94 protein-coding genes and 4 pseudogenes (1 of these 98 running past the window's edge) are annotated in these 115,343 nt (G+C 59.8%); 40 read left to right on the top strand and 58 right to left on the bottom strand.

All coding sequences use genetic code 11. The annotated features are described in order from the left end of the window. The 20 genes and pseudogenes from tssI to tssA form a co-directional block, all read right to left on the bottom strand. Positions 1–2,288, bottom strand: partial view of a type VI secretion system tip protein VgrG gene (gene tssI, locus KW848_RS08670; RefSeq protein WP_218536575.1) — the 5' portion only. Its footprint begins 73 nt before the window's first position; 2,288 of the gene's 2,361 nt are visible here — the first part of the coding sequence; the start codon lies at positions 2,286–2,288; its stop codon lies off the left edge, out of view. Positions 2,289–2,316: 28 nt separating this feature from the next. Further along, positions 2,317–3,333: a serine/threonine-protein kinase gene (locus KW848_RS08665; protein WP_170206606.1), complete on the bottom strand. Its 1,017-nt coding sequence runs from the start codon at positions 3,331–3,333 to the stop codon at positions 2,317–2,319. Beyond that, positions 3,330–4,058: a PP2C family serine/threonine-protein phosphatase gene (locus KW848_RS08660; protein WP_218536574.1), complete on the bottom strand. Its 729-nt coding sequence runs from the start codon at positions 4,056–4,058 to the stop codon at positions 3,330–3,332. Before KW848_RS08660 ends, KW848_RS08665 begins: the two co-directional genes overlap by 4 nt. Next, positions 4,058–7,582: a type VI secretion system membrane subunit TssM gene (gene tssM / locus KW848_RS08655; protein ID WP_218536573.1), complete on the bottom strand. Its 3,525-nt coding sequence runs from the start codon at positions 7,580–7,582 to the stop codon at positions 4,058–4,060. Before tssM ends, KW848_RS08660 begins: the two co-directional genes overlap by 1 nt. Before the next feature lie 13 nt (positions 7,583–7,595). Beyond that, entirely contained in the window at positions 7,596–8,471 is an 876-nt protein-coding gene (icmH, locus tag KW848_RS08650) for a type IVB secretion system protein IcmH/DotU (RefSeq protein ID WP_046045023.1), read from the bottom strand. 5 nt (positions 8,472–8,476) lie between these two features. Beyond that, positions 8,477–9,808: a type VI secretion system baseplate subunit TssK gene (tssK, locus tag KW848_RS08645; protein ID WP_046045022.1), complete on the bottom strand. Its 1,332-nt coding sequence runs from the start codon at positions 9,806–9,808 to the stop codon at positions 8,477–8,479. Positions 9,809–9,810: 2 nt separating this feature from the next. Beyond that, positions 9,811–10,311, bottom strand: coding sequence for a type VI secretion system lipoprotein TssJ (tssJ, locus tag KW848_RS08640; RefSeq protein ID WP_111448259.1), 501 nt, complete (start codon positions 10,309–10,311; stop codon positions 9,811–9,813). A gap of 5 nt (positions 10,312–10,316) precedes the next feature. Then, positions 10,317–11,513, bottom strand: coding sequence for a type VI secretion system-associated FHA domain protein TagH (gene tagH, locus KW848_RS08635; RefSeq protein ID WP_218536572.1), 1,197 nt, complete (start codon positions 11,511–11,513; stop codon positions 10,317–10,319). 17 nt (positions 11,514–11,530) lie between these two features. Further along, positions 11,531–11,671, bottom strand: coding sequence for a hypothetical protein (locus KW848_RS08630; protein WP_008150087.1), 141 nt, complete (start codon positions 11,669–11,671; stop codon positions 11,531–11,533). Positions 11,672–12,019: 348 nt separating this feature from the next. Continuing rightward, the gene (locus KW848_RS08625; protein ID WP_218536571.1) at positions 12,020–13,537 is read right to left on the bottom strand and encodes a sigma-54-dependent Fis family transcriptional regulator; all 1,518 of its coding nucleotides are present in this window, start codon (positions 13,535–13,537) and stop codon (positions 12,020–12,022) included. 10 nt (positions 13,538–13,547) lie between these two features. Next, positions 13,548–16,202 (bottom strand): type VI secretion system ATPase TssH, encoded by a 2,655-nt coding sequence (tssH, locus tag KW848_RS08620; protein ID WP_218536570.1) that lies wholly within the window; start codon positions 16,200–16,202, stop codon positions 13,548–13,550. A 13-nt stretch (positions 16,203–16,215) separates the two neighbouring features. Further along, positions 16,216–17,223, bottom strand: a complete 1,008-nt coding sequence (gene tssG, locus KW848_RS08615) for a type VI secretion system baseplate subunit TssG (RefSeq protein ID WP_033059313.1) — start codon at positions 17,221–17,223, stop codon at positions 16,216–16,218. Beyond that, the gene (tssF, locus tag KW848_RS08610) at positions 17,187–18,974 is read right to left on the bottom strand and encodes a type VI secretion system baseplate subunit TssF (RefSeq protein ID WP_192408861.1); all 1,788 of its coding nucleotides are present in this window, start codon (positions 18,972–18,974) and stop codon (positions 17,187–17,189) included. Before tssF ends, tssG begins: the two co-directional genes overlap by 37 nt. Before the next feature lie 66 nt (positions 18,975–19,040). Continuing rightward, on the bottom strand, positions 19,041–19,424 hold the full coding sequence (locus tag KW848_RS08605) for a hypothetical protein (RefSeq protein WP_111448254.1): 384 nt from the start codon (positions 19,422–19,424) through the stop codon (positions 19,041–19,043). Between the two features lie 20 nt (positions 19,425–19,444). Beyond that, positions 19,445–19,828: a hypothetical protein gene (locus KW848_RS08600; RefSeq protein WP_218536569.1), complete on the bottom strand. Its 384-nt coding sequence runs from the start codon at positions 19,826–19,828 to the stop codon at positions 19,445–19,447. A 1,149-nt stretch (positions 19,829–20,977) separates the two neighbouring features. Next, a pseudogene (locus KW848_RS32225) lies at positions 20,978–21,272 on the bottom strand (PAAR domain-containing protein); the annotation flags it as partial. Between the two features lie 10 nt (positions 21,273–21,282). Continuing rightward, positions 21,283–21,690, bottom strand: coding sequence for a type VI secretion system baseplate subunit TssE (tssE, locus tag KW848_RS08590; RefSeq protein ID WP_008150080.1), 408 nt, complete (start codon positions 21,688–21,690; stop codon positions 21,283–21,285). A 13-nt stretch (positions 21,691–21,703) separates the two neighbouring features. Further along, positions 21,704–23,179 carry a type VI secretion system contractile sheath large subunit gene (gene tssC / locus KW848_RS08585; protein ID WP_111448251.1) on the bottom strand — a complete coding sequence of 492 codons (1,476 nt, stop codon included), beginning with the start codon at positions 23,177–23,179 and terminating at the stop codon, positions 21,704–21,706. Positions 23,180–23,207: 28 nt separating this feature from the next. Beyond that, positions 23,208–23,711 (bottom strand): type VI secretion system contractile sheath small subunit, encoded by a 504-nt coding sequence (tssB, locus tag KW848_RS08580; RefSeq protein WP_111448250.1) that lies wholly within the window; start codon positions 23,709–23,711, stop codon positions 23,208–23,210. Between the two features lie 32 nt (positions 23,712–23,743). After that, a complete protein-coding gene (tssA, locus tag KW848_RS08575) occupies positions 23,744–25,300 on the bottom strand; it encodes a type VI secretion system protein TssA (RefSeq protein ID WP_218536567.1) in 1,557 nt (518 codons plus the stop codon). 905 nt (positions 25,301–26,205) lie between these two features. Here tssA and KW848_RS08570 point away from each other — a divergent pair. Next, the gene (locus tag KW848_RS08570; protein ID WP_218536566.1) at positions 26,206–26,601 is read left to right on the top strand and encodes a DUF6124 family protein; all 396 of its coding nucleotides are present in this window, start codon (positions 26,206–26,208) and stop codon (positions 26,599–26,601) included. A 442-nt stretch (positions 26,602–27,043) separates the two neighbouring features. On the opposite strand, the gene KW848_RS08565 is transcribed toward KW848_RS08570, so the two are convergent. The 4 genes from KW848_RS08565 to KW848_RS08550 all read right to left on the bottom strand — a co-directional run bounded on the left by KW848_RS08565 (position 27,044) and on the right by KW848_RS08550 (position 30,540). Continuing rightward, positions 27,044–28,318, bottom strand: coding sequence for a glycoside hydrolase family 68 protein (locus KW848_RS08565; protein WP_192408853.1), 1,275 nt, complete (start codon positions 28,316–28,318; stop codon positions 27,044–27,046). Between the two features lie 417 nt (positions 28,319–28,735). Then, on the bottom strand, positions 28,736–29,011 hold the full coding sequence (locus KW848_RS08560) for an HU family DNA-binding protein (protein WP_003213368.1): 276 nt from the start codon (positions 29,009–29,011) through the stop codon (positions 28,736–28,738). A 192-nt stretch (positions 29,012–29,203) separates the two neighbouring features. Next, entirely contained in the window at positions 29,204–30,352 is a 1,149-nt protein-coding gene (locus tag KW848_RS08555) for an NAD(P)/FAD-dependent oxidoreductase (RefSeq protein ID WP_008150072.1), read from the bottom strand. 20 nt (positions 30,353–30,372) lie between these two features. Further along, a complete protein-coding gene (locus tag KW848_RS08550; protein ID WP_007954349.1) occupies positions 30,373–30,540 on the bottom strand; it encodes a rubredoxin in 168 nt (55 codons plus the stop codon). A gap of 200 nt (positions 30,541–30,740) precedes the next feature. Between KW848_RS08550 and KW848_RS08545 the strand changes: the two genes are divergently transcribed. Beyond that, positions 30,741–31,304 (top strand): chorismate lyase, encoded by a 564-nt coding sequence (locus KW848_RS08545; RefSeq protein WP_218536565.1) that lies wholly within the window; start codon positions 30,741–30,743, stop codon positions 31,302–31,304. Then, on the top strand, positions 31,304–32,194 hold the full coding sequence (gene ubiA, locus KW848_RS08540) for a 4-hydroxybenzoate octaprenyltransferase (protein ID WP_218536564.1): 891 nt from the start codon (positions 31,304–31,306) through the stop codon (positions 32,192–32,194). The genes KW848_RS08545 and ubiA overlap by 1 nt, the downstream gene beginning before the upstream one ends. A gap of 89 nt (positions 32,195–32,283) precedes the next feature. Here ubiA and KW848_RS08535 read toward each other — a convergent pair whose 3' ends face one another. Continuing rightward, positions 32,284–32,667 carry a hypothetical protein gene (locus KW848_RS08535; RefSeq protein WP_218536563.1) on the bottom strand — a complete coding sequence of 128 codons (384 nt, stop codon included), beginning with the start codon at positions 32,665–32,667 and terminating at the stop codon, positions 32,284–32,286. 152 nt (positions 32,668–32,819) lie between these two features. Between KW848_RS08535 and phoB the strand changes: the two genes are divergently transcribed. The 3 genes from phoB to KW848_RS08520 all read left to right on the top strand — a co-directional run bounded on the left by phoB (position 32,820) and on the right by KW848_RS08520 (position 36,341). Then, a complete protein-coding gene (gene phoB / locus KW848_RS08530; protein WP_046045002.1) occupies positions 32,820–33,509 on the top strand; it encodes a phosphate regulon transcriptional regulator PhoB in 690 nt (229 codons plus the stop codon). An 81-nt stretch (positions 33,510–33,590) separates the two neighbouring features. After that, positions 33,591–34,877, top strand: a complete 1,287-nt coding sequence (gene phoR / locus KW848_RS08525) for a phosphate regulon sensor histidine kinase PhoR (RefSeq protein WP_219732363.1) — start codon at positions 33,591–33,593, stop codon at positions 34,875–34,877. Positions 34,878–35,000: 123 nt separating this feature from the next. Continuing rightward, entirely contained in the window at positions 35,001–36,341 is a 1,341-nt protein-coding gene (locus KW848_RS08520) for a hemolysin family protein (RefSeq protein WP_218536562.1), read from the top strand. Positions 36,342–36,538: 197 nt separating this feature from the next. Here KW848_RS08520 and KW848_RS08515 read toward each other — a convergent pair whose 3' ends face one another. The 7 genes from KW848_RS08515 to KW848_RS08485 all read right to left on the bottom strand — a co-directional run bounded on the left by KW848_RS08515 (position 36,539) and on the right by KW848_RS08485 (position 45,832). Next, entirely contained in the window at positions 36,539–37,435 is an 897-nt protein-coding gene (locus KW848_RS08515; protein WP_218536561.1) for a peptidoglycan DD-metalloendopeptidase family protein, read from the bottom strand. Between the two features lie 224 nt (positions 37,436–37,659). Continuing rightward, entirely contained in the window at positions 37,660–38,610 is a 951-nt protein-coding gene (locus KW848_RS08510) for a response regulator (protein WP_218536560.1), read from the bottom strand. 167 nt (positions 38,611–38,777) lie between these two features. Next, entirely contained in the window at positions 38,778–39,539 is a 762-nt protein-coding gene (gene phoU / locus KW848_RS08505; protein ID WP_008150055.1) for a phosphate signaling complex protein PhoU, read from the bottom strand. A gap of 71 nt (positions 39,540–39,610) precedes the next feature. Further along, positions 39,611–40,444 carry a phosphate ABC transporter ATP-binding protein PstB gene (pstB, locus tag KW848_RS08500; RefSeq protein ID WP_008150054.1) on the bottom strand — a complete coding sequence of 278 codons (834 nt, stop codon included), beginning with the start codon at positions 40,442–40,444 and terminating at the stop codon, positions 39,611–39,613. 193 nt (positions 40,445–40,637) lie between these two features. Beyond that, positions 40,638–42,308, bottom strand: coding sequence for a phosphate ABC transporter permease PstA (gene pstA / locus KW848_RS08495; RefSeq protein WP_218536559.1), 1,671 nt, complete (start codon positions 42,306–42,308; stop codon positions 40,638–40,640). Between the two features lie 15 nt (positions 42,309–42,323). Next, complete coding sequence (locus tag KW848_RS08490; RefSeq protein ID WP_218536743.1) at positions 42,324–44,357, bottom strand: ABC transporter permease subunit; 2,034 nt, start codon at positions 44,355–44,357, stop codon at positions 42,324–42,326. Positions 44,358–44,830: 473 nt separating this feature from the next. Further along, a complete protein-coding gene (locus KW848_RS08485) occupies positions 44,831–45,832 on the bottom strand; it encodes a phosphate ABC transporter substrate-binding protein PstS (protein ID WP_111448236.1) in 1,002 nt (333 codons plus the stop codon). A 187-nt stretch (positions 45,833–46,019) separates the two neighbouring features. Here KW848_RS08485 and KW848_RS08480 point away from each other — a divergent pair, with 187 nt between their 5' ends. Both KW848_RS08480 and KW848_RS08475 read left to right on the top strand, forming a co-directional pair. Then, positions 46,020–47,078 carry a helix-turn-helix domain-containing protein gene (locus KW848_RS08480; protein WP_192408846.1) on the top strand — a complete coding sequence of 353 codons (1,059 nt, stop codon included), beginning with the start codon at positions 46,020–46,022 and terminating at the stop codon, positions 47,076–47,078. Continuing rightward, positions 47,075–47,566 carry a type II toxin-antitoxin system VapC family toxin gene (locus tag KW848_RS08475; RefSeq protein WP_218536558.1) on the top strand — a complete coding sequence of 164 codons (492 nt, stop codon included), beginning with the start codon at positions 47,075–47,077 and terminating at the stop codon, positions 47,564–47,566. Before KW848_RS08480 ends, KW848_RS08475 begins: the two co-directional genes overlap by 4 nt. 18 nt (positions 47,567–47,584) lie before the next feature. On the opposite strand, the gene KW848_RS08470 is transcribed toward KW848_RS08475, so the two are convergent. Further along, a complete protein-coding gene (locus tag KW848_RS08470; protein WP_218536557.1) occupies positions 47,585–48,883 on the bottom strand; it encodes an MFS transporter in 1,299 nt (432 codons plus the stop codon). A gap of 362 nt (positions 48,884–49,245) precedes the next feature. Between KW848_RS08470 and KW848_RS08465 the strand changes: the two genes are divergently transcribed. Together KW848_RS08465 and KW848_RS08460 are read left to right on the top strand one after the other, a co-directional pair. Further along, entirely contained in the window at positions 49,246–49,650 is a 405-nt protein-coding gene (locus KW848_RS08465) for an acyl-CoA thioesterase (RefSeq protein ID WP_111448233.1), read from the top strand. Positions 49,651–49,707: 57 nt separating this feature from the next. Then, on the top strand, positions 49,708–50,607 hold the full coding sequence (locus KW848_RS08460) for a D-hexose-6-phosphate mutarotase (protein WP_218536556.1): 900 nt from the start codon (positions 49,708–49,710) through the stop codon (positions 50,605–50,607). A gap of 125 nt (positions 50,608–50,732) precedes the next feature. Here the strand turns inward: KW848_RS08460 and KW848_RS08455 are convergent, their stop codons facing one another. From KW848_RS08455 to KW848_RS08435, 5 genes are all read right to left on the bottom strand, one after another. Then, positions 50,733–51,269: a DUF3299 domain-containing protein gene (locus KW848_RS08455; protein WP_192408840.1), complete on the bottom strand. Its 537-nt coding sequence runs from the start codon at positions 51,267–51,269 to the stop codon at positions 50,733–50,735. A gap of 89 nt (positions 51,270–51,358) precedes the next feature. Further along, on the bottom strand, positions 51,359–51,604 hold the full coding sequence (locus KW848_RS08450; RefSeq protein WP_008030708.1) for a GlsB/YeaQ/YmgE family stress response membrane protein: 246 nt from the start codon (positions 51,602–51,604) through the stop codon (positions 51,359–51,361). A gap of 110 nt (positions 51,605–51,714) precedes the next feature. Further along, a complete protein-coding gene (locus KW848_RS08445) occupies positions 51,715–52,797 on the bottom strand; it encodes a 5-(carboxyamino)imidazole ribonucleotide synthase (RefSeq protein WP_008150034.1) in 1,083 nt (360 codons plus the stop codon). 11 nt (positions 52,798–52,808) lie between these two features. Beyond that, a complete protein-coding gene (purE, locus tag KW848_RS08440) occupies positions 52,809–53,300 on the bottom strand; it encodes a 5-(carboxyamino)imidazole ribonucleotide mutase (protein ID WP_008150032.1) in 492 nt (163 codons plus the stop codon). 331 nt (positions 53,301–53,631) lie between these two features. Further along, on the bottom strand, positions 53,632–54,549 hold the full coding sequence (locus tag KW848_RS08435; RefSeq protein ID WP_008150030.1) for a LysR substrate-binding domain-containing protein: 918 nt from the start codon (positions 54,547–54,549) through the stop codon (positions 53,632–53,634). 180 nt (positions 54,550–54,729) lie between these two features. Between KW848_RS08435 and aspA the strand changes: the two genes are divergently transcribed. The 7 genes from aspA to KW848_RS08400 all read left to right on the top strand — a co-directional run bounded on the left by aspA (position 54,730) and on the right by KW848_RS08400 (position 67,627). Further along, positions 54,730–56,154, top strand: a complete 1,425-nt coding sequence (aspA, locus tag KW848_RS08430; protein WP_111448231.1) for an aspartate ammonia-lyase — start codon at positions 54,730–54,732, stop codon at positions 56,152–56,154. A 524-nt stretch (positions 56,155–56,678) separates the two neighbouring features. Further along, complete coding sequence (locus KW848_RS08425) at positions 56,679–58,130, top strand: sodium:alanine symporter family protein (RefSeq protein ID WP_192408838.1); 1,452 nt, start codon at positions 56,679–56,681, stop codon at positions 58,128–58,130. Between the two features lie 131 nt (positions 58,131–58,261). Beyond that, a complete protein-coding gene (locus KW848_RS08420) occupies positions 58,262–59,266 on the top strand; it encodes an asparaginase (RefSeq protein WP_111448229.1) in 1,005 nt (334 codons plus the stop codon). A 175-nt stretch (positions 59,267–59,441) separates the two neighbouring features. After that, a complete protein-coding gene (locus KW848_RS08415; RefSeq protein WP_218536555.1) occupies positions 59,442–60,434 on the top strand; it encodes an AraC family transcriptional regulator in 993 nt (330 codons plus the stop codon). A gap of 262 nt (positions 60,435–60,696) precedes the next feature. After that, a complete protein-coding gene (locus KW848_RS08410) occupies positions 60,697–61,728 on the top strand; it encodes a histone deacetylase family protein (protein WP_192408832.1) in 1,032 nt (343 codons plus the stop codon). Between the two features lie 12 nt (positions 61,729–61,740). Next, positions 61,741–62,841: a polyamine ABC transporter substrate-binding protein gene (locus tag KW848_RS08405; protein WP_111448226.1), complete on the top strand. Its 1,101-nt coding sequence runs from the start codon at positions 61,741–61,743 to the stop codon at positions 62,839–62,841. Positions 62,842–63,001: 160 nt separating this feature from the next. Next, on the top strand, positions 63,002–67,627 hold the full coding sequence (locus KW848_RS08400) for a dermonecrotic toxin domain-containing protein (protein ID WP_218536554.1): 4,626 nt from the start codon (positions 63,002–63,004) through the stop codon (positions 67,625–67,627). Between the two features lie 122 nt (positions 67,628–67,749). On the opposite strand, the gene KW848_RS08395 is transcribed toward KW848_RS08400, so the two are convergent. Beyond that, entirely contained in the window at positions 67,750–69,300 is a 1,551-nt protein-coding gene (locus KW848_RS08395; protein ID WP_218536553.1) for a PLP-dependent aminotransferase family protein, read from the bottom strand. A 90-nt stretch (positions 69,301–69,390) separates the two neighbouring features. On the opposite strand from KW848_RS08395, the gene KW848_RS08390 reads away from it, so the two are divergent. Genes KW848_RS08390 through KW848_RS08380 form a run of 3 tightly spaced genes read left to right on the top strand, consistent with a single transcriptional unit; the run spans position 69,391 to position 71,159 of the window. After that, the gene (locus KW848_RS08390) at positions 69,391–70,014 is read left to right on the top strand and encodes an FMN-binding negative transcriptional regulator (RefSeq protein ID WP_218536552.1); all 624 of its coding nucleotides are present in this window, start codon (positions 69,391–69,393) and stop codon (positions 70,012–70,014) included. A gap of 9 nt (positions 70,015–70,023) precedes the next feature. Beyond that, positions 70,024–70,470 carry a GNAT family N-acetyltransferase gene (locus KW848_RS08385; protein WP_218536551.1) on the top strand — a complete coding sequence of 149 codons (447 nt, stop codon included), beginning with the start codon at positions 70,024–70,026 and terminating at the stop codon, positions 70,468–70,470. A 17-nt stretch (positions 70,471–70,487) separates the two neighbouring features. Then, on the top strand, positions 70,488–71,159 hold the full coding sequence (locus tag KW848_RS08380) for a GNAT family N-acetyltransferase (RefSeq protein ID WP_192408822.1): 672 nt from the start codon (positions 70,488–70,490) through the stop codon (positions 71,157–71,159). A 117-nt stretch (positions 71,160–71,276) separates the two neighbouring features. Here the strand turns inward: KW848_RS08380 and KW848_RS08375 are convergent, their stop codons facing one another. Continuing rightward, entirely contained in the window at positions 71,277–72,176 is a 900-nt protein-coding gene (locus tag KW848_RS08375) for a homocysteine S-methyltransferase family protein (protein ID WP_218536550.1), read from the bottom strand. Between the two features lie 112 nt (positions 72,177–72,288). Here KW848_RS08375 and KW848_RS08370 point away from each other — a divergent pair, with 112 nt between their 5' ends. The 3 genes from KW848_RS08370 (at position 72,289) to KW848_RS08360 (ending at position 76,418) form a co-directional block, all read left to right on the top strand. Beyond that, positions 72,289–73,110 carry an ABC transporter substrate-binding protein gene (locus tag KW848_RS08370; protein WP_192408818.1) on the top strand — a complete coding sequence of 274 codons (822 nt, stop codon included), beginning with the start codon at positions 72,289–72,291 and terminating at the stop codon, positions 73,108–73,110. Continuing rightward, positions 73,107–73,943, top strand: a complete 837-nt coding sequence (locus KW848_RS08365) for an amino acid ABC transporter permease (RefSeq protein ID WP_218536549.1) — start codon at positions 73,107–73,109, stop codon at positions 73,941–73,943. The genes KW848_RS08370 and KW848_RS08365 overlap by 4 nt, the downstream gene beginning before the upstream one ends. A gap of 300 nt (positions 73,944–74,243) precedes the next feature. Beyond that, positions 74,244–76,418: an autotransporter domain-containing protein gene (locus KW848_RS08360; RefSeq protein ID WP_218536548.1), complete on the top strand. Its 2,175-nt coding sequence runs from the start codon at positions 74,244–74,246 to the stop codon at positions 76,416–76,418. A 77-nt stretch (positions 76,419–76,495) separates the two neighbouring features. Here the strand turns inward: KW848_RS08360 and oadA are convergent, their stop codons facing one another. Then, positions 76,496–78,304, bottom strand: a complete 1,809-nt coding sequence (gene oadA / locus KW848_RS08355; RefSeq protein WP_192408814.1) for a sodium-extruding oxaloacetate decarboxylase subunit alpha — start codon at positions 78,302–78,304, stop codon at positions 76,496–76,498. A gap of 11 nt (positions 78,305–78,315) precedes the next feature. Continuing rightward, a complete protein-coding gene (locus tag KW848_RS08350; RefSeq protein ID WP_218536547.1) occupies positions 78,316–79,731 on the bottom strand; it encodes an acetyl-CoA carboxylase biotin carboxylase subunit in 1,416 nt (471 codons plus the stop codon). 190 nt (positions 79,732–79,921) lie between these two features. On the opposite strand from KW848_RS08350, the gene KW848_RS08345 reads away from it, so the two are divergent. Beyond that, a complete protein-coding gene (locus tag KW848_RS08345) occupies positions 79,922–80,884 on the top strand; it encodes a LysR family transcriptional regulator (protein WP_008007793.1) in 963 nt (320 codons plus the stop codon). Here the strand turns inward: KW848_RS08345 and KW848_RS08340 are convergent. The 3 genes from KW848_RS08340 to KW848_RS08330 form a co-directional block, all read right to left on the bottom strand. Further along, a complete protein-coding gene (locus KW848_RS08340) occupies positions 80,826–81,035 on the bottom strand; it encodes a PA3496 family putative envelope integrity protein (RefSeq protein WP_008156646.1) in 210 nt (69 codons plus the stop codon). The two genes, KW848_RS08345 and KW848_RS08340, sit on opposite strands and share 59 nt — an antisense overlap. A 240-nt stretch (positions 81,036–81,275) precedes the next feature. Beyond that, the gene (gene hexR, locus KW848_RS08335) at positions 81,276–82,142 is read right to left on the bottom strand and encodes a transcriptional regulator HexR (protein ID WP_008156648.1); all 867 of its coding nucleotides are present in this window, start codon (positions 82,140–82,142) and stop codon (positions 81,276–81,278) included. Positions 82,143–82,277: 135 nt separating this feature from the next. Further along, entirely contained in the window at positions 82,278–85,151 is a 2,874-nt protein-coding gene (locus tag KW848_RS08330; protein WP_218536546.1) for an EAL domain-containing protein, read from the bottom strand. Between the two features lie 257 nt (positions 85,152–85,408). On the opposite strand from KW848_RS08330, the gene uvrD reads away from it, so the two are divergent. The 3 genes from uvrD to KW848_RS08315 all read left to right on the top strand — a co-directional run bounded on the left by uvrD (position 85,409) and on the right by KW848_RS08315 (position 89,450). Next, a complete protein-coding gene (gene uvrD, locus KW848_RS08325) occupies positions 85,409–87,592 on the top strand; it encodes a DNA helicase II (protein ID WP_056738578.1) in 2,184 nt (727 codons plus the stop codon). Positions 87,593–87,898: 306 nt separating this feature from the next. Then, entirely contained in the window at positions 87,899–88,771 is an 873-nt protein-coding gene (locus tag KW848_RS08320) for a Tim44 domain-containing protein (protein WP_111448213.1), read from the top strand. A gap of 271 nt (positions 88,772–89,042) precedes the next feature. After that, entirely contained in the window at positions 89,043–89,450 is a 408-nt protein-coding gene (locus KW848_RS08315; RefSeq protein WP_008156656.1) for an SMI1/KNR4 family protein, read from the top strand. A gap of 21 nt (positions 89,451–89,471) precedes the next feature. Here the strand turns inward: KW848_RS08315 and KW848_RS08310 are convergent, their stop codons facing one another. Then, positions 89,472–91,235 (bottom strand): cation:proton antiporter, encoded by a 1,764-nt coding sequence (locus KW848_RS08310; RefSeq protein WP_218536545.1) that lies wholly within the window; start codon positions 91,233–91,235, stop codon positions 89,472–89,474. A gap of 250 nt (positions 91,236–91,485) precedes the next feature. Between KW848_RS08310 and KW848_RS08305 the strand changes: the two genes are divergently transcribed. Further along, positions 91,486–91,968, top strand: a complete 483-nt coding sequence (locus tag KW848_RS08305) for an acyl-CoA thioesterase (protein ID WP_074872148.1) — start codon at positions 91,486–91,488, stop codon at positions 91,966–91,968. Positions 91,969–92,071: 103 nt separating this feature from the next. Here KW848_RS08305 and pdxY read toward each other — a convergent pair whose 3' ends face one another. Then, complete coding sequence (gene pdxY, locus KW848_RS08300) at positions 92,072–92,944, bottom strand: pyridoxal kinase PdxY (protein WP_008156662.1); 873 nt, start codon at positions 92,942–92,944, stop codon at positions 92,072–92,074. Positions 92,945–93,064: 120 nt separating this feature from the next. On the opposite strand from pdxY, the gene KW848_RS08295 reads away from it, so the two are divergent. Next, positions 93,065–93,478 carry a DUF3301 domain-containing protein gene (locus tag KW848_RS08295; RefSeq protein WP_111448211.1) on the top strand — a complete coding sequence of 138 codons (414 nt, stop codon included), beginning with the start codon at positions 93,065–93,067 and terminating at the stop codon, positions 93,476–93,478. 1 nt (position 93,479) lies between these two features. Here KW848_RS08295 and KW848_RS08290 read toward each other — a convergent pair whose 3' ends face one another. After that, positions 93,480–94,451: a GTP-binding protein gene (locus tag KW848_RS08290; RefSeq protein WP_218536544.1), complete on the bottom strand. Its 972-nt coding sequence runs from the start codon at positions 94,449–94,451 to the stop codon at positions 93,480–93,482. Between the two features lie 26 nt (positions 94,452–94,477). On the opposite strand from KW848_RS08290, the gene KW848_RS08285 reads away from it, so the two are divergent. Continuing rightward, a complete protein-coding gene (locus tag KW848_RS08285) occupies positions 94,478–94,834 on the top strand; it encodes a hypothetical protein (protein WP_008156668.1) in 357 nt (118 codons plus the stop codon). A 4-nt stretch (positions 94,835–94,838) separates the two neighbouring features. Here KW848_RS08285 and KW848_RS08280 read toward each other — a convergent pair whose 3' ends face one another. Both KW848_RS08280 and zigA read right to left on the bottom strand, forming a co-directional pair. Then, positions 94,839–95,489 carry a DUF1826 domain-containing protein gene (locus KW848_RS08280; protein WP_218536543.1) on the bottom strand — a complete coding sequence of 217 codons (651 nt, stop codon included), beginning with the start codon at positions 95,487–95,489 and terminating at the stop codon, positions 94,839–94,841. Then, positions 95,489–96,697, bottom strand: a complete 1,209-nt coding sequence (gene zigA / locus KW848_RS08275; protein WP_218536542.1) for a zinc metallochaperone GTPase ZigA — start codon at positions 96,695–96,697, stop codon at positions 95,489–95,491. The genes KW848_RS08280 and zigA overlap by 1 nt, the downstream gene beginning before the upstream one ends. Positions 96,698–96,840: 143 nt before the next feature. Here zigA and KW848_RS08270 point away from each other — a divergent pair, with 143 nt between their 5' ends. Beyond that, positions 96,841–97,218, top strand: coding sequence for a glutamine synthetase (locus KW848_RS08270; RefSeq protein ID WP_218536541.1), 378 nt, complete (start codon positions 96,841–96,843; stop codon positions 97,216–97,218). On the opposite strand, the pseudogene KW848_RS08265 reads toward KW848_RS08270, so the two are convergent. Further along, a pseudogene (locus KW848_RS08265) lies at positions 97,215–97,841 on the bottom strand (N-acetylmuramoyl-L-alanine amidase). The gene KW848_RS08270 and the pseudogene KW848_RS08265 overlap by 4 nt on opposite strands. Before the next feature lie 86 nt (positions 97,842–97,927). Between KW848_RS08265 and folE2 the strand changes: the two are divergent. The 7 genes and pseudogenes from folE2 (at position 97,928) to KW848_RS08230 (ending at position 104,039) form a co-directional block, all read left to right on the top strand. Beyond that, positions 97,928–98,824, top strand: coding sequence for a GTP cyclohydrolase FolE2 (gene folE2 / locus KW848_RS08260; protein WP_218536540.1), 897 nt, complete (start codon positions 97,928–97,930; stop codon positions 98,822–98,824). After that, complete coding sequence (locus tag KW848_RS08255) at positions 98,821–99,489, top strand: metal ABC transporter ATP-binding protein (protein ID WP_218536539.1); 669 nt, start codon at positions 98,821–98,823, stop codon at positions 99,487–99,489. The genes folE2 and KW848_RS08255 overlap by 4 nt, the downstream gene beginning before the upstream one ends. Next, the gene (locus KW848_RS08250; protein WP_218536538.1) at positions 99,489–100,355 is read left to right on the top strand and encodes a metal ABC transporter permease; all 867 of its coding nucleotides are present in this window, start codon (positions 99,489–99,491) and stop codon (positions 100,353–100,355) included. The genes KW848_RS08255 and KW848_RS08250 overlap by 1 nt, the downstream gene beginning before the upstream one ends. An 11-nt stretch (positions 100,356–100,366) precedes the next feature. Further along, positions 100,367–101,242 carry a metal ABC transporter substrate-binding protein gene (locus KW848_RS08245; protein WP_218536537.1) on the top strand — a complete coding sequence of 292 codons (876 nt, stop codon included), beginning with the start codon at positions 100,367–100,369 and terminating at the stop codon, positions 101,240–101,242. Next, positions 101,239–101,800, top strand: a pseudogene (locus KW848_RS08240) (DapH/DapD/GlmU-related protein). Before KW848_RS08245 ends, KW848_RS08240 begins: the two are co-directional and overlap by 4 nt. 2 nt (positions 101,801–101,802) lie before the next feature. Next, on the top strand, positions 101,803–103,140 hold the full coding sequence (locus tag KW848_RS08235; protein WP_218536536.1) for a dihydroorotase: 1,338 nt from the start codon (positions 101,803–101,805) through the stop codon (positions 103,138–103,140). Positions 103,141–103,157: 17 nt separating this feature from the next. Beyond that, positions 103,158–104,039: a His/Gly/Thr/Pro-type tRNA ligase C-terminal domain-containing protein gene (locus KW848_RS08230; RefSeq protein ID WP_218536535.1), complete on the top strand. Its 882-nt coding sequence runs from the start codon at positions 103,158–103,160 to the stop codon at positions 104,037–104,039. A gap of 23 nt (positions 104,040–104,062) precedes the next feature. On the opposite strand, the gene KW848_RS08225 is transcribed toward KW848_RS08230, so the two are convergent. Continuing rightward, the gene (locus KW848_RS08225) at positions 104,063–104,584 is read right to left on the bottom strand and encodes a DUF3617 domain-containing protein (protein WP_008156692.1); all 522 of its coding nucleotides are present in this window, start codon (positions 104,582–104,584) and stop codon (positions 104,063–104,065) included. Between the two features lie 131 nt (positions 104,585–104,715). Here KW848_RS08225 and cls point away from each other — a divergent pair, with 131 nt between their 5' ends. Then, positions 104,716–106,155 (top strand): cardiolipin synthase, encoded by a 1,440-nt coding sequence (gene cls, locus KW848_RS08220; protein WP_111448199.1) that lies wholly within the window; start codon positions 104,716–104,718, stop codon positions 106,153–106,155. Here cls and cfaB read toward each other — a convergent pair. From cfaB to hflK (KW848_RS08195), 5 genes are all read right to left on the bottom strand, one after another. After that, positions 106,152–107,339 (bottom strand): C17 cyclopropane fatty acid synthase CfaB, encoded by a 1,188-nt coding sequence (cfaB, locus tag KW848_RS08215; RefSeq protein WP_218536534.1) that lies wholly within the window; start codon positions 107,337–107,339, stop codon positions 106,152–106,154. The genes cls and cfaB overlap by 4 nt on opposite strands. A 226-nt stretch (positions 107,340–107,565) precedes the next feature. Continuing rightward, positions 107,566–109,476: a cation-translocating P-type ATPase gene (locus KW848_RS08210; protein WP_218536533.1), complete on the bottom strand. Its 1,911-nt coding sequence runs from the start codon at positions 109,474–109,476 to the stop codon at positions 107,566–107,568. Beyond that, positions 109,473–110,531 carry a protease modulator HflK gene (gene hflK / locus KW848_RS08205; protein ID WP_008156700.1) on the bottom strand — a complete coding sequence of 353 codons (1,059 nt, stop codon included), beginning with the start codon at positions 110,529–110,531 and terminating at the stop codon, positions 109,473–109,475. The genes KW848_RS08210 and hflK (KW848_RS08205) overlap by 4 nt, the downstream gene beginning before the upstream one ends. Next, positions 110,528–111,562 (bottom strand): protease modulator HflC, encoded by a 1,035-nt coding sequence (gene hflC, locus KW848_RS08200; protein ID WP_008156702.1) that lies wholly within the window; start codon positions 111,560–111,562, stop codon positions 110,528–110,530. Before hflC ends, hflK (KW848_RS08205) begins: the two co-directional genes overlap by 4 nt. Beyond that, complete coding sequence (gene hflK, locus KW848_RS08195) at positions 111,559–113,517, bottom strand: protease modulator HflK (RefSeq protein WP_218536742.1); 1,959 nt, start codon at positions 113,515–113,517, stop codon at positions 111,559–111,561. The genes hflC and hflK (KW848_RS08195) overlap by 4 nt, the downstream gene beginning before the upstream one ends. Before the next feature lie 215 nt (positions 113,518–113,732). On the opposite strand from hflK (KW848_RS08195), the gene lpdA reads away from it, so the two are divergent. Next, entirely contained in the window at positions 113,733–115,133 is a 1,401-nt protein-coding gene (gene lpdA / locus KW848_RS08190) for a dihydrolipoyl dehydrogenase (RefSeq protein WP_192408771.1), read from the top strand. Positions 115,134–115,247: 114 nt separating this feature from the next. On the opposite strand, the pseudogene KW848_RS31745 reads toward lpdA, so the two are convergent. Continuing rightward, a pseudogene (locus KW848_RS31745) lies at positions 115,248–115,343 on the bottom strand (IS110 family transposase); the annotation flags it as partial.

Genomic DNA, 115,343 nt, shown 5'->3' with positions numbered 1-115,343 from the left:
GCCGCTCCCTCAGGAAAATCACGGTAGCCTTCGCGTCCCAGCCGTTCAGTACGGTGACGTGTCTGGTCGGTAGACTCTTCACTCATGTCCATGCTGAAACGATGGCCGTTGACGGTTTCCACGACATAGTTGCGGGTACCGGGAATGTGCTGAAACACCACGTTGCCCTGCTCATCACTGAAGCCTTTGCTGATCGGCGCGCCATCCGCATAAAGCTGATAGGGCTCATCGGCATAACCGGACATGTTCGGCAAAGGCGCAATGCGCAGACGCAGCTGTCCGGGAGGCGCTTCCTTCATAGGATTGGCTAACGCCTGATCCATCAAACTCCCCGCCTTATCCTTATCCGCCGCCCCTGGCAGCACCGGCGGCTTAATCCCAATCCCAGTCCCACTCCCAGCAGACCCACCGGCATTAATTTTCACCACCGGCCCAACCACCGTAATCCCGCCAGCGTCGAGTTTGATAAAGCTCCCACCCGCCTTCACGGTGAGCTCCATCCCGGCTTCGATGACAATCTTGTCCCCAGCCTTCAGATGAATCTCTTTCCCAACACTAGTCAGCTGCGCAGTCCCCAACTTCACATGCTGGTTCTGCCCAATCGTCAGGTGATCATCCAGCCGCGTTTCAACCTTGCGATCAGCAATCGTGGTGCGATGTTCTTCAGCCTTCAGCTCGGTGTAGGTGTTCTTCTCCACCGTGTCGTGGCGTTCATTGCCGACCCGAATCTTCTGATCATGCTCAATGTTTTCATCCCAATCGCGCTGGGCATGAATAAAGATCTGCTCGGCACCCTTCTTGTCTTCAATCCGCAATTCATTAAACCCACCGCCCCCCGGGGAGCTGAGGGTTTTGAATACGGTGCGGGTTTTGTTCGCCGGCAGGTCGTACGGAACCTGATTTTCCTTGTGATACAGGCACCCAGTCACCAGCGGCTGATCGGGATCGCCTTCGAGGAAGGTCACCAGCACTTCCATGCCGATGCGCGGGATGGCGATGGCGCCGTAGCGATCGCCGGCCCAACTGGAGGAGACGCGCATCCAGCAGCTGGTTTTGTCGTCAGCCAGTCCTTCGCGGTCCCAGTGGAATTGCACTTTGATGCGGCCGTATTGGTCGCAGTGGATTTCTTCGCCTTTGGGGCCGGTGACCATGGCGGTCTGGCTGCCGAGGACGCGGGGTTTCGGGTGTTCCAGCGCCGGGCGGTAGAACACGTCCCACGGGGTGGCGAGGAAGCGGTTGCGGTAGCCCTGGTGGAAGTCGTCCTTTTTGTCGGTGGTGTCGCTGGTCACCGACTCTTCGAGGACTTGCGGTTGTTTGCCTTCGTGGAAGATTTCGGTGAGCAGCCAGAGGTCGTTCCACTCGGTGCGCGGGTGGTCGGACATTTCCAGGAAGTGGCCGCTGACCAGGGTGGTCTGATCGCTTTTGCCTTCGGCCTGGCGGTAGTCGGCGCGGTGGCGTTCGAGGGCGCGTTGGCTGAGGAATTTGCCGCGCGCACGGTCGATGAAGCGGCCGGGGTAGTCGTAGTCTTCGAGGTCCGGCGCGTCGCTTTGCGCCTCGGGTTTGTAGGCGGCTTCGAGTTGCAGGCGTGGTTTTTCGAAGTCGTAGTCGCGACGGGTGACGCGGCCGGTGCGGGTTTCCAGGCGCAGTTTGAAGCCTTTGATCACCGGTTCGTCGGCGACCATACCGCTGCCTTGCACGTACGCGGTTGGCTGCCCGAGTTTGGGGAATACGGTCTGGTCATCGCCGAATACCAACAGATGACCTTTGGCGCTGTGCTGGAAGTGGTAGTGAATACCTTCTTCTTCGCACAGGCGTTGGACGAAGTGCAGGTCGGTTTCGTCGTACTGCACGCAGTAGTCGCGGTCCGGGCAGGGCTGGCTGAGCTGGAAGCGGTAGGCGTTGCCTTTGATGCCGTGCTCGTCGAGGATCAGCGCGATGATTTTCGGCGCGGACATCTGCTGGTAGATGCGCTGGTTGGTGCGGTGGTGCAGGTATTGCAGGTGCGGCACCAGGGAGATTTTGTAGCGGGTCAGGCGTTTGCCGGCATCGCCTTGGGCGACGCGGTAGATCTGGCCGTGGATGCCGGAACCTTGTGGATCGAGCGCGAGGAATGCCTGTTTGTGCAGGAGCTTTTCCAGGTCCAGATCGGGGTTTTCGCTGACCAGTTCGAGGTCGAAGCGATACGGCTGGCTGATGCCTTCGGTGCCGGTGAACGACAGCACTTGCAGGTCGCCGACGTAGTCTTCAACGGTCAGGCTGAAGTGGGTTTCGTTAGCTGGGTTGAACATTGCTTGCTCCCTGTTCGGTAGTCATCCGTTACGCCCGCAGTCGCAGGCGTTGCAGCAAAGACGAAGTGGCGCCCAAGGCGTCACGCAATTGGGCGGCGGTGATGGTGCGCTTGGCCGCATCGAAAGCCAGCGCCGTTCGTAGCGCTGGCCAGCAGTGTTTCGGAAGATTCCTGGGGGCGTGCAGCTCGCGTTCGAGGTGGCCGTCGCGGGCTTCGGTCGAGGGCAAGCGGCGGAACGGGTGTTTGCCGCCCGCCAATTCGTAGAGCACGCAGGCCACGCCGTAGACATCGGCACTGGCCGACAGCGGCTGGCCTTCGAGCAGTTCGGGGGCGGCGTAGCCGGGGGTCCAGGCGTTGAAGCGGTTACGGCTCAGGTGTGGCAGGCCGGGCAAGATGCCCTCCTCGGCCTGGCCCAGACCGAAGTCGAACAGGCGCACGCCTTCTTCGCTGAGCATGACGTTGCTCGGTTTCATGTCACCGTGCAGCACGCCGCGAGCGTGGGCGAAGGCCAGCGCGTCGAGCAGCGGCAGCGCGATGTCGCGCAGTTCTTTCCACGGCAGGCCCAGCGGCCGCTCGCAGAGTAATTTGTCCAGGGTCAGCCCACGCATGAGTTCCATGGTGATGAAGGCGCGCTGGCAATCGGTGTCCACTTCAAAGCTGTGCAAACGCAGCACGTTGTCGTGGCGCAGGCGTCGGGTCAGGGCGAACTCGCTGTAGAGCAAGGCACTGGCGTCCGGCGATTCGGCAAATTCTTCGCTGAGGATTTTCAGCGCGATGTAAGGGTCGGGGTCGCCGAACTGTTCGCTCAGCAAGTCCCGTGCGCGGTAAACCGCGCCCATGCCACCAGCACCGAGCAGGCGCTCAATGCGATAACGGCCTGCGAGCACGTCAGGCATTTCACCGACGCTGGCCTTTGTCGGCGCCAGCGCGGGTTCTGCTTTATGCGGCTTTCCGTTTAGAGACGGGGCAAACGCAAAGTAAGTCAGGTTATTGGCTTCCTCGTCGGTCACCGGCAGGTCGTCGAGCGGCGGCATGAGTTGGGTCATTTTCGGATCACCACAGCGGTCAAGTTGTCCCGGGCCGAGCCACGCAGAGCGCCGTCGAACAGACGCTCCAGCGCAACGTGCGGCGCGGTCAGGCTCAGGGCGTTGCCCAACGCATCGGTGCTCAGCCCTTGGTACAAGCCATCGCTGCACAACAGAAACGCATCGCCGGGGTAAACCTCGAGTTCGAGCACATCCAGCGTCAGCTGCTCGGCAGCCCCGACCGCGCGGGTCAAGGCATGAGCGGAAGGATGCGCACGAGCGTCCTCGACGCTCATGTTTTGCTCGTCGATGAGTTGCTGTTGCAGCGAATGGTCCTTGGACAGCTGATACAAACGCTGGCCGCGCCACATATAGCAACGGCTGTCACCGGCCCAGATGCAGGCCGCGCGATTACCTTCTACGAGCAGCGCCACTACGGTGCTGCCCATGATGCTGTCGTGACGCCCGGCCGTGACGGTCAACTCCTGACCCAAGCGGCGGTTGAGCCAGTGCAAGCACTGGCGAATGCCTTTGAGTCGTTCGTCGAAGTCGTCCTGCTCCGGCAATTCCGCCAGGCTGGCGACGATCAACTGGCTGGCGATGTCGCCACCCTGATGACCGCCCATGCCATCCGCGACCACCCACAGCCCCTGCTGTGGGGAGTCGAGGAAAGCATCTTCGTTGCGCGCCCGAACCTTGCCCGGATCGGTACGCGCAGCGCTGCGCCAGGGACTGGCAACCAGCATCAGAGCTGCACCGGCATACGGAAGGTACGCAGCACGCCCATGTCGAACGGGTTCGGGGTGCGCTGGCTCGACAGCAAGTAGTTGGCGCGCAGGCCGCCTACGTCAGCTTTGAGCACCAGCACATCGCGACCGCTCAGGTACTCGGTCTGCATCAGGTCGAACAGACGGAACAGCGACCATGGGCCGGTGTTCTTTTCGATACCGATCGGGCGGCCGGCCATTTTGTCGAGGACCAGGCTGGTGCGACCGTCTTCAGCGTCGGTCGGCCATTTGAACGACACCGGCACGATCGGGCCGTGGCGGTATTCGATGGTCTTGTCGCCAAACTTGAACTCGGAACGGCTGACGGCCGGGTCGAGGGTGTACGGCTCCAGTTTGAACTGCACTTGCGGCTCGGCCGGGTTGATCGAGAAGAAGCTCTGGCGAATCACTTGTGCCGCGGCCATCTGGTCGAGGTAGACCTTGGAGATCGGCATGCTGTGACCGTCGATGTTGCGCAGACGGTAGTTGCCTGGATCGCCACTCACGAACGGACGCATGTAGGTCTCGAAGAAGCGATCGTTGATGCCCTGCGCCTTGAAGAACTCGCGGAAGTCGCTGATCGCAACGTCGCTGGTGCTGTGGGCGCTGAACGGGTAACGCTTGTTGATCGCCTTGCCGTAGAAACTGTACAGCTCGCTCTGATAACGCTGGTTCAGGTACTGGTAGGAATCGTTCAGCACCAGACGCCAGGTGTCTTCAGCCAGGACGTTGAACCACACGCTGACCGGACGCGGCAGACGGTTGGAAGCATTGCGCAAGTTGCTCAGCGCATCACGCTGGCCGCTCATGCGGGTCTTGGCCATTTCGAACGCGGCCTGTTCCGGCGCACTGGCACGAGCGAGGCTCGCCAGTTGCAGTTGCAGATCGTTGAGCGCCGTCAGGGCCGGGGTCAAATCAGCGGCTGGGCCGTTGTTGTCGTCCAGCAAACGGTGCAACGGTTCGAAGCGGCGTTGCAGGGATTTCTTCGCGGTGTCGGGCAGGTTCTTGGTCATGTCTGCGGCTTTGTCAGCCGCGGCCGCCGCGAGTTTGCCGAGCTTGCCGCCCTTCTCGCCCAGTTTCTCAGCCGCTTCGGCCGCTTGATCAGCATTGTCGGCGATCACCGAGAAACGGGTGTTCTCGCGCACTTCCACCAGCAGTTGCAGCACGGGCGAGTTGGCGGACGTCAGGCCCGCCAGTTGCTCGGCGCCCTCACTGAAGTCGCTGATTGGAGGCAGTGCAACCTGACCAACCGCTTCGCTCCAGAAGTTGGCGTAGTCGCGGAAGTACAGTTGCTCCAGTTCGACCATCAGGCGACGCAAGTCCATGCCGCTGATGCCCGAGCCTTCGCCCAGCACCCAGTTGTCACGCAGGATATCGGTGACCAGCGCAGAGCCCTGAACCGAGAAATACTGCTGATAACCCTGTTGGGTGTAGAAACCCGGGATCACGTATTCGGTGCCGACAAACAGCGCACCTTGTGGGCCCAAGTGTTGGCTGAGGCGATATTCCGGCAGGTTGCGGGCCTGCTCGCGCAGCATCCGGTAAACCACGTTGGCCAGCGATTCGCTGCGCAGTACCTGACGCGCTTGCGCTACCAATTGATCGTTCAGCGGGTAAATAAACGGCTGCTTGAGCAAGCGCTCGAAGTGGGTGTTCAAACCGTTCTGCACCGCGGTGTTGCCGGCGTAACGCTGGGACCATTCGGTGGCCACCCAATCCTTGAGCCACGGGCCGTCGCGACAGTCTTTCATGTTCAGCATCAGGTACGCACGCAGGCTGTTGAGCAGGCGTTCGCGGTCCTTCATGTTGGCGCGGATCTGCCCTTCCAGCAGGGTCGCAACCTTCGGCAGCAGTTGCGCTTCAAGCTCACGCTCGTAGGCCTCCTTGACCACCGGATTGACCTCTTCGCCTTGGTACAGGCCACCCCGTTCGTGGTACGACACATCACCTTTTTTCGGGAAGACCTGAGTCGCCGCGTAGCTGGTGTCGAGAGGCTTGAGTACCGCCATGGAATCATCACGCGCGGTCAATGCCGAGCGCTGTTGTGTCCAGTTGGTCGCCAGATTGCGCAGGTTTTCCAGGCGCTCGTAGTTGGCCGAGAATCCGCCCGCCCACAGCATGCCGAACAGCGCCAGTGCCGCCAATGCGCCCACGTACAGGGCACGTTGGCCCCAATGGATACGGCTGCGTTCGCGTTTGTCCAGACCGGCCAAGTCGGCCTCGGGGAAAATCACCCGGCTGAGCAAGTGGTGAATGAAGCGCGAACGGCCGCTGCGCAAGGTCGGCAGTACGCCAGCGTTCATCCCCAGATTGGCGCCGATACCGGCGGTGGTCTGGTCCATTTCTTGAGTCAGGTGCGGTGCGCTGGTCAGGTAGAAACCGCGCAACTGGCTAACACGCTGGTAGCGGTTGCCGGTGAACGCCATGTCGACGAACAGGCACAGGCGCTCGCCGATCTGCCCCAGTTGATGCGGGAAGTCGAGGATGCGGCCACGGCGCTGGGTGTCGCGCTCCTGGTGCATGCGCATGATCACCTGGCTGTTGAGGCGACGCAGCAGCTCTTCGAACTCGGCGCGCAGGACGGCGACGTCGGTGCCGCTCTGCTCTTTGCGGAAGCTGGTGCCGAGCACCTGATCGCTTTCTTCGCGGGTCAGTTGATCGAAGAACTCGTCAAAACCGAGCAGCTTGTCCGCCTTGCTCAGCACCAGATAAACCGGCACATCGACGTGCAGTTTCTGATGCACGTCTTGCAGACGCGCACGCACCTGGCGAGCCAGGGTGTCGAGGTCTTTCTCGTCGGGGCACAGCAGGGTTTCCACCGGAATGGTCACCAGCACACCGTTCAACGGACGGTTGCGGCGACGCTTGCGCAGCAGGTCGAGCAAGGTGCTCCAGGCGCTGCCATCGACTTCGGCATCCGGCTGGGTCAGGTAACGCCCGGCGGTGTCGATCAGCACACCGTGGTCGGCGAAATACCAGTCGCAATGACGGGTGCCGAGGGTGTCGCGGGTCAGCTTGCGGTCGATCTTGTTGATCGGAAACTCAAGGCCCGAGAAGTCCAGCAGGCTGGTCTTGCCGCTGCCCTGCGGGCCGATCAGCAAGTACCAAGGCAAATCGCTGCGCCAGCGTTCGCTGCGACCGCGATAGAGGCTCGAGGTCTTCAGGGTTTTCAACGCATCCTTGAAGCGTACGCGAAGCTCTTTCTGCTCTTCGTCGATCAGCTCTTCACGGCGGATACGATCCTGGCCGTCTTCGGTGTCTTCGATGGCTTTCTTGCGCACACCAGCGCGCCAGCTGACGAAGACCATGGTCAGGCCCCAGATCAGGAACAGCACACTGATGGTCAGCAGGCGGGAGGTCGAACCTTCCCAAAACTTGTAGTCATTGACCGCCAGCAGCGGCCCGACGAACCACACCAGCAGCGCGACGAACAGCACCAGCAGCAAGGTCCAGACCCAGGTCTGACGCAAGAATGCGCCGACTTTCTTGAAAAACTTTTTCATCACACGTCCCTGTTTACGGCTGCGACTGCGGCTGGACCGCGGCCGGATCTAGCTGCTGATAAGGTTGCAGAACGGTTTCGCGTTGCTCGCCCAATACCCAGGCGAAGCCCGAATACATCACCACCAGGCAAACCACGGTGAACAGCACCACCATCCACGCCGGCACGATGCGCACCAGGCTGCGGCGCTGATCGTTCAAGCCTTCCCAATGGGGCGACAGTTCGCGAGGCACGTCACCGCGCAACTGACGAATCTGGCGATACAAGGCGTCGCGGATGCCTTCGAGCTCGAGCATGCCGCGGGCCTGCACGCGGTACTTGCCTTCGAAGCCCAGCGACAGGCACAGGTACATCAGCTCCAGCATCGGCAGGTGCTTGACCGGGTTTTTCGACAGGCGATCCAGCAGCTGGAAAAACTTCTCGCCGCCGAAGGTTTCGTTGTGGAAGCTGCTGAGCAGGCTCATCTGCGACCACTCGCTTTCGTTGCCCCACGGCGTGGTCACGACGGCTTCGTCGACCACGGTGCACAGCACGTAACGCGCGGCCATCACCTGGCTGCTTTCGGCGCCGTTGTGCAGCGCCCGCACTTCAAACAGCTTCAGCCCGGCAGTCAGTCGCTCGTTGAGCGCGTACATGTCTTCGCGGGTGTCGCTGTGCTTGAGTCGCACCACTTCCGACAACAGGTCAGAGGCGGCTGCGACCAACGAATTGAGGCTGATGTTGAAGGCTTCGGCCGGGCGCAGGCGCGCGGCATAAATCATCCGTTCTTCGAGCTGTTCAAAACGCGGCGGTGCAGCGAAATCTGTCAGCGGACTCGAAGCAGGGCCGTGGCCCTGGCGGTCGAGCAGGACGGTTTTGTCGTCCTGGGTATGTTCCATGTCCTTGATCATGTCGGTCAGTTCCTGATGGCCCAGAATTTCAGTTCAAGCTCGGCAAATTCGCCGGACACGTGGAACGCGAAGCCGCCGGAGCGCTCGAGTTGTGCCAGGTCTTCGGAACTGAGTTCGAGGATGAAATAGGTTTTGTTGGAGTGGAACGCGATCTGCCGCGGGGCCACCGGCAACGGTTTGACCTTGATGCCCGGCAGATGCAGGTTGACCAGTTGGCGGATGCGCTCCACCGGGCCGACCTTGAGGTGCGCCGGCAAGCGATGGCGCAGTTCTTCGGAGTCGCAGTTGGCACTGGCGGCGAGCACGAACGAGGCCGAACCCAGCAGTTTGTGGTCGTGCAACGGCGAGACGATGATCCCGTACTGGCGCGCTTGCAGGACCAGTTCGATGGCGTGCTGTTCGAGCACCATCGACAGCACCTGACGAATCGCTTCCATCAGCTTGCGGAAGCTCGCGCCCTGGTCGCTGTGCTGGTAACGGCTGTCCAGACGCGGGCGTTTGCTGTCGCTGGAAAACGTCGCCAGATCGCCGAGCATGGTCAGCAGCGTGCGGTACAACTCTTCCGGGTGAACCTGTTCCAGGCCGAGGTAGTGGCGCAGCAGCAGTTCGGTGCGGTTGATCAGTTGCAGCATCATGAAGTCGCCGACTTCCGCGCCACCGACCTTGCCGTTGGAACGGATCCGCTCGGCGATGGTGTCGCCACGGTGGCCGAGCATGCTGATCACTTCTTTCAGGCACGACAGCAGGTAGCTGGACGAATGCGCCTGAATGTAGGTCGGCACGAAATCCGGGTCGAGGCTGATCACGCCGTCGGGCGTGGTGTCGAGCACTTCACAGATCTTCAGTTTCACGTAGGCCTGGTCGCTCTGCTGCTCGCCGAGCAACAGTTTGAAGTCCGGGCGCCCGCAGCTGACCTGGCTGGCGGAATCGTCGCCGGCGTTGGAGTCGGCGACTTCCGCTTCGTACGCGGTGTAGCGCGCCAGCACGTCGGATTGCTCCGGACGGCGCGACTCGATGTGGTTACCGGTGACCAGCGGCAGCGCCAGGTAGATCGGCGTGTTGCCGGTGTTCGGCGGCACGTCGAGGGCCAACGGTTCGGTGTTGCCGCCGAGTTCGAACAGGCTGCCGTCCGGCAGAATCCCCGAGGCCTGGCTGATCACCAGTTTGCCCATGTTGAGGAACTGCAAGTCGATGTCCAGGTTCAGGAAGCCCCAGGTGTAGCTGCCCAGCAACTGCGTGCGGGTCTTCATCTGGTGGTCGTAGTAGCGATCGTTGTGCTGGAAGTGCTGCGGGCGAAGCAGCATGCCTTCCTGCCAAATCACTTTATGGGAATTCATGATCAGTCATCCGCCTTGGCGAGCGTTTCGTTGCTATTGCGAATACCGGCCTGGTCGAGGGTCAGATCAGCGTTGGTGACTTCCACCGGGGTGACCTGCACCGTGTAGCGCCATTTGGTTTCCGGCAGATCGCGGTAGGCGGCGAGGATGCCGACGTAGCGACTGCCCTCCTCCACGCTGAGTTTCATCTCCACGGTTTCACCTGGACGCAGTTCGATTTCTTCGCTGGCCACCAGGTCCGGGGCCAGGGATTCCTTGGCGCGCTCGTACAGGCTGAAGAAGTCAGCGTTCTCGAACGTCACCGGATGCTTGAGCTCGAACAGACGCACAACGATCGGCGATGGACGCCCGTTGAGGTCCGGGTTCAGCTGATCGCTGGCGGTCAGCTTCAGGTTGAGCTTGGTGACATGGGAATACGGCGACAGCGACGAGCAGCCAGCCAGCAGCACCAGGGCCGCGAGCGCCGTCAGCGTCTTGAAAAAAGCGGTCGAGCAGCGAGACATGCGCATCATCCTTGGTGGTCGGTGTGAAGGGTGGAAATCAGGCGGATCTGTTCTTCGTAGGCCTGAGCGAAGTCGCGGGCCAGCAGGCGCTCGCTCCAGTCATCGTCCTGACGCAGAGCCTGGTGATAACGACCGTAAGCTCTCCAGCGACTGCCGGACGTGGCGAGCAACGGCTTGTTGTCGCGCTCGAAACGCAGGGTCAATTGCTGTGGCGAGAAGTGCTCCAACGTGCCGCGAACGGCAGCGCGGCTGGCGGTCAGTAAGGCCACTTGGTGTGCCTGCAAATCGCGGAACGCACGAGAGATCGCCTGCTCGGCCGGCAACTGGCCCGGCTTGTTCGGCTGCAACAAAATGCCCAGCGCTTCGCCGGCATCTACGGCAAATTTCAGCGGGTTCTTTTGGGTGCCTTGCACGGTGGTCTGGGCCAGACGCAGTTCGTTTTTCAGTTCGCTGCGGGTACGCAGGCTCTGCTGCAAACCGCCGACGCTTTGCTTGAGCAGGCGTGCAGCGTTGAGCGCCAGGGCTTCGCGGGCGTCGTGGTCGAGGCCTTTGAGGTCCACGCCCAACGCGGCGCCGAAGTGCTCCCAGAAACCTTCGCTCTGACGCTCGATCAATTTCGGCGGCGGAGCTGGCGCAGGTTCTGCCGGGGCGTCGATCAGCTCCGGCACCATCAGGCTTTCCATGTCGATGCGCGCATAGTCGGCGCGCTGACGGGTGTCTGAGAGGGTGGTGCTCGGGGAAATCAGTTCGTCGATTTCCGAATACACACGCTCTTGCTGATCGAGGGCATTGAGCGGGTCGAGATCGAGAAACGCATCGTCCGGAATGATGCTGCCCGCTGCTTGCGGACGGCCGACTTCAACGTCGAAGGTCGCCGGGTCGCGCACCAGCCGCGCACGGATCTCGAAGTCACCCAGCACGTAGACACTGCCGTGCTCGATGCGCATCGCTTCGCCCTTGCGCAGGCGCGCGCCGCTTTCGCTGTCCGAAATACCGTTGCTGCTGGTATCGGTCAGGAAAAACGTGCCTTCGCGGTAGCTGATCAACGCGTGGTGGTTGGACAGGTGACGCTTGCGGTCCGGGATGATCCAGTCGCAATCCTCGCCCCGACCGATCACTCCACCGGCCTGTTTGAAGGTCTTCTGGCACAAATCCGTGGGCACGAACTGCTTGGTGTTGAGCATTTCGAAAACCAGTTCCATGGTGATACTCCTTGCGGTCACTTGCCGCGATTGACCGCCTGCGGATCACCCAATGGGCGATAGGTGTTGTCGTTGTATTTGTAATTGCCGCTACAGCCGCCGAGGCCGCATAGAACGACGAGGGTCAGCAGGACGGCTTGCCAGTGACGAACAGACATCAGAGGGTCTCCAGGGGTAGACAAAGTACAAAGCGCCGACCCGTTTGGGCGGCGCTATCAAAAGCGGATGAGGTGAAGCCGAGCGCTCTAGTCAGTGGCCTTGAGCCGATCTCCCGTAAAAGGGTGATTCCCTGCTGCCAGTGAGATTCCTGTGGCGAGGGGACTTGTCGGAATGCCGCACCACCCCGTTGGGTCGCGAAGCGGCCCCAAAACCGGCTACCCCGTTTATTCAGGCAGACCGCGTTGGCTGAATTGCGACTGCTGCGCAGCCGAACGGGGATAAATCCCCTCGCCACAGAGAATTCGCTGGCCACAGGTGGAATTCCAACCAAGGTGAGGAAATTGATATCAGCCATCGAAATCACCCAAATTGATATTCAGGCGCCCGAGGCGGTACAGCAGCGTGCGGCGTGGCAGCCCGAGTTCGCGGGCGGCGAGGGTCTGGTTGCCGTCGTTTTTACGCAGGGAATCGAGCAGCAGCCTGCGCTCGACCTGCTCCAGGCGTTCGCGCAGGTTCAGGCTGCTGTCTTCCGGCATGGCTTCCATGCGCAGGGAGAAATGCTCGGCCAGTAACTCACCGCCCTCGCACAGCAGCACCGCGCGTTCGACCAGGCCTTTGAGTTCACGCACGTTGCCGGGGAAGGTGTAACCGGACAGGTGATCCAGCGCCGCATCGGACCAGCACACCGCATCGCGCTGCAAGAACGAGCAGGCCTTGTCGGCGAAGTGCCGGGCCAGGTCGAGGATGTCGCCTTCGCGCTGACGCAGCGCCGGCAACTCGATCGGGAATTGCGCGAGGCGGTAGTACAAGTCCTCGCGGAATTTTCCTTCGCTGACCAGCACCGACAAATCCCGGTGCGTCGCTGCGATGATCCGCACGTCGATCTTGTGGGTGTCGTTGGAGCCCAGCGGGCGGATCTCGCCCTCCTGCAGAACCCGCAACAGCTTGGCTTGCAGGGACAACGGCATGTCGCCGATTTCATCGAGCAGCAAGGTGCCGCCGTTGGCCGCGTCGAACAGCCCGGCACGGTCGCGATCAGCACCGGTGAACGCACCTTTGCGGTAGCCGAACAGTTCGCTTTCCAGCAGGTTCTCGGGGAACGCCGCGCAGTTCTGCACGATGAACGCCTGGGAACGGCGCGGACCGCAATCGTGAATCGCCCGCGCCACCACTTCCTTGCCGGTGCCGGTTTCACCGCGCAGCAACACGGTATACGGGCTGTGCAGGACTTTGCTGATCAGCGAGTAGGTCCCGCGCATGGCCTTGCTCTTGCCGATCAAGCCGTAACCGCTGGCGCTCGGGACGAGGACCTTCACCGGTCGTGCATCACCGGTTGGCTGACGCAGACGTTGCAGCAAATGCAGCTGGCCGAGTACGAACGAGCCCAGTTGCCCCAGGGAGTCGGCAAAGCCTTGCAGGTCGATGTGCCGGCGACTGGCGCACAGGAGCAAGCCTTCGACGGCTTTCTGCTGATTGACCATTGGCACGCACAGCAGCGACTGCCAAGGCGTGGCCTGAGGCGGCAGGAAACTGGTTTCGTGCAGGCTGCCGCTCAGTTCGCTGAGGCTCACCACGCGGTTCTGGCACAGGGCGAATTGCAGCAGTTGTTCACCGTTGTAATCCGCCGGCAGGCTCGCCGCTTCCCGGGGTTGCAGGATGCCGTTGAGGCATTCGGCGTTCATCCCCAGGCACGTGTGAGTCGCGTCCAGCAGGTACAGCTGCGTCAACTCGCAACCGCTGAGCTCGGCCAACCCGCGCACGAAGTCACCCAGCAGCGCAGCACCGTCCGCCGCGCGCGACAAGCGGGCGAACTGCGCCAGCAAGGCTTCGGCATAGACCAGCGGTTGCGGCACCTGAGTGAACATCACACCCACCTCAGGCGAACTCGCACGTCACGCTGGCGTTGCCGTCGAGCGTCGCGTGGACACGCTTGAGGCTTTCGCCCGTGGCCATCGCATCGAGCAAGCGGTCGGCCACCAGCGGCAGCACGTGCAGGTCGAGCAAATGGTCGATCAGGCGCGCGCCGCTGTCGCTCTGGGTGCAGCGATCTGCCAGGTGATCGACGAGGTCTTGCGAGTAAGTGAAATCCAGCTGACGACGGTTCAGGCGCTCGCCCAAACGACCGAGTTTGATTTCAATCAGTTCGCGCAGCACCGGGCCGCCCACCGGGTAGTAAGGCACCACGCGCATGCGCGCCAGCAGCGCCGGTTTGAAGTGTTTGCTCAGCACCGGGCGGATGGTTTCTTCGAGTACTTCGGCCGACGGCCGCGCGCCGTTTTCACAGAGCTCGGCGATGCGGTCGCTGCCCAGGTTCGAAGTCATCAGGATCAGCGTGTTGCGGAAGTCGATCTCACGCCCTTCGCCGTCGTTGGCCACGCCTTTGTCGAAGATTTGGTAGAACAGGTTGAGCACGTCCGGGTCGGCCTTCTCGACTTCATCGAGCAGCACCACCGAGTACGGTTTCTGGCGCACGGCTTCGGTGAGCATGCCGCCCTCGCCATAACCGACGTAGCCCGGCGGCGCGCCGATCAGGCGCGACACGGTGTGCTTCTCTTGGAACTCGGACATGTTGATGGTGGTGATGAAACGATCGCCGCCGTACAGCAAATCCGCCAGGGCCAGCGCGGTTTCGGTTTTGCCGACGCCGCTCGGGCCGACCAGCAAGAACACGCCGACCGGCGCATCAGGTTTGTTCAGGCCGGCAGCGGTGGCGCGCATCGAGCGGTCCAGTGCGTGAACGGCTTGTTCCTGGCCCCGGATGCGGGTGCGCAAGTCGGTGGCGAAGCTCGCAACCTTGGCGTTGTGCTCACGGGCCAGTTGGGCCAATGGCACACCGGTCCAGGCGCTGATCACTTCGGCGACCAGACGCGGGCAGACTTCGAAGCTCACCAGACGTTCTTTGATCTGAAGTTCGGTCAGGGCTTTGTGGGTTTCGTTCAGCGCAGCTTCCAGGGACGCGACGCTTTGCGCTTCGTCCACAGGGGCTTCGAGCGTTTCGATCACAGTGCCTTCGGCATCTTCTTCAACCGTGACAGTGGGCTCGACGGCGGCAGCTTCGCGGGCCTTGGCCAGTTGCTGACGCAAGTCCAGCAGGCGCTCTGCCAGTTCTTTCTGCTCGGTCCAAAGGGTTTCCAGCGCGACCCTTTCGTCTTCAGCTTCGGCCAGGCGATCTTCCAAAGCGTCCAGCGCTTCGTGATCGATCAGCAGACCGGCCTCGGCATCACGGCGCAAGGCCTGACGCTGACGGCCGCCTTCAGCCAGTTCACCCCGCAGGCGCTCAAGGCTTTCCGGTGCGGCGGCGAGGCTGATGCGCACGCGAGCGCAGGCGGTGTCGAGCACGTCGACGGCTTTGTCCGGCAGCTGACGGCCCGCAAGATAGCGAGCAGACAACTCGGCCGCCGCCACCACTGCGTCGTCGCGCAGGTAGATGCCGTGGCTCTTCTCGTAGACCTGAGCCAGGCCACGCAGGATGGTCACCGCTTCGCTGACGGTCGGTTCGTGCAGCTGCACCGGTTGGAAGCGACGGGCCAGGGCCGGGTCTTTTTCGAAGTACTTCTTGTACTCCGCCCAGGTGGTGGCGGCGATGGTGCGCAACTCGCCACGGGCCAGGGCTGGCTTGAGCAGGTTGGCCGCGTCGGAACCGCCGGCATTGCCGCCCGCGCCGATCAGTGTGTGAGCTTCGTCGATGAACAGGATGATCGGTTTCGGCGAGGCTTTGACTTCGTCGATCACGCCTTTGAGGCGACGTTCGAATTCACCTTTGACGCTGGCGCCCGCCTGCAACAGGCCCATGTCCAGCGACAGCAGCTCGACACCTTTCAAGACTTGCGGCACTTCACCCGCCGCGATGCGCGAGGCCAGGCCCTCGACAATGGCGGTTTTACCGACGCCGGCTTCACCGACCACAATCGGGTTGTTTTTGCGGCGACGGGCGAGGATGTCGACCATCTGCCGGATCGCGCCATCGCGGCACAACACCGGGTCGAGTTTGCCGTCGCGGGCTTGTTGGGTCAGGTTGTGGGTGAAGCGCTGCAGCAGCGATTCGCCGGGCACAGCGGATTTACCGGTGGCCGGTTGCTCTTTCTGCGACAGGGCGAATTCTTTCAGGCGCTCGATGTTCAGTTTGGCCAGCAACGACTGGTAGCGACTGCCGGCGTAGCGCATCGGGTTGCGCAACAGCGCGAGGATCAACGCGGCTTGCTCGACCTGGCTTTGGCCCAATTCAAGGTTGGCCACCAGCAACGCGTCTTGCAGCCACTGCACCAGCTCCGGGGCGAACACCGGGTTGCGCGACGCGCTGTGCTCGACCCGCGATTGCAACGCGGCGCTCAGCTCACCGGCATCGACTTCGGCGTCTTGCAGCGCGCGTGCGAGCAAGCCTTGCGGGCGCTCCAGCAAGCCCAGCAGCAAGTCTTCGACGAGGATCTTGCTGCCGCCTCGGGCGACGCAGCGTTCGGCCGAACTTTCCAGGTCACGACGGGTTTCGGCATCCAGCGCCTGGATAAGTTGTTGCAGGTCTACGTTGATCATTGGTCATCTGTCCTTAATGAATTTTGCTGCCCAGGGTCACCACGCCGTCCGCTTTTTCGCGGCCGAGCCAACTGGTCCATCCCAGGCGACAGGCGTTCTGCTCACCGATGCGCAGTTCGCGGATTTCTTCCTGGCGCAGCACCAGGCGAATGTCGTAATCGAGCGGGTCACGCAGGGTGAACCGCACCAGCGCACAGAGCGGCTGGTAGCCGAAACCGATCGGCAGGAACTCGTGGAAGCGTTGCCAGTCGAGTTCGCGGATATGGATGCGGAACTTGCCGCTGCGGTCGCGCACGTGTTCGCCCAGCACCAGGTCTTCGCCGAGCAGGCTGTTGGCGCGGCCCAAGCGATTGCGCTGCTCGTCGAGGATTTCGACGCGACGCTCGATGCACTGCTCGATGGTCAGTTCTGCATGTTTGAAGTAGTAACGCAGCACCGCTTCGATCAGCGCCGCCGAGTGCGCCCGCAAGCTGAGCAAGCCGAGGTACGGCAGCAGGCGTTTCCAGTTCAGTTCCTGAGCCCTGCGGATCTCTTCACCGCCGAGGCCGATCAACGCAAACAGCTGCGACGAAAACGGGTCGAGGGCGCCGCTCTGGAAGCTTGCGCGGTAGCGGTATTTTTTCCAGATCGGCAGCATCAGCCGTTGCAGGCGATGGTGGAACAGGTCGAGGAAGTTGCGGGTCGGGTTGCCGTCTTCACTATCGCCCAGGGCCTGTTCGCCGTAGAACGCCGGGAGCGGCGAGCCGGAACCGACCAGGCCGATCAGGTTGAAACGCAGACGCGCGCGCATCTGCCCGTGCTCTTCGAAAAACTCCACGCGATCGACGTCACTGCCGGGGAAACCCAGGCTCGGATTGGCCTGGAATTCCAGCTGGTCGTACAGATCGTCTTCGCTCAGGTACGGGTGCGCCTCGCGCAGCCGGTCAACCACCAGCAGCACGGCCTGAAACAGCGAGTACTCGCGTATTACCCGGGTCAGCCCGCTTAAAGCAGGGGTTGCAGACCCATACGTGGTGTCCATTGGTACACCTCTCCCTGTGTGCTTTTTACCCGCAGCTCGTGGTACGAATTGAGACTGGCGTAAAGCGCGAAAAACTCGTTAAGAACCGAAGCGAAAACGAACAGGTCGCCCTCACCGATATACCCTTCCGGGTCGATGGTCAGCTCGGTGCGCAACCCGCGTACCGGCAACCCTCGGTGCAAGCGGTCGACGTGTTGGTGCTTGATCGACTTGAGCCCGCCCAGCAGACGCTTGCTGACTTTTTCAGCGTGTTGGTCGTAGTAGCGCGGCAGGTCGTAGGTTTCGAGAATCACCTTCAACGCATTGACGTCGGCCAGCGACAGGTAGTTAAGCGACATGTTGCTGATCAGCTTCCAGAGGAAGTCACGGTTCAGCGGCGGCGCATAACTGGGCGTGGCCGGGGTGATGTTGCGGAAACTGAGGAACTCCGGCGTCTCTTCGCAGGCCATGCAGATGTCGCCGAGCTTGAGCTTTTTGGGCAGATTCTGGTTGGTGCACATCAGCTCGATCGACAGGGTTTCGTGGGCTTCGGTGTGACGGATGCCGAAGCTCAGGTACGTGTCGAGGCCGTCGTGCAACGAGGACGAACGCTGGCGGATGCTGTAGTGCGGACGGCTGTTGGGCACGTCGAAACTCGGGTCGTGCTCGAACGATTCGAACGGCACGTACGCCTGATAACCGAGGCCACCTGGCTTCCAGCCGGTGACGGTTTCCACCGAAAACACACCGCAGTTTTGCAGGTCGTATTCGGCGGGCAGCAGCAGGTATTCGTCCTGCTTGCCGTCGAGGCGGATCGGCAACGCATCGTGCTTGAACAGGTTAACGATCGGCGTGCAGTAGAGCTTCACATTGTCCAGCGTCGGACGCAGGCGCTGGATGCCGCTCTTGCGAATATCGAAGCGCAATTCCAGGCCGCGCATCTGCTTGAGCGTGTCTTCCGGCAGAGCCTTGAGCAGGTCCAGGCCGTTGATATCGACGAACAGGAATTTGTCCTGGAAGGCGAAATATTCCTGCAGGTAGCGGTAGCCGCGGAAAGTGTTCAGCGGATACGGGATCAACGCCTCTTCTTCGGCAAAACCCACTGGCTGCACGCGGTCGCCGGGCATCTTGAATGCCATCGGCGTGCCGTTCACGCCGTTGATGGGCTTGCCGGCACCGTCCAACGGGATCAGCTCGATGCCTTCCAGGTTGCGCAACAGGCTCAGATAGAGCATCTGGCTGATGTAGCGCTCGCCGGCGAAGTGCAGACGCAGACGGCTCAGCTCCAGCTCACCGAGGTGACCGTCAGCGCTCATCTCCAGACGCAGGCTCAACAGCGAACCGTCGCCCTTCACTGAGTAATTCAGTGCAGCCAGGTCCAGCGGCAAGACTTCGGTCGGGTAGCAGGTGCGGAAACGGCAACGCACGTCATCGATTGGCATGCTCTCGACCGGTGTGTCGCGCTCGACCATCAACGCAGGACCGGAGCGTTTCAACGGATCGAACTGCAAAATGCTGAACGCCGGCAGCGGCCGCATGTAGTTGGGCCACAGCAGGTGCATCAGCGAGTGGCTGAGCTCCGGCAATTCGTCGTCGAGCTTCTGACGCAGGCGACCGGTCAGGAACGCAAAGCCTTCCAGCAACCGCTCCACGTCCGGATCCCGACCGGCCTGACCGAGGAAAGGCGCCAACGCCGGGCTACGCTCGGCGAAACGACGACCTAACTGGCGAAGTGCGGTGAGTTCGCTTTGGTAGTAGTGGTTAAAGGACACGGGGGGTTACCTGTTTGTCGTTTTTGCAAAATTTTTCAGCGCTGGAACATCCAACAACTGCGTGCGTCATGGGCAAAAAGAACGGTCATCGACAGTCCATGAACGCACGGCTTTTTCTTCGACCTTCTCAACCCGCGCCAAAGCCGTGCGCAGCGCTTGCCCATCAATGGTTTTGACGGCGCTGGCGCTTTTAATCGACAGGCTGTACTGGTCGCTTATCTGGCCCGACACGTCCTTGCCCGCCGACGTGTAGTTGGCGATGGAACGGCGCTCGTCGGGCCTCAACGTAAAGCTGCGGGGCTGATCGTCGTAGTTGGAGTCATGGGCCAGGGACAGCTCCAGCGGGACTCCGCAGGTGTTGAGCAGGTACACATCGTTGCGGTAGACCTGCTGCGCAGCGCAGGCCGTCAATGACACGAAGAAGGCAAAAAGACCGGTCCACTTAAACATCGAATTCATCCTTGGCAGCTTCATGGGCACACCGACGTATCGTTGATCGTCCACTCACGCTGAGTGCCGTCGCTGATCTTCTCCACGCCGCTCAGACGCTGTTTCAGCTGGGCGCCATCAATCACTTTGCTTCCAATGGCATCGGTGATTTTCAGCGAATAGTTGGCCGGGATTTGCTCGATCACGTCTTCGCCATAAGAGGCGAAGCTCGCGACCAGCGCCCGGGAGCCCGCTGCGGATGTCACGTTACGTTCCAGCGAATGCATGTTGGAGCTGTTGGAAATCTTCATTTCCAGAGGCTGGCCGCAGCGGTTTTCGACATACACGTGGTTGTTGTAAACCTGTTGTGTCGCGCAACTGGTCAGGGAAACGAAAAGCAGGCTGAAGCCGGCGAACTTAATCATCGAATTCGACCCTGGCCAGCCATAGCAGGCTTTTGACGTCTTGTTCAGAGGCTGCCGTACGGCTTTGCCGTTCGGAAGCTGTACTGGTGTAACTGCTGAAGTACTGCATGACGTCGAGCTCGCCCGCGCCTGGCGTCGGATGATCTGCCTTCGGGTTTTGCATCAGCGAGGATGAATCCTTGTGGGTCCACGAGTAGGTCGGAATCAGACCACCGCCATACTCGTTGAGAATCAAATGCCCGAACTCATGGGCAGACGTTTCCTTGAACTCTTCGGTGGCATAACTCGCCGCGTAGCCCGCGCCGATACCTTGTCGAGTGACGAATTGGTCATACGCATAACCGGCGTTGTGATACACCTTTCTGGCAATCGCCAGACTGGTAGAGCGTCCGAAGTCCTTGGACAACGAATCAATCAGCGGGAAGTTTCCAGCTTTGGGTGTGGCATTGATGTCAGCTTTGACCGTAACTTTGTAAGCACCCTTGCCGGTCGTGATCCCACTGGCAATACCACCGGCTCGTGAGCCATTACGCGACCAATAGAGCTCGATACCTTCCTTGGCCCAGCCCAGCAATGTGCTGAACGGCGTCGGCGCCAGGCCCGGGGTAGAGCCGCTGCTGCCGCCATCGGAAAAGCTCGGCCGCAACACGACATCAACCGTCTTCGCATTCCGATCAACCCGAACATCAACCCACTTCACTTCTTGCGCCGAGCACTCAAGCGTCAGATCGGTGACCTGTTGTTCGCCGCCCTGAGTCGCGGTCAGACGCACTTTAAGGTTCGGGCTTTTCAGAACACGGGTATCGAGAATGCCCGCCGTGTCGTAGCCATCCCACTGCCACGGATGCTCACCGCTCGGTAGGAACTGGGCAGTGTTGGGTTCGGTGTAGATCAGCTTTTCGCCGTCCAGCACCTCCAGCTTCACGGTGTCGGCAGCGGCTTTGCGGTTGTCGATGAGGAAGTCGATCAGCTCACGATTTTTCGTGGCACCGCTTTTGATTTCATCGTAATCCGGGACCTCCAGCGGCGTCAGAACCGAATTGCCCCCGGACTTCAGCTTCAGCCGGTAATCGAGTTTCTTTTCATCGGCACTGGCCTCTGGAATCAGCGCCGCGACCACAGCACCCAGCGCGGTCGCGATAATCCCGGAGAACGGTGCCGGCGAATGCGAGTTACCGATAATCACGGTCCCGGAACCCGCCGTCACCTTGTTGCCATGGGTCCCAACGGAATCCACAGTCGCCGCCGCTTTGCCGTTGATCAAAACCGTCGTCGCCAACCCACCCGACATCGCACCACCACACGCCGAGGCATCGCCTTGGCGGGCGGCCGCGAGGCCGTCGAAGAACACGTCGCCGGAACCGGCGGCGATCGGGTTTGTGCCGTGACCGGGGAGCGGGCAAGCGGTAGGGTCGGTGACACGTGCTGCGGGTTTGCCGGACATACGAATCTCCTTAGTTGACCTTCACTTGACCGCTGCCATCCAGGCGCGCGGCGAAACTGACCTGACGCTTGAAACCATCAACTTCCAGCAAGCCTTCGATGCTGAAGGACAGGCGAAGCTGATCGTGGTCACGCGGCAGGGAAATGACACGCACATTGCTCAGGCGTGGCTCGTAGGCTTCGATGAAATTTTCGATGGCCAGACGGGCCTGACTCAGGGAGTCGTGCAGGCTCAGACGCATGTCATTGAGATCGGGTAGCCCGTAATCGGACAGCGTTTGCACGCTGCCCGCACGGGTGCTGAGCATCTTGGCCAGATGGGCAGCCACGGACGCCATGGCGGAGACCTCGCGGCTCCAGCCGACGCGTTTGTCCGCGTCGCCACCCAGGCGTTCGAAAAGGCTGCCGTATCCAGTCATGAGTGAGCTCCGCTTACTCTTTGTCCAGCTTGCCAACCAGCGACAGGGTGAAATCGGCACCCATGTACTTGAAGTGCGGGCGCACGTTCAGGCTGACGCGGTACCAGCCAGGCTCGCCTTCAACATCGCTGACGATGATCTGGGCAGCGCGCAGTGGACGACGGCCACGCACTTCGGCGCTTGGGTTTTCCTGGTCGGCCACGTACTGGCGGATCCACTTGTTGAGTTCCAGCTCGAGGTCGGTACGCTCTTTCCACGAACCGAGTTGCTCGCGCTGCAGCACTTTCAAGTAGTGAGCCAGGCGGTTGACGATCATCATGTACGGCAGTTGGGTGCCGAGCTTGTAGTTCAGCTCTGCTGCCTTGCCTTCTGCGCTGATGCCGAAGAACTTCGGCTTCTGCACTGAGCTTGCGGAGAAGAACGCCGCGTTGTCGGAGCCTTTGCGCATGGTCAGGGAGATGAAGCCTTCCTCGGCCAGTTCGTATTCACGACGGTCGCTAACCAGAACCTCGGTAGGAATCTTGGTTTCGATTTCGCCCATGCTTTCGAAATGGTGCAACGGCAGGTCTTCAACCGCGCCACCGCTCTGCGGGCCGATGATGTTCGGGCACCAGCGGAATTTGGCGAAGCTGTCGGTCAGCTTGGTGCCGAACGCGTAGGCGGTGTTGCCCCACAGGTAATGCTCGTGGCTGTTGGCGACGGTTTCTTTGTACACGAACGATTTGACCGGGTTTTCTTCCGGATCGTACGGGTTACGCAGCAGGAAACGCGGCACGGTCAGGCCAACGTAACGGGAGTCTTCCGACTCGCGGAAGCTCTGCCATTTGGCGAATTGCGGGCCTTCGAAGTGATCTTTCAGATCCTTCAGGTCCGGCAGACCGGTGAAGCTTTCCAGGCCGAAGAATTTCGGGCCGGCCGCGGCGATGAACGGCGCGTGGGACATGCAGGCAACGCTGGACACGTACTGCATCAGTTTCACGTCCGGCGAGCTTGGGGACATGAAGTAGTTGGCGATGATCGCGCCAACCGGCTGACCACCGAACTGACCGTATTCAGCGGTGTAGATGTGCTTGTACAGGCCAGACTGCATCACTTCCGGCGAATCTTCGAAATCGTCCAGCAGGTCGTCTTTGGAGACGTTGAGGATTTCAATCTTGATGTTTTCGCGGAAGTTAGTGCGGTCAACCAGCAACTGCAGGCCACGCCACGACGATTCCAGGGACTGGAAGGACGGGTGGTGCAGGATTTCGTCCATCTGGCGGCTGAGCTTGGCATCGATCTCGGCGATCATGCGGTCAACCATGGCCTTCTTGACTGGCTCACCGTTGTTCTGCGGCTTGAGCAGCTCTTCGATGAAGGCCGACACACCGCGCTTGGCGATGTCGTAGGCTTCGTCGTCCGGCGTCAGGCGAGTTTCGGCGATGATGCTGTCGAGAATGCTGTATTCGCCGTTCTCTTTGCTCTTTTGCTGTGCTGCGCTAGTGCTCATTGTGTTGGCTTCCTTGGCTGATGGAGACTCAGACGTCCTGGGCTGCGGCATTCAAGCCCAGCTCACCCAATACGCGACCGCGGGATTCGTCGTCGGCGAGAACGCCTTCGATGGCTTTGCGGAACGCAGGCGCATTACCCAGCGGGCCTTTGAGGGCCACCAGCGCGTCGCGCAGTTCCATCAGTTTTTTCAGCTCAGGCACTTGCTCGACCAGGCTGGCCGGGTTGAAGTCCTTCATCGAGTTGACACGCAGTTGCACGCCCAGCTCTTCAGTGCTGCCCTCTTCCTGAAGACGGTTCGGCACGTTCAATGTCAGGGTCAGCTCTTGCTTGGCCAGCACTTCGTCGAAGGTCATCTTGTCGATGCTGATCGGCTTGCGATCTTCGACTTTACGTTCGTCCTTGCGGTGGGTGTAGTCACCGATTGCCAGTAGTTTCAACGGCAGTTCAATCTCTTCCTGAGCACCACCGGTGGCAGGTTTGAAAGTGACGTTGATGCGTTCCTTGGGGGCTACCGAGCCTTCTTTGGCCATGGCTATTCTCCTTGCGGTTGTGGCCCTGGGGCCTATTCGAGTACCACTTCGAGATCGAGGTGGCACAGCCTGCGATAAATCTCTTCCTTGCGTTCACGTACGGCATGGTTCTGCGGCAACAACTCGCAGCAGCTATGCAGTAAATGCAGCACTTCCAGCGCAAGATCGGGCTCCCAGGCGTTCAGGCCTGAGTCCTGTAATGTTTGGTCCAGTGTTTCGAGTTGGGTCCTGGCCAGTTCGTATTTCTTGGCCATGAAGCACAGCCGCGCGAGGGCGAACTGCCAGAAGAACCGGGCGCGTCCGCCTTGGGCGCTTTGCAGGCCTTGCTTGAGGATCTGCACGGCGGCCTTGAGGCCGTCCTTGCGCAGGATCGGCAAGACTTCTTCCAGGGCCACTTCCCAGGCTGGCTGGGTGTCGGCGACTTCGACCTTGCGCGGCGCACTGGCGCTTTGCAGGTGCGGCATGACGTGGGCGCTGACCCAGGCGCGGGTGGCCGGATCGGCAAACGGGGCGCCGTCATGGAATCGCAATTCGATGATGCCGGGCAGGCGTTGAATCAAAAGCGCGAAGTGGATTTCCACTTCGCGCATAGCCATCTCGGCGTTGAGCCCCTGGAGGCACTCCCAAACCATTCGCTGGCCATCGAACCAGAACGGCGCCTTCGCCAGGCTCGCCTCCAGTTCCACCAGCAGGTCAGCGTATTTGGCCTGGTCGTAACGGTCCTGGTAGGCCTTGAGCTTGTCGGCCGGCAAGCCGCGCAGAACGGTGATTTGCTCGGCATTGCGCTCGGGCACCGCGTCGATAGGCAACCACAACAGCGTGCGATTGAGGCGCAAGGCGCGCAGGTCCGTGGCTTTCTGCTTGAGCCACCAGGCACACAACGGCCGCGCGCTTTCCTGCTGGGCACGCAGGGCCTTGTGGGCTTCTTTTTCGTTATCAATCGGCGCGCCGGGGGTGAACAGCTGCGTGGCTGCCTGCTTGACCTGAGCCACCGCGGCACCCACTACACCCGGTTCGGGCTGGTTGTCGGCGGCGCGCTGAACCATGTTTTTCAAGCGGCGGGAGATCGGCAGCAACAACGGCGCATCGTCGCCCAAGTGCTCGGTGCAAGCGGCATCGAGGCCTTCAAGGTGTTCGACCAGCCGCCGGAACATCGGCAACTGCTCTTTGATCGCGACGTTTTCAGTCAGCACCTGCTCAAGACGCGGCACCAACCAACTGATGGCAGCGGAGCGGGTGCGGGCCTTGTTGGGATGAAGCTCGGCCCAGTGGCTTTCGCACAGGTGGTGCAAAAGTCCGAGGCCGGCCAGCAGCCCTTGAAAGGATTCGCGCTGGTACAGGGCCCAGGTCAGCCAGGCGCCAACCCGCAAGTCCTTGGACTGGGTGCGCAGCAGGTTTTCACTGTTTTCACGGATTTTCAGCCAGTCGATCTGACCGCTTTCGTGCATGGACGAGGCTTTGGCCAGCTCGCTTTCCAATGCCTCATATTCGCTCGAAAAGCGAACATCCTCGCCCGCGAAATTCTCTTTGGAAACAGAGGCTTTTGCGAGGTCGAGGTAATGAGCAGAAAGTTTGCTTGAGTAGGACATCCATGGCCTTTAATTAGGATTACAGTCATACGTCTATTGGATTTCCAACGACGCGGGACAGAATCAAAGAGCTGCGATGAGTCTCATCCAATTGAGTTCGTGCTCTTTCAAGTGCGCGCATCGTAATCACAATGATGGCCACTAGCAAGCATCTGGTTAAACAACAAGACGAAGTGTGTCTATTGCACGTAGGAGAATTCCTTATATATCGCAAGGGATTCCCTGATATCAGTTTAATGTTTCCGCACCGGATGTACCGACCGGAAAGCTCCGACTTAGAGCCATCGCTACCAATCACCCGCGGTCGCTGCTGATTGAATCGCTGCCACGTGCCTGAATCATGACAAAAATAGAAATTATTAAATGTAGGAGCCGTCCGAAAGGCGCTGTCATCTTTCAACAAAATGGGAGCGACAACAGCTCGCATGAAAAGTGCCATCATAATGATGGCACCCCATACACAAAACAAAGTTCCACAATGGAACTTTCGGTATCGCGGAAATTTCATACCGCGTTTTTAAGAAGTACCAACATTTACGATGGTTTAAACACCGCTCGATATCGCTTGTTTAAAACAACTCAAGGTTACTTCCTGCAAGCTACAACACCTTGCGTCGTTGCCTACGGCTACGCCAGAATCCGCCGGCTTGTGCGCCTTGGGGGCGGTCGGTAACTTGGTTCCTGTCACTGCCCATCAGTGATCGGGTTTAGCAGCCCGTGGTTGTTAGTGAGGTGCATAGCGTTTCCTTCAGTCAGGTATTCATATCCCTGCACTTGATGGTGGCTGTGCGTGGGGCGCCCTTGGGCGCGCCGGTTTGCTAACTCCCCGGTCTGCTAACCCGCGCACAGCCGCCACCCATCGTTTAGCAGCGACGTGTGAACGGCTCCATTTCAGGAGTTAGTAAATGTTCAAGGTCACACCCAACCCACCCGACACCGATCCAGTCTCCCCCTACGAAAGCCCCGATTCAAACAAACTCAACGAAGCCGCCGAGCGCGCCCTCGACCATCACTTCCCGCCAGCCGACCCCAAACCACCCAAACGCAACGGCCAGCTCTTCAGCGTCTGCCCGGGTATCAACCCTGAAACCCTTCTCGCCAATGCCTCGGAAGATTTGCTGTCTATCAGCGCCATCGCCGCCAACCTCGCCGACGATGTGGACGGCTCACGCCGCTCCGTAGCCCTGGCGCTCAGCCGCATGGCTGACGGCGTGCATTTGTTGGTGGAGCGAATGCTGGATCATCTGGATGAGCCGGAGATGGCGGCGATTCTCGCCAGGAAACACAGCCGAGTCAGTTGATCGACCAAGAAAAAAGTACTCCGCCCCCCATAAAAAAAAGGTTCTTCCCCGGAAAACCGTGAAGAACCTTTTTATGGGTGCGCCAGGCATGGCGAGTAACGCCGTGACTGGCGCCGTTTGGCTCACTGTGGTGGTGAGTTGGAGGTAGAAGCCCTTTACACACCCGGCAAGGGGAGATGTTCGCCAGAGCCAAGGGTGTCGCGGGTGACTGCGAACCTGAAGGAAACGCGAGGCGCTGGCCTGACGAACAGGAGGCGGTAGCGCAGGGAAGATATTCGTTACTGGCTGCATCCTTGCAACCAGCAACGAAGGGCTGTTACTTCACATTGTTCAATGGGGCTTGCGAGCAACGTCGCAGTGAATCAGGCGGGATATCTCGATCATATCCACAACGGTTTTTTCGTCGACCTCAAACCCGCAGCCTGAAAGCCCTGTATCGCTATTACTTGAGCGTGACGTCGAGCATCGGCGGGATATAACCGTAGTCGTACTCGGCCACCACGAACGTCTGCTGCCCTTTTATCTTCATGCCCACCGTCGGCGCCTCAGTGCCGCCGATACGAATCTGCGTGCCGGTTTCGTCGGTCGGTACGCTGTCGATAAAGGAGGTCACCAGGCCGTTGGGCATCACATAGTGCGAGTAGGTCTGGAACGGCTGAGAAGACGGGTTGCCCAGCACCAGGCCGGAACCGTTCAACGGCACGTAAGGGCCGAACAGCGAATCCGCGACAAAACCGTACACCCCGTCCGGCCCGGTCACACCATCGGCATAGGTGAACGTATGGCTGATGGTGAACAGGTAGTACTTGCCGTCCTGGAACACGAAGTGCGGGCGTTCGGTCTGGTCGTTGACCCCCACAGCGGTCAGCAGCGGCGGTAGCATTTCCCAGTCGTCGCCGTCCGCGTCACGGGCCACGGCGATGCCGACACAGGCGGTCTGGAAGCGCGAGTTGCCGACGTTTTCATAACCCGGCGGTACATCGCCGATTTCCGCTTCACCCACCTTGTGCGAGCCGCGCTCGCCGGCCACGTTGCCCTCGAACAGCATGTACAAGTTGCCGTCCTTCGGGTCGCGGAATGGCCATGGATCACGGAAGCCCCAGAAGGAATTCTGTGCTTCGGTCTGGTACATCTTGCCGTCGGCCTCGAACAGCGGCTTGACCTTCTCGAAGCCGACCATGCTGACGCCATGTTCGGTGGTCACCACCCGGCCCCGCACCTTGACGATGGTCGCGCCCGGGGTGACGGCGGTGTAATACAGGTCCACCTCACCCTGGTCATTCAACAGGATCGGCGAACCGGCCCATTCGCGAACGGTCGGCGAAACCCCTTCAGCCATCACACGGCCGCCGAGTTTCCAGTCCTTGCCGGTACGAGAAAACCAGTAGTACATCTTTGCCCGACCGTGGCGATCGTTCCAGTCGCGGGTGATGTTGTAGTTGCCGTTCTCGTCGATGTACTCCGGGTCGTTTGGATGACGATCGGCAGTCAGGGTGAAGATCACCGACCAGCCATCGACGGACGTCACGTTACCATCCAAGTCGCGCAGCGGCATGGTGTCCCAGATGAACACTTCGTTGCTCAATACCGGGAAATCCGCGCTGACCAGCGGTTGGGTGGTGGTGGGATCGTCCGCGCGGACTTTCAGCGCATCAGCGCGGGTCCAGAGGCTGGATTGATGGGGCGTTTTGCCGAATTTTTCAGTGTTGCTTTTCATAGGGTAATGCCTCGTCCATGAATGGATTAAATATTGATCAAAAAATACTGTATGTGCATACAGTGACTTAACCTTAAGAGACTCAATCTTATGGGTCAAGAAAAAAATGCATTTGTGCATAATTTGATGTTTTTCTGAAGCTGATACGTTTCAGCTTGCGATTTTTATAGAAGTTTTTTCTCAGCCAGATCGACGACGTTGCCTGCAAAACAGGTGCGTTTAACCGCTGGTCGGTCGAGGGTATGCGTAGCGGATGCAACGGGCGGAAGCAGGGACTGGGCGGATCGGTCAACTGAGTCAGCGCATCCTGCGCAAAGCCCAACAAGGCGGTGAAGAACCCAAAAAAAATGGGCACCCAACCCAGTTGGCGTGCCCATTTTTATCCCGCTCCCGCGCTACGCGGGAAGTCGGTGCGTGTTACGGATTAACGCTGTCTTTCAACGATTTGCCTGGCTTGAACGCAACCGTGTTGCTGGCCTTGATTTTGACGGGCTCACCGGTTTGCGGGTTTTTGCCGGTGCGGGCACCGCGGTGGCGTTGCAGGAAGGTACCGAAGCCCACCAGCGTGACGCTGTCCTTGCGGTGCAGAGCGCCGGTGATTTCTTCGAGAACGGCGTTGAGAACGCGGTTGGCCTGCTCTTTGGTGAGGTCTGCTTTTTCAGCAATTGCAGCGGCGAGTTCTGGTTTACGCATTAGTGAAGCCCCTTTGACGGTTTTTTGTTGTTATGTCCGTGCTGTTCTCGTTGGAACAGCGCCCAAAGCGCCGCAGATGCTCTACTCTGCGGCAGACGGGAGTGAGGATGGCACGCAGTGAAGAGCCGCGCCAGTCTCGACGCGACCTTTGTAGGGGCAAAAGAGGGGTGATTCCGACAGAACGACCGGTATTTACGCCAGCAGTGCCGGAAGCTCTTTGTTCAGGGCCAGTTTTTCCATCACCGCCGCGCCTGTCAGGGCATAGCCCAGCAATTTGCCGCTGGCATCGCGGCACAATACCTTGATGTCCGCGCCCTGCCCTTCGACTGTCCAGACGCCCTCCAAACCCCGTGGTGGCGGCGAAACCACCAATGGGCAGACCGGCGTTTTAACGGTGATGGGCATCGGGCCATAGCTCACCGCCGTCGGGTTTCCGGCGAGGGTCTGAGCCAGCGCTCTCGCACAGCTCATGAGGGGCATCACGTACAACAGATTCAGCCCATCGACTTCGGCGCAGTCGCCCAGGGCATAGATATTGGCGTGGGAGGTTTTCAGGTGGCGATCGACCACCACGCCGCGATTGACCTGCACACCGGCCGCAGCCGCCAGGTCGATGCGCGGACGCAGACCAATGGCCGACACCACCACATCGCAAGGGATCACCTGGCCATCGGACAGATGCGCTTCCAGTCCATCTTCAACGCGCTGCAAGCGGTTGAGCACCGGCCCGAGGTGGAAGCGTGCGCCCAGGCTTTCCAGCCCGGCCTGGACCGCAGCGGCCGCCGCCGGGTGCAACAGGGTCGGCATGACTTGCTCGCACGGTGCAACCAGTTGCACCTCGTAGCCGCCAAGAATCAGGTCGTTGGCGAATTCGCAACCAATCAGGCCGGCGCCGAGCAGCAACACCCGACGTTTGCCGGCCGCCGCGGCGCGAAAGCGTGCGTAGTCTTCCAGGTCGTTGATCGGAAAGACTGCGTCAGCCGCATCGCCTTCGATCGGCACTCGCACGGTTTCAGCGCCCCAAGCGAGGATCAGGTCACGGTAAAACACCGCTTCCTCACCGATCCACAAGCGCTTGTGGCCAGGATCAATGCCGCTGATGCGCGTGTGTGTGCGCACTTCGGCCTTCAACTGCTCGGCCATGGTGCCGGGTTCGGCCATGCTCAGGCCGTCAGCGTCTTTGTTTTTGCCGAAGCCGGTGGAGAGCATCGGCTTGGAGTAGGAGCGTCCGTCATCGGCAGTAATCAACAGCAGCGGGGTTTCGCCATCGAGTTTGCGAAACTCCCGGGCCAGGTTGTAGCCAGCCAGCCCGGTGCCGACGATCACGACAGGTGCGTTCATTCCTTACTCCTCTAAAAGTCTTAGTTGATTTCGATCATTTCGAAATCCATTTTGCCTACGCCGCAGTCCGGGCACAGCCAGTCTTCCGGCACGTCTTGCCACAGGGTGCCCGGCGCAATGCCGTCATCCGGCCAGCCGTCGGCTTCGTTGTAAATCAGGCCGCAGACCACACATTGCCACTTTTTCATTCACGTACATCCTCAGGATTCAGGCTTTTGCCGGCACGAACGGTCGATGGTTGGAGCGCTGCCGTCCGGCTCAGCGCGTTTTGTACTGATCGGGCCCGGCAGATGCAAGCCTGTTCGACGCAATGGCCGGCCGGATCAATCAAAATCGCAGGCTGACATGGTAAGCTCGCCGCCTCATTTGCTGCCAATAATGACTCACTGTGCCGCACTCAAAATCCCCCGCCGTGACCCCGCTTTGGCTCCCTCGAAGCCAACTGACGCCCCTCCCCGACACGTCTACGCTCGACTGGTTGTTCGATGAAGGCTCTTTGACCCGACGGCTGATCCGTCTGTCGAATGACGGTTTCAGCGTCACGCCACTCTTCGAAGGCTGGCAATCACTGCGCGCCGACGAATGTGCCGCGCTGGACCTGGCCGAAGGCAGCGAGGGCTGGGTTCGCGAGGTGTATCTGCGTGGCCACGGCGAAGCCTGGGTGTTTGCCCGCAGCGTGGCGGCGCGCAGTGCATTGCAGGGCGATGGTCTGCACATGGACGAATTGGGCAGCCGCTCCCTGGGCGAATTGCTGTTTTGCGATCAGGCATTTCAACGGCGCGTCATTGAGGTTTGTCATTACCCTCAGGAGTGGCTGCCGATGGAGTGCCGCGCACCTGAACTGTGGGGCCGCCGTTCGCGTTTCGACCGCGGCGCCTTGAGCGTGCTGGTGGCCGAAATTTTCTTGCCGACCTTATGGAACGCCACCCGCGCCCATCCGGAGAATTGCTGATGTACCAGAGCCTGCTCAAGTCCCTGAATCGCTTGAATCCACGGGCCTGGGATTTCATTCAGCTGACCCGCATGGACAAACCGATCGGCATTTACCTGCTGCTGTGGCCGACGCTGTGGGCGCTGTGGATTGCTGGTAAAGGTTCGCCGTCGCTGGCCAATATCGTGATTTTCGTCCTGGGCGTGGTGCTGACCCGCGCCGGCGGTTGCGTGATCAATGACTGGGCGGATCGCAAGGTCGACGGCTACGTCAAGCGCACCGAACAGCGGCCCTTGGTGAGCGGCAAGATCAGCTCCAAAGAAGCGTTGGTGTTCTTTGCGCTGCTGATGGGCGTGAGTTTCCTGCTGGTGTTGTGCACCAATGCGGCAACGGTCTGGCTGTCGTTCGGCGGTTTGGCACTGGCCTTCACTTACCCGTTCATGAAGCGCTACACCTATTACCCGCAAGTGGTGCTGGGCGCGGCGTTCTCCTGGGGGATGCCGATGGCATTCACTGCCCAAACCGGTGAGCTGCCAGCGGCGGCGTGGTTGCTGTGGATCGCCAACCTGCTGTGGACGGTGGGCTACGACACTTATTACGCGATGACCGACCGCGACGACGATTTGAAGATCGGCGTGAAATCCACGGCCATTCTGTTTGGCGAGGCAGACCGGGTGATCATTTTGATCCTGCAGGGGCTGGCGCTGGGTTGCTTGTTGCTGGCCGGGTCGAAATTCGAACTCGGTGGCTGGTTCCACTTGGGATTGCTGGCGGCGGCGGGCTGTTTTGCGTGGGAATTCTGGTACACCCGCGGCAAGGACCGGATGCGTTGCTTCAAGGCGTTTCTGCACAACCATTGGGCCGGGTTGGCGATTTTTGTCGGGATCGTGCTGGATTACGCGCTGCATTGACCGTTGGAAAAGATCGCAGTCTGCGCCTGCTCCAACAGGGGGATGGAGCGACCGCAGGCTGCGAACTGTTTACGGCGCAGGCGAATCGCTTATTTATGCTCGCGCATGATGTGCCAGACGTTCTTCATATTGTCGCCTGCCATGTCACCCGGTTTTTTGTCCTTCATGAACGTGTAAAGCGGCTTGCCGTCATAGGCCCACTGCATCTTACCGTCGTCACGCTTGATCGTGCTCCACTTGCCTTCGGGCTTGGCGCCCGCCGGCGCCATCATTGGCGGCCAGTATTCAGCGCACTCGCCGTTGCACATCGACTTTCCGCCTGAGTCCTTGTCGTATGTGTACACCGTCATGCCCTTATGATCGACCATCATCCCGTCTTTCATCATCGCCGGATCGGCGGCGAAGGCCAGTGTCGGCAGCGTTAGCGCAGCCGTGACCAGCAGAGCCTTCCAGGTTTGAGCAATGTGTTTCATGGAAACCTTCCTTTGTGGTTGTCAGGAGTCGGACTTAGAGCTTAGTTCAGGATCATGACAATCGCCGGGCGACTAAAATACTGTCACACGACTGCAATAATTCCGTTATCTAATGCGGCGCAAGACAGTTAAATGACAAGAGGATTAAAGGCATGGTTGGCAGGAGCATTCTGATCGTCGACGACGAAGCGCCCATTCGCGAAATGATCGCCGTTGCGTTGGAGATGGCCGGCTATGACTGCATGGAGGCTGAGAACTCGCAACAGGCCCACGCCATCATCGTCGACCGCAAGCCGGACCTGATCCTGCTCGACTGGATGCTGCCCGGCACGTCCGGCATCGAGCTGGCCCGACGCCTCAAGCGCGATGAGCTGACCGGGGACATCCCGATCATCATGCTCACTGCCAAAGGCGAAGAGGACAACAAGATCCAGGGCCTGGAAGTCGGCGCCGATGACTACATCACCAAGCCTTTTTCCCCACGTGAGCTGGTTGCGCGCCTGAAGGCCGTGCTGCGCCGTGCCGGGCCAACCGATGGCGAGACGCCGATCGAAGTCGGCGGCCTGCTGCTGGACCCGATCAGCCACCGCGTGACCATCGACGGCAAACCCGCCGAGATGGGCCCGACCGAATACCGCCTGCTGCAATTCTTCATGACCCACCAGGAACGTGCCTACACCCGTGGCCAGTTGCTGGATCAGGTCTGGGGCGGCAACGTGTATGTTGAAGAGCGCACCGTCGACGTGCACATCCGCCGCCTGCGCAAAGCCCTCGGTGATGCTTACGAAAATCTGGTACAAACCGTGCGCGGCACCGGCTACCGGTTCTCCACCAAGGCCTGATCCGGATCTATCTCGCTCGACAAGCTGACAAGGACGCGCGTTCAAGTGAACCAAAACTGGCATGGCACCCTGATCCGCCACATGCTTTTGCTGGTGACCGGTTGCCTGGTGATCGGCCTGATTACCGGCTATTACGGCTGGAGCCTCGCCGCGGGCCTGGGTCTTTACCTGGCCTGGACCCTCAAGCAACTGCTGCGTCTGCACGAATGGCTGCGCCTGCACAAACCCGATGAAGCCCCCCCCGATGGCTATGGCCTGTGGGGCGAAGTGTTCGACAGCATCTACCACCTGCAACGTCGCGATCAGCGCGTACGCGGGCGCCTGCAAGCGGTGATCGACCGGGTCCAGGAATCCACAGCCGCGCTGAAAGACGCGGTGATCATGCTCGACAGCGACGGCAACCTGGAGTGGTGGAACCGCGCCGCCGAAACCCTGCTCGGTCTCAAGACCCCGCAAGACAGCGGTCAACCGGTGACCAACCTCGTACGCCATCCGCGCTTCAAGGAATACTTCGAGCAGGACAGCTACGCCGAGCCGCTGGAAATTCCGTCACCGATCAATGATCGCCTGCGCATTCAGCTGTACATCACCCGCTACGGCAACAATGAACACTTGATGCTGGTGCGCGACGTGACGCGTATCCATCAACTGGAACAGATGCGCAAAGACTTCATCGCCAACGTCTCCCATGAACTGCGCACGCCGTTGACGGTGATCTGCGGTTATCTGGAAACCCTGCTCGACAACGTCGAGGACGTGAACCCGCGCTGGTCCCGTGCCCTGCAACAAATGCAGCAGCAAGGCGGACGCATGCAGACATTGCTCAACGACTTGCTGCTGTTGGCCAAACTGGAAGCCACCGATTACCCCTCGGACAACCAGCCGGTAGCCATAGACGGCTTGCTGCAATCGATCAAGAGCGACGCTCAGCAACTGTCCGCCCAGCGCAATCAGAAGATCACCCTGGAAGCCGACCCGACGATTCTGCTCAAGGGCAGCGAAGCCGAGTTGCGCAGCGCGTTTTCCAATCTGGTGTTCAACGCAGTGAAATACACCCCGGCCGAAGGCAATATCCGCATTCGCTGGTGGGGGGATGAGCAAGGCGCGCACCTGAGCGTGCAGGACTCCGGCATCGGTATCGACAGCAAACACTTGCCGCGCTTGACCGAACGCTTCTACCGCGTCGATTCCAGCCGCAATTCCAACACCGGCGGCACGGGGCTGGGACTTGCGATCGTCAAACACGTGCTGCTGCGCCACCGCGCGCGGATGGAAATCAGCAGTGTGCCGGGCCATGGCAGCACGTTTACCTGCCATTTTGCGCCGGCCCAGGTCACCAAATCCCGGGTCATCAGCGCGACAGACTGATACCGGCCGGCACGCGCCACTAGTCAATCACTTGGTCAGCCGCTACATTGGCTGACTTGTGCCTGCCCTTCAGGCGCACTTTTTTCTTTCCTTTTGAATACACGGAACCCGCAAAACTCCATCATGGACCCTTCCCCTGGCTTGACCCTCGCGACACTCTTCGCCGATTTCGGCATGATTCTTTTTGCTCTGATCCTGGTTTTGCTCAACGGCTTTTTCGTTGCGGCCGAATTTGCCATGGTCAAATTGCGCTCGACCCGGGTCGAAGCTATCGCTGAAAAAAACGGCTGGCGCGGGCATATCCTGCGCACCGTTCACAGTCAGCTCGATGCTTACCTGTCGGCGTGCCAATTGGGTATCACCCTCGCCTCCCTGGGTCTTGGCTGGGTCGGTGAGCCGGCGTTCGCGCACATCCTCGAACCGATCCTTGAAGCCGTCGGTGTGCAGTCGGCCGAAGTGATCAAAGGCGTGTCGTTCTTCGCCGCGTTCTTCGTCATCTCGTACCTGCACATCGTGGTCGGTGAGCTGGCCCCCAAATCCTGGGCCATCCGCAAACCCGAACTGCTGTCGCTTTGGACCGCCGTGCCGCTGTACCTGTTCTACTGGGCGATGTATCCGGCGATTTACCTGCTCAACGCCAGCGCCAACACGATCCTGCGGATCGCCGGCCAAGGGGAACCCGGCCCTCATCACGAGCACCATTACAGCCGTGAAGAACTGAAGCTGATCCTGCACTCCAGCCGTGGCCAGGACCCGAGCGACCAAGGCATGCGCGTTTTGGCCTCGGCGGTGGAAATGGGCGAACTGGAAGTGGTCGACTGGGCCAATTCCCGGGAAGACCTGGTGACGCTGGAGTTCAACGCGCCGCTGAAGGAAATCCTGGCGATGTTCCGTCGCCACAAGTTCAGCCGTTATCCGGTGTACGACAGCGATCGTCAGGAGTTCGTCGGCCTGCTGCACATCAAGGATCTGCTGCTGGAACTGGCAGCCCTGGACCACATTCCCGAGTCGTTCAACCTCGCCGAACTGACCCGGCCGCTGGAGCGGGTTTCGCGCCATATGCCGCTGTCGCAGTTGCTGGAACAGTTCCGCAAAGGCGGCTCGCACTTCGCCCTGGTCGAAGAAGCCGATGGCAACATCATCGGCTACCTGACCATGGAAGACGTGTTGGAAGTACTGGTCGGCGACATTCAGGACGAACACCGCAAGGCTGAGCGCGGGATCCTCGCGTACCAGCCGGGCAAGCTGCTGGTGCGCGGCGACACGCCGCTGTTCAAGGTCGAGCGCCTGCTGGGCATCGATCTGGACCACATCGAAGCCGAAACCCTCGCCGGGCTGGTATACGAAACCCTGAAACGGGTGCCGGAAGAGGAAGAAGTGCTGGAAGTCGAAGGCTTGCGGATCATCATCAAGAAGATGAAAGGGCCGAAGATCATTCTGGCCAAGGTGTTGATGCTCGATTGATCCGGGCCTGCAGGGCTTTTGTGATGAGGGGATTTATCTGTGGCGAGGGGATTTATCCCCGTTGGACGGTGAAGCCGTCCCAATGCTTCTAAATACGACGGGATCGCTTCGCGACCCAACGGGGATAAATCCCCTCGCCACGTTTAAACTCTCTCACCAAAGATAAATCCTCTCACCTCAATAGATTCTCACCGCCTCTACTGCTTGCCCAACGCAAAGTTCGGCAGGCTGCCCACCGGTTGATTGAACTGGTACGGAATCGACACCAGCCCCAACCCGGTATTGCGCTGCACCACGAAATGCAGGTGCGGCCCGCTGCTGTTGCCGGTGTTGCCCGACAAGGCCAGCGGGCTCCCCACCGACACCCGTTGCCCCTCGCGAACGCTCACCGATCCTCGTTTGAGGTGCAGATACACGCCCATCGTCCCGTCATCGTGCAGCACCCGCACGAAATTACCCGACGGATCGGTGCCGCGCCCGGTCTGGGCATTCTCGGTTTTCACCACCACACCGCCACGCGCCGCGATGATCGGCGTGCCTTCGGGCATGGCGATGTCCATGGCGTAGCGGTTCTTGGGACCAAAGTGGCTGTATTGACCATTGGCGCCCTGACTCAGACGAAACGGTCCACCCCGCCAGGGCAGCGGGTATCGATAGGCCATAGTGGCCCCTGAGGGGTCGCCCAGGGAGTATTCAAATTTCGGGGTGTACGCGAGCGGCCTTTCGGACTGCGTGGCCGTGAGCAGCGCCAGACGAATACTGCTGCGTGCCGGCATCACCCGACGAATCGGTCGGCTTGGCGCACCGCTGACGTTCTTCAGCCCGCCGAAGCTCAACTCGATTTCTACCGGCGCATACAGGTCATTGCGCACGTAAACGCTGTCCACGCCCTTCTTCTTCGTGATGACGAGGTACACCCGACGCTCGAGATTCTCGACCATGCGATCACGAAAAACCAACACCTTGGAGCCTGTCGTGGGGCGGTCGCTGTAGGAGACCACGCCACTGGCGTCGGTGGACTTGTAGATCGTCATGGCCAACGCCGAGGTGGAGGCCAGGAAAAGACCGCAAAAAAACAGCAGGCGCGCGAGCATGGGCAAGATTCTGTCGAGTAAGTACTGGGTAGGAGCCTAGCAGCTGCAATGGACCCGGGTAGTCGGCAGATGTTTCAAAATGGGCCGTTCGGCGGATGTGTGGTGAATTCAATGGCCCCTTCGCGAGCAAGCCCGCTCCCACATTTAATCGAGTTCTCCTAGAAGAATACGGTCGAATGTGGGAGCGGGCTTGCTCGCGAAGGCGGCCTGTCAGGCGACGAAGATTACGCGCCCGGTACGAAATGCTTCTGCGCCGTACCACGTGCGATCAACCGGGAGATGTAGTCGAGCTTCTGCGCATCCTGGTCGACGAAACGGAAGGTCAGTTGCAGCCAGTCGCTGTCGGGTTTTGGCTCGTGGGCGACGATGGCGTGCAGGTAGCCATTCAGACGAGCGGTTTCGGCATTATCGCCCTGCTCCAGGTCGAGCACGGCGCTGTCGAGCACTTGTGGCAGGGTGTCGGTGCGTTTCACCACCAGCAGCGCTTCCTTGAGGCTCAAGGCCTTGATCACACATTGCGCAATGCCGTTCGGCAGGCGCAGTTGGCCCTGGCCACGTCCGCCCGTTGGCGCTGTGGAGGACGCTGCAGGCTTGATCGGCGGGCTGTTGAGCAGACCGCGAGACGCAGCGGTAGCCGGGGCCGGCGCGGCAGCAGCAGGTTTGGCGAACGGGTTGACCGGCGCCGCGGCGGGAGCGACCACGGCAGCCTTGCCACCGGTCAATGCGCTCAGGGAATCGTTGCCGAACGCCGAGTTCATTTTGGTCGGCGCGCTGTTCATCAAGGTGTCGAGCTTGCCGACCTTGTTCAGGGCCTGCTTGACCTTGGTCAGCAGTTGCTCGTTGGTGAACGGCTTGCTGACGTAGCCGGAAACCCCGGCCTGGATCGCCTGGACGACGTTCTCTTTATCGCCACGGCTGGTCACCATCACGAACGGCATGGTCTTGAGGTTGTCCTGCTCGCGGCACCAGGTCAGCAGCTCCAGGCCGGACATTTCCGGCATTTCCCAGTCGCACAGGACCAGGTCGAACGCTTCCCGAGCCAGCAAGGCCTGAGCCTTCTTGCCGTTGACCGCGTCTTCGATCCGGATCCCCGGGAAGTAGTTGCGCAAGCACTTCTTCACCAGGTCACGAATGAACGACGCGTCGTCCACGACCAACACACTGACCTTACTCATCCATCACCCCTTTAAAAAATCCCGGCAAGCATACCGCTTTGCTGATGGCACATTGCCAAAAACCTTCAGTCACGCCGGGACTTTTCGTTCGCGGGTGCTGCTTTCGACTTCATCAACCACAAACAAAAACGCCCGGCCAAAAGGCCGGGCGCTTTTCTCAGGCAATCTTACTTATCGTCAGCTTTGCCCGGAACATTAGCGGTTTCGCCACTTGTGCCTTCAACTTCTTCTTTCATGCGCTTGAGGCCCAAGTGCCGCACGTCGGTGCCGCGCACCAGGTAAATCACCAGCTCCGAGATATTGCGCGCGTGGTCGCCGATCCGTTCCAGCGAACGCAGCACCCAAATGATGCTCAAGACCCGCGAGATAGAGCGCGGGTCTTCCATCATGTAGGTGGCCAGTTCACGCAACGCGGTTTTGTATTCGCGGTCGATGATCTTGTCGTACTGGGCCACCGACAACGCCAGGTCGGCGTCGAAGCGGGCAAAGGCGTCCAGTGCATCGCGAACCATGTTGCGCACCTGGTCACCGATGTGGCGAACCTCGACGTAACCCCGTGGGGCTTCGCCTTCTTCGCACAACTGGATGGCACGACGGGCGATCTTGGTCGCTTCGTCACCGATGCGCTCCAGGTCGATGACCGACTTGGAGATGCTGATGATCAAACGCAAGTCCGACGCTGCCGGCTGACGACGGGCCAGAATGCGCAGGCATTCTTCGTCGATGTTGCGTTCCATCTGGTTGATCTGGTCGTCGATCTCGCGAACCTGCTGGGCCAGGCCGGAGTCGGCCTCGATCAGCGCGGTCACCGCGTCGTTGACTTGCTTTTCCACCAGCCCGCCCATGGCCAGGAGGTGGCTGCGCACCTCCTCGAGCTCAGCGTTGAACTGCGCGGAGATGTGATGGGTAAGGCCTTCTTTACTAATCATGTTGGCGTCCTTGGAGCGTCCGGTAAGGTGCGGTGGACCGCAGCGTCAGTTCAGTGAGCAACAACAGCTTCCTAGCCGTAGCGACCCGTGATGTAGTCTTCGGTCTGCTTCTTCGCCGGATTGGTGAACAGGGTGTCGGTGTCGCCGAATTCCACCAGTTTGCCCATGTACATGAACGCTGTGTAATCGGAAACCCGCGCGGCCTGTTGCATGTTGTGGGTCACGATGACGATGGTGAACTTCGATTTCAGTTCGTAGATCAGCTCTTCGACTTTCAGCGTGGAGATCGGGTCGAGTGCCGAGCACGGTTCGTCGAGCAGCAGCACTTCCGGCTCCACGGCGATGGTGCGCGCGATCACCAGACGTTGTTGCTGACCACCGGACAGGCCAAGTGCCGACTCGTGCAGACGGTCTTTGACTTCGTCCCACAGCGCCGCGCCTTTCAACGCCCACTCGACGGCTTCGTCGAGGATGCGTTTCTTGTTGATGCCCTGGATGCGCAGGCCGTAGACCACGTTCTCGTAGATGGTTTTCGGGAACGGGTTGGGCTTCTGGAACACCATGCCAACGCGACGACGCAGCTCGGCCACGTCTTCGCCCTTGCGGTAGATGTTGTTGCCGTACAGGTTGATCGCGCCTTCGACTCGGCAGCCATCCACCAGGTCGTTCATGCGGTTGAAGGTGCGCAGCAGCGTGGACTTGCCGCAGCCGGACGGGCCGATGAAGGCGGTCACGCGCTGTTTCGGGATGTTCATGCTGACGTCGTACAGCGCTTGTTTGTCGCCGTAGAACAGGCTCAGGCCCGGCACTTCAATCGCGACGGTTTCCTGTTCAAGGCTCAAGCTCTGTTTGTCGCGGCCCAGGGCCGACATGTTGATGCCGTGGGTATGTGCTTCGTGCTGCATGGGAGGCTCCCTGTGCTAACAAATTCGGTTCGGGACGCCCTTGTGGCTGCCCCATCAATATTCCGGTAAACGCCGATCAATGTGGGAGCGGGCTTGCTCGCGAAGAGGCCATCACATTCAACATCAATGTTGCCTGACCCACCGCTTTCGCGAGCAAGCCCGCTCCCACAAGGGACCGCGCCTGCCTATTAACTTAACTATCCAGCGCTTTGTATTTTTCGCGCAGGTGGTTACGGATATAAACGGCCGACAAGTTAAGCGTGGCGATCACCAGCACCAGCAGCAGCGCCGTGGCGTACACCAGCGGCCGCGCGGCCTCGACGTTCGGGCTCTGGAAGCCGACGTCATAGATGTGGAAGCCCAAGTGCATGATCTTCTGGTCCAGGTGCAAGTACGGGTAGTTGCCATCCAGCGGCAGCGATGGCGCCAGTTTCACCACACCCACCAGCATCAGCGGCGCCACTTCACCGGCGGCGCGAGCCACGGCGAGGATCATGCCGGTCATCATTGCCGGGCTGGCCATCGGCAGTACGATCTTCCACAAGGTTTCAGCCTTGGTTGCGCCGAGGGCCAACGAGCCTTCGCGCACGGTGCGAGGAATCCGCGCCAGGCCTTCTTCCGTGGCCACGATCACCACCGGCACAGCCAGCAGCGCCAGGGTCAGGGACGCCCAGAGCAGACCCGGCGTACCGAATGTCGGCGCCGGCAGCGCTTCCGGGAAGAACAACCGGTCGACCGAGCCGCCCAACACATAGACGAAGAAGCCCAGACCGAACACGCCGTATACGATGGCTGGAACGCCCGCCAGGTTGTTCACCGCGATGCGGATCAAGCGCGTCATGGTGTTCTGTTTCGCATATTCACGCAGGTAAACCGCGGCCAGTACGCCAAACGGGGTCACGATCATCGCCATGATCAACGTCATCATCACGGTGCCGAAAATCGCCGGGAAGATCCCGCCTTCGGTGTTCGCTTCACGCGGGTCGTCGCTCAAGAACTCCCAGACCTTGCTGAAGTAGAAGCCGATCTTGGTGAAGGTGTTCATGGCGTTCGGCTGATAGGCGTGAACCACTTTGCCGATACCGATTTCGATCTCTTTGCCGTTCGCGTCGCGGGCCGTCAGGCTGTCGCGGTTGAACTGGGCGTGCAGGTCGTTCAGGCGTGCTTCGATGTCCTGATAACGCGCGTTCAGTTCGGCACGCTCGGACTCCATGTCCGCTTGCGCGGCAGCGTCCATCGTTCCGGTCAGCTCCAGTTTGCGACCGTGCAGACGGACGCGCTCGAGGCCCGCGTTGATCGCGCCAATGTCGGTTTTTTCCAGGCTCTTGAGCTGGGCGGCGAGCTGGTTGACGCGAGCGACACGGGTCTGCAGCTCAGGCCATGCAGCTTCACCTTCAGCGATGACCTTGCCGTCCTGTTTGACGTTGACCAGGTAGCCGTAGAAGTTGCCCCACTCGCGACGCTCGATGGTCATCAACTCGGGTGGAGTCTTCTGATTGGTCAGCCACTCGCCGACGATCCAGGTGAAGTCGTTGCCATTGAGGTCACGGTTGCCGACCTTGATCAGCTCGCGGGTCATGAACTCCGGGCCCTGATCGGGCACCGGCAGGCCAGCGCTTTTAAGGCGCTCGCGCGGCACTTCTTCTTTCTGCACCACTTCGCCGATGACGAGGTGATTGGCCTGGCCCGGTACGTCGTAACTGGCGTGCACCAGGTCCGCCGGCCAGAAATGGCCCAGACCGCGCACGGCAATCACGGCCAGCAGGCCAATGGTCATGATGACCGCGATGGACACCGCGCCACCGCTGATCCAGACGCCAGGGGCGCCGCTCTTGAACCATCCTTTCAGGGAGTTCTGTTTCACAGACTTCTACCTTTCTTAAAGCGACGAGTATTTCTTGCGCAGACGCTGACGAATCAGTTCCGCGAGGGTGTTCATGACGAAGGTGAACAACAGCAGCACCAGCGCCGAGAGGAACAGCACGCGGTAGTGGCTGCCGCCGACTTCCGATTCGGGCATTTCCACCGCAACGTTGGCCGCCAGGGTGCGCAGGCCTTCGAACAGGTTCATTTCCATGACCGGGGTGTTGCCGGTGGCCATCAGCACGATCATGGTTTCACCAACCGCACGGCCCATGCCGATCATCAGCGCCGAGAAGATGCCCGGGCTGGCGGTGAGGATCACCACGCGAGTCATGGTCTGCCATGGCGTGGCCCCGAGGGCCAGGGAACCGAGGGTCAAACCGCGCGGCACGCTGAACACGGCGTCTTCGGCGATGGAGTAGATGTTCGGGATCACCGCAAAGCCCATGGCCAGACCGACTACCAGTGCGTTGCGCTGGTCGTAGGTGATGCCCAGGTCGTGGGAGATCCACATGCGCATGTCGCCGCCGAAGAACCAGGTTTCCATGTATGGGCTCATGTACAGCGAGAGCCAGCCCACGAACAGGATCACCGGAATCAGGATCGCGCTTTCCCAACCGTCCGGCACTTTCAGGCGGATGGACTCAGGCAGGCGGCTGAAGGTGAAACCGGCGACCAGGATGCCGATCGGCATCAACAGCAGCAGGCTGAAGATGCCCGGCAAATGTCCTTCCACATACGGTGCGAGGAACAGACCGGCGAAGAAACCGAGGATCACCGTCGGCATCGCTTCCATCAGTTCGATCACCGGCTTGACCTTGCGGCGCATGCCCGGGGCCATGAAGTACGCGGTGTAGATGGCAGCGGCGACGGCCAGTGGAGCGGCCAGCAGCATGGCGTAGAGCGCGGCTTTCAAGGTACCGAAGGTCAGCGGTGACAGGCTCAGCTTGGGTTCGAAGTCAGTGTTGGCGGCGGTCGATTGCCAGACGTATTTAGGCTCGTCGTAGTTCTCGTACCAGACCTTGCTCCACAACGCGCTCCAGGAAACCTCTGGGTGCGGGTTGTCGAGCAGCAGCGGTTGAATCTTGCCGCCCGCCTCCACGATCACCCGGTTGGCCCGTGGCGACAGACCAAAGACGCCTTCGCCATCGACCACCTGATCCACCAGCAAGGTGCGGTGGGCGGTGCTGTGGAACACGCCGAGCTTGCCGGACGCATCAAGGGCGATGAAACCTTTGCGACGTTCTTCAGCGGTGATTTCAACGATCGGCGCAGTGCCCATCTGGAAGTTACGAATCTGCTTCAGACGCAGTTCGCCATCGTGGTCGCGGGCCATGAACCATTGGGCCAGACCACCCTTGGAATCGCCGAGGATCAGCGAGATGCCACCCACCAGTTGAGTACTGGCAGTGATTTGCGCTTCGCCATCATCCAGCAGTTTGTAGCGACCGTTGAGGCTCTTGTCGCGCAGGCTGAACACGTCGGCCTGGGCGCGACCGTTAATCACGTACAGCCACTGCTGACGTGGGTCGACGAAGATATTTTTCACCGGCTCGGTCATCTGTGGCAGATCGATACGCGTCTGCTCGTTGGTGACTTCACCAGTCATCATGTTTTCTTCGCTGGTCAGCGACAAAACATTGAGTTGCGAACCGGTGGAACCGACCAGCATCAGCGTCGTATCGGTCGCGTTGAGGCTGACGTGCTCAAGGGCTCCGCCCGCCTCATTCAGCGCGATCGGCGTTTCGCCGTACGGGTATTCAATGGCTGGCGAGATGGTTTTCTTGCCGTCCGGGTAGCTGACTTTATAAGTGTGACGGAACACCAGCGCCTGGCCGTTGGACAAGCCCACCGCCACCAATGGATGGCCTGGTTGGTCTTTGCCGATGGAGGTCACGGTAGTGCCGGCCGGAATCGACAGATCGACACGCGCGAGTTCAGCGCCACTGTCGATATCGAAGAACAACGCCTGGCCCTTGTCGGAAACCCGCATGGCGACCTGGTTCTGTTCTTCCAGGGAGATCATCAACGGCTTGCCGGCGTCCTGCATCCAGGCGGGCGTGATGGCGTCCTTGGCGGTCAGGTCGGCGCCCTGAAACAGGGGCGCGACAACGTAGGCAAGGAAGAAAAAGATCAGCGTGATCGCGCCGAGAACGGCGAGGCCGCCCACAAGGACGTACCAGCGGGTCAGGCGATCTTTGAGCGCGCGGATGCGGCGCTTGCGTTGCAACTCAGGCGTATTGAAGTCAATTCGCTTGGGGGGATTTGTAGTCATGGTGGAATTGGCCAGATCATTCATTCGCACACCCTAGCGATCCTGTATGACAGAAAGATGACAATGCAGTGACGCAACAAATCCGCCGCCAGCGGGAACTGGCAGTGGACTGAAAAATTGGGGGTATGTGGGAGCGGGCTTGCTCGCGAAGGGGCCGTCACTTTCAACATCAATGTCGATTGATCCACCGCTTTCGCGAGCAAGCCCGCTCCCACATTGAACCCGGGGATTACCCCGGGCTCAGGGTTTTACTTTTTTGCGACTTCAGCGCCGCCTTCCTGCAGACCCAGGTCAGCCAGTGCTTTTGCAGCAACCTTGGCCGGCAGTGGGATGTAGCCGTCTTTCACCACAACTTCCTGGCCCTGTTTGGACAGAACCAGTTTCACGAACTCGGCTTCCAGCGGGGCCAGAGGCTTGTTCGGGGCTTTGTTGACGTAAACGTAGAGGAAACGCGACAGCGGGTACTTGCCGTTCAGGGCGTTTTCTTCGGTGTCTTCGATGAATTCAGTGCTGCCTTTCTTGGCCAGGGCCACGGTCTTCACGCTAGCGGTCTTGTAGCCGATGCCCGAGTAACCAACGCCATTCAGCGAGGAGCTGATCGACTGCACGACCGAAGCCGAGCCTGGTTGTTCGTTGACGTTTGGCTTGTAATCGCCTTTGCACAGGGCTTCTTCTTTGAAGTAGCCATAAGTGCCGGATACCGAGTTACGACCGAACAGTTGAACCGGCTTGTTGGCCAGGTCGCCGGTCACACCCAGGTCGCCCCAGGTTTTCACGTCGGCTTTGGCGCCGCACAGACGAGTCGAGGAGAAGATCGCGTCGACCTGTTCCATGGTCAGGTGCTGGATCGGGTTGTCTTTGTGAACGAAGACAGCCAAGGCATCCACAGCGACCGGGATAGCTGTTGGCTTGTAGCCGTATTTGGTTTCGAAGGCCTGCAGCTCGTTGTCCTTCATCTTGCGGCTCATCGGGCCCAGGTTAGCGGTGCCTTCAGTCAGCGCAGGTGGCGCGGTAGAAGAACCGGCAGCCTGAATCTGGATGTTTACGTTCGGGTATTCTTTTTTGTAGTTCTCAGCCCACAGGGTCATGAGGTTGGCCAGGGTATCGGAGCCGACGCTGGACAGGTTGCCCGACACACCAGTGGTTTTGGTGTAGCTCGGGATAGCAGGGTCAACAGCGGCAACCGCGTTGGCAGTCGCAACGCCAGCAGCGACAAAAGTCATTGCCGCCATCAAACGCTTCAGTTTCATGCCTTACTCCTAGCAGATAGGTGTGTTAAGTCGGGGCCAAGTATCAGCAGGCCGTGTGAACACTCTATGGCTGAAATATGACAATTGGATGAAAGGCCAGCATTCGAAATACAGAAACACCGAGGCAATGAATCAAGGTTGACAAATCACATTCAAAAGATAGTCTTGTCAACCACGAGAGGAACCGATGATCAACGACCGAATTCGCCGCGCTCGCCTTCTGCGAGGCATGTCCCTGGAAGCCTTGGCACTCCAGCTTGGCGACATCACCAAGCAAGGCCTGAGCAAATACGAGAAAGGGTTAAGTACCCCGAACTCCTCTCGCGTGCTGCAACTGGCCAAGGTGCTGCAGGTCAGTCCCGAGTACTTCTTTCGTGCCGAAGCCGTGCCTCTTGCGCCGCTGGAGTTTCGTAAACTTGCCAAGATGCCCAGGTATCGCCAGGTTCAAGTCGAAGAACAGATTCGTGAACACCTTGAGCGCTACATTGCTCTGGAAGAATGCTTTGACCCGGCAGACATCCAGACTCCGGCCACCCCCGCGCAAATGCTGCCGGTCTCCTCTATTGAGGAAGCTGAGCACGCTGCCGAGGCACTACGCGAATATTGGGGAATTGGCAGCGATCCAATTTCTAACCTCACCGAGCAACTGGAAGAGCACAGCATCAAGGTCGCGATGCTCATGGGGCCGGCTGACTTCGACGGGGCCTGCGCCGCTACCGGTGACGGTCGCCACGTCTTGATTGCACTCAATGCCGAGCGCCCAGGCGAACGAATACGCTTTACCGCAGCACATGAACTCGGTCACTGGGTCATGCAATTACCCGACGACATGCCCGAGCGTGACAAGGAAAACTGCTGCCATCGCTTCGCTGGCGCGTTCCTCTACCCGGCTAAAGGTGTCACCAGTGACTTCGGTAGCCACCCTCGCTCACGCGTCCATCCCCGCGAATTGCTCATCGCCAAGCGCCAATATGGGATCTCGATGCATGCCGCTCTGCGACGCCTCAAAGATTTGAAGCTGCTTAGCGATGGGGGCTACAAATCCATCACCATTCAATTCAGCGCGAACGGCTGGCGCAAGGCCGAGCCTGAACCCTTGCCATGCAAACCACCACAACGTTTTGAATCGTTGGTGTTCTGGGGCTTAGCGGAAGGGTTGATCACCAAATCCCGTGCAGCCGAACTTCTACGCAAACCAGTGAGCGCTCTTGACCCCAATTTTCTGGGCTCACTGGAGAGTGCATGAGTCTGATCTACATCAGCGATACGAATATCTGGATCGACTTCAGAAATGCCGGACTGCTGGAGCAGATGTTCAAACTGCCATTCACTCTTTGCTGCACAGATTTCGTATTGCATGAGCTCGAAGATTTCCCCCATGACGAATTACTCGGTCGGGGATTGATTGTTGAATCCTTCGACGAGCCAGGGGTTACCAGGCTGTTCACTCTCAAAATAGAGCACAACAACAGCTCATTGGCCGATGTGTCGTGCTACCTGCTCGCACAAGAGACAGGTCGGCCGTTGCTCACTGGAGATGGCAAGCTGAGGCGTCAAGCGCAGAGGGATGGGTTACAAGTGCATGGCGCACTCTGTTTGCTCGATTTGATGGTGGAACATCAGGTCATTAAACCCAAGAATGCTGCGGATGCTCTGGACCATATGCTTGAGCATGGAGCACGTTTACCGGCGGGCGAATGTGGAGTAAGGCTTTCGCACTGGCGAAAGCCTTAACAACTGGCGGTTTTAGCGTTATCGACCTTTCTTCCAGAGGTAGGTACCCACCAGAACCCCGACACCACAAATGATCGCTACGTAATAGGCAGGCCCCATCGGGCTTTCCTTGAGCAGCAAGGTGACCACCATCGGGGTCAGGCCGCCGAAGATGGCGTAGGCCAGGTTGTAGGAGAACGACAGCCCGCTGAAGCGCACCACCGCCGGGAAGGCTTTGACCATCACATACGGCACCGCACCGATGGTGCCGACCAGCAAGCCGGTCAAGGCGTACATCGGGAACAGCCAGTCCGGGTGGTTGAACAGGCTGTGGTAGAAGGTCCATGAACTGATCAGCAACGCAGCACTGCCGAACACGAAGACACGACCCGCGCCGAAGCGGTCAGCCAGCGCACCGGAGGCGACGCAACCCAGGCTCAGAAACACAATCGCCAGGCTGTTGGCCTGCAACGCGGTGGTTGGCGAGAAGTGGTACACGGTCTGCAGCACGGTCGGGGTCATCAGGATGACCACGATGATGCCGGCGGACAGCAGCCAGGTCAGCAGCATGGAAATCAGGATCGCCCCGCGATGGTCGCGCAACACGGCGCGCAGCGGCACTTCTTCTGCCAGGGCCTTGCGCAGTTGCAGCTCGGCGAATACCGGCGTCTCGTGCAACCAGCGGCGCAGGTAAACCGAGAACAGGCCGAATACGCCACCCAACAGGAACGGAATCCGCCAGGCGTAATCCGAAACTTCGACCGGGGTGTAAAGGCTGTTGATTGCGGTGGCGACCAGCGAGCCCAGCAGGATACCGGCCGTCAGGCCGCAGGTCAGGGTGCCGCAGGCGTAGCCGATGTGCCGCTGCGGCACGTGTTCGGAAACGAATACCCACGCGCCCGGTACTTCACCGCCAATCGCAGCGCCTTGAATTACCCTCATCAGCAGCAACAGGATCGGCGCCCACATGCCGATCTGCGCGTAAGTCGGCAGCAGGCCCATGATCAGGGTCGGCACCGCCATCATGAAAATGCTCAGGGTGAACATCTTCTTGCGTCCCAGCAGGTCGCCGAAGTGCGCCATGACGATGCCGCCCAGTGGCCGCGCCAGGTAGCCGGCGGCAAAGATCCCGAAGGTCTGCATCAAGCGCAGCCACTCGGGCATGTCGGCCGGGAAGAACAGCTTGCCGACCACCGTGGCGAAGAACACGAAGATGATGAAATCGTAAAACTCCAGCGCACCGCCCAGGGCAGACAGCGACAAAGTCTTGTAATCGCTGCGGGTCAGCGGACGTGCGGATTGAGTGGACTGCGCGATGCTCGAGGGCGCTGTGGTCATGGCAAGGCTTCTCTTATAGTCGGATCTGCAACCTCAACAACGCTGGCGGAGGCTTGGGCAGGTCCGGCACGATAGCAAATTGTTCGAAAAAGCACATAGAGGTGCGTATTTGACGGTCGAAAAGAGAACCGGACGGTCGTCTCGGAGTCTACCGATCGATATACTCGCAATCTTGCGACAGCTTGCAAGGGTTGCTGTGCGAAGACGCTGCTGGCTCTACCAGTCGATTTCGCAGAGTTTCCCTTTAGGCGCCTTACGAAAAACGTGACGAACGTAGTATGTTCGGGGCTGAATCGTTTTTCCTTGAGACGGCTATTCACCTGAAGTACTTATGAGAGTCACGGGTCAGAGGCACCCCCGGCATGATAGAGCTCGAACAAGAAGATCCAATCCCGCAAGGCGACCTGGCCCTGCAAATTACCGCGCTTCCCCGCGAAACCAACGGCTTTGGCGATATTTTCGGCGGTTGGCTGGTGTCGCAGATGGATTTGGCCGGCACCGCAATGGCCAGCAAAGTCGCGGCTGGCCGCGTGGCTACGGTGGCGATCGACCGCATGGCGTTTCTGGTTCCGGTCGCGGTGGGTGCCCAGCTCTCCTTTTATACCCAGGCACTGGAAATCGGCCGCAGCTCGATTCAGATGATGGTCGAAGTCTGGAGTGACGATCCGCTGTCCAGCGAATGGCGCAAAGTGACTGAAGCCGTGTTTGTGTTCGTCGCCATCGACGGCAGCGGTCGCACCCGTTCGGTTCCGCCAAGAGCCCGTTAAACACTGCGACCTTTCTGCGGTCCATTGCAGTCATTGTTCCTGATCGAGAGTTGCCCCATGAGCACGCCCAACGTTGAAGCCGTGAAACTGGATGAACTGAACTGCTGGCGCATCCGCCACGGGCAGGCCGAATTGCTGGTTGCCCAGCAAGGCGCGCACATCCTCAGTTATCAAGTGGCCGGGGAACCGCCGCTGATCTGGCTCAACGACGAGGCAGTGTTCAAGGCTGGCAAGAGCATCCGCGCCGGGGTTCCGGTGTGCTGGCCGTGGTTCGGCAATCTGGCGCGTAATCCGCAGAGCGTTCAAGCCATGCGCGCCAGCAACGAAGCGCCGACCGCCCACGGGCTGGTAAGGGCGATGGATTGGGAACTGGGCGGCATTGAAACCGAGGGCGAAAGCCTCAAGGTGGAGTTTGTTCTGCCTTACCCTGAAGGCGGCTTGCCAGGCTGGCCGCATCAGGTGGATTTGAAGCTGAGCATTCGTCTGGATGAGCAACTCCACATCAGTCTGACCAGCCATAACCAGGGCACAGACAAAGTCACCATCAGCCAGGCGCTGCACAGCTATTTCGCGGTCAGCGATGTACGCGAAGTGCATGTCGAAGGGCTGGATGGCTTGAGTTACATCGAAACCCTGGACGACTGGAAAACCGTCACTCAGACCGGCGATCTGCGTTTTGCCGGCGAGACCGATCGTATCTATCTCAATACCCCGGCGAAGCTGAGCATTGTCGATCCGGCCTGGGAACGGCGCATCGAGCTGACCAGCAGCGGTTCACGCTCGGCGGTGATCTGGAATCCGTGGATTGAACGCGCCGCGGCGTTCAGCGACATGGCCGACGATGGCTGGCAGCGCATGCTGTGCATTGAAACGGCGAACGTGATGGATGATGTGGTGACGCTGGCGCCGGGGGCTAGTCATACCTTGGGCGTCAGCATCGGCGCAAAACCGCTCTAAGTCATACCGCAATACGAAATGTGGGAGCCAGCCTGCTGGCGATGGCGTCATGTCGGTCAAATTGAAAGTATCTGACGGACCGCTATCGCCAGCAGGCTGGCTCCCACAGTTATTTCGGGTGGCTGCTAGAGATCTGATTCTTTTACCACCCGCACTTTCGCCGCATCCAGCGCATACGCCGCGTCAGCCAGGTCATTGTTGACCTTCTCGATCTTCAGCGTGCCAGTCACCCACAGCGGTGTATAGATGTCATTCAGCTTCAAACCTTTCGGATAACGCACCAACACCAGTTGGTTTGGGGGCGGTGGTGGCACGTGGATGCAGGCGCCCGGATACGGCACGAGGAAGAACAGTGTGCTGCGGCCCTGGGCGTCGGATTCCAGCGGCACCGGATAACCACCGATGCGGATGTTCTTGTCGTTCATCGACGGCACGGTTTTGGTCGAATACATCACCGCCGGCAAGCCCTTGCTCTGCTTCATGCCACCCTTTTTGGTAAAGGTGCCATTGGCTTCGGGGGAGTTGTGGTCGATTTCGGGCATGGCCTCGAGGGCTTTCTGGTCCGACTTGGGCATCAGTTCGAGCCAGTCGGTTTCCGGCAGCTCGCCGGCATGGGCAAGGCCCGAGCCCAATAAAAGGATAGTCAGTAAAAGACGGCGCATGAAGGTGCTCGGCAAAGGAGAGGACGGTACAACGCCGAGCATTCTAGCCCTCTCTGCGTGCGGCGCAGAGGGGGCTTTGTCGCTTTGGATCAGTTCTTTTTGATCAAGCCGTAGATCACCAGCAACACCACCGCGCCAACCAGCGCACCGATGAAGCCTGCCCCTTGACCGGCCTGGTAGATGCCCAGAGCCTGGCCGCCATAAGTGGCCGCCAGCGAACCGCCGATACCGAGCAGGATGGTCATGATCCAGCCCATGCTGTCATCGCCCGGTTTCAGGAACCGAGCCAGCAGGCCGACGATCAAGCCGATAAAGATGGTTCCAATAATTCCCATGGCATTTCCCTCTGATTGAATGGCTATGCGAAAGCCTAGTCAGACTTCTGCATCCTGCCATGAGAGAACGGCGACCCCTGAATGGTTCCGCCGCTGCCACATGAAACTGTTCACTCGGCGATGAGCGCTTCGACCTTGAGGATCTGCGCGGCCAGTGTTTCGCGGTTTGCACAACGCAGGTTAGCGTGACCGACCTTGCGACCGACCTTGAACGCCTTGCCATAGTGATGCAGATGGCAATCGGCGATGGCCAGGACTTTCTCGGTCTCCGGCACTTTACCGATGAAGTTGAGCATCGCGCTCTCGCCGACCTTGGCCGTCGAACCCAGCGGCAGACCGGCAACGGCCCGCAGATGGTTTTCGAACTGGCTGCACTCAGCGCCTTCAGTGGTCCAGTGACCCGAGTTATGCACACGCGGGGCGATCTCGTTGGCCTTGAGGCCACCGTCGACTTCAAAGAACTCGAACGCCATCACGCCGACGTAATTCAGCTGCTTGAGCACACGGCTGGAATAGTCTTCTGCCAAGGCTTGCAGCGGGTGGTCGGTGCTGGCCACGGACAACTTGAGGATGCCGCTGTCGTGGGTGTTGTGAACCAGCGGATAGAACCTGGTTTCGCCATCGCGAGCGCGCACGGCGATCAACGAGACTTCACCGGTAAACGGCACGAAACCTTCCAGCAAGCAGGCAACGCTGCCCAGTTCGGCGAACGTACCGACCACGTCTTCAGGTTTGCGCAGAACTTTCTGGCCCTTGCCGTCGTAACCCAGGGTGCGGGTTTTCAGCACGGCCGGCAGACCGATGGAAGCCACAGCAGCGTCCAGATCGGCTTGCGATTGAATGTCGGCGAACGCCGGGGTGGGAATCCCCAGGTCCTTGAACATGCTCTTCTCGAACCAGCGATCACGGGCGATGCGCAGGGCTTCGGCGCTCGGATATACCGGGACGAATTGCGACAGGAACGCGACGGTTTCGGCCGGGACGCTTTCGAACTCGAACGTCACCAGATCGACTTCATCGGCCAGCTGACGCAGGTGGTCCTGATCGCCGTAATCGGCCCGCAGGTGTTCGCCCAACGCGGCTGCGCAAGCATCCGGCGCGGGGTCCAGGAAAGCGAAGTTCATGCCCAGCGGAGTGCCCGCCAGCGCCAACATGCGACCCAACTGGCCGCCACCGATTACACCGATCTTCATCGTCAACAACCTCAGGCGATGCGTGGGTCTGGATTTTCCAGGACGCTGTCTGTCTGTTCAGCGCGAAATTTTTTCAGCACCGCGTGGAACTGCGGGTGCTTGGCGCCGAGAATGCTCGCCGAGAGCAGCGCGGCGTTGATCGCACCGGCCTTGCCGATGGCCAGGGTGGCGACCGGAATGCCCGCGGGCATCTGCACGATGGACAGCAGCGAATCGACGCCCGAGAGCATCGACGACTGCACCGGCACGCCCAGCACCGGCAGGTGGGTCTTGGCCGCACACATGCCTGGCAAGTGCGCCGCGCCGCCGGCACCGGCGATGATCACCTCGATGCCCCGCGCCTCAGCCTCTTCGGCGTACTGGAAGAGCAGGTCCGGGGTGCGGTGGGCAGAGACCACTTTCACCTCGTAAGGAATGCCGAGCTTTTCCAGCATATCGGCGGTGTGGCTAAGGGTGGACCAATCGGACTTGGAGCCCATGATCACGCCAACCAGTGCACTCATCGTCGTGCCTCTTCTCTCTGGGCGCCCGCAGGCGCGTCAAAAAACAACAAGCCACGCAATATGCGTGGCTTGATTGTACGAATTATGGCCGGACGAACCGGCCGAAGGCCGCGCAGTATACCTCAATGAAGCAGATAAACAGCCCCCGATACGACCATCTGTCATACGGCGCAAAGTGCCGGTTTTATTGACTCGAAGGTCAACCAAATACACCAAAAATCCCTTGTGGGAGCGGGCTTGCTCGCGAATGCGGTCTGACATTCGCTATCTTCGTTGACTGACACTCCGCATTCGCGAGCAAGCCCGCTCCCACAGTTAGTCTTCCGCGAGCTCAGGATCCGGTTGTTCCTTGGGCTGCGCCGCCTTCCAGTTTGCGCCACAACAACCGCACGTTCGCCTTGCGCACCAGCGCGCAGCGGTACAGACGAATCTCCAGCGGCACATGCCATTGCGGGCCGCCGCACACCACCAGCTCACCCCGAGCCAGTTCGGCGCGCACGCTGAGCCGCGGCACCCAGGCGATGCCCAATCCTTCCAGCGCCATGCTTTTAAGGCTATCGGCCATGGCGGTCTCATAGATGGTGGTGAAGCGCAGCGCACGCTGGCGCAGCAGCATGTTCACCGAACGCCCGAGAAATGCACCGGCGCTGTAGGCGAGCAGCGGCACACTGCCTTCGCCTTCCAGATCGAACAGCGGCTTGCCCTCGGCGTCCGCCGCGCAGACCGGGAGCATTTCGGTATTGCCAAGGTGCAGCGACGGAAAAATTTCCGGGTCCATCTGCATCGCCGCATCCGGGTCGTAGAACGCCAGCATCAGATCGCAACCGCCTTCACGCAGGGCATGCACGGCATCACCGACGTTGGTCGCCACCAGGCGCGTCGCGATGTTCAGGCCTTCATTACGCAACTGCGCGATCCAGCGCGGGAAGAAACCCAGCGCCAGGGAGTGAGCGGCGGCGACCTGCATCACCTCGCCCTGCCCGCCTTCCAGGTGATGAAGGTGACGCAACACTTCACCGAGCTGCTCGACCACCGTCCGCGCAGTGACCAGAAACAGCTGCCCTGCCGCCGTCAGTTCGATCGGCGTGCGCGAGCGATTGACCAGGGTCAGCCCCAGCGCGGCTTCAAGGCTGCGGATCCGTCGGCTGAATGCCGGCTGCGTCACGAAGCGCCGTTCGGCAGCCTGGGAGAAACTGCGGGTGGCGGCCAGGGCACTAAAGTCCTCAAGCCACTTACTTTCAAGGTTCATCACGGCCTCCCGGACACGCACCAATTTAGGTCACACGCTCGCCGCAGACACGGCGTCACATGGGCATTATGCCGAATGTGCATAGGCTAGTGTTTAACAGCATTGGCCCAAAATTCTCCACAAGCCTAGCATTTGCGGTGTTCCGGCACAGACCGGGTCCATATCGAGATGATTTCTATCATGTCCTCCGCTGCATCTTTCCGCACAGAAAAAGACCTGCTTGGCGTACTCGAAGTACCTGCTCAAGCGTATTACGGCATCCAGACCCTGCGAGCGGTGAACAACTTCCGTCTCTCCGGCGTTCCGATTTCGCATTATCCGAAGCTGGTTGTCGGCCTGGCGATGGTTAAACAAGCCGCCGCTGACGCCAACCGCGAGCTGGGTCACCTGAGCGAAGCCAAGCACGCTGCCATCAGCGAAGCCTGTGCACGTTTGATCCGCGGCGATTTCCACGAAGAGTTCGTCGTGGACATGATTCAAGGCGGCGCTGGCACTTCAACCAACATGAATGCCAACGAAGTCATCGCCAACATCGCGCTGGAGGCCATGGGTCACCAGAAGGGCGAATACCAATATCTGCACCCGAACAACGACGTGAACATGGCGCAGTCGACCAACGACGCCTACCCGACCGCGATCCGTCTGGGCCTGCTGCTGGGTCACGACGCGCTGCTGGCCAGCCTCGACAGCCTGATCCAGGCGTTCGCCGCCAAGGGCCAAGAGTTCGCTCACGTCCTGAAAATGGGCCGTACCCAACTGCAAGACGCTGTGCCGATGACCCTCGGCCAGGAATTCCGCGCATTCGCCACCACGCTGGGCGAAGACCTGGCCCGTCTGAAGACGCTGGCCCCGGAATTGCTGACCGAAGTGAACCTGGGCGGCACCGCGATCGGTACCGGCATCAACGCCGACCCGCGTTACCAGCACCTGGCCGTTCAGCGCCTGGCCCTGATCAGCGGTCAACCGCTGGTCCCGGCTGCCGACCTGATCGAAGCCACCTCCGACATGGGCGCCTTCGTGCTGTTCTCCGGCATGCTCAAGCGCACTGCGGTCAAGCTGTCGAAGATCTGCAACGACCTGCGCCTGCTGTCCAGCGGCCCACGCACCGGCATCAACGAAATCAACCTGCCAGCGCGTCAGCCAGGCAGCTCGATCATGCCAGGCAAGGTCAACCCGGTTATCCCGGAAGCGGTTAACCAGGTAGCGTTCCAGATCATCGGCAACGACCTGGCGCTGACCATCGCAGCCGAAGGCGGCCAACTGCAACTGAACGTGATGGAACCGCTGATCGCGTTCAAGATCTTCGACTCGATCCGCCTGCTGCAACGCGCCATGGACATGCTGCGCGAGCACTGCATCGTCGGCATCACTGCCAACGAAGAGCGCTGCCGCGAACTGGTCGAGCACTCGATCGGTCTGGTCACCGCGCTGAACCCGTACATCGGCTATGAAAACGCCACCCGCATCGCCCGTATCGCCCTCGAAAGCGGCCGCGGCGTGCTGGAACTGGTGCGCGAAGAAGGCTTGCTCGACGATGAAATGCTCGCCGACATCCTGCGCCCGGAAAACATGATTGCTCCGCGTCTGGTTCCGCTTAAGGCTTGATCAAACGCTGCACACGCTCACCAGGTCGAGGGACTAGACACCTCTCACCTTTTGAGGGCTTGGGGATTTATTCCCCAAGCCCTTTTTTTTAACTATTTGGCAGCAAGACAGAATGTCTGGAAGCTGAAAAATGTGGGAGCGGGCTTGCTCGCGAAGGCAGTGTGTCAGTCACCAGAAATGGTGGATGCAAGACCGCATTCGCGAGCAAGCCCGCTCCCACATGAAACAGCTTTCACATAAGCCCGACGCCGGTAACGTCGGGTGTTTCAAAGCTTCGTTTCGTCGCTTGCACCACAATCGTGCAGACGGACGGCACGCTCATCGGTATAGTGCCGCCCCTCTTCGCGTGAGCGGTCGTCGGTAACGAGGCCCAAACCCATGCGAAACCCGAACTAATAACAAACCCGCAATATGAAATCGGGACGAACCTTCGCCTCACCTGTTTTGCCGCGTGCAATCCGGTGTAACGCGATATTTCTGACCGCACAGCATTTGCCTACACAAAAAACAGCGAGGAATAATCCATGCTCGAAGTCATTAACGACTTCCTCTCAGGGAAAGTACTGATCGTGCTCATTGTCGGGCTCGGTAGCTACTTCACGATCCGCTCGCGTTTCGTTCAATTGCGCCACTTCTTCCACATGTTCGCGGTGTTCCGCGACAGCCTCAAAAGCAGCGCCGGGCAACTCAGTTCGTTCCAGGCCTTGATGCTCAGCCTCGCCGGCCGCGTCGGTGCGGGTAACATCGCCGGTGTCGGTATCGCCGTGACCCTGGGTGGTCCAGGTGCGGTGTTCTGGATGTGGGTGACCGCGCTGGTCGGCATGTCCAGCAGCTTCTTCGAATGCTCCCTCGGCCAGCTCTACAAGCGCTGCGATTCCGACGGCACCTACCGTGGCGGCCCGTCCTATTACATCCAGCACGGCCTGCAGAAACGCTGGCTGGGCATGATCATGGCGTTCCTGCTGCTGATCACCTTCGGCTTCGCTTTCAACGGTCTGCAATCCCACGCCGTGACCCACTCGCTGAACAACGCGTTCGGCCTCGACACCACTTACACCGGTCTGGCCCTGGCGGTGTTGCTGGGTCTGGTGTTCATCGGTGGGATCAAGCGCATCGCCAAGGTCGCTGACCTGCTGGTGCCGGTGAAAACCCTGGTGTACATCGGCGTGACCATCTACGTGATCGTGCTGCAATTCGATCACGTGCCGGCGATGCTGATGACCATCGTCAAAAGCGCCTTCGGTCTGGATCAAGCCTTCGGCGGCCTGATCGGCAGCGCCATCGTCATGGGCGTGAAGCGTGGCGTGTTCGCCAACGAAGCAGGCCTGGGCAGTGCACCAAACGTGGCTGCTGTCGCATCGGTCGAGCACCCGGTGGCACAGGGTGTGGTTCAGGCGTTCAGCGTGTTCCTCGACACCTTCGTGATCTGCACCTGCACCGCGTTGCTGATCCTGCTCTCGGGCTTCTACACCCCAGGCTTCGAAGGCGATGGCATTGCCCTGACCCAGAACTCCCTGGCCGCCGTGGTCGGTGACTGGGGCCGGAGTTTCATCTCCGTGGCCCTGTCGTTGTTCGTGTTCACCTCGATCCTCTACAACTACTACCTGGGCGAGAGCAACCTGCGTTTCCTGATCGGTGAAAACCGCAAAGCGCTGATCGGCTACCGCGCGCTGGTATTGGTGCTGATCTTCTGGGGCGCTATCGAAAACCTCGGCACGGTGTTCGCCTTCGCGGACATCACCATGACCCTGCTGGCATTCGTGAACCTGATCGCGCTGTTCCTGCTGTTCAAAGTCGGCATGCGCATCCTGCGTGACTACGATGACCAGCGCGCGGCCGGCATCAAGACGCCCGTGTTCGATTCGAGCAAATTCCCGGATCTGGACCTGGACTTGAAAGCGTGGCCAGCCAATCCGCCAGCGGCCGCCACCAAGGCTGAAGCCGAGCCGCAAGGCGTACCCGCAGCGCAACGCTGATCGGTAAACGACGGGTGCACAACCTGTGGGAGCCAGCCTGCTGGCGATGACGGACTGTCAGATGACACATTAGTGTCTAACATACCGCTATCGCGAGCAGGCTCGCTCCCACCTGCCAGGAGATTTCCCCCATGACTCCCAATTCCTATCCTGCCGCCCAGCACGTCATGGTGCTCTACACCGGTGGCACCATCGGTATGCAAGCCAGCGCCCACGGCCTGGCCCCGGCGTCCGGTTTCGAAGCCCGGATGCGCGAGTATCTGCACAGCCAGCCTGACCTTGTCGTACCGCAGTGGCGCTTTCGTGAGATGTCGCCGCTGATCGACAGCGCCAACATGACCCCTGATTACTGGCAGCAACTGCGTGAAGCGGTCGTCGACGCCGTCGATGTCCAGGGCTGCGATAGCGTGTTGATCCTGCATGGCACCGACACCCTCGCCTACAGCGCGGCGGCCATGAGTTTTCAATTGCTTGGTCTGCACGCCCGCGTGGTGTTCACCGGTTCCATGCTGCCGGCCGGCGTGACCGACAGCGATGCCTGGGAAAACCTCAGTGGCGCGCTGGTTGCTTTGGGTCAGGGCCTGGCGCCGGGCGTTCATCTGTACTTCCATGGCGAGCTGCTGGACCCGACCCGCTGCGCGAAAGTGCGCAGTTTCGGTCGTCATCCGTTCAAGCGACTTGAGCGTCAGGGTGGCGGTGAAAAGGCTTCTTCGATACCGGCATCGCTGACCTACAACCAGCCCAGGCAATTGGCGAAAGTCGCTGTGCTGCCGCTGTTCCCCGGCATCGGCGCCGAGATACTGGACGGCCTGCTCGACAGCGGCATTCAAGGCCTGGTGCTGGAGTGCTACGGCAGCGGCACCGGGCCCAGCGACAATCCAGAGTTCCTCGCCAGCCTGGAACGGGCGCGGGACAAAGGGGTTGTCGTTGTAGCCGTCACCCAATGCCATGAAGGTGGCGTCGAGCTGGATGTTTACGAGGCAGGCAGTCGGCTGCGTGGCGTCGGCGTACTTTCGGGCGGCGGCATGACCCGTGAAGCGGCGTTCGGCAAGTTGCATGGCTTGCTGGGTGCCGGGCTCGACACCGCTGAAGTGCGGCGCCTTGTTGAACTCGACCTGTGCGGCGAACTGAGCTGAATTGAGCTGACACAATACAAAACCCTGTGGGAGCGGGCTTGCTCGCGAAGACGGCAGCATATCCTGCATCAATGTGACTGACAGGACGCTTTCGCGAGCAAGCCCGCTCCCACAGGATCGTCGTTGGGCATGTAACTTGCTCGCCTCCAGCTACTTAACGGCTGGAACACACCCCATGCTGCACTCCCATCTCACCACCCTCAACGCTGTCTCTCTGGTGCTCAACACCTTCAAGGTCGAGGGCTTGTCCAGCGAAGCGCTGCTGGCCGGCAGCGGCATCAACGCGGCGGATCTGAGCCGGGCGGACACGCGTATCACCACCAATCAGGAGATGCAGGTCTGCGCCAACGCCGTCGCGCTCAAGCGTGACATCGGCCTGGAATTGGGTCGGCGAATGCATGTGTCGTCCTACGGCATGCTCGGGTACGCCTTACTCACCAGCGCCACTTTAGGTGACGCCTTGCGGCTGGCACTGCACTACCCGGCGCTATTGGGAACACTGTTCGAGTTGAGCCTGGAAGAAGATAACGAGCGCATCTGGCTCACCGCTGGCGACTATCGGGAAAACCCTGCGCTGGCGCCATTCAATGTCGAGTTTTGCCTGGTGTCGATGAAGGTCACTTGCGAAGACCTGCTCGGCCAACCGTTGCCGCTGCTGGGCGCCCGCTTCGAATACCCGGCGCCGGACTATCAGGCACGCTACACCGAACGTTTCGATTGCCCCTTGCAGTTCGACGCTGCGTCCAACGCCTTTGCCTTCGACAAAGCCTGGCTGGAGCACCCCCTGCCTCTGGCCGACGCCGTCACCCATCAGGCCATGGCCGAACGCTGCCGCAAACAAAACACCGAGTTCACGGGTCGTCAGGTTTGGCTGGGCCGCATCCGCCAACTCCTCGCAGCACAATTGAGCGCAGCGCCGGGCCTGGATGGGCTGGCTGAACAGTTGAACTGCTCGGCACGCACCTTGCGCCGACATCTCAAGGACTTGGGGTGCAGCTATCAAGAGCTGCTCGATGAACTGCGGTTCGAGCAGGCCAAACGCATGCTCTGCGAGGACCAACTACCGATCTATCAAATCGCCGAGGCATTGGGGTTCAGCGAAACCGCGAGTTTCCGTCATGCGTTCGTGCGCTGGAGCGGCGTGGCGCCGAGTCAGTTCAGGCCCTGACCACCCTTGTGGCGAGGGAGCTTGCTCCCGCTGGTCTGCGCAGCAGACCCAAACCAACCACCGCATTCCTCCCTTCAGAGAGCATTTGCCGGGTTGCGACTGCTGCGCAGCCGAGCGGGAGCAAGCTCCCTCGCCACAGAGGGGCGAATTCCGGTCAATTCTTTTGGCCATATCGATCCCCTTTTGGCCTTTCCTGCCGTTCTCTCAAACGCCGCGCGCCGCAAGACTGTGTTCAACCGAATCAGCCTGCGGAGAACAAGAAATGCTGACGATCTACTCGGACGATCACCACCTGCACCACGGCCGTTGCGAATTGATGGACGGGCAACTGATGCCCTGCTTCGAAATGCCTTCGCGAGCCGACCATGTTCTGCAGCGCGTGCAGTGCCGCGACCTCGGTCCGGTCGAAGCGCCGCAGGATTTCGGCCTCGCCCCGATCGCGCGCGTCCACAGCCGCGACTATCTCGACTTCTTCAAAGGTGCCTGGGCGCGCTGGACCGAATTCGGTACCGACGGCGACTTGCTGCCCTACACCTGGCCGGCCCGCACCCTGCGCCGGATCATCCCCACCAGCCTGCACGGCCAACTCGGTTATTACAGCTTCGACGGCGGCGCACCGATTACCGCCGGCACCTGGCAAGCGGCGTACAGCGCGGCGCAAGTCGCGTTGACCGCTCAAGCCGTCATTCAACGCGGCGCCCGCAGTGCCTTCGCCCTGTGTCGCCCACCAGGACATCACGCCGCCAGCGATTTGATGGGCGGTTATTGCTACCTCAACAATGCCGCCATCGCTGCACAGGCGTTCCTCGATCAGGGCCATAAAAAGGTCGCGATCCTCGACGTCGATTACCACCACGGCAATGGCACTCAATCGATTTTCTATGAGCGCAGCGACGTGCTGTTCACCTCGATCCATGGTCATCCCGAAGCCGAGTTCCCGTTCTTCCTCGGCTATGAAGATGAACGGGGTGAAGGGGCCGGCGAAGGCTTCAACTTCAACTACCCTTTGCCCGCCGGGAGCGGTTGGGACAGTTGGAGTGCCGCGCTGGAACAAGCCTGCAAAGAGATCGAAAAGTACGGCGCCGATATCGTCGTCGTCTCCCTGGGCGTCGATACGTTCAAGGACGATCCGATCTCCCAGTTCAAGCTCGACAGCCCGGATTACCTGGCCATGGGCGCACGCATCGCGGGCCTCGGCAAGCCAACGCTGTTCGTGATGGAAGGCGGCTATGCGGTAGAAGAAATCGGCATCAATGCCGTGAACGTTCTCGAAGGTTTTGAAAGCGCCCAATGAGGAATTAGAACAATGATCAGTCTCAAGCGTTTTATCGCTCCCGCTCTGTGCGCCACCGTGCTCAGTGGCGCCGTTCATGCTGAAGAGCGAACGTTGCGCGTCTACAACTGGTTCGACTACATCACCCCCAAAGCGCTGGAAGACTTCAAGGCCCAGAACACCCAGACCAAACTGGTCTACGACATCTTCGACACCAACGAAGCGCTAGAGGCCAAGCTGCTGACCGGCAACTCCGGTTATGACGTGGTGGTGCCGTCCAACGTGTTCCTTGCCAAGCAGATCGAGGCCGGCGTTTTCCAGCCACTGGACCGCAGCAAACTACCGAACTGGAACCACCTCGATCCCAAGCTGATGAAGCTGATCGAAGCCAACGATCCGGGCAACAAATTTGCCGTGCCATACATGTACGGGACCATCCTGATCGGCTTCAACCCGGACAAGATCAAGGCTGCGCTGGGTGACAACGCACCGGTGGACAGCTGGGACCTGATCTTCAAGGAAGAGAACATCAGCAAGCTCAAGCAGTGCGGCGTGGCCTTGCTCGACTCGCCGTCGGAGATCCTGCCACTGGCCCTGCAACACCTCGGCCTGGACCCCAACAGCAAGAAGCCGGCGGACTACGACAAGGCTGAAGCGCTGTTGATGAAGATCCGTCCGTACGTCACCTACTTCCATTCCTCGAAGTACATGGCCGACATCGCCAACGGTGACATCTGCGTCGCGGTCGGTTATTCCGGCAGCTTCTCCCAGGCCGCCAACCGCGCCAAGGAAGCCAAGAACGGCGTGATCGTCGACATGCGCCTGCCCAAAGAAGGCGCGCCGATCTGGTTCGACATGCTCTCCATCCCCAAAGGCGCGAAGAACCCGGAAGACGCCTACACCTTCATCAACTACTTGTTGCAGCCGCAGGTGATTGCGCCAGTCAGCGACTTCGTCGGCTACCCGAACCCGAACAAAGACGCCACGGAAATGGTCGACCCGGCGATCCGCAACAACCCGAACCTGTACCCGACCGAAACGGCGATGAGCACGCTGTACACCCTGCAACCGCTGCCCCGTGACGCCGAACGGGCGCGGACCCGGGCCTGGACCAAGATCAAGTCGGGGACCTGAACAACCCATCGTTTACGCACCATTGAAGACCTGCCCCGTGCGGGTCTTTTTTTTACCTGACGATATTTAAGTACCGCCCGACCGATCCCCCACCCCGCTACTTTCTGAACCTGACCGACGCGTTGGCGCACACGTCCCAGCCACTCAGAAAGGAATGCACATGTCTTCTACCGAAACGAATGCTGTCGAAGCCGATGCGGCATCCAGCAATCCAAGTGATCTGCTCACCCAACTGGTCACTGGCCCCTCTATCAGGGAGGTGGCCACTCGTATTCTTCGAGACGACCTGAAAAAGCTGTACCCACAATTGGACATTAACCCCGCAATGGCGATGGTCGTCACACCGACCTGGAAAATCATCGCCGGGACTGTCCACCCCGGACCATTGAGATTCGAGTCATTGACGGACACGCTGCTGCGGCACTCCGGCTCAGGCGAGTCGGTGACCTATCTCGACGGTGAACATTTCCTGAGCCTGAATCCCGGAGCGACTACGCCTATCCACCTTCCGGTCAAGATCGATGCGATAGGACGCCTGATCAATAAGCTGTCCCCCCTCCTGTTGGTGGCTTATCAGGAACAACAACTCGAGTACTGGGACCGACCCACCCATGGCACGACCCTGCGTTGGCAGGAGTTGTCGCAGTCATTGCGCCAGGTCTGGAATGTAAAAAAAGTTGAGGGTTGGGATGTGCACCAGCTGGCCATTGCCAGCAATGTCTTCAACTATCCCGATGCAAAGTTGCGTACCCCCCATGACACCTACAAGATTCGGGTCTGCCTGATCGACCTCGACCGGCTCGATGGCGCAGTGTCCAGCCACCTCAATCGTACGGATCTGACCGTCGTGATCGGCACCGTCGGGACACGCTCGATCGTTCTGACCCACTCCATCGCAACGGGCTTTCTGGCGTATGAATCGTTGGAAAAGCTGGGCGAGGTCTTGCCGAAGTATGTTGAAAAGCTGCCCCCCGAGGCCACGCTTCAATGGCGCCTGTTCGAACCCTCCGGGAATTTTTTTGATCATCAGGCCATCGCACTGATTGCGCTCCAGGCTGATGCTATTGCCAGCCTGGAGATTGCAAAACGGACCAACAGGCCGGCGATCAACACCCTCACCCATCCCGCAGCAGAGGTGAGCGGCAGGACTCAAACCGAGCAGGATTCGCACTTCGAAAAGGTGCAGCGGCTGATCCCCGAATGGCTGAAAAACACTTCGCCATTCGATCTGGGTTGCTACAGCCGACACCTGTTCGATCTGGCGCTGCTGCAACTGCGTAACAGCGGAAAATCCTTCGACGACGATATTGCTCCGATCAAGACATTCGCGCTGGATGCACTTCGGGCCCACATGCTCAAAAGCCACAGCGACGTTGCCACCATGAAGCTCGAGAACGTCGAGATCGTTATTGTCAGTCAAGTGGTGTGGGGGACATTCACGGCTCCCGGCATGAGCGAGACCAAACGCCTGGACCTTGCCGAACTGGCACTTGAGAACCTCATCGCCCTTCCGCTGGGCAACCAGTCGGTGCAGTACAAAGACGGCACAGCGGTGCCGACCTGGATGACGGCCGACTATGTCAAGACGGCCATCAGCGCTGTCGATATCGGTGCGACCTACCCCGCGTGGGTCAAGAGCAAGCTACTGGATGACCCGCTGGAATCGCTGCGGCGTCAACGCCTCTACGCCAGTAACCTGCGTATTCAGCTGGCGCTGCAAGCATTGCAAAGCAAAATCCTGGGCGAACATGGCATCGACGAAAAGGGCTATCGCTACGTCGTGGCGGCAATGAATGTGCTGAACGCCGACCGGTGGGTCGACGGACAAGAGATCGTCATCCGCCCGCTGGCGTTCATCCCCAGCCAGCGGAATGACAAAACCCCTGATGAAGTCACCAACATGTTTGTGATCGGGCCACGGGACATGGACAAGGGGCCCTGCATTCTCTATCGCCCACTGCTTGAGCAACCGCTGACGCAGTACCCCACGGCCGCCAACCTGCTGTATGCGATCAAACACTCCAAGGAGCTGCGGGCATCAACCCTGGCATGGTTGCCGGACAACGTTCGGTTCAACTATTCGCAGTATGTCTTCCCGGGGGAATTGCCTTCGGTCTGGACGTTGTCACAACTGCTGGTCGACTCAAGCATTGCCCGGCAGATGAGCGGGCCGGTGTCGTTCGGGCAGAAAGTGATCGAACACGACCGCCTGATGAAACTGTTCAAGGCCAACGCCAACGCGCTGATCATGAAGAGCGAGCGGGATTCGGTGTCCAATGCCGAAAGCCGCTGGGCCAGTTTCAAACAACACGCCTGGATGATATTCAGCGCCGTGTTGCCGTTTCTCGGTCGAACCGCCGGAACGGCTGCGTGGATCTGGCAGATTCTGGACGATCTGCAAGAAGGCATCGAGGCCCGGGAAAACCAGGATACGACGGCACAATGGTCCGCCCTGACCGACTTGTTCCTGACCCTGGGCATGGTGCTGGCTCACCACGCGACCGCCCGACGCCAACCCGAACGGGACCGTGTATCGCAGACCGAAAAGCCCGTTATTGCCGGCACGCAGAAAAGTCCTCCGGCCCAGACCCCGGCCAGCATACAACTGCCTGATATTGCTGACGATTATCTGCCGGCTGAACACCAGTCCTCGCTTCACCCAACAACCGTACTCAATAACAACAGCGCAGGGCTTGGGCCAACCCTGGACCGATACAAAATCCCCAAACCGCAAGGACTCGGAGCGGCCAGTACCGAAGGCTTGTACAAACACCTCTATGCACATCAGTCCAAATACTATGCCCCGGTTGGCGAACGATGGTTCGAAGTCTTCATGAACGACGATGAAATCGTTCAGATCATCGATACCCGCAAGCAACCTTCCATCACCGGCCCCTTGTTGATCAACAATTCCAAAGGCGAATGGGTGATCGATATCAGGCTGCGACTGCGGGGTGGCGGCAAGAAAAGCAGGCTCAAGGCATTGCAAAAGGCCAACGCAAGCAAGACCGCCGAGATCAAGACTCATCTGGCCGTTTTCGATGCGCAGATGGCGGCCAAACGAAAAAGTATTACCGACGCCTACAAAGCCATGAAAGAGGCTCCCGCAGAAACAGTCGATACCGCTCGACAAACATTTCTCGAAAAACTTGAGGAACGCACCGTCGAATATGAAACGACGATCGAGAAAGTCAAATCGCTCAGTCTGGTCGAAGAAGTGCCCAACTATCGCGTCGCGATGATCGAAATGCTGGGAACTCAACTGTTTTTCAACCAAACCTGGATCGACGAGAAATACCCGGCATTCGTCGATGCCCTGAAGCTGACCACGGAACATCTCGATGCCGAAGAAAAAAGCGGCTCTCCTCCTCCCACCGGGACGTTTGAAACCATGTCAGACCTGACCGAAGGGATTATTCAGAAGGTCGAGTTCGCTCAGTTGCGCTTCCAGGAGTTGAGGCGACTGGGCAAAAACGCTGAGCAATTGCTCCTCGATTACCAAAAATCACTGCCTAAATTCAACCTCCCGGACCTCAAGTCCCTACAAGTCACCCTTGCCCGCGAGCTGTGCCTCAAATCTGGCGAAACGCCCGAACGGTCTGCAGCCAAAGCTTCCATCGAGCAGATTGTCGAAGATGCCGATCTGACGGTGAATAGTGCAATGGAGTTGATGGGTGATGAGCAGCTGCTGAACACGGGTGACCGGATCGAGGCCTTGAACAGTCTGGTCGACCAGTTCGCCGCCATCGAACAGCGCCTCAAGAGCTTCACAGCGACCTACCAGGAGCAGATCGTGCAAAAGCAATTTGTGCGACTGCAGGGCCGTATCGAGGAGTTCAATCAACAGACCGTAAGGCATCTGGCGGACTTGCTGCGCGAGCAGCGACTCCTGGAGCCTGTGCCCGGCCCGTCACGCACCTCATCGGCATCAAACAAGAGGGTCATCACGACGCGCTTCAAAGGCACCCTGATCGGACATACCCGGAAAAACGCGCCGGGAAAAATGGTCCTCGTGGACGTCACAGCCCCGGTGACCGGCAAGGTGATCGCCACTTTCCACGAAAAGACCCCTGGGGTCTGGGTCGAACGGCTGACGAAGAAACCGCAGGCTCCCAAAGGGCGCCTGCCTGACCCGGGGGCACGCATAACGGCAGGACAATCGCTGCTGGATTCTCTGCCCGCCTTTATGCAACGTGCCGAAGCTGACTCAAAACAGTCCTGGCAGCTCCCGGTGGAAATAGAGGAAGCGTTCCACCAGCAGGCCTCTCGCCTTGAAGAAGCCGCCAAGGCGATCAACGCAGCGCTCATCCAAAGCAATGCCACGCTGGATCATACGAACGAGGCACAACCGGTATTGACGCAACTGGCCACACAAACCACCCGACTCTATGCCGAAGGCCATCGCCTGCGGCTTGAAATGACCAAACGACAACCGCCTACCGCCGCCCGCGTCGAGTGGTTACACAGCAAAGGCGAAGTCGACATCGTGCACGTGGGAGACCGACGTCGACTCAAAGGGCAGCGCCGGGACTATCTGCAGGAATACGAAGTGCGGGAAGCCACCACCGCCCGCGTGCTTTGGTACGCCCACTTTCACTACGCCCAGCTCAAGGACGAGGTCCAGGCCTATACCGCCGCTCATTTGAAAACCCGCGAGCAACGGCTGCTTGGCAGTGTCGATATAGGGGCAAGCACCAGCAACCAGGAAGCGATCGAGATCTATCGCAGCAGGATCAGCCCTCAGCTGGCCCGATCGCTGTTCCTTCCCAAGGTGAGCACTTCCTGACGCACCCTCCACCGACCAGCTCTCCCGTTCATCTCGCTGTCAGCGTCCAAGACATTGCACAGCGAGATGAAAAGACGATCCTGCAGCCGACTACGTACTGCGTCGAATCACCAGTGCGCCCTTTACCGGCGCCAGGTACTGCGCAAACGCGCAAGCGCTGATTCGATGGCCGCTTCCGGCACCGCCGCAAAACCGAGCACCAGCCCCGCTCGCTGATCCGCCGGGGTGCTCGAATCCGGCAACCAGTAGCTGCTCAGGCCATTGATCTCGACATCGACGCTGGCGGCGGCTTCAATCAGTTCGCGCTCGCGGGCCTGAGTGTCGACCGCCACCGTCAAGTGCAGCCCTGCCGCCACACTCGGCAGGCTGCCAACCCCGGGAATGTCCGAGGGCCAGTTGGCCAGAAGCGTGTTGCGGCGACTCAACGCAGCGCGACGCATGCGGCGGATGTGCCGTTGGAAATGCCCGGCCGCCATGAACTCGGCCATGACGGCCTGGGTGCTCACCTCGGAATGCCGAACATCGACCGCGCGACGCTGGGCGAAAGCGTCCACCAATGCCGGTGGCAGCACCAGATAACCCAGGCGCAATGCCGGGAAAGCCACTTTGCCGAACGTGCCGACGTAGAGCACCCGCCCGTGACGATCCAGCGCAGCCAGCGGTGCCAGTGGCGCGCCGCTGTAACGGTACTCGCCATCGTAATCATCCTCGACGATCCAACCCTCGGTTCGCTCGGCCCAGGCCAACAACTCCAGCCGCCGCGCCAGACTCATCACCACCCCGGTCGGGTATTGATGCGACGGCGTGACATAGGCCAATCGACAATCGTCGAGCCCGTTCAATTCGGTGCAGTCGATGCCCTCGCTGTCCACCGCCACCCCGTGCAATCGCGCACCGGCCACGGCGAATGCATGACCTGCCGCCCGATATCCTGGATTCTCGATCGCGACGCCATCGCCTGGCTCAACCAGCAGCTGTGCACAAAGGCTAATCCCCTGCTGTGCGCCACTGGTGATCACTATTTGCTCAGCCGTGCACTGCATCCCCCGGGAGCTGCGCAAATACGCGGCAATCAGGCCGCGCAAACGGGCGTCGCCTGCCGGATCGCCATAACACAACTGCTGCAAATCCGGTTTACGCCAGAAAGCCGCATTCAGCTTGGCCCACACCTCGAAAGGAAACAGGTCGAACGCCGGAACACCGACCCGAAACGCACGGGGCGGACCACTCGGCGGCAAGGCCAAATGGTTCTTTTCCACGCGTCCGAGTGCACCGCTGTGGATAACTTTGCTGGATGAAACCACAGGTAAATCCAGCCAATTTGTGGATAAGGCTGTGGGTAACCCTGTTGACAACCCTGTGGATACTTTTGTGGATAGTTTTTTCACCGGCAACACGGATTGAGGCAATTGCGCGACATACGTCCCGTCACCCACACGTCCTTCAATAAAGCCCTCGGCGTAGAGCTGATCGTAGGCCCGAACCACGCTGTTTCGGGAAATCGACAACGCCGCCGCCAGATCGCGACTGGCCGGTAATCGCGTACCGCTGGCCAGCCGACCGTCGAGTACTCGCACCCGCAAGGCTTGATAGAGCTGACGACTCAAACCCTGACGGCGATCGAGTTCGATACCCGCCGGGTTGAATGACAAGGACAGTGGCTCGCGGGTCATGGTAATGGACCTATGAAATTGGTCGTTAATGGCTCTTACAACAGACCAATAGCCTGCCTAGGATGCAGGCATTCGCCAAGGAAAATCTCCATGTACACGCCAAGCAGCTTTGCCATCGATGATTTGCATGAACTGCACCAGCAGATACTCGGCACCCGCCTCGCGGTGTTGGTCACACACGGGGAACAAGGTCTGCAAGCCAGCCATTTGCCGCTGCTGTTGAGTTCAGACCAGGGCCCGAATGGCACGCTTTACGGACACTTTGCCAAGGCCAATCCGCAATGGAAGGAACTGCAGAACGGCGCCGAAGCCCTGGTGATTTTCGCTGGTGCCGAGGCTTACGTCAGCCCGGGGTTTTACCCGAGCAAAGCCGAGCATGGCAAAGTCGTGCCGACCTGGAATTACGTCGCCGTGCATGCGTACGGCACGGCCGAAGTATTCACCGATGCCGATCGCCTGCGCACGCTGGTCAGTGCGCTGACTGATCGTCATGAAGCGGGTCGCGCCAGTCCATGGAAGGTCGCCGATGCCCCCGCCGACTACATTGACGGAATGCTCAAGGCCATCGTCGGTTTTGCCTTGCCGATCCAGCGCCTGGAAGGCAAACGCAAGCTCAGCCAGAACCGCAACGCTGCAGACATCACCGGTGTGCGCGAGGGGCTTGCCGCCAGCCCCGATGTGCACGACCAGGCCCTCGCCCACTTGATGCGTTAAGGAACGAACATGAGTCAGATCGACATCCGCCAGGTCACCGCCGACGACCACGCCGCTTGGTTGCCCTTGTGGCAAGCGTACCTGCGTTTCTACAACACCGAACTGCCAGAGGCCGTCACCCAAAGCACCTGGCAGCGCCTGCTCGACCCGAGCGAACCGACCCATGCCGCGCTGGCCTGGGCCGATGGCAAGGCGGTGGGCATGGTGCACTTCATCTACCATCGTTCGAACTGGAGCATCGAAAACTCCTGCTACCTGCAAGACCTGTTGGTAACGCCTGAAACCCGCGGCACTGGCGTCGGCCGGCAGTTGATCGAATTCGTTTACGCCACAGCCAAAGAGGACGGTTGCTGCAAGGTCCACTGGCTGACCCACGAAACCAACGCCACCGCGATCCAGCTCTACGAGCGCATCGCCGAACGCCCCGGTTTCATCCAGTTTCGCAAAGCCCTGTAAGGTTCAAGGAGAACAGCATGTCGACTTCACTCGCCGACTGGAAAGGCGTTCCGGCGCCATCCGTCCAAACCATTGAAGGGCGTTTCATCCGCCTGGAAAAACTCGATCCGGCGCGTCATGCCGACGGATTGTGGAAGGCCCTGCAAGGCCCGGGTTCCGACCCGAAACTCTGGGACTATTTGCCTTACGGGCCGTTCCCGGAACGCAGTGCGTTCAACGATTGGCTGAACAATCACGCGGCCAATAGCGATCCATATTTTTTCAGTGTGATCGACCGTACCAGCGGCGATGTGCAAGGCCTCCTCAGTTTGATGTCGATTGTTCCTTCGCAAGGCCGAATCGAGATCGGCCATGTCACTTTCGGTGCGCCGATGCAGCGCTCGCCGAAAAGCACCGAGGCGGTTTATTTGCTCGCCAGGGAATCCTTTGCGCTGGGTTATCGCCGTCTGGAGTGGAAGTGCAACAACGGCAACGCCCGCTCCAAATACGCGGCGGAGCGGCTGGGGTTTAGTTTTGAAGGGGTGTTCCGCCAGCACATGGTGGTCAAGGGACAGAATCGGGATACGGCGTGGTATTCGATTCTGGACTCGGAATGGCCAGCAATCGGGGCGGGGTTTGAGCGCTGGCTGTCCGATGAGAACCAGACGGATTCGGGGCAGGTGAAAACCCTGGCCGAGTGCCGCGGGTAATCTTCGGCGACCTGACCGACGCCTTCGCGGGCAAGCCCGCTCCCACAGGGTTTGGGGTCGCTCACACTGTGTGATTAGCCCGATCCAATGTGGGAGCGAGCCTGCTCGCGATTGGCTTCACGCCAATTTCTGGGCAAGTACCGCAATATGCTCCGGCCCAATCCCGCAGCAACCACCCAAATGACTGGCGCCGCGTTCTTTCCAATCAGCCGCCCACTGCAAATAACCCGGCGGATCAAGGTCTTCGCGTAGCGGGTCCAGACCGTCGTTGGCCGTGGCCTCTTTCGGTTGCGGCGGGAAGGCATTGGCGTACGCGCCGATGTGAATTTTCACCCCCAGACGTTCGAAGGTTTCCCGCGCGGCATCAATCGCAGCACCGATCACTTCCGGCTGGCTGCAGTTGAACAGCAACGTCTCGACGCCCAGCTCCGCCGCCACGGTGGCGGCTTCAGCCACCGACTCACCCGAACGCAGGCGCGGCACTTCATCCGTGTCTTCATCCTTCAGGGTAAACGACAGCCAGAACGGCTTGCCGTCCGTTGGCAGACCGGCGTGGATCGCTCGCGCTTCAACGATCGAGCTCTGGGTTTCCGCCAGCCACAGATCGACATGAGGTGCCAGCCCCTTCACCAGCGGCGCCAACAATTCAGCCGCCCGAGCAGCGTCGAAAAGGTCCGGACGATAGGACCCAAACAGCGGCGGCAATGAGCCGGCCACGCGCACCGCTTTGCCCGAAGCCTCTACCGCGCGTCGCGCCAGCTCACCGGCCAACGCCGCGAGCGCCTGCCCTTCTGCTGCAAAACGCTCTTCGCCAATGTGAAACGGCACCACCGCGTAACTGTTGCTGGTGATCACGTTCGCACCGCTTTCGATATAAGCCGTGTGCACCGCCTCTACCGCTTGCGGCGCTTCGCTCAAGGCCAGCGCCGACCACTCGGGCTGTCTGAACGGCGCGCCTCGACGCTGCAACTCACGACCCATGCCGCCATCCAGAATTACCGTGCTTGCTGTGCCCATATGCTTTTCACTCATAAGCTTATGAAAATAACTCACTATCAGAGTCGTTCTTATAACTATTTAATACGCACCATCCGGTTAATAACAACCTCTTTTTTATCAGGGATCGACTGTGAAATTCCAACCACTCCTGGCCCTGGGCCTGACGATTCTGGCTGCCTCCACCCAAGCCTTTGGCGGCGCCACGCTGGATCGCGTCGAAAAAAACAAAGAGCTCGTGGGCGTGTTGATGGAAAGCTATCCACCCTTCTCGTTCCTCAATGATCAGAACCAGCTCGATGGATTCGACGTCGACGTGGCCAAGGCCGTGGCAGACAAACTGGGCGTCAGACTGCGCCTCGAAACCCCGTCCTGGGACGTGATCGCCGCTGGCCGCTGGAGTGGGCGCTACGACATCTGCATCTGCTCCATGACCCCGAGCAAGGCCCGCGCCGAGGTCTTCGACTTCCCGGTCGAGTACTACGCCTCGCCTGCGGTGATCGTGGTCAACGCCAAGGACGACAGCATCCACGGCGCCAAGGACTTGAGTGGCAAGAAAGTCGGCCTCACCAGTGCCTCCAGCTACGAAAGCTACCTGAACAAAAACCTGGTAATCGAAGGCGCCGAAGACACTCAATTGCAGTACCCGTTCGAGGACGTGCAGATCGCGCCGTATGACACTGACAACGTGGCATTCCAGGACCTCGGCCTGGGCGCTGGCGTTCGACTGGACGCGATCCTCACCAACCTTGTCACCGCCCAACCGCGCCTGACCGAGGACAAACGCTTCAAGCTCGCCGGCAAGCCGCTGTACTCGGAACCAAACTCGGTGGCCATTGAAAAAGGCGACGCCCAGTGGGACGCCAAAGTGCGTGACGTCTTCGCTCAGCTGAAACAGGACGGCACCCTGAGTAAGCTTTCGCAGAAATGGATCGGCGCCGACATCAGCAAATGACTTCTTTCCCAAAACCTCCCCTGCCGCCGCAACCGGTGGCTGAGTCGCGGCTACAACGGATCTTCGGTTTTCGCACGCGGCTGTACCTGACCTGGGCAGCGATGCTCGGGTTGTTCGCCAGTTTCTTCCTGAGCTTCGACCTGAAGTTCTCGATCATCCTCGACAAACTGCCGAACCTGATCGGCCTGCACCTGGCGCCTAACGGCTTCCTGCAGGGCGCGGCGCTGACTTTGTTTCTATGCCTGTGCTCGATCGTGACCTCCTCGCTGCTGGGCTTCATCACCGCCCTGGCGCGGCTGTCGAAAAGTGCCGTGGCCTTCGGAATTGCGAGCTTCTATGCCTCGTTCTTTCGTGGCACACCACTACTGATCCAGATCCTGCTGATCTACCTCGGCCTGCCACAACTCGGCATCGTCCCGGGCGCCATCGCCGCCGGCATCATCGCCCTGTCGCTGAACTACGGCGCCTACCTGAGCGAAATCTTCCGCGCCGGCATCCTCGGCGTCCCCCACGGCCAACGCGAAGCCTCCCTGGCCCTGGGTATGCGCGAAACCGTGATCTTCTGGCGCGTAACCCTGCCCCAGGCCATGCGCACCATCATCCCGCCGACCACCAACCAATTCATCTCGATGCTCAAAGACTCCTCGCTGATCTCGGTAATGGGGGTTTGGGAAGTGATGTTTTTGGCGCAATCGTATGGGCGCTCGAGCTATCGCTACATCGAGATGCTGACGACAGCGGCGGTGATTTATTGGCTGATGTCGATTGGGCTGGAGCTGATTCAGGCGCGGATGGAGCGGCATTATGGGAAGGCGTATTTGAGCCGTAGTTAGCGAAAGGCAGATGAGTTTCCGAGTTTGCGATAGCCGACCATGTCTCGATTTGTTGTAAGAAAAAGCATCAGCCCGAACGGGTAAAAACCACCTTCCTCAGGAGGCCGGCAATTTTCTACACAACCTTCTGACAACCCCCGCAAGCCTGCGGGAAGCAGCTGACATCGGTACCTATAGCCTGCCTCTTAGAGTTTGGCCTCCCTTCAAACGAGGCCGTACTCGATGTCCGTTCAACACAAATACCGACCGAAAAACCTGGCGCTGGCCGTTGCGCTTGCAGTGGGTTGCATAGAAGTCTCCATGGCGCAGCAACCGGAGCCTCAAGTCAATTCCGACGCGCCGGCCACCAAACCTCGTAAAAAAACCGCCAAGCCCAATGAGCGCTTCGATGATCTTTTCGCGATCAAGGCGTTCATCGCCCCCCGTGAAAACACTGCCCGAGCCACAAACGGGTCGGGGGAAGAGCAGGCCGTTCGGCCTGTAACAACCGAACCGCTTGCCAGCGTTGCAGTCGATTTCGATGATGCCTTCTATGAGTCTCTTATCTTTCCCGAGCCCACCGCTTCCGAAGTAGCATCCGCTCCTGTGGAGGTAGACCCGTTCGTTGAGTTCCAGAACGACTACACCACTACACACACGCTCATTTCAAAGCCACTCCAAACCATCGACGGTGTCTCGCTGGAATTGGGCGACGCGAATGACCTTCTGGTCATCAACAAAGGCGCTCGATGGGAGGGCACACTCGATGGCGGCAACGGAGTCAACGGTCTGCTCCTTAACTCCGCAGACGGTGGCACAGTAGGAGACACAACCAATTTTGCTGCCCTGCGGGTCACGAAAGGCGCATGGACATTAAACGGCAGCAACGACTTCCATAAAGGCGCCGAAGTAAGGGAAGACGCTACGCTATTTAACCTTGGCGCTATAGAAGGCACTGTGTACGTCGATAACGGAGGCACCTACGGCGGCTACGGTAAAGTAGGCGGCTTGCACGTGGACGGTCAGTTACTGGTCAGTGAAAATTTGGGGGCTCCTTCCATCAGAGGGGACCTTACACTTAGCGAAAGCGCCACACTCGCCTATGAAGTAACGGATAACGCTGATACTTCACAGACGATTTTCGTCGAGGGAGTCGCCAGGCTTGGCGGCGCGTCTTTACTGGTTACCGCTCTGCCAGGCGACTACGCACAAACCACTAATCACACTTTACTTTCCGCAGATCGGGTCGAAGGAACATTCGGTCGAGTCAGCAGCACCCTTGCGTTCATGACGGCTACCCCGGACTACGGCGACGAAAAGGCCGTCCGCCTGACCTACGCTCGCAACGAAGTGCCTATCGAAAATCTCGCGACCAACGAAAACGGTCGGGAACTCGCCCGCAGTATTGAAGAGCCCAAATCCAGTCCGACGGCGCAGACACCTCCCAATACCGCGAACGCCGCTGTCACAGCCCTGCTCGCCTCCACCACCGAAACAGCCTCCCAGGCCATCGACCAACTGGACGGCGGCCAAAACGCCAACCTTGCAAAAGCGACCCTGAACAGTGACAGCCCAATCAGCGCCAGCATGCTCTCGGCCATGCGTCAGCTGGACAGCGCCAGTCGCTATAGCAATTCCAGCAAGCGCAATTCACCACGCCTGGCCGCCGGCAGCGAAGACAATGGCCGAGTCTGGCTTCAAGCATTGGGTCACGGTGGGACGCTGGATCGCGACTACGACGCTCTGAAACACACAACCCACGGCCTGGTACTGGGAGCGGATTGGGGCATCGATGAGGAATGGCGCATCGGTGTAATGAGCGGCAAATCCGAAACGCGTCTGGATAGCCGTGGACTCGACGGCGATCTGGACAGCTGGCATTTGGGAGCTTATGCCCTGCGTCAAAACGGACCAATGTCCCTGCGCCTGGGCGCGACCTATAGCAACCACGACGGCAGCACTAAACGCCGGGTTGCCTTCAAAGGTTTCAGCGACCGCCCCGAAGGCCGTTACGATGCCAACACCCAGCAGGCCTTTGCGGAGTTGGGTTACAACCTGGGCCAGGCAAACGTCAGCATCGAACCGTTTGCGAGCCTGGGCTACCAACGCTATCAGCGCGACACTTACACGGAAAAAGGTGGCGCAGCGGCACTGAAGGTACAGGGTCAAACGCAGAACAATTTGAACAGCACGTTCGGCCTACGGCTGGCGAAGCTCAACACGCTGGATAACGGCATGCAACTGACGCCGCGGTTCAGTGCCGGCTGGAAACACACTTACGGGGACGTCTACAGCGATACCCGCCAACGATTGGTGACGGGCGGAAAAAACTTCACCGTTTCCGGCGCGTCGCTGGATCGTGACAGTCTACTGGTCGATGCAGGGCTGGACCTTGGATTGTCAGCAAAACACACCTTGGGCGTCGGCCTCACTGGCGAGGTCGGCACCGACAGCCGAAACCACGGCGTCACGGGTCAGTGGCGAATGAGTTTCTGACAGCCGCGAATCCGGGGCGAAAAAAAGGGGAGCACATGCCCCCCCGAGGTTTAAAGCGGTATATCGAGGCTGTTAACTCAGCCTTCGATCTCGATCAGGATTTCGCCCGGGTTTACCCGGTCGCCCTTGGCCACGTGGATGGCGGTGACTTTGCCGGCGATGGCCGATTGGACTTCGGTTTCCATCTTCATCGCTTCGGTGATCAGCACGGCCTGGCCGGCTTTCACGGTGTCGCCTTCCTTGACCAGCACGTCGACGATGTTGCCCGGCATGGTGGTGCTGACGTGGCCCGGTGCAGTGGCTTGCTTGCGCTTGCTGCTGCCGCCGCTGACGAATTCGTTGAGCGGTTCGAACACCACTTCTTCCGGCATCCCGTCGATAGACAGGTAGAAGTGACGCTTGCCTTCAGCCTTGACGCCGACACCGGTGATGTCGACGCGGTAGGTTTCGCCGTGGACATCGATGACGAACTCGGTCGGCACACCTTCGCCACCGGCCGAGGTCACACCGCCTGCTTCAGGAATCGGCAGCAGCACTTCTGGAGTCAGGGTGCCGGCGGCGCGTTCTTCTAGGAACTTGCGACCGATGTCCGGGAACATGGCGTAGGTCAGCACGTCTTCTTCAGACTTGGCCACCGCGCCGATTTCGCCACGCAGCTTGGTCATTTCCGGCTTGAGCAGATCGGCCGGACGCACGTCGATCACTTCTTCGCTGCCGATCGCCTGGCGACGCAGTTTTTCGTTCACGGTGCCCGGCGCCTTGCCGTAGCCGCCTTGCAAGTAAAGCTTCACTTCGTTGGTGATGGTCTTGTAGCGCTCGCCGGCCAGCACGTTGAAGAACGCCTGGGTGCCGACGATCTGCGAGGTCGGGGTCACCAGCGGCGGGAAGCCGAGGTCTTCACGAACGCGCGGGATTTCGGCCAGCACTTCATTCATGCGGTTCAGGGCGCCCTGCTCTTTCAACTGGTTGGCCAGGTTGGAAATCATCCCGCCCGGTACCTGGTTGACTTGAACGCGGGTGTCGACGGCGGTGAACTCGCTTTCGAACTGGTGGTATTTCTTGCGCACGGCGTAGAAGTACAGACCGATCTCTTGCAGCAGCTCCAGATTCAGTCCGGTGTCGAACTCGCTGCCTTTAAGGGCGGCAACCATCGACTCGGTGCCCGGGTGGCTGGTGCCCCAGGCGAAGCTGGAGATCGCGGTATCGATGTGGTCCGCACCGTTTTCGATAGCCTTGAGTTGGCACATCGCGGCCAAACCAGCGGTGTCGTGCGAGTGAATGAACACGGGCAGCGATTGCTCGGATTTCAATGCCTTGACCAGTTCGCCGGTAGCGTACGGAGTCAGCAGGCCAGCCATGTCCTTGATCGCCACCGAGTCGCAACCCATGGCTTCCATTTGCTTGGCTTGCGCCACGAACGCCTCGATGGTGTGTACCGGGCTGGTGGTGTAAGCGATGGTGCCTTGAGCGTGTTTGCCAGCGGCTTTCACCGCTTCGATGGCGACTCGCAGGTTACGCACATCGTTCATGGCGTCGAAGATGCGGAACACGTCGATACCATTGACCGCAGCCTTGGCGACGAAGGCTTTGACCACGTCGTCGCTGTAGTGGCGGTAGCCCAGCAGGTTCTGGCCACGCAGAAGCATTTGCAGGCGAGTGTTAGGCAAGGCCGCGCGCAGTTGGCGCAGACGCTCCCACGGGTCTTCCTTGAGGAAGCGTACGCAGGCGTCGAAGGTCGCGCCGCCCCAGACTTCCAGCGACCAGTAGCCGACTTTGTCGAGCTTGTCGCAGATCGGCAGCATGTCTTCAGTGCGCATGCGGGTCGCGAGCAGCGATTGGTGAGCGTCGCGCAGGATTGTGTCGGTAACGTAGATTTTCTTGCTCATTGTTCTTTTCCTCACAGGCCTGCGTGGGCGGCGATGGCGGCGGCGATGGCCAGGGCCAGCTCTTCGGGTTTGCGCTTGATCGAGTAGTTGGTCAGTTCAGGGTGGCTTTCAACGAAGCTGGTGTTGAACTGGCCGCTACGGAATTCCGGGTTACGCAGGATTTCCTGGTAGTACGCGGCGGTGGTCTTGACCCCTTGCAGACGCATGTCGTCGAGGGCGCGCAAGCCACGGTCCATCGCCTCGTCCCAGGTCAGCGCCCACACCACCAGTTTCAGGCACATGGAGTCGTAGAACGGCGGAATGGTGTAACCGGTGTAGATCGCCGTGTCGGTGCGCACGCCGGGGCCACCGGGGGCGTAGTACCGGGTGATCTTGCCGAAACTCGGCAGGAAGTTGTTCTTCGGGTCTTCGGCGTTGATCCGGAATTGCAGCGCGAAACCGCGGTGCTGGATGTCTTCCTGTTTCACCGAAAGCGGTAGGCCAGAGGCGATGCGAATCTGCTCGCGAACGATGTCGATGCCGGTGATTTCTTCGGTGATGGTGTGTTCCACCTGCACCCGGGTATTCATCTCCATGAAGTACACCTCGCCCTCGGCGAGCAGAAACTCCACGGTGCCGGCGTTCTCATAACCCACGGCCTTGGCTGCGCGCACCGACAGGTCGCCGATGTAGGCGCGCTGTTCCGGGGTCAGTTGCGGGCTCGGGGCGATCTCGATGAGCTTCTGGTTGCGACGCTGGATCGAGCAGTCACGCTCGAACAGGTGCACCACGTTGCCAAAGCTGTCGCCGAGGATCTGCGCTTCGATGTGTTTCGGATTGACGATGCATTTTTCCAGGAACACTTCCGCCGAACCAAAGGCCTTGGTGGCTTCGGAAATGACCCGAGGGAATGCTTGTTCAAGCTCTTCTCGGCTGTCGCAGCGACGGATACCACGGCCACCGCCACCGGACGTCGCCTTGAGCATCACCGGATAACCGATGCGGTCGCCTTCGAGCAAAGCTTCCGCGATATCCGCGACGTTGCCTTCGGTCCCCGGGGTGACGGGTACGCCAGCCTTGATCATGCTGCGACGGGCTTCAGTCTTGTCGCCCATGCGGCGAATCACTTCAGCCGATGGACCGATGAACTTGATGCCGCGCTCGGCGCAGATATCTGCCAGTTCAGCGTTTTCCGAGAGGAAGCCGTAGCCGGGGTGCAGCGCATCGCAACCGGTTTCTACCGCCAGATTCACCAGCTTGCGCGCATTCAGGTAGCCGGCCAGTGGCTCGGCACCGATGCTGTGGGCCTCGTCCGCACGCTTCACATGCAACGCATGGCGGTCGGCGTCGGAATAGATCGCGACCGAGCGAATGCCCATCTCGGCGCAGGCACGTACGATTCGTACGGCAATCTCACCACGGTTGGCGATCAGGATCTTTTTTATCACTTGGAGGTTCCCTTGAGCCGGTGGTACCCACGACCTGCTAGACCAGGTCGACGCGTGACCAAATGTTTCAATTCAGTCGCAGGCCCACACTAGCCCCCACAAGGGATTAACAAAAATGATTAATTATTGGGTCAGGCATAAGTAAAGACTTATAGTTGACTCATCAGCCTGCGATGAGAGCACCTAAAAAATGCGTAAGTCTTTGATGCGTATGACATTGCGCCAATTGCAGATCTTCAATGAAGTCTGTGATTTGAGGTCCTACAGCCGCGCAGCCGATGAAATGTCTCTCACCCAACCTGCCGTGAGCCTACAGATTCGTCAACTTGAAGAGCTGATTGGTCAGCCTTTGTTCGATTACGTCGGCAAAAAGCTCTACATGACCGAGGCAGCCGAAGCCCTTCAACGCGCCAGCCGGGACATTTTCGGGCGCCTGGAAAACCTCGACATGCAGCTTTCGGACATGCAGGGATCGTTGCAGGGTCAGCTGAAACTGGCGGTGGAATCGAGTGCCAAATACTTTGTGCCGCACCTGTTTGCCGCGTTCAAGCGCCAACATCCAGAAGTGAACCTGCAACTGACGGTGGTCAATCGCGGGCAGGTCATTCGACGACTGTCGGACAACCGCGACGACCTGGTGATCATGTCCATGGTGCCGCAGGACATGGGGCTGGAGTTCTTGCCATTCCTCAACAACCCGATCGTTGCCGTGGCGCCACCGGATCATCCGCTGTGCCACATGGGCCCGCTGCGTTTGCAGGATCTTGAACCCTACACACTGCTGATGCGCGAATCCGGCTCCGGGACGCGGCTGGCTTGCGAAGAATATTTCAAAGAGAAGCGCGTGCACTTCAACCAGACCCAGGAAGTCTCGTCAGCCGAAGCGCAGCGTGAATGTGTGTTGGCGGGTCTGGGCGTGGCGCTGTTGACGCGTCACGCCCTGAACCTTGAGTTGGCGACCGGCGGATTGATCGAGTTGCCGGTCGAAGAGCTGCCGTTGTACCGCAGCTGGTGCCTGGTGCAAGCCAAGGCGAAACGGCTGTCACCGGTGGCGCACGCGTTCCTTGCGTTTATTCGCAGCGAGCGGGTGCAGATCAGCGCGCTGGTTGAGCGTTTCGACGGGAAGTTGCCGGTGCCGCCTGCCAGTAGTTGAGCTCCAGCTCAGGGAAATCACCAATCTCGGCCAGCAGTTGGCGACGTTCGCAGCGATCTTCGATAGCGCGGCGAAATTCCATGCGGCGCTGGTCTTCCTGCTGACGACGGGTTCTGACGGCGCTGTTGCGTTCTTCGTAGGGCTGGGCCATTTCGAGTCTCCCAAGGCGATGACGGGAGTTTCAAGATAGGCGCGAGGGATGACGGTTTGGCGGCGGGTGGGTTACAGGGATGTGAACATTGGCGAAGGGCTTGGCGAGTTTGAGGACGCCTTCGCGAGCAAGCCCGCTCCCACATTTGACCGAGTTATTCAGGCGGACGCGGTCAAATGTGGGAGCGGGCTTGCTCGCGAATGAAGGTCGGAACGACCTTCCGGCGATCTCAGATCAGAATTAATCGTCCAGCGCTTTTACCGATTTGGGTGACAGCCGCAAGCTGCGCAGGCTGCGCTTGACGCTCTTGAGGTGGTTGACCAGGCTCGGCCCGCGCGCCATGGCCACGCCCATCGCCAACACATCGATCACCACCAGGTGGGCAATGCGCGAGGTCAGCGGCGTATAGATCTCGGTGTCTTCGTGCACATCGATCGCCAGGTTGACGGTCGACAGCTCGGCGAGCGGTGTCTGGCTCGGGCACAAGGTAATCAGCGAAGCGCCGCTTTCGCGCACCAGATTGGCGGTGATCAACAAATCTTTGGAACGCCCGGACTGGGAAATACAGATCGCCACGTCGGTCGGCTTCAACGTGACCGCCGACATCGCCTGCATGTGCGGGTCGGAATACGCCGCCGCCGTCAGCAACAAGCGGAAGAACTTGTGCTGGGCATCGGCCGCCACTGCACCCGACGCGCCAAAGCCATAAAACTCGACCCGCTGGGCCTGCGACATGAGCGACACGGCACGCTGCAACTCCACCGGATCAAGCTTCTCGCGAACCTCCATCAGCGTGTGCAGAGTGGTGTCGAAGATTTTCAGGCTGTAGTCAGCGACCGAGTCGTCTTCATGAATCGCGAATTGTCCGAAGCTCGCACCGGCAGCCAGGCTCTGTGCCAGTTTCAGCTTCAAGTCCTGGAAACCGGAGCAACCGATGGCGCGACAGAACCGCACGATGGTCGGTTCGCTAATGCCCACGTTGTGGGCCAGGTCGGCCATGGAGCTGTGCATCACCGCCGCAGGATCAAGCAGCACGTGGTCGGCGACCTTGAGCTCCGACTTGCGTAAGAGGTGGCGTGACTGGGCGATGTGTTGCAGCAGATTCAAAGGGCTGGACTCTTTGTTATTGGCAGGTGCCGGGGATGTAGCACGCTTGTAGTTATACTACATGAATCGGCTTTTTGCCTGCTCAATGCGTAACTCGATGTCCCCATTTCACGCCACATGCGCTCCATGTAGCCCTTACAAGTGTTTCTCGTCCGCACGCAACAGTGCCGCCAGGCCATCGGCCTCGACAGGACGGCTAATCAAATAGCCCTGCACTTCATCGCAGTGCTCGGCTTTCAAAAACTCCAACTGCTCTGTCCGCTCCACCCCTTCAGCCACCACTTTCAGTGACAAGCCGTGCGCCATGGCAATGATTGCCCGGGTGATCGCCGCATCCTCGCTACCCTCCCCCAGACCGCGGATAAATGCCTGATCGATCTTCACGTAATCCACAGGGATGCGCTTGAGGTAGCTCAGGGACGAATACCCGGTGCCGAAGTCATCAATCGCCAACTTGACCCCCAAATCACGCAATTGCTGGAAGGTCGCGATGATGTGCTCGACGCTGTCCAGCAACTGGCTTTCGGTGAGCTCCAGCTCGAGGTAGTGCGGCGCCAGACCGGTTTCTTCCAGCACCTGACGCACCAGGCTGACCAGTTTGCCCTGACGCAATTGATGCACCGACAGATTCACCGACACCCGAATCGGCGCAAGCCCCTGACGCTGCCACTCACAGGCTTGCCAGCAAGCCTGACGCAACACGAACTCGCCGATCGGGCCGATCAAACCGGTTTCCTCGGCCAGGCCGATGAAGTCCCCTGGCGGCACACGGCCCATGGTCGGGTGATCCCAGCGCACCAGCGCTTCGGCGGCATTCAACCGACCCGTGGCCAGGCACAGTTTCGGTTGATAAAACACCATCAACTGTTTCTCTTCGATCGCCTTACGCAGTTGATTTTCCAGCTGCAAGCGCTCCAGCGTGCTGGCTTGCAGGCTGTCGGTGTAGAACTGGAAGTTATTTCCGCCCAAGTGCTTGGCGTGCTGCATGGCCATATTGGACTGATGGACCAGCGCGGAAATTTCTCGCGCGTTGTCCGGCAACAGACTGATGCCCATGGACGCACTAACCACCAGTTCATGGCCCTCGACAGTGATCGGCAAGCGCAACTTGGTCGACAGTCGGGTCGCCACCCGCGCCAGGCTCGACAGGTTGCCGTAGGCATTGAACAACACGGCAAACTCATCACCGGACAAGCGAGCGATGGTGTCTGCTTCCGGCAATGCGTTGACCAGCCGCCGAGCCATCTTCTGCAAGAGTTGGTCGGCTATTTCATGGCCAAGGCTGTCATTGAGCAGCTTGAAACGATCCAGATTGATGTGCAGCAACGCCAGACTGCGATAGCCGCCCTGACGCACCCGCTGATGCGCCTCGCTTAGCCGTTCCCGGAACAGTGAACGGTTAGCCAGACCCGTCAATTCGTCGTAATGCGCCAGGTAACGCATGCGTTCTTCAGATTCGCGCCGGGCCGATAGATCGGCGAAGAAGCCCACGATATGGCTCACATTTCCCCGAGCATCACGCACCGCGTTCAGTTGCAACCATTGCGGATACAGCTCGCCATTCTTGCGGGTTTCTACCAGCTCGCCCTGCCAACTGCCGTGCTGCTCCAGCGCCTGACGAATCGCAGCGTAGTGCCGGCGGGCATCGCGGCTGCACGGCAACTCGACCACGTTGCGTCCAATCATGTCTTCAATGTCATAGCCGGTGACTCGGCTGAAGGCCTGATTGACCGCGATCAACGCGTAATTCGGATCGAAAATCACGATGCCTTCACTGGCGGCTTCGAACACCGTTGCGGCCAGTTGCCGTTGCTCTTCCAGCGCTTTACTGACGCTGATGTCGCGACGGGTGCCGACCATGCGGATCACCCGGCCATTTTCGCTGCGCTCAACCGCTCGACCACGGTCTTCGATCCAAACCCAATGGCCATCGCCGTGACGTACGCGGTACTCAATCTGGTAGTCCTCGCTGCGGCCCTTCAAATGCTCGACCAGTGCGCGCTTGAGCGACGGCAAGTCATCGGGATGCAGGCGTGGCTTGAGGTGGCGAAGCATCGCCGTCACGAATTCTGGCTCCAGGCCGAACAGCTCCTGAAGATGGGTGTGATGGACTTCGTCGGTTTGCAGGTTCCAGTCCCACAGACCGAGCTCACTGGCCTTCAACGCCAGCGCCAGACGCGCTTCACTCTTGCTCAGGGCCTGATTGGCAGCGTCCAGCTCCAGGCTGCGCTGAGCAACACGGCTTTCCAGCTCGATCTGAATTTGCCGCAACTCGTCTTCGGCACGACGGCGCTGGTCGATTTCCTTGGCCAGCTTTTGATTGAGCTGATCGCTGCTGTTTTGAGCCTGCTGCAAGTGCTCGATCAGTGCCTGATTCTGGAAGCGCCGCAACAGCCCGCTATCGATGAGCCGATTGACCTGCCAGGCGACCACACTCAACGCGCCCAACAAAATCAGACCGAACCAGCCCCATCCCTGATCTTGTTCATCGCCGCCCCATAACAGATAGCCGATGGCCGGCAACAGACAGGGCAAGGTAAAGGACAGGAACGCCGGCAAGCTGACCGCATAGGCAACACTGGCCGAAAGCGCTGCAGCGCCGATCAGGCCGAACACCCAGGCTTGTTGCATGAAGTTATCGGCGGGTACCAGCGCAATGCCAGCGCCGGCCAGGGTCAGGCCGGTCATGGCCGAACCCAGCAAAAACATCCGGCGCCAGATCGGATGGGCCTGACGGTTGGGTATCGCCGAATCGAAGGCCGCGACTTGAATCACCCGCAACGCCACCAGCGACAACAGCCACACCAGCCAGACGCTGACCAGGAAGTAACGCTGCGGGCTCCAAAGCAAGCCAGCGCAAACCAGACCGTTGATCAACATGAATAACGTGGGCAGCAACGAGCCCTGATAAAGCAGACGCGTGCGTTCGACCGCCATTTCCATGGCGTACTGTTTGCGGATAACCCGGGGCTCCACAACGGGGCCCGACAGGTCGGTGCTGAGGGTCATAGGCAATGTTCTTGTTCTTATAATGATGAGCATGCGCCCGAAACGTCGACGGAGCATACACAAGCAAATGCCCGGACCAAACTGCCCCAGATCATAAATAGACCAAAGTATCGACTGCCTGGCCCCGTGTAAAAGCAGCCAAGCGAGCCCCGCCAACGCTTGCAGCCAGTGACTGACCGGTCGTCCTGCACCTATCTTTCATCGGCTAAAACAATGCAGGGTTTGCCCGGTGTGACGCCGCCCCCTAGAATGCCCCGATGCGCGATGATCTCTCCCTTCTGCTGAACTCCCTCAACGATGCCCAACGCCAGGCCGTAGCTGCCCGCGTGGGTCGTCAGTTGGTCCTGGCCGGTGCTGGTTCCGGTAAAACCCGAGTGCTGGTGCACCGTATCGCCTGGTTGATCCAGGTCGAAAACGCCTCGCCCCACTCCATCCTGTCGGTGACCTTCACCAATAAGGCCGCTGCCGAGATGCGTCATCGCATCGAGCAGCTGATGGGTATCAACCCGGCCGGCATGTGGGTCGGCACCTTCCACGGCCTGGCGCACCGCTTATTGCGGGCGCACTGGCAGGAAGCCGGCCTGAGCCAGACGTTCCAGATTCTCGACAGCGACGACCAGCAACGACTGGTCAAGCGGGTGATCCGCGAGCTGGGCCTGGACGAGCAACGCTGGCCGGCCCGTCAGGCCCAATGGTTCATCAACGGGCAGAAAGACGAAGGTCTGCGTCCGCAACACATTCAAGCCAGCGGAGATCTGTTCCTGGCGACCATGCGCAGCATTTATGAAGCCTATGAGGCTGCGTGCCTGCGCGCTGGCGTGATCGACTTCTCCGAATTGCTGCTGCGTGCCCTCGACTTGTGGCGCGATCATCCGGGCCTGCTGGCGCATTATCAGAAACGCTTCCGGCACATTCTGGTGGACGAGTTCCAGGACACCAACGCCGTGCAGTACGCCTGGTTGCGACTGCTGGCCAAGGGCGGTGACAGCCTGATGGTGGTTGGCGACGACGATCAGTCGATCTATGGCTGGCGCGGCGCGAAAATCGAAAACATTTATCAGTATTCCGACGATTTTCCAGATGCCGAAACCATTCGTCTGGAGCAGAACTACCGCTCCACCGCCGGCATCCTTAAAGCAGCCAACGCCCTGATCGCCAACAACACGGGACGCATGGGCAAAGAGCTGTGGACCGACGGCGGCGAAGGCGAAGCGATCAACCTGTACGCCGCGTTCAACGAACACGATGAAGCACGCTACGTGGTGGAAACCATCGAAAGCGCGCTGAAAACCGGCTTGGCTCGCAGCGATATCGCGATTTTGTACCGCTCCAACGCCCAATCACGCGTTTTGGAAGAAGCCTTGCTGCGTGAGCGCATTCCGTACCGCATCTATGGCGGTCAGCGCTTCTTCGAACGGGCAGAAATCAAAAACGCCATGGCCTACCTGCGCTTGCTGGAAGGTCGCGGCAACGATGCAGCGCTGGAGCGGGTGATCAACGTTCCGGCCCGGGGCATCGGAGAGAAAACCGTTGAAGCGATCCGCGACCATGCCCGTCACAGCGATGTGTCGATGTGGGAAGCCATGCGCCTGCTGGTGGCTAACAAAGGCCTGACCGGCCGTGCGGCCGGCGCGCTGGGCGCATTCATCGAGCTGATAGAGAACCTCGCCGCCAAGTGCATGGAAATGCCGCTGCATCTGATGACCCAGACCGTCATCGAGCAGTCCGGGCTGATCGCCTATCACGAAGCGGAAAAAGGCGAGAAAGGCCAGGCCCGGGTAGAAAACCTTGAGGAACTGGTCAGCGCTGCACGCAACTTCGAAAACGCTGAAGAAGATGAAGACCTGACGCCATTGGCGGCGTTCCTCGGTCACGCGTCCCTGGAGGCCGGGGATACTCAGGCCGACGAGCACGAAGACAGCATTCAGTTGATGACGCTGCACAGCGCCAAGGGTCTGGAATTCCCTTACGTGTTCCTGGTGGGCATGGAAGAAGGCCTGTTCCCGCACAAGATGAGCCTTGAAGAACCGGGTCGTCTTGAAGAGGAGCGCCGTTTGGCCTACGTCGGTATCACCCGGGCCATGCAGAACCTGGTGATGACCTATGCAGAGACCCGACGCCTGTACGGCAGCGAGACCTACAACAAGGTCTCGCGTTTCGTACGTGAAGTGCCGAAAGGCCTGATCCAGGAAGTGCGGCTGTCCAACAGCGTCAGCCGTCCGTTCGGCGGTGGCCAGCAGCAGAGCTCCAGCAGCCTGTTTGGCGGTAGCGAGATCCCGGATACCGGGTTCAGCCTCGGCCAGGCCGTACGGCATTCGGTGTTTGGCGACGGTGTGATCCTGAACTTCGAAGGTGCCGGGGCCCAGGCTCGGGTGCAGGTGAACTTCAGCGAAGGCAGCAAGTGGCTGATGTTGGGTTACGCGAAGCTGGAAGCGATTTAAAGCCCACCGCAGGGCTTTTCTGTGGGAGCGGGCTTGCTCGCGAAGGCAGCGCCGCGGTGTATCAGAAACACCGTGTCATCGTTCTTCGCGAGCAAGCCCGCTCCCACAGGTTGATCTGATGAAATCACCAAACTTCCTACAGAACTAATCCACTCGTCCTACAGACCAAAACTAACAGGCCTTATTGCGCTGACCGAAGCTGAACGCAACCTGTCAGGCAAAAGCCCGAAACACTCTGCCGCTAGCCAGTAACCCTTCAGCTGTGCAACATGGCGCGCGTGCCATCCACAAATGGGAATTCCCTTTATGAAACGTTTTCTTAGCATCGCCATGGCGTTGTGCATCGGCCTGACGATGAGCCTCGACGCCAACGCCAAGCGCTTTGGTGGCGGTAAGAGTTCCGGCGCTGCGCCGACTCACCAGACCAGCCAAATGGCGCCTTCTTCTGCCGCAGGTGGTGCTGCCGCCACTGCGGGCGCGGCCGGTGCCGCTGGCGCTGCCGCCAAGGCCGGCGGTGCTTCGCGCTGGCTCGGCCCTCTGGCCGGCATCGCGGCCGGTGGCCTGCTGGCCTCCATGTTCATGGGCGGCGGCTTCCAGGGCATGCAGATCTTCGACATCCTGATCATGGCCGTCATCGCCTTCCTGATCTTCCGTTTCATCGCCGCTCGTCGTCGCAAGCAGCAGGAGCACATGGCTCCAGCTGGCGCACCGATGCAGCGTGAAGTGTTCGAGCAGAAGCCAACGGCCATGGGTTCGGTCTTCGGCGGCTCAGCAGCACCGGTTGCCGCTCGTCCGGTGATCAACGCTCCGGCCTGGTTCAATGAAAAGAACTTCATTGAAGCGGCCCGCAACCACTTCCAGTCCCTGCAGCAGCACTGGGACGCCAACGAAATGGACAAGATCGCCGAGTTCGTGACCCCGCAACTGCTGGAGTTCCTCAAGCGCGAACGTGCCGATCTGGGCGACGGTTTCCAGTCCACCTACATTGATAACCTCAATGTTCAACTGGACGGCGTGGATGACCGTGCCGACAAGACCATCGCCACCCTGACCTTCACCGGTGTGTCGAAGACTTCGCGTTTCGACCAGGGCGAAGTGTTCAGCGAAAGCTGGAACATGGAACGTCCGCAGGGCGAGAACCAGCCTTGGCTGGTCGCCGGTATCCGCCAGAACGGCTGATCCTTACCGGTTCTGTCTGGAAGGTGCCGAGCTAAGATCAGACAAGGCAAAAACAGGCGAGGAAGCGGAGTTGACTTTAGTCAATGAGCATTCTGAGCCTGTTTTTAACGCAGTATGATCGACGCGCAGGCACGTTCCAGACAGAACCTAGCATGCTGTAACGAAAACCCCGGCCTGGCCGGGGTTTTTCTATTTCACGGTTACATCTATAGCGAGCTACTGTATAAACCGCCCCAACTAAACCGCGCCATCAAGCAAGAGGATCCCGGACGTGGAAGAAATCATCGAACAACTGCGTGAAGCCAACGAACCGGTACCGGTCCCCTTGGAGTTGCCCGACGAAGATCAATTGGTGGAAATCGAAGAACAGCTGTTCATCGACATTCCGTTTGTCTTCAGAGAGTTTTTGCTGACCGTCAGCGACGTCGTCTACGGCAGCCTGGAGCCGGTGACCGTTACCGACCCGCAATCCCACACCTACCTGCCGGACGTTGCTGCCAACGCCTGGGATGCGGGTGTTGATCGCAGCATGATTCCGATCTGCCAGGACGGTGACAACTACTACCTGGTCGAAGAAGACGGCACCGTGGTGCTGTGGTTGGCCGAAGAAGAGCTGATCGCCGAAGAAACCTGGGAATCGGTATGGCACTGGGCGCGGGACGTCTGGCTGGAAAGCTGAGACGCCTGACGCGCTACAGGGTTAATGCCCGGACGAATCCTTGTGGTTGTCCAGTGTTTCGAGCAACGCCACCTGCATCCGCGTGTGCACGCGGATGAACCAGCGCCAGAGCAGCGCCGCTACAGCGGCCGCGACGACAACGATCAGCACCAGCAACTTGTTGGTCGGCAGAATACTGGCCGACAAGGCTGCCAGCAGCAGAAAAATCACCAGCAGCGAGAGGATCGGGATCACTTCGGCGATTACCCGACGCACTCGCTGCGTGTGGCGGCCGGCCATCTCCGGCTTCACGCCCATCTCCGCCAACAGCATCGAGAGCGCCTTGAGCTTGCGATAGGCGGCGATCAGGAACGGCAGCGACAACAGCAACGCCCCGCCCCAAATCAACGCTTTCTGCCAGCTCGGGTCGCTGATCCAGTCTTGCAGGTAAGCGGACATGCGCTCGGCGAAAAAAGCACCCGAGAAGAAGATCGCAATCACCAGCGCCAGATTGACCCCCACCTGCAACAGAATCCGCCGAATCATCGACGCCAGTAGCGCGCCCTCGCCCTGAGGCTGGATGCTGCGCAGCCATTCGCCGTACATCCCCAATACCCGGCCCAGTCGCTTCGGCATCACCGCGGCAAGCTTGATCGACAGCGGATCAGCCGCGCGAATCAGGTAAGGCGTCAGCAACGTGGTAATCACCGAGACGGCAACCGCGACCGGGTAAAGGAAGTTGCTGGTAACCTGCAACGTCATGCCCAGCGCCGCGATGATGAAAGAAAATTCGCCAATCTGCGAAAGCCCCATCCCGACTCGAAGTGAGGTACGTCCATCATTGCCAGCGATAAAGGCGCCAAGACCGCAAGAAAACATCTTGCCCAGCACCACGGCCACGGTGATCACCGCAATCGGCCACGCGTATTGCAGCAGAATCATCGGATCGAGCATCAGCCCAATGGCGACAAAAAAGATCGCACTGAACAGGTCGCGAACCGGTTCGATCAAGCGCTCGATTTTCAGCAATTGCCGGGATTCAGCCATGATCGCGCCAATCAGGAAGGCACCGAGCACCATGCTGTATTCAAGTTTGACCACCAGCAAACAGAAGCCGAAACACAGGCCTAACACCGTAATCAGCAGCATTTCATTGCTTTCGAACTTCGCCACGTAAGCCAGCAATCGCGGCACCAGCAGGATGCCGATGACCAGTGCGACAATCATGAACAGCGAGAGCTTGCCGACCGTTGAAAACACTTCGCCGGAACTGACCGTGCCGCTGACTGCGATGCTCGACAGCAAGGCGATGATGCCGATGCCAAGGATGTCTTCAACGATCAGCACGCCGAAAATCAGCTGCGCGAAGCGCTCGTTCTTCATCTTCAGATCGTTGAGCGCCTTGACGATGATGGTGGTCGAGGAAATCGCCAGGATCGCGCCAAGAAACAGCGAGTCCATGGTGTTCCATTCGAACCAGCGACCGATCTCGTAGCCGATCCAGATCATCAGCACGATTTCCAGGAACGCCGCAATGAACGCTGTGGCGCCGACCTTGAACAGCTTGCGCAGGCTGAACTCCAGGCCCAGGCAGAACATCAGGAAAATCACCCCGAGTTCGGCGAGGGTTTTGATGGTGTCTTCATCGTGGATCAGGCTGAACGGCGGGGTGTGCGGGCCGATGATGAAGCCGGCGACGATGTAGCCGAGCACCACCGGTTGTTTGAAGCGATGAAACAGCACGGTCACCACACCCGCGATCAACATGATCACTGCCAGATCCTGAATGAAACTGATGGCGTGCATGGTGTGGGGTTCCTGTTCGAGCAAGGTGAAAAATCCACTTTCCGCGTGGGAATTACCCTTGAGAAGGGGCTTTTGAAGGGTAACACCGCGACTTCTGGCAGAAAGGCGGTGCAATATATGGAAACAGATCGATCCAGGCGTGACGGCAGCCACCCGCCCGGCGTCCCGATAACTGTTGGTTTGAAAAGCTGACAAGGCCCCCGCAGAGGTGCCGCCCTTCCGAAATTCTGCCTTGAACCGTGAGAACGCTATGGAACCCGGAAACGCACAACTGTCGATGACGGTATTGATGACCCCCGACATGGCCAACTTCTCTGGCAATGTCCACGGCGGTACCTTGCTCAAATACCTCGACGAAGTGGCCTACGCGTGCGCCAGCCGTTATGCCGGCCGCTACGTGGTGACCCTGTCGGTGGATCAGGTGATTTTCCGCGAGCCGATTCATGTCGGCGAACTGGTGACCTTTCTGGCCTCGGTCAATTACACCGGCAACACCTCCATGGAGGTGGGCATCAAGGTAGTGACCGAGAACATCCGCGAGCGCTCGGTGCGCCACACCAACAGCTGCTTCTTCACCATGGTCGCCGTGGATGACGACCGCAAACCGGCTGCTGTCCCGCCACTGCAACCGCAGAACAGCGAAGACAAACGCCGCTTCATGCAGGCCCAGCAACGTCGGCAGATTCGTCAGGAACTGGAAAAGCGCTATCAGGACATCAAGGGTGACGCCTGAGCTGTTGAGTCAGTTTGATGTGGTTCGTTAGATAGTCTTCGCGAGCAAGTGGGAGCGGCGGTGCGGCGATCCGACTTGCTCGCGAATGGGTTCAACGCGGACCTCAGAGACTGATCGCTGCCGCCTCGAACCGCACCCGCGGATGGGCGATCCGGTCCTGAGCCCGTACCAGTTCCAGCTCATAGCTGGAGCAAGCCTGGGTTTCCAGCAGCACTTCATGTACCGCCGACGCGGCGAATTCGAAAGCCGCCACCAGGCTATCGCCCAACAGTACGCGAGCCAGAAACAGTCCGGAGGTCAGGTCGCCGACGCCCACCGGCTGACGCGGAAACGCCAGCAGCGGACGGCGCAAATGCCAGCTGTCTTCGGCCGTCACCAGCAACATCTCGAAAACATCCGCCGGTTTACCCGGATAGTCCAGATGCTTGACCAGCACAGCCTTCGGACCACGCGCCAGCAGCGCTCGCGCCATGGCCAGGCAATCGAACAACGATTGCGGCTTGCGCCCCGAAAAGCTGTCCAGCTCCAGCTGGTTCGGACACATGAAGTCCGCCACCGCAGCCGCCTCCTCCAGCAGGAAATCGCTGACTTCCGCGGGCACGCTGCAACCCTTTTCAGGATGGCCCATCACCGGGTCACACAGATACAGTGCCTTGGGATTCATCGACTTGATCCGCGCCACCCCCGTCAGGATCGCCCGGCCCTGAGCAGCACTGCCCAGATAGCCAGACAACACGGCGTCGCAGTTGCCCAGCTCGCCAATCGCCGCGATGCCTTCGACCAGGTCGGGGATCTGATGCGGCGCCAGCACTTCACCGGCCCATTGGCCGTACTGGGTGTGGTTGGAGAACTGCACGGTATTGAGCGGCCATACATTCACCCCGACCCGCTGCATCGGGAAAACCGCGGCGCTGTTGCCAGCGTGGCCGAACACCACGTGGGACTGGATGGCGAGCAGATGGGGCGTACGTTTCATGCGGTGGGTTTTCCGTCAAACGATTGAAATTCAAGCCGCGCAGTATGCGACTAAACACAGCCTGTACGACAGACCGGCGACGCAGTTAAGCTGACACTATCTTGTTGGAGCAATGTGTTGATGCTGACCCTTGGAAATATCTTCGTCCTGATGCTGCTTGCCACCGGTGGCGCGTGGTTATGGCACAACCATGGCTTGCGCGAGCGCGCGCTGGAGCGGGTCAAGCTGCATTGCGCCAAGCTCGGAATCGAGCTGCTGGACGGCAATGTGGCCTTGAAGAAGATCGCATTCATTAAAGACGCAAACGGCCGGCGGCGCCTCGCCCGTGTGTATAACTTCGAATTCACCGTGACCGGTGAAAGCCGTCACAACGGCACCATCACCCAGTTTGGTGCCCACAGTGCGCAGATTGAGCTGGAGCCCTACCCGATGCCGTTCGACGACACACCTGCGGTGACCGATGTCGTGAAACCGCGCGCCGAGGTGATCGAGATGAGTCAGTGGCGGCAAGAACACACTAAATGGCGCCCGTGATTTAAATCGGGCTCGACCGGCAGTCGGCTAGATCTCTTTGTAATGAATCAACTTCCTGCGGCTCACTGAAAATCAGCTCGATGCGCGAATCACGGCGCCATTCGCTGGGCTGCCAGTCCAGCACCGAGTTTTCCAGCGCATTCGCCGAAACCCAACCGTCGACGCTGTGGATAACCAGTTTCGCCCGCCGCCAGGCAAGGCTTTCAAGCCAACGACCAACGAGCGTCGCATCGAAAGTCTGACTCGGATGCCAGCGCCACCCAACGCTCCAGCCGCCCTCCTGCTCCTGGCTCAAGCAAATTGGCAGTTCAGGATCGGTCCAGATGGCCGGCAGCTGTGCCAATCCTTTGGGTGCAACGAAGTTATCCACACCCGCTACAGCCTGAATCCCAAGCCCTGGTAACTCACTCAATGGCAACGCGGCTTGCTGCGTCCAGTACAACGGACGCGAGGGCAACTGTGCGGCGATTCGCTGGCGATCAGCGTCGTCGAGATTTTCGGCTTTATTCATCAGCAACAACCCGGCGCTGTTCAGCGCTTCCTGTTGCGCCACCGGCAGCGGTTTGCCGGCAGCAAGTGCCTGGGCGTCCAGCACCAGTACGCAGGGTTGAACAGCCAACACCCCTTGCCACGGCGCCTCACTCAATTGCCTGAACAATTGCGCCGGATGCCCCAGCCCGGAGGGCTCGATAAACAGCCGATCCGGCCGCGCCTTGCGTAGCAAACGCCCGAGGCCGATCTGAAACGGCGCACCATTGACGCAACACAAACAGCCCCCGGCCACTTCGCCCAGTGCGATACCATCGGCGTCCTGGGTCAGCAATGCAGCGTCGAGGCCGATCTGACCGAACTCGTTGATTAGCACTGCCCAACGCTCATTCGCCGGCCGCTGCGCCAGCAGGTGCTTGATCAGGCTGGTCTTGCCGGCACCCAAAGGGCCAGCAATGATGTGAGTGGGAATGTTCTGCAACATGGTCGAAAGTTTCTGAGGAGGTAAGGATGCGGTTGATGGGATTGTCGTTGCTCCTGGCGCTCACTTCAGGTGAGGCGCTGGCTCAAGCCTGCGTGGTACATAGCACGGCTGCGCGACTCGACGTGAAAGTCTGCCAGCAGAACCGCAACATCCCGGAAAAACTGTTCGCCGATGGGTTCTGCCAGCCGAACCTTCCTGGCCAGAAAGTCGAGGTGCAGTACGTCGATCAATGCCCCACCGGCGCGTTCGGCGTGTGCAGCAACGCCCAAGTCGCCAATATGCCTTACCGGCAGGATATTCACTATTACGGCGTAGCCACGGATGCGGCGTATTTGAAGCCGTTTTGTGAAGCCCAGAGCCAGGGAACCTGGCTCAAACCGTGAGCCACTAGCTCAGCCAGTCGAGCGTCAGGATCAGCCGCCGCTCACCGGGCGCAAGCTGTGGCGACCGGTGAATCAGGCCAAAGCCTTCGTTGCCATGCCATTTCTCGCCTTTGAGCAACGCGACTTCGCCGCAGGCGATCTGCTGGATCAGCGCATTGTCCTGGGGTTCGACTTCGGCTTTACCCAGTTGTCGGCGATCCATCGCACCTTCCTTCAGCCACTGGCTGCCGATCCCGCAATACGTGCTGATCAGCCGCACCGGCACGTGATCGACGTGGAAACGCGGGCACATGGCCTTGTCGAGGACCCGCAGGCGCAGGCCGACACGCTTGGCGCCCAGCAAACAGGCGAAAGCACTGACCAGCCAGGAGACGTCGGCGATGAAACCTTCGTAACCTTCGAGATCGCTGAAACCTGAGGCCAATCCGTGAAGATTGGGTTCGGTATCATCGCTGGGCAGTTCCAGGACCAGAGACTCGGCCAACGGCTCGTTCAGTGACAGCAGCAAACGCCCGAAATCAGCGATGTGCGCTGGCAGTTGGCGCTGCCAAACGGCGAGGTTTACACCGTCATCCAGTACTCGGGTCAGCGCTCGCGGCGTCTCACCTTGAACCTGACAAATGATCGGCCGCAGTTTCAGACTGGGTGCCAACATCAGGCTGCCGCCTCTTCATGCCACGGGCCAAATGGATCTGGCAGCAATCGCCAGCCCTCGACGCCTAACGCCATTTCATCGTCGGTCAGCAGGCAATTGTCGAGTTCATGGGTGAGTTGCGTGAAGTCGATGTTCTGGCCGATGAACACCAGTTCCTGGCGGCAATCGCCAGTGGTTGCGGTCCAGTTTTCCATGATCCCGGCGGTGCTTTCTTCGTCCTGCGGCCACTGGGTTTTCGGCACGAAACGCCACCAGCGCCCGGCGAAACCATGGCGCATCAATCCGCCGGCCTGGGACCAGCTACCGGCGTCCATGTGCTTGCTGGCCAGCCAGAAGAAGCCCTTGGAGCGCAGCAGTTTGCCGTTCACCCACGGGCGGTCGATGAAGCTGAAAAAACGCTGCGGATGAAACGGTCGGCGTGCTCGATAAGCTGTCGAGGCGATGCCGTATTCCTCGGTTTCGGGCACGTGTTCGCCACGCAATTCCTGTAGCCAGCCCGGCGCCTGAGCGGCCTTTTCGAAGTCGAAACGACCGGTATTGAGGATTTTCTTGAGCGGCACTTCGCCCATCACCATCGGAATGATTTCGGCCTGGGCATTGAGCCGTTCGAGGATCGCGACCAGCTCCTGGCGTTCGCGGCTGCTGATCAAGTCAATCTTGCTGATCAGAATCACGTCGGCGAATTCGATCTGCTCGATCAACAGGTCGGTGATCGAGCGTTCGTCCTCTTCACCCAAGGTTTCGCCACGGGAAGCGAGGCTTTCGGCGGCCTGATAGTCGAGCAGGAAGTTCATGCCATCGACCACGGTGACCATGGTGTCGAGCCGGGCGATGTCGGCCAGGCTCTGCCCTTCTTCATCGCGGAAGGTGAAGGTTTCCGCCACGGGCAGTGGCTCTGAAATACCGGTGGATTCGATCAATAAATAATCAAAGCGACCTTCCTTGGCGAGTTTGCTCACCTCTTCCAACAAGTCTTCGCGCAAGGTGCAGCAGATACAGCCGTTGCTCATTTCCACGAGTTTTTCTTCAGCACGATTCAGGTTGACATCGCGCTGGACTTCACCGCCATCGATGTTGATTTCGCTCATATCATTGACGATCACGGCGACGCGCAGGTTGTCGCGATTACGCAGCACGTAGTTGAGCAGCGTACTTTTGCCAGCGCCGAGAAAGCCCGACAGGACGGTTACGGGGAGACGATTGGGCATCAGGTATTCCTCACAGAGATGCCCGGTCGCAATGTCGGGCTTAACTTGATGTTATAGTATAACAACACAATCAAGCCACTCTCCTCTTGCCCAAGATGACAAAGGGCACGATGCTCAAGCCCGTTCGGTCCGTGAGAAATCCTATGCGTGTCGCCCTGAGAATAACGCTGATGAGCGTTTCGCTGCTGGTCGCTGTCGGCGCCTGGGCGCAAAGCCCGAGCCTGGCCAAATGCACCCGAAGCGCCAATCTGCTGGCCTGCGTGGATGGCGACGGCAACGCCTACAACGTCAACACCGCCGGAAGCACGATCTATCTGCGGGGTTTCGAAGCGGCCGGCAAACGCCACTGGGCGCAGACCAACAGTCGCTACGGACAACTCACGTTTTTCACTGGGATCGCATCCGATGGCGAGGCCTGGGTCGGCTACAACCGTCGCGTCGGCTGGACCACGATCAATCGATTTTCCAGTTCCGGTGGTAGCAGCGGCAAGTTCACCTGTAGCCGAATTGCAGGGTGTTAGGCCTGGGATTTTTTCTGCTCTTGCTGCCAAGGGATGTAACTGTTTACCGGCGGATTTTTCTGGAAATAGCGCTGTAACCCTTCAAACAAGCCATCGGCTACGGCCTGACCAGTCGCTGACTGTCGCGAGCGTTGGAGATGAAGCCGGTTTCCACCAGGATCGACGGCACGTCCTGCGACTTGAGCACCGCAATTCCCGCTTGTTCCACACGCTTCTGATGCAGCGTGGTGGTGCCTGCCAGACTGCCGAGCACCGTGCTACGCAACTGCAAACTGGCGGCGATGGTCGCGTTCATCGACATGTCGAGAATGCCCCCCGCGAGCATCGGGTCCTTATCCTTGAGATTGAGCAGGCTGGTAGTGCCCAACAGGTCTGCCCCATTCTCACGTTGCGCCATGAAACGCGCCGTCGCGGTTGGCGCCACTCAGATCGATGATCAGCCGTTCGGGAGCGCTCAGGGAAAACGTCTTGTATTGCACCCACCCGCTCAGATCGAACACCCATCGCAACTTGTCATCCGAACGCCAGAGCCGCGCATTGCGAATCTGAGTGGCCGAGACGCCAAACGGTAAAGCGAAGGCCGCGCTGGCCAGGATCAGGTTCAACAAGTGACGTCTGAGCATGAAGAAAGCCTGTTCATGAAAAAGGCATGGTTGATTTTAATGTAATAACATAACATGCAGAATCGACTCCCACGACGGACCTGCTCATGAATGCGCTGACTCTGCCGGATATTGCCGCGCAGGCCTCTCGCCAAGCCCTGCCACTCGACTGGGTGGGCATGTGCGGCGTTGCTCTTCCTGTTATGTTCGATGGCCAACGATTGAGTGCAAAGGCCGACGCCGGCGTTAGCCTCGATGATGGCGAGGCGCGCGGGATTCATATGTCGCGTCTGTACTTGGCACTGGAAATGCTCGAGCAAGAAAACCTGACACCCGACTTGTTGCGGCGAGTTTTGCAAAGTTTTCTCGAGACTCATGAAGGACTGTCCACCAGCGCGCACTTAAAAATCCACACCGATTTACTGCTCAAAAGACCGGCACTGGTCAGTCCATTGGCCGGCTGGAAAACCTATCCAGTGAGCATCGAAGCACGTTTGAAAAACGCGATGTTCCACGTGGAACTAAAAATCGACGTGCCTTATTCCTCGACTTGTCCGTGTTCCGCCGCGCTTTCCCGGCAGCTGATTCAACAACAATTCGTCGATGACTTCGCCAACAAGCCGCTGCAACACGCCGATGTGTTGACTTGGCTCGGCTCCACAAAAGGCATCGTCGCAACGCCTCACAGCCAACGGAGCACTGCGCAATTACGGCTTCGACTGCACGACTATCTGGATGATTTGCCGCTGATCGCGATCATCAACGACGCCGAAGCGGCCCTCGGCACCGCCGTACAAACCGCCGTAAAACGCGCCGACGAACAAGCCTTCGCGCTGGCCAACGGTCAGAACCTGATGTTCTGCGAAGACGCCGCGCGACGTTTGAACCTGGCCCTGAAACGCTCCCCCGGCATCAACGCCTTCCACATACGAGTCGTCCACGCGGAAAGCCTCCACGCACACGATGCGGTCGCCGAAAGCCGCTGGAATTGGGAGGCCGCATGATTCATTGCCAAGCCTTGCGTTGGGGTGCACCCGGCCAGCCACTGACTCCCGACGTGGATTTCGAACTGGCCAAAGGAAGTCTGACCGCCGTCATCGGTGCCAATGGCTCGGGCAAAAGCAGCCTGCTGAAAGTTATCGCGGGGTTGCAAAAACCGCTGATGGGCAAAGTCATCCTGGATGTTCCACGCAAGGGCAGCCTCTCGTTCCTGCCCCAGCAACAACACCTGGATCGCCAATTCCCCATTAGCCTGCAAGAGTTAGTGGCCGCCGGTTTCTGGGGTAGCACGCAGTCTCCCGAAACACGCAGACAACGCCTCAAAGCCGTGCTGGAAAACTGGTGTCTGAGCGGACTGGAACAGCGCCCGTTGATGGCCTTATCCGGCGGCGAATTACAGCGTGCCCTACTCGCCCGTTTGAGCCTCGCCGACGCACCATTGCTATTGCTCGACGAACCCCACGCCGCCCTCGACGAACTCGGTCAGGCACTCCTCTGGAAACACATTCACGCCTGGCATGCCGAAGGCCGAACCCAGCTGATCGTGTGCCATGACCTGGCCGCCGTTCGCCAACACATTCCTCAAACGTTGCTGATCAAAAGTACCGGCTGCGTCCTCGGATCGAGCGTCGATCTGATCCACAAACAACCCCATACGCGGGTGGCCTGATGCTCGCCGCCGCTCATCTTTGGCAACCGTTCCACGAGTTCGTGTTCATGCACCGAGCGCTGCTGGGTGGATTGGTTCTGGCATGCAGCACCGCACCGTTGGGCGTGTTTTTGATCCTGCGACGCATGAGCCTGATCGGCGACGCGGTGGCTCACGGCATTCTGCCGGGGGCCGCATTGGGCTTCTGGTTCGCCGGATTGAGTCTGCCGGCGCTGACCGTCGGCGGCCTCGGTGCCGGTCTCGGCATGGCCGGACTCGCCGCCTGGATCACCCGTCGCACCGGCCTGCGAGAAGACGCCAGCCTCGCCGCGATTTACCCGATTTCCCTTGCCTGCGGTGTGCTGATCCTCGGCATCGCCGGCAAACGTCTGGACCTGTTACACCTGTTGTTTGGTTCGGCGCTGGCCGTCGATGGCCCGACGTTGACCGGCATGGTGTGGGTCTCGGCATTCAGTCTGATTGCCATGGCCTTCATCTACAAACCGCTGTTGCTGGACACCCTCGACCCCCTCTTTTTGCAAACCGTCAGCCGACTCGGTCCCCTGGCTCACGGCGTATTTCTGACCCTGGTGGTGCTGAATCTGGTGATCGGTTTTCAAGCCATCGGTGCGCTGATGGTGGTCGGTTTGATGATGTTGCCCGCCGCCGCTTCGCGCTTCTGGAGTCGTCGCTTGCCCGTGTTGATGACCATCGCCGCCCTGCTCGGCTGCCTCTCGGTGTGGCTCGGACTGTTGCTGTCGTTCTACTACTCGCTGCCCAGTGGCCCGGCGATCGTGCTGGTGGCTGGCGGTTTGTATCTGCTGTCCGTGGTGTTCGGACCGGTGCACGGTTTGCTGCGCCGCCCGCCTTTGCTCACATCCCAATGAGGTGTTACCCGATGCGCGCTTTACTCGTGCTGTTCAGTTTGCTGCTGTCGATGTCGCTGTCTGCTGCGGAAAAACTTCAGGTAATCACCAGTTTCAGCATCCTCGCCGACATGACCCATCAAGTTGGCGGCGACCATATCCAGATCACCAACATGGTCGGCCCGGACGCCGATGCTCACACGTACGAGCCGACCCCGGACGACGCCAAGGCGTTGCTCAAAGCCAAACTCATCATCAAAAACGGCTTGGGTTTCGAGCCATGGCTGGACCGCCTGGTAACCAGCACCGAGACCAAAGCGCCAGTGATCAGCGCGAGCCACGGCGTCATCCCGCGCTCCCTGAATGAAGATGGCGAGAGCGTTCCTGACCCGCACGCTTGGCACAATCTGGCGAACGCTGAGCTGTACATCAGCAACATCACCAAGGCGCTGATCGCCACCGACCCGACGAACAAAGCCGACTACGAACGCAACAGTCAGGCCTACCTGAAACAGATCTATGCGTTGCTTGCCGAAGCCAAGGCAAAACTCGGTTCGCTGCCACCGGGCAATCGCAAAATCGTGACGTCCCATGACGCCTTCGGTTACCTCGGTCAGGCTTACGGCATCGACTTCATGGCCCCTCAAGGACTGTCCACTGAACGCGAACCGTCAGCCGCCGAAGTCGCTGCATTGATCACCCAGATTCGCCAGGCCAAGGTCAAAGCGGTGTTCATGGAAAACATCAAGGATGCACGTCTGCTCAAGCAGATTGCCGATGAAAGCGGCGCGCACATCGGTGGCACGTTGTACTCCGATGCCCTTGCGGCTAACGGGCCGGCCAGCACCTTTGTCGGGTTGTTCGAGTACAACCTCAACACCCTGTACAACGCGTTGAGCAAGCCATGATCCGGAAGAATCCTTCCGGTGATTTGCCGGTGATCGCGGAGTCTGCCTACGTGGATAAAACCGCCATCATCTGCGGCAAAGTGGTGATCGGCGAGAACGTCTTCGTCGGTCCCTACGCGGTGATTCGGGCCGACGAAGTGGATGCCTCGGGCGAGATGGAGCCGATCACCATCGGCGCCAACTCGAACATCCAGGATGGCGTGGTGATCCACTCCAAGTCCGGGGCGGCAGTGACCATCGGCGAGTTCAGTTCCATCGCCCACCGCTCGATCGTTCATGGTCCGTGCAAGGTTGGCGATCGGGTGTTCATCGGGTTCAACAGCGTGCTGTTCAACTGCGTCGTCGGTGACGGCTGCGTGGTGCGCCACAACTCGGTAGTCGACGGTCGCGACCTGCCTGAAGACTTCTATGTGCCCTCCACCACCCGCATCGGCCCGAAGACTGATCTGTCGCAGTTCCCACCGGTGAGCGTCAGCGCCTCGGAGTTTTCCGAAGACGTGGCGCGCACCAACCGTCGACCTGGTGCGCGGCTACAAAGCCCTGCAGAACGAGTTCTGACCATGAGCAGCGTGCTGATTCGCAATGCCCGGCTGGTGAATGAAGGCCGTGAGTTTGATGGTGATCTGTTGGTGAGCAACGGGAGAATCGTGAAGATCGCCAGCAGCATCCACGGTGAAAATGCCGACGTGGAAATCGATGCACAAGGGCAGTGGCTGCTGCCCGGAATGATCGACGACCAAGTGCACTTCCGCGATCCAGGCTCGCCAGACAAAGGCAGCGTCTACACCGAATCCCGGGCGGCGGTGGCCGGTGGCATCACCAGCTTCATGGACATGCCCAACACTAATCCGGCGACCCTGACCCTCAGCGCACTGGCCGACAAAAAGCGCCGAGCGGCAACTGACTCCGTCGCCAATTACGGCTTTCATTTCGGCGTGAGCAACGACAATCTCGACACTGTCGCCGCGCTGAATCCCTGCGAAGTTGCTGGAGTCAAAGTGTTCATGGGCGCTTCAACCGGCAACATGCTGGTGGATGACCCGAGGATTCTCGAGCGGCTATTCGCCGAGGTGCCGACCCTTTTGTTGGCCCACTGCGAACACACACCCAGCATCAACGCCAACGCAGCGAACCTGCGTGAGTTGTTCGGCGAGCACCTTCCAGCGGCGGCTCACCCGCTGATCCGCAACGCCGAGGCCTGCTTTCGCTCCTCCTCAATGGCTGTGGAACTGGCCAGGCGTCACGGCACCCGACTGCATGTTCTGCACCTGACCACCGCCCGCGAACTGGCGTTGTTCGAAGACAAGCCACTCGCCCAGAAACGCATCACCGCCGAAGTCTGCCTGCACCACTTGCTGTTCGATGACCGGGATTACCCGAGCCTCGGCAACCTGATCAAGTGCAACCCGGCGATCAAAACCCAGGCGGACCGCGATGCCTTGCGCGAAGCATTGCTGAGCGATCGGCTCGACGTGATCGGCAGCGATCATGCGCCTCACACTTGGGCTGAAAAACAGCGGCCGTATAGCCAAGCGCCATCCGGCTTGCCGTTGGTACAGCACGCCCTGCCCGCGTTGCTGGAACTGGTCGCAGATGAAGTGTTGCCGATCACTACGCTCGTCGCAAAAACCAGTCACCGGGTCGCTGATCTGTTCGCCATTCCCGACCGCGGTTATTTGCGCGAAGGTTATTGGGCTGACCTCGTTATGATCAAACCCGAACCCGGCGGCGTCGCCGTTTCCCAGCAGCCGATCCTGTCTCAATGCGGCTGGACACCTTTTGCCCGTCAGCGTTTTCGCCACAGCGTCAGCACCACCATCGTGTCGGGGCAAATTGCCTGGCACCGCAAACGTCTTAATGACGACTGTCAGGGTTTACCACTACGATTTATGCGCTAGCACTCGGGAGCACCGACATGATTCACATCACCCTGAGCGATGGTTCATTGCGTGAATACGACCAGCCACTGTCGGTGTACGAGCTCGCCGCGAGTATCGGACCCGGACTGGCAAAAGCGGCGGTGGCCGGCCGAGTGGACGGCATCCTGGTGGACTGTGAGTTCATGATCGAAGCCGATGCCCGGGTCAGCATCGTCACGCCTCAAGAGCCCGATGGACTGGAGATCCTGCGACGCTCCTGTGTACTGATGCTGGCCATGGCCGTTAAACAACTCCATCCACAGGTGCAATTGCACTCAGGAACGGCGCTGGGCGACGGGTTCTTTCATGAGTTTTCTGCCGAGCAACCCTTAACGCAGACAGACTTGCCACTGATCGAAGCCCGCATGCAGACGCTGGCGGCGACCAATCACTCGATTCGCCGTCAAGGAAAGACGCCGCTGTACCGCCTGGGGAACGTCGAATCTACAACCGCCGGCCCGCATGTCCCCGCGACCAGAGTGCTGCAAGCGTTCACCCTCGATCACGTCAGCAGTACGTTGCCGCAACGGATTTACGGTACGTGCTGGTCCTGCCAACAAGAGCTTGATAACTGGCGGACGCCGCCACATGTCATGATCGTCAGCATGGACCAACGTCAGGCGGATTACGCGCAGTCGGTCACCGAGGCATTGCGCAGAAGTGGCGTGCGCGCCCGTGCGGATCTGCGTCACGAGAAAGTCCGCCAAAAAATTCGCGAGCACAGTCAGCACGTGCCGTATCTGCTGGTGATCGGGGAGAAAGAAAAAGAAGGCGGGTTTGTCAGTGTGCGCAGCCGCACTGGGGAGGATTTCGGCAGGATGAGCGTTGAGACGGTGTGTGAGTGGTTGAATCAGGCCCGCTCCCACACGGACGTGTAGGGCGCGGGCCTGCTGACGAGTTTTTAAGCTCTCGGTTTGACGGTCCCGCAATCCTGCCCCAACCACACAGCGCGGCTTTCGAGGCTACCCTTCTGCTGAATACCGGTAGCATTGAACGTGCCGTTAACCTTGGTGGTGAACTCACGATCACTGAGGAAAGTGGCGACACCGGCGCCCTGCGCTTTCGGACAGCTGAAGCGGAATTTCCACTGATTCCCGGTACGGTCGGTGATTTCCTGCTTGCAGCCCGACTGTGGATCGGTCAGCGGAATATTGTCTGTCTTCACCTGCTCAGGCGTCAGACAAGCCCGAATCCCTTTGCCGCCCATGGTGATGCCCTGCTTTTCGAGCTGCGCTCGCTGTTGAGGGGTCATCTGGCTCTGTATCTGGCCAAGGATCAGCTGCAAATCCGGGAGATTCTGGTCATCGACCTTCATGTTGCTTGTGGTCATTTCCCACAAACCGGGCTGCAACATCTGCGCCTGAGCGGCCACAGGAAGTGACAAACCAATAGCCATGGCCAAACCCAGCAGACGAACGTTCATCGAGTAACTCCTGATCATTAGTGGCCGTTAGACGTCAGCCAGTGGCTTCGGTTCATGGGCCAATTAAATAGCGACATTCTGCACGGAACATGGTCTGTTAAGCATTGAATCTTCAGGAGCAAGGCTGCCCCATGGATTACTTTGGACCGCATATTTTCGGCTACATGATTGCACTGCTACACACGCTGGGCCTGATCGCAGCCATCCACGCCGTGCTCACCGTCCGGACCGCCCAGGGATCGATCGCCTGGGCCCTGTCGTTGCTGTTTATTCCCTACCTCACGCTCATCCCCTACCTGGTCTTCGGTAGCAGCACCTTCGATGGTTACATCAACGCTCGGCGCCAGGCCAACGAAGAAATGCGCAAGGCGATCTCCGAGCTCAACTGGCGCCCTTGGGTAGAAGAGGCGCTGACCGCTCGCGCCTCCAATGCTTACGCGTCCTTGAGGGCAATGCCGAAACTGGGGCGCATGCCGTGCCTGGCGAACAACGAAGTGCGTTTGCTGATCGACGGCCAGGCCACCTTCAACGCCATTTTTGACGCCATCAGCAACGCGAAGGAAGCGGTGCTGATTCAGTTTTTCATCATCCACGACGATCGCCTCGGTCAACGCCTGCAAACCTTGCTGCTGAAGAAAGCCGCCGAAGGCGTGGCGGTTTATTTATTGTACGACCGCATCGGTAGCCACTCCCTGCCTCACAGTTACGTGCAGCCACTGCGCGATGCCGGCGTCGAGGTCAAAGCCTTTGCCACCCGCAGCGGCTGGCTCAACCGCTTCCAGGTCAACTTCCGCAACCACCGCAAGATTGTGGTGGTCGATGGTGTGCTGGGTTTCGTCGGTGGGCACAACGTCGGCGACGAGTACATGGGCGAGAAACCACCCCTCGCCCCGTGGCGCGATACCCATGTGCAAGTACGCGGACCGGTGGTGGCCTGCATGCAGGAATCTTTCGCTGAAGACTGGTTTTGGGCCGCCCGCTCATTGCCGCCGCTGATCCTGCCGGACGTTTACCCTGACGACGGCGTGCTCTGCCAATTGCTGGCGAGCGGCCCGGCAGATTCCTACGAAACCTGCTCGTTGTTCTTCGTCGAAGCCATCCATGCGGCAACCGAACGGGTGTGGATCACCAGTCCTTATTTCATCCCTGACGAAGCGGTATTCGCAGCGTTGCGGCTGGCGGTACTGCGCGGTGTTGATGTGCGATTGCTCCTGCCTTCACGGCCCGATCACCGCATCGTCTACGCAGCGTCCAGCCTGTACGCCTTCGAAGCGGTACGCGCCGGCGTGCGGGTGTTCCGCTACGAGCCGGGGTTTCTGCATCAGAAAGTGGTGTTGATCGACAGCGAAATCAGCGCCATTGGCAGCGCCAATCTGGACAACCGCTCGTTCCGGCTGAATTTTGAAGTGATGTTGTTGACGGTCGACAGCGCGTTTGCCGCCGAAGTAGAACAGATGCTCAACGATGACTTTGCACAGGCTCACGAGATCGCCAAAGAAGAAAGCCGGGAGACCCGCCGCCTGCAACAGGTCGGCATGCGGGTCGCCCGGCTTATTTCACCGATACTTTAAGGGTTGTAGATATCGTCGCGCGTCCATGGCAGTTCATGGCTGCCATCGGGGTGAGCTTTCACCGCGAGAATCTGGTGCAGATTGATCCAGCCCTTGGCGAACGCGTAAGCGCACCCCGCCAGGTACAGCCGCCAGATCCGTAAGGCCTGCTCTGGCACCAGCCTGGAAGCCGCTTCCAGATTGTCTTCCAGGCGTTCACTCCAATGGTCCAGCGTACGCGCGTAGTGCAGGCGCAGGCTCTCGACGTCGACAATCTCCAGCCCTGCTTCGCTGATCTCGGCAGAGATCATCGACAGGTGCGGCAGCTCGCCATTGGGGAACACATATTTCTCGATGAATTCGCCGGCACCGCGCCCCACCGGACGGCCGTCGGTGTGTTTGGCGGTGATCCCGTGGTTCATCACCAGGCCACCCTCCTTCACCGCACCGAACAAGGTCTTGCAGTACTCGGCCAGATTGGCGTGGCCGACGTGTTCGAACATACCGACACTGACCACTTTGTCGAAGCGACCGTCCTGCGGCAGGTCACGGTAGTCGAGCAGTTGCAGTTCGACCAGATCGTCCAGGCCTTCGGCGGTCACCCGTTCACGGGCAAGTTCCAGTTGCGCTTTACTGAGTGTGATCCCGAACACCTTCGCGCCAAACTCCCGGGCCGCATAGCGTGCCAGTCCGCCCCAACCGCAACCGACATCCAGCAGGTATTCCCCTGGTTGCAGCCGCAGCTTGCGGCACAGGTGGCGGAATTTGGCTTGCTGGGCTTGCTCCAGCGTTTCGCTACCGGTCTCGAAATAGGCGCAGGAATACGCCATGTCACTGTCGAGCCACAGCTGATAAAACGCGTTGGAAAGGTCGTAGTGGTAGGAAATCGCCTTGGCGTCGGTTTCCTTGTCGTGAACGGTGCGCATCGGCTGACTGTCATCGTCCTCGCTCACCAACGCCTGGCTCCATTCATCGCAGACGCGGATCACGTCGCTGATGGAGCCTTCCAGCTCAAGTTTACCTTCGACAAACGCCGCTCCGAGCGCGTCCAGGCTTGGGTGAGTGAACTGGGTAACCATTTGTGGGTCCTTGACCACAATAGTGACGCTGGGCGTCGGCCCCAGGTTGAATTCATGGCCGTCCCAGAGTCGCAGGCGTAGCGGCAACTGCAGATTCTGTAAGGCCGGAGGAAGGTGCGCGAGCATGGATAGTCCCTCTAGTTTCAGACGTCTGATGTGAGGGTAGACCATCCTTGAAAAATAGCTGGCTATCGAATTGATCGCCCTTTTCTATGATTCGTAACGCTCGAACCCACCGTCGCGAATTCACAAAAGTGATTGCCCTCACCTAGATGACTACGAATTCGTCATACAGTTCTGAAAACTTGAAATCGAACGCGATCGCGCTGTTTAGAGCATTTACCCGACGTACTCAATCCTCATCCTCAAGCTTGAGCAATGGTTCCTGAAAACGCAGTAAACGCCCGGCGTTCCCCAACACCAGCAACGTGCTGAAGTTGTGCAACAGCGCAGCAATCATCGCGCCCGCAGCGCCAAGCCAACCGAAGGCGGCGAAGGCTACAATCGCCAGCGTCCAGCCCAGACCGATGATCACGTTAACCTGCAACGTGTGCCGGCATTGGCGACTCAAACGCACACACGTACCGAGTCGGCGCAGGTCGCTGCCGATCAGGACGATGTCGGACGAAGCCAGCGCGATATCCGCCCCGCCCGCGCCCATGGCCACGCCGACCACACCGGCCTTGAGCGCCAGCGAATCGTTGATCCCGTCTCCCACGACCATCGGCCGGAAGCCACTGCCGATTTCCTTTAGCACGCGATTGAGTTTGTCCTCAGGCAACGCTTGAGCTTCAACGTCGCTGATCCCGACATCTCGCGCCAATGTGCGTGCGACGCTTTGCCGATCACCTGTCAGCAGCAACTGCCGGCCCAATCCCAATTCACGTAGCTCGCTCAAGGCAAATCGAGCCTCGGGTTTGACGCTGTCGGCCAGCAACAGCCAAGCGAGGAATTCACCGTTGAGCGCCAGCCCGGCAATCGGGCCATCGTGGTCGGGGACACTTGAAGTGGCGATACCCAACTGCGCGAACAACTCCGGACGACCGAGCGCCGCCTCGCCCTGCTCCGTCATCGCCACCACGCCCAGCCCTTGACGCTCGTGGATGTCGCAGAGCTGCAGAAAATGTTCCTGGGTGACCAACCCGGCGAGCGCGCGGCTGACCGGATGACTGCTGGCAGAACCAAGACTGGCAGCGAGTTTAAGGACGTGGCTGCGATCTTCGAGCGGGCTGTCGATGGATTGCAAACGCAAGGTGCCAAAGGTCAGGGTTCCGGTCTTGTCGACCACCAGCGAAGTCAGGTCTGCCAACTCTTCGAGGAACGCGGAGCTGCGAATCAGAATCCCGTGACGAGCGGCCACCGCCACCCCGGCAATCGCCGTGGCCGGGGCGGACAACACCAGCGCACAAGGACAGGCCGCCACCAACACCGCGAGCATGGCCTGGGCATCGTTAGTGATGAACCAAGTCACGGCGGCCAGCAGCAACACCAGCACCATGTAGCTGCCGGCGTAGCGTTCCAGTAACCGCGTGATCGGCGGTTTGGAACGCTCGGCGCTTTGCATCAGCGCAATGACTTTGCCGAGGGTCGACTCATTGCCGGTGCGGGTCACCTCGATGCGCAGCAGACCATCGAGGTTGATCGCGCCGCCAAAAACTTGCATGCCGATGCCCGCCTCCATCGGCACCGATTCGCCAGTTATCGAAGCCGTGTCCAGGCTCGCCTGACCGGACAACACCCGACCATCCGCCGGCACTCGATCACCCGCGCGCACCTCGACGAGATCACCGGCCTTGAGTGTGCCGTTATCGACTTCGACGATAGCGCCGTCGGCCTGAACTTTGCGCGCGTGGCTGCGCGTCAGTTTGCCGAGGGCGCGAATCGCCTCCTGGGAACCGATCACGCTGCGCTCTTCCAGCACGTGACCGAAGATCATGATGATCGGCAGCAACGCCGCGGTCAGCAGATCACCCGTAGCCCACGCCCCGAGCATGGCCAGGGCAATCAATTGATCGGTGATCCCGTGCAGGCTCGGATAACGCAGGCTGTACCAGGCTGAACGCATCACGGGCACGGCCACCAATAACGAAGCAAACCCTAGCAGCAATTGACTGACGCCCGTCTGCTCCGGCGACAACCAGCGCCAGGTCAGGCCGAGCGCGAGCAGGCCCAATGCGAGCATGGCCAGGGTCAATTGGCGGGCGGCGCTGCGTTGTTCAGCCGAGGACAACATGCTCGGTGCGGCGGCGGTTTGGGTGGTCATTGTGCAGCTCCCTGAATGATCAGGCGGGAATCGTCTTTCGGATTGACCGTGGTCACCGAACCGGCCTGACCGAGAATCTTCGGCATCCGCTCACGGTAGATGCGCAGCAGCATTTGCGGGTCGGTGCCCTGTTGCTGCGCCTTGGCCAGGCTCAACACCGTGGCCGTGTCAGCCGAGGCTTTGGCCAGCCTTTCGCTCGCTTGGGCGTGAGCGACTTGCAGCGTGCGATCGGCTTGTTCGTTGGCCGTCTGAGTCAGTTTCTCGGCTTCAGTACGAGCATTGGCTACGGCTTTGTCGGCTTGTTGACTGGCGGTCAGAACAGCGTTGAAGGCGTTGACCGCGGGCCCGGGCAGACTCGATTGCACGTCGACTCGCGTCACCTCTATTCCTAATCCCTGTCCGGTCGCGGTCAGGTCAGCCAGGCGCTGATTGATGGCTTGCACCAGATCACCGCGCAACCGTTCGCGGCGTTCAGCAGCCTGACTATCGGCGCCGATCAGCTCCGGTCGAGCGACCAGAATAGTGTCCAGATCTCGTGCGGCAGTGAGGGTCACCGCACTGCGAGTCACCAATCGATCCAATGCCGGCAACACATGTTCGCCTTGAAGGACGAAGGCATAGGGCTCGGTGACTTTGTAGAAAACCCGCACATCCAGTTGCACCACGCCCGCGTCACCGGTGAGCAAATAACCGGAGCCGGCGAGTGCATCGCTGATCGGTGTGGCGAAACTCGCCGCTCGATCTGCCTGCAACGCCGCATCGGTGCGCAGCAGATTTTCCACTCGTCGCTCAATCACCCGATCCGCCGCAGGCAACAAAATCACCTGCTCAAACGGGCGGGGCCAAGCCAATAACAGGCCAGCATTCTGGATACGATCCAGCGCGCCAAAGTGCAACACCACCGCGCGATTTTGCGGATCGATCTGTCGCACATTGGAGAATGCCCACACCAAAGCGGCTAGCACTGTCACGGCGTATAGGGCCAAAAAAGCCAATCGCCCCGCCTGAATCCAGGGGCTGCTTAACTCGTTTGTTCCACGTGGAACTAATTTCATGGCTGCGACCCGGCCTTGTTATCGAGGGTCGGCGGACCGTCAACCAACACCCGGAACGGCGCGGCGTCGGTGCGCAGAATCAGCTTTGTGCCGGGCGTGACGATGGTGCCTAGTGTGTCGAGGGAGCGCAGCAGGTTGTAGAGCTGTGGCGATCCGGCGTAGGCGCGACCGTAAATTTGCGCGGCTTCGACGCGCGATTGAGCTTCGATATCGGCAGCTTTCACGGTCGCATCGGCTTGTACGATTCGTGCATCACGCTCGGCGGCAGAACGGATTTGCGCCGCTTCGCGCTTACCGATGGCCGTGCGTTCGGTGGCGATTGTTTCACGCTCGGCACGCATGCGATCGACCGTAGCGGTGAGGGTTACCGATGGCAAGGTCAGACGCTCGATGCCGACTTGCAGCACCCGCACGCCGTAAGTGGTGAGCAGCTGCTGATCGATTTGCTGACGCAGTTGCGCTTCAAAATCAGCGATGTGTACTTGGTTGGCGTCGGTGTTCACCAGGTTAGCCAAGTCAAAACTGCTGGCCGTGGTTTCAAGAGCAGAGCCAACAAACGTACGAATCTGCCGTGCGGCTTCGTCCGGCTGATTCTGTACGGCACGCATGAAGCGTTGCACGTTGTCCGGATCGCCCTGAACCTGCCAGGCCACGTAAGCCTGAACGATGATCCGCAAACCATCCCGCGTACCCACATCCTGTAAACCACTCGAAGTCGTGCGCAGTCGCAGATCGACAGGAATCGCCGCTTCAAAAGGAGCAGGCCAACGCCAGCCAAGACCTGGTTCCAGCAATACCCGCGAAGGATTACCGAAACGCGTGATCACCGTGGCCTCCCCGGAACGCACCTGTACCAGGCTGGCCGCCGCGATGGCGAACGCTACCAGCAACGCTGCCCAGCCCATTCGCCGCCATGGGAACGGGCCCGCTTCCTGGGGATCACCATGGTGGTGATGGCCGTGGTGATGCCCGCCATGGCCGTGATCGTGGCCAGTGTGGTCATCGTGATCGTGAGTGTGCGACTGGCTCAATTGGCAGCTCCTGGCTGAGCGGTTTTACGCGCCGGCGCAGGGTCAGCCGGCAGCGTGAATGTACGGAGATCGATGGTCGGCGCATTACTGCTGCCGCCCAGACGATGATCGAGCACCAGCAACCTGGCATTGGCCAAGCCCTGAGACAGTTGGCTGAAATACTGCTCCAGCACGAAGGCCTGGCCGGCACTGGCGTAGGCCTTTTGCTCGGCGCTGAACCTCAAGTCAGCCGCTTGGGCGGTGGCGTTGATTTCACGAGCGCTGGCCGTCGCTTGATCGCGAGCGATGCTGGCCTGCAATTGCGCCTGGTTGGTGGCTTCCGCCGCCGCCCCACGCTCGCGGGAAATCAATGCCTGGGCGCCAATCTGCGCAGCCTGGACGCCGTGATAAGCATTGGCGGCACCGGCCGGCGGATGAATCGCCTCGACCACGGTGGCGAGAATTTCCACCCCACTGTCCAGTTTCTGCAGGTCAGCCTGTACCGCCCGACCAATCTCTTCGGCGAGCCCTACCCTGTCTTCACCGAGCAAACCGTCGAGGGTGCGCGAGGCGAAATCGTGGACCAGAATCCGGCTGGCGGTGCTGCGGATCAGTGTTGGGACATCCGCGCTGTTATAAGTCGCGGCCAACGCCGCTTGATCGCTCAGACCGATGCGATAGACGAAACGCACGTCCATGTTGACGATCTGGAAGCTCTGCTTGTCGGCTCGACTGCTGGCAATGACTTGGGATTTGTCGTTCACATGGCTCGCGTCCCACAAGCGATTGGCAATCGCGGGCGCCGGGCCTTCGGCGGGTTCGGCCACGACCGGCGCCGGAGTGTCGCCAACACTGGTGGCCAACTCGTGGACCACACCGTTCTCGACACTCAATACTCGGCCCAGAGGCCAAGGCAAACCTGCGTGCAAACCGGGACCGAACACCTCCACCGGTTTGCCGAATCGCTCGTAGATGCCCCGCCCTTGCAGCGGTATTTCGTGAATACCGGTGAGTGACCAACCGACAATTGCCACCACCACCAGCACCGGAAAAAATGCCCGACGCATGTAGGTGAAGGCCCAGATCTGCCGCAGGTCGATGCCGAAGCGGTTGTGCAATTCGTGCTGCAACGCCAACAAAGGTTGCGGCGGCCAGCGCAGCATGTCGGCGACGAAGCTGCGCGCCAGCAAGGCAGGTTCGAGTTGTTCGCGCTGCGGACTGAACAACGACAGTAAGGCGCGAAACAGCAGCTCAGCGGCGACCAACCCTGGCAGCAAACCCATCAGTACCGCCAGACGCACCGGCCAGACCGAAGTTTCGCCACCCAGCAACAGGCACAAAGCGCTGAGCACCAGACAAATGATCGCCACCCGAGTCAGCTGCGCCAACGACGCTGCTTCGGGCCATTGCGCGACGTTTTCCTGCGCCAGTTGTCGCTCCAGCACCAGCAAACCGAAGGCCAGCAACAAGGACAGCGCCGCACCGACACTGGCCGACAATCCCAGTGCGGTTGGCGCCAGTGCAAGGTTCCAGATTTGTTCGATGCTCAATAACGTCAGCAGCGACCAACCTGCAAGCCACAGCGTCGGAGCGCCGATCTGCACCAGCATTCGCAGCCATCGCTGGCTGAGCCGATCCAGCAGCCGTTCGTACCAGCCCACCGGGGCAACGACTTCGTCAGCAACGACGACCTGCACGACCGGGTTCAACGCCCGCGCGCGCCACTGCGTCACCCACCAGGCCGATTGCAAACCGGCGACCAGCACCAGCAACCCGGCGCTCTGATTGACCAGCAACGCAGGCCAGAGTGACTGTGGCGCAAACAGCCCGACAAAAAACGCCAACAACCAACCTGTCGCCGCCAGAGCGCCCAGACCGATTGCGAACTGACGCAATCGTCGCCCTTGAAAAACCGCCTGCTGGAAACGCGGCAGCCCGGCTACTTGCGTCCCATCGACATCGAGATCGACTTGCATACCACCCCAGTGTTTATCGTTGCTCACATCGCATTTCGTTACGATATAACGAAAACCGTGAAATTTCCGTTCTTAAATGCTGTATCTAAAGGCGCTCAACCTGTCGCTTGGCTGAAGCCTTGACCGAAATACTGCGGAACGCACATATTACGTTCGTAATTTTACCCAGGAACTACGTTTACCCATTCCGATCCGATTCACTCCAGGAGTACACCATGAGCATCTATGACGTCGTGATTCTGGGCGGAGGCCCCGGTGGTTATAACGCAGCGATCCGCGCCGGTCAGTTGGGCCTCAGAGCGGTTTGCGTCGAAGGACGCGCCACGCTCGGCGGCACCTGCCTGAACGTCGGTTGCATGCCATCAAAAGCGCTGCTGCACGCCTCCGAACTCTACGACGCCGCCATGGGCGCGGAATTCGCCAACCTGGGGATTGAAGTCAAACCCACACTCAACCTCGCGCAAATGATGAAACAAAAGGATGAAAGCGTTGCCGGGTTGACCAAGGGCATCGAGTTTCTGTTTCGAAAAAACAAAGTCCATTGGGTCAAGGGCTGGGGCCACATCGACGGGCCCGGCAAAGTGACAGTGACCGACAGCCAGGGCGAAAAGACCGAACTGAACACCAAGAACATCATCATAGCCACCGGTTCCGAGCCCACTCCCCTGCCCGGTGTGGACATCGACAACAAACGCATCCTCGATTCGACGGGCGCACTGTCACTGACTGAAGTGCCCAAGCATCTGGTGGTGATCGGCGCCGGAGTGATCGGTCTGGAGCTGGGTTCGGTGTGGCGGCGTTTGGGCGCTCAGGTGACGGTGATCGAGTTTCTCGACCGGATCTGCCCCGGTGTGGATGGTGAAGCCGGCAAAACCCTGCAACGTTCGTTGAGTAAACAGGGCATCAACTTCAAATTGAGTTCCAAAGTCACCCGCGCCACCACCTCGGCCACCGGCGTTCAACTCAGCGTCGAACCCGCCGCCGGTGGCACGGCCGAAACGATTGAAGCGGATTATGTGCTGGTATCCATCGGCCGCCGACCTTACACCCAAGGCCTGGGGCTGGAGAACGTCGGCCTCGCCACGGACAAACGCGGCATGCTCGCCAACAAGGGCCATCGCACTGAAGCGGCTGGTGTCTGGGTGATTGGCGACGTCACGTCCGGGCCGATGCTCGCCCACAAGGCCGAAGACGAGGCCATGGTCTGCATCGAGCAGATTGTCGGCAAGGCAGCCGAGGTCAACTATGACCTGATCCCCAACGTGATCTACACTAAACCCGAACTGGCCAGCGTCGGCAAGACCGAAGAGCAGCTCAAGGCCGAAGGCCGCGCCTACAAGGTCGGCAAGTTTCCCTTCACCGCCAACAGCCGGGCAAAGATCAATCACGAAACCGAAGGCTTCGCCAAAGTGCTGGCCGATGAGCGCACCGACGAGATTCTCGGCGTGCACCTGGTGGGTCCAAGCGTCAGTGAAATGATTGGCGAGTACTGCGTGGCCATGGAGTTCAGCGCCTCTGCCGAAGACATTGCCCTGACCTGCCATCCACACCCGACCCGCTCCGAGGCCTTGCGCCAGGCGGCGATGAATGTGGAGGGGATGGCGACGCAGATGTAAGCCCGGAGGTTGGCGGTGGCGAGTCTACCGCTATCGCGAGCAGGCTCACTCCCACATTGGTTTTGTGAACGCCACAGATCAAATGTGGGAGATTCTATGGTTGAGGGAAAGCCCTCAACTGGCTTTTGGCTGATATTCGCTTTGCCCTTTCAGCAAGGCGAATACCACCCGAGCAAGCTTGCGAGCCAGCATCACCAGCGCCTGAGTGGT

Source organism: Pseudomonas sp. PDM25 (assembly GCF_019219045.1).
In the GTDB taxonomy this organism is placed as follows: Bacteria; Pseudomonadota; Gammaproteobacteria; order Pseudomonadales; family Pseudomonadaceae; genus Aquipseudomonas.
Note: the sequence above shows the minus strand (reverse complement) of the source record. Positions and strands in the feature narration are given on the sequence as shown.

What these genes read in the sequence shown, in the direction of transcription:
- KW848_RS08665 (WP_170206606.1), bottom strand. Translation starts at nt 3,333, where the DNA reads ATGACCCAACTCATGCCGCCGCTCGACGACCTGCCGGTGACCGACGAG.
- KW848_RS08660 (WP_218536574.1), bottom strand. Translation starts at nt 4,058, where the DNA reads ATGCTGGTTGCCAGTCCCTGGCGCAGCGCTGCGCGTACCGATCCGGGC.
- tssM (WP_218536573.1), bottom strand. Translation starts at nt 7,582, where the DNA reads ATGAAAAAGTTTTTCAAGAAAGTCGGCGCATTCTTGCGTCAGACCTGG.
- icmH (WP_046045023.1), bottom strand. Translation starts at nt 8,471, where the DNA reads ATGATCAAGGACATGGAACATACCCAGGACGACAAAACCGTCCTGCTC.
- tssK (WP_046045022.1), bottom strand. Translation starts at nt 9,808, where the DNA reads ATGAATTCCCATAAAGTGATTTGGCAGGAAGGCATGCTGCTTCGCCCG.
- tssJ (WP_111448259.1), bottom strand. Translation starts at nt 10,311, where the DNA reads ATGTCTCGCTGCTCGACCGCTTTTTTCAAGACGCTGACGGCGCTCGCG.
- tagH (WP_218536572.1), bottom strand. Translation starts at nt 11,513, where the DNA reads ATGGAACTGGTTTTCGAAATGCTCAACACCAAGCAGTTCGTGCCCACG.
- KW848_RS08630 (WP_008150087.1), bottom strand. Translation starts at nt 11,671, where the DNA reads ATGTCTGTTCGTCACTGGCAAGCCGTCCTGCTGACCCTCGTCGTTCTA.
- KW848_RS08625 (WP_218536571.1), bottom strand. Translation starts at nt 13,537, where the DNA reads ATGTTCACTCAGGTGCCGCAACCGCTGGTCTATGCCGAAGCCTTGCTG.
- tssH (WP_218536570.1), bottom strand. Translation starts at nt 16,202, where the DNA reads ATGATCAACGTAGACCTGCAACAACTTATCCAGGCGCTGGATGCCGAA.
- tssG (WP_033059313.1), bottom strand. Translation starts at nt 17,223, where the DNA reads ATGGACACCACGTATGGGTCTGCAACCCCTGCTTTAAGCGGGCTGACC.
- KW848_RS08605 (WP_111448254.1), bottom strand. Translation starts at nt 19,424, where the DNA reads ATGTTTAAGTGGACCGGTCTTTTTGCCTTCTTCGTGTCATTGACGGCC.
- KW848_RS08600 (WP_218536569.1), bottom strand. Translation starts at nt 19,828, where the DNA reads ATGATTAAGTTCGCCGGCTTCAGCCTGCTTTTCGTTTCCCTGACCAGT.
- tssE (WP_008150080.1), bottom strand. Translation starts at nt 21,690, where the DNA reads ATGACTGGATACGGCAGCCTTTTCGAACGCCTGGGTGGCGACGCGGAC.
- tssC (WP_111448251.1), bottom strand. Translation starts at nt 23,179, where the DNA reads ATGAGCACTAGCGCAGCACAGCAAAAGAGCAAAGAGAACGGCGAATAC.
- tssB (WP_111448250.1), bottom strand. Translation starts at nt 23,711, where the DNA reads ATGGCCAAAGAAGGCTCGGTAGCCCCCAAGGAACGCATCAACGTCACT.
- tssA (WP_218536567.1), bottom strand. Translation starts at nt 25,300, where the DNA reads ATGTCCTACTCAAGCAAACTTTCTGCTCATTACCTCGACCTCGCAAAA.
- KW848_RS08570 (WP_218536566.1), top strand. Translation starts at nt 26,206, where the DNA reads ATGTTCAAGGTCACACCCAACCCACCCGACACCGATCCAGTCTCCCCC.
- KW848_RS08565 (WP_192408853.1), bottom strand. Translation starts at nt 28,318, where the DNA reads ATGAAAAGCAACACTGAAAAATTCGGCAAAACGCCCCATCAATCCAGC.
- KW848_RS08560 (WP_003213368.1), bottom strand. Translation starts at nt 29,011, where the DNA reads ATGCGTAAACCAGAACTCGCCGCTGCAATTGCTGAAAAAGCAGACCTC.
- KW848_RS08555 (WP_008150072.1), bottom strand. Translation starts at nt 30,352, where the DNA reads ATGAACGCACCTGTCGTGATCGTCGGCACCGGGCTGGCTGGCTACAAC.
- KW848_RS08550 (WP_007954349.1), bottom strand. Translation starts at nt 30,540, where the DNA reads ATGAAAAAGTGGCAATGTGTGGTCTGCGGCCTGATTTACAACGAAGCC.
- ubiA (WP_218536564.1), top strand. Translation starts at nt 31,304, where the DNA reads ATGTACCAGAGCCTGCTCAAGTCCCTGAATCGCTTGAATCCACGGGCC.
- KW848_RS08535 (WP_218536563.1), bottom strand. Translation starts at nt 32,667, where the DNA reads ATGAAACACATTGCTCAAACCTGGAAGGCTCTGCTGGTCACGGCTGCG.
- phoB (WP_046045002.1), top strand. Translation starts at nt 32,820, where the DNA reads ATGGTTGGCAGGAGCATTCTGATCGTCGACGACGAAGCGCCCATTCGC.
- phoR (WP_219732363.1), top strand. Translation starts at nt 33,591, where the DNA reads ATGCTTTTGCTGGTGACCGGTTGCCTGGTGATCGGCCTGATTACCGGC.
- KW848_RS08520 (WP_218536562.1), top strand. Translation starts at nt 35,001, where the DNA reads ATGGACCCTTCCCCTGGCTTGACCCTCGCGACACTCTTCGCCGATTTC.
- KW848_RS08515 (WP_218536561.1), bottom strand. Translation starts at nt 37,435, where the DNA reads ATGCTCGCGCGCCTGCTGTTTTTTTGCGGTCTTTTCCTGGCCTCCACC.
- KW848_RS08510 (WP_218536560.1), bottom strand. Translation starts at nt 38,610, where the DNA reads ATGAGTAAGGTCAGTGTGTTGGTCGTGGACGACGCGTCGTTCATTCGT.
- phoU (WP_008150055.1), bottom strand. Translation starts at nt 39,539, where the DNA reads ATGATTAGTAAAGAAGGCCTTACCCATCACATCTCCGCGCAGTTCAAC.
- pstB (WP_008150054.1), bottom strand. Translation starts at nt 40,444, where the DNA reads ATGCAGCACGAAGCACATACCCACGGCATCAACATGTCGGCCCTGGGC.
- KW848_RS08490 (WP_218536743.1), bottom strand. Translation starts at nt 44,357, where the DNA reads ATGCAGGACGCCGGCAAGCCGTTGATGATCTCCCTGGAAGAACAGAAC.
- KW848_RS08485 (WP_111448236.1), bottom strand. Translation starts at nt 45,832, where the DNA reads ATGAAACTGAAGCGTTTGATGGCGGCAATGACTTTTGTCGCTGCTGGC.
- KW848_RS08480 (WP_192408846.1), top strand. Translation starts at nt 46,020, where the DNA reads ATGATCAACGACCGAATTCGCCGCGCTCGCCTTCTGCGAGGCATGTCC.
- KW848_RS08475 (WP_218536558.1), top strand. Translation starts at nt 47,075, where the DNA reads ATGAGTCTGATCTACATCAGCGATACGAATATCTGGATCGACTTCAGA.
- KW848_RS08470 (WP_218536557.1), bottom strand. Translation starts at nt 48,883, where the DNA reads ATGACCACAGCGCCCTCGAGCATCGCGCAGTCCACTCAATCCGCACGT.
- KW848_RS08465 (WP_111448233.1), top strand. Translation starts at nt 49,246, where the DNA reads ATGATAGAGCTCGAACAAGAAGATCCAATCCCGCAAGGCGACCTGGCC.
- KW848_RS08460 (WP_218536556.1), top strand. Translation starts at nt 49,708, where the DNA reads ATGAGCACGCCCAACGTTGAAGCCGTGAAACTGGATGAACTGAACTGC.
- KW848_RS08455 (WP_192408840.1), bottom strand. Translation starts at nt 51,269, where the DNA reads ATGCGCCGTCTTTTACTGACTATCCTTTTATTGGGCTCGGGCCTTGCC.
- KW848_RS08450 (WP_008030708.1), bottom strand. Translation starts at nt 51,604, where the DNA reads ATGGGAATTATTGGAACCATCTTTATCGGCTTGATCGTCGGCCTGCTG.
- KW848_RS08445 (WP_008150034.1), bottom strand. Translation starts at nt 52,797, where the DNA reads ATGAAGATCGGTGTAATCGGTGGCGGCCAGTTGGGTCGCATGTTGGCG.
- purE (WP_008150032.1), bottom strand. Translation starts at nt 53,300, where the DNA reads ATGAGTGCACTGGTTGGCGTGATCATGGGCTCCAAGTCCGATTGGTCC.
- KW848_RS08435 (WP_008150030.1), bottom strand. Translation starts at nt 54,549, where the DNA reads ATGAACCTTGAAAGTAAGTGGCTTGAGGACTTTAGTGCCCTGGCCGCC.
- aspA (WP_111448231.1), top strand. Translation starts at nt 54,730, where the DNA reads ATGTCCTCCGCTGCATCTTTCCGCACAGAAAAAGACCTGCTTGGCGTA.
- KW848_RS08425 (WP_192408838.1), top strand. Translation starts at nt 56,679, where the DNA reads ATGCTCGAAGTCATTAACGACTTCCTCTCAGGGAAAGTACTGATCGTG.
- KW848_RS08420 (WP_111448229.1), top strand. Translation starts at nt 58,262, where the DNA reads ATGACTCCCAATTCCTATCCTGCCGCCCAGCACGTCATGGTGCTCTAC.
- KW848_RS08415 (WP_218536555.1), top strand. Translation starts at nt 59,442, where the DNA reads ATGCTGCACTCCCATCTCACCACCCTCAACGCTGTCTCTCTGGTGCTC.
- KW848_RS08410 (WP_192408832.1), top strand. Translation starts at nt 60,697, where the DNA reads ATGCTGACGATCTACTCGGACGATCACCACCTGCACCACGGCCGTTGC.
- KW848_RS08405 (WP_111448226.1), top strand. Translation starts at nt 61,741, where the DNA reads ATGATCAGTCTCAAGCGTTTTATCGCTCCCGCTCTGTGCGCCACCGTG.
- KW848_RS08400 (WP_218536554.1), top strand. Translation starts at nt 63,002, where the DNA reads ATGTCTTCTACCGAAACGAATGCTGTCGAAGCCGATGCGGCATCCAGC.
- KW848_RS08395 (WP_218536553.1), bottom strand. Translation starts at nt 69,300, where the DNA reads ATGACCCGCGAGCCACTGTCCTTGTCATTCAACCCGGCGGGTATCGAA.
- KW848_RS08390 (WP_218536552.1), top strand. Translation starts at nt 69,391, where the DNA reads ATGTACACGCCAAGCAGCTTTGCCATCGATGATTTGCATGAACTGCAC.
- KW848_RS08385 (WP_218536551.1), top strand. Translation starts at nt 70,024, where the DNA reads ATGAGTCAGATCGACATCCGCCAGGTCACCGCCGACGACCACGCCGCT.
- KW848_RS08380 (WP_192408822.1), top strand. Translation starts at nt 70,488, where the DNA reads ATGTCGACTTCACTCGCCGACTGGAAAGGCGTTCCGGCGCCATCCGTC.
- KW848_RS08375 (WP_218536550.1), bottom strand. Translation starts at nt 72,176, where the DNA reads ATGGGCACAGCAAGCACGGTAATTCTGGATGGCGGCATGGGTCGTGAG.
- KW848_RS08365 (WP_218536549.1), top strand. Translation starts at nt 73,107, where the DNA reads ATGACTTCTTTCCCAAAACCTCCCCTGCCGCCGCAACCGGTGGCTGAG.
- KW848_RS08360 (WP_218536548.1), top strand. Translation starts at nt 74,244, where the DNA reads ATGGCGCAGCAACCGGAGCCTCAAGTCAATTCCGACGCGCCGGCCACC.
- oadA (WP_192408814.1), bottom strand. Translation starts at nt 78,304, where the DNA reads ATGAGCAAGAAAATCTACGTTACCGACACAATCCTGCGCGACGCTCAC.
- KW848_RS08345 (WP_008007793.1), top strand. Translation starts at nt 79,922, where the DNA reads ATGCGTAAGTCTTTGATGCGTATGACATTGCGCCAATTGCAGATCTTC.
- KW848_RS08340 (WP_008156646.1), bottom strand. Translation starts at nt 81,035, where the DNA reads ATGGCCCAGCCCTACGAAGAACGCAACAGCGCCGTCAGAACCCGTCGT.
- KW848_RS08330 (WP_218536546.1), bottom strand. Translation starts at nt 85,151, where the DNA reads ATGACCCTCAGCACCGACCTGTCGGGCCCCGTTGTGGAGCCCCGGGTT.
- uvrD (WP_056738578.1), top strand. Translation starts at nt 85,409, where the DNA reads ATGCGCGATGATCTCTCCCTTCTGCTGAACTCCCTCAACGATGCCCAA.
- KW848_RS08320 (WP_111448213.1), top strand. Translation starts at nt 87,899, where the DNA reads ATGAAACGTTTTCTTAGCATCGCCATGGCGTTGTGCATCGGCCTGACG.
- KW848_RS08310 (WP_218536545.1), bottom strand. Translation starts at nt 91,235, where the DNA reads ATGCACGCCATCAGTTTCATTCAGGATCTGGCAGTGATCATGTTGATC.
- KW848_RS08305 (WP_074872148.1), top strand. Translation starts at nt 91,486, where the DNA reads ATGGAACCCGGAAACGCACAACTGTCGATGACGGTATTGATGACCCCC.
- pdxY (WP_008156662.1), bottom strand. Translation starts at nt 92,944, where the DNA reads ATGAAACGTACGCCCCATCTGCTCGCCATCCAGTCCCACGTGGTGTTC.
- KW848_RS08295 (WP_111448211.1), top strand. Translation starts at nt 93,065, where the DNA reads ATGCTGACCCTTGGAAATATCTTCGTCCTGATGCTGCTTGCCACCGGT.
- KW848_RS08290 (WP_218536544.1), bottom strand. Translation starts at nt 94,451, where the DNA reads ATGTTGCAGAACATTCCCACTCACATCATTGCTGGCCCTTTGGGTGCC.
- KW848_RS08285 (WP_008156668.1), top strand. Translation starts at nt 94,478, where the DNA reads ATGCGGTTGATGGGATTGTCGTTGCTCCTGGCGCTCACTTCAGGTGAG.
- KW848_RS08280 (WP_218536543.1), bottom strand. Translation starts at nt 95,489, where the DNA reads ATGTTGGCACCCAGTCTGAAACTGCGGCCGATCATTTGTCAGGTTCAA.
- zigA (WP_218536542.1), bottom strand. Translation starts at nt 96,697, where the DNA reads ATGCCCAATCGTCTCCCCGTAACCGTCCTGTCGGGCTTTCTCGGCGCT.
- KW848_RS08270 (WP_218536541.1), top strand. Translation starts at nt 96,841, where the DNA reads ATGCGTGTCGCCCTGAGAATAACGCTGATGAGCGTTTCGCTGCTGGTC.
- folE2 (WP_218536540.1), top strand. Translation starts at nt 97,928, where the DNA reads ATGAATGCGCTGACTCTGCCGGATATTGCCGCGCAGGCCTCTCGCCAA.
- KW848_RS08255 (WP_218536539.1), top strand. Translation starts at nt 98,821, where the DNA reads ATGATTCATTGCCAAGCCTTGCGTTGGGGTGCACCCGGCCAGCCACTG.
- KW848_RS08250 (WP_218536538.1), top strand. Translation starts at nt 99,489, where the DNA reads ATGCTCGCCGCCGCTCATCTTTGGCAACCGTTCCACGAGTTCGTGTTC.
- KW848_RS08245 (WP_218536537.1), top strand. Translation starts at nt 100,367, where the DNA reads ATGCGCGCTTTACTCGTGCTGTTCAGTTTGCTGCTGTCGATGTCGCTG.
- KW848_RS08235 (WP_218536536.1), top strand. Translation starts at nt 101,803, where the DNA reads ATGAGCAGCGTGCTGATTCGCAATGCCCGGCTGGTGAATGAAGGCCGT.
- KW848_RS08230 (WP_218536535.1), top strand. Translation starts at nt 103,158, where the DNA reads ATGATTCACATCACCCTGAGCGATGGTTCATTGCGTGAATACGACCAG.
- KW848_RS08225 (WP_008156692.1), bottom strand. Translation starts at nt 104,584, where the DNA reads ATGAACGTTCGTCTGCTGGGTTTGGCCATGGCTATTGGTTTGTCACTT.
- cls (WP_111448199.1), top strand. Translation starts at nt 104,716, where the DNA reads ATGGATTACTTTGGACCGCATATTTTCGGCTACATGATTGCACTGCTA.
- cfaB (WP_218536534.1), bottom strand. Translation starts at nt 107,339, where the DNA reads ATGCTCGCGCACCTTCCTCCGGCCTTACAGAATCTGCAGTTGCCGCTA.
- KW848_RS08210 (WP_218536533.1), bottom strand. Translation starts at nt 109,476, where the DNA reads ATGACCACCCAAACCGCCGCCGCACCGAGCATGTTGTCCTCGGCTGAA.
- hflK (WP_008156700.1), bottom strand. Translation starts at nt 110,531, where the DNA reads ATGAAATTAGTTCCACGTGGAACAAACGAGTTAAGCAGCCCCTGGATT.
- hflK (WP_218536742.1), bottom strand. Translation starts at nt 113,517, where the DNA reads ATGCAAGTCGATCTCGATGTCGATGGGACGCAAGTAGCCGGGCTGCCG.
- lpdA (WP_192408771.1), top strand. Translation starts at nt 113,733, where the DNA reads ATGAGCATCTATGACGTCGTGATTCTGGGCGGAGGCCCCGGTGGTTAT.